Annotated in this window: 109 protein-coding genes, 1 tRNA gene and 1 riboswitch; of the genes, 64 read left to right on the top strand and 46 right to left on the bottom strand. The window is 41.8% G+C overall.

Going from position 1 to position 92,762, the window contains the following annotated elements; translation table 11 throughout:
* The 31 genes from L4C37_RS19055 to rplQ all read left to right on the top strand — a co-directional run.
* On the top strand, positions 1 to 229 hold a 229-nt coding region (locus tag L4C37_RS19055), incomplete at its 5' end, for an EF-Tu C-terminal domain-related protein (protein ID WP_489686375.1).
* A 312-nt stretch (positions 230 to 541) separates the two neighbouring features.
* A complete protein-coding gene (locus L4C37_RS19050; RefSeq protein WP_137375127.1) occupies positions 542 to 730 on the top strand; it encodes a (2Fe-2S)-binding protein in 189 nt (62 codons plus the stop codon).
* An 80-nt stretch (positions 731 to 810) separates the two neighbouring features.
* Positions 811 to 1,293 (top strand): bacterioferritin, encoded by a 483-nt coding sequence (gene bfr / locus L4C37_RS19045; protein WP_137375128.1) that lies wholly within the window; start codon positions 811 to 813, stop codon positions 1,291 to 1,293.
* Between the two features lie 381 nt (positions 1,294 to 1,674).
* Entirely contained in the window at positions 1,675 to 1,986 is a 312-nt protein-coding gene (gene rpsJ, locus L4C37_RS19040) for a 30S ribosomal protein S10 (protein WP_004736761.1), read from the top strand.
* 14 nt (positions 1,987 to 2,000) lie between these two features.
* On the top strand, positions 2,001 to 2,630 hold the full coding sequence (rplC, locus tag L4C37_RS19035) for a 50S ribosomal protein L3 (protein WP_004736763.1): 630 nt from the start codon (positions 2,001 to 2,003) through the stop codon (positions 2,628 to 2,630).
* A 16-nt stretch (positions 2,631 to 2,646) separates the two neighbouring features.
* On the top strand, positions 2,647 to 3,249 hold the full coding sequence (rplD, locus tag L4C37_RS19030) for a 50S ribosomal protein L4 (RefSeq protein WP_137375129.1): 603 nt from the start codon (positions 2,647 to 2,649) through the stop codon (positions 3,247 to 3,249).
* Positions 3,246 to 3,548 carry a 50S ribosomal protein L23 gene (gene rplW, locus L4C37_RS19025; RefSeq protein ID WP_137375130.1) on the top strand — a complete coding sequence of 101 codons (303 nt, stop codon included), beginning with the start codon at positions 3,246 to 3,248 and terminating at the stop codon, positions 3,546 to 3,548. Before rplD ends, rplW begins: the two co-directional genes overlap by 4 nt.
* Before the next feature lie 15 nt (positions 3,549 to 3,563).
* A complete protein-coding gene (gene rplB / locus L4C37_RS19020; RefSeq protein WP_137375131.1) occupies positions 3,564 to 4,388 on the top strand; it encodes a 50S ribosomal protein L2 in 825 nt (274 codons plus the stop codon).
* A gap of 19 nt (positions 4,389 to 4,407) precedes the next feature.
* Positions 4,408 to 4,686, top strand: coding sequence for a 30S ribosomal protein S19 (gene rpsS / locus L4C37_RS19015; RefSeq protein ID WP_004736729.1), 279 nt, complete (start codon positions 4,408 to 4,410; stop codon positions 4,684 to 4,686).
* Positions 4,687 to 4,696: 10 nt separating this feature from the next.
* Complete coding sequence (rplV, locus tag L4C37_RS19010) at positions 4,697 to 5,029, top strand: 50S ribosomal protein L22 (protein WP_004736732.1); 333 nt, start codon at positions 4,697 to 4,699, stop codon at positions 5,027 to 5,029.
* Between the two features lie 18 nt (positions 5,030 to 5,047).
* On the top strand, positions 5,048 to 5,746 hold the full coding sequence (gene rpsC, locus L4C37_RS19005) for a 30S ribosomal protein S3 (protein ID WP_004736734.1): 699 nt from the start codon (positions 5,048 to 5,050) through the stop codon (positions 5,744 to 5,746).
* Positions 5,747 to 5,757: 11 nt separating this feature from the next.
* Positions 5,758 to 6,168 carry a 50S ribosomal protein L16 gene (rplP, locus tag L4C37_RS19000; RefSeq protein ID WP_004736736.1) on the top strand — a complete coding sequence of 137 codons (411 nt, stop codon included), beginning with the start codon at positions 5,758 to 5,760 and terminating at the stop codon, positions 6,166 to 6,168.
* Positions 6,168 to 6,359 (top strand): 50S ribosomal protein L29, encoded by a 192-nt coding sequence (rpmC, locus tag L4C37_RS18995; RefSeq protein WP_004736737.1) that lies wholly within the window; start codon positions 6,168 to 6,170, stop codon positions 6,357 to 6,359. The genes rplP and rpmC overlap by 1 nt, the downstream gene beginning before the upstream one ends.
* Positions 6,359 to 6,613, top strand: a complete 255-nt coding sequence (gene rpsQ, locus L4C37_RS18990) for a 30S ribosomal protein S17 (RefSeq protein ID WP_137375132.1) — start codon at positions 6,359 to 6,361, stop codon at positions 6,611 to 6,613. Before rpmC ends, rpsQ begins: the two co-directional genes overlap by 1 nt.
* 162 nt (positions 6,614 to 6,775) lie before the next feature.
* Positions 6,776 to 7,147: a 50S ribosomal protein L14 gene (rplN, locus tag L4C37_RS18985; protein WP_004738793.1), complete on the top strand. Its 372-nt coding sequence runs from the start codon at positions 6,776 to 6,778 to the stop codon at positions 7,145 to 7,147.
* 11 nt (positions 7,148 to 7,158) lie between these two features.
* Positions 7,159 to 7,476, top strand: a complete 318-nt coding sequence (rplX, locus tag L4C37_RS18980; protein ID WP_137375133.1) for a 50S ribosomal protein L24 — start codon at positions 7,159 to 7,161, stop codon at positions 7,474 to 7,476.
* Between the two features lie 24 nt (positions 7,477 to 7,500).
* The gene (rplE, locus tag L4C37_RS18975; RefSeq protein ID WP_137375134.1) at positions 7,501 to 8,040 is read left to right on the top strand and encodes a 50S ribosomal protein L5; all 540 of its coding nucleotides are present in this window, start codon (positions 7,501 to 7,503) and stop codon (positions 8,038 to 8,040) included.
* Between the two features lie 17 nt (positions 8,041 to 8,057).
* Positions 8,058 to 8,363: a 30S ribosomal protein S14 gene (gene rpsN, locus L4C37_RS18970; RefSeq protein ID WP_004738789.1), complete on the top strand. Its 306-nt coding sequence runs from the start codon at positions 8,058 to 8,060 to the stop codon at positions 8,361 to 8,363.
* Positions 8,364 to 8,392: 29 nt separating this feature from the next.
* Positions 8,393 to 8,785 carry a 30S ribosomal protein S8 gene (gene rpsH, locus L4C37_RS18965; protein WP_017061309.1) on the top strand — a complete coding sequence of 131 codons (393 nt, stop codon included), beginning with the start codon at positions 8,393 to 8,395 and terminating at the stop codon, positions 8,783 to 8,785.
* Positions 8,786 to 8,798: 13 nt separating this feature from the next.
* Positions 8,799 to 9,332, top strand: coding sequence for a 50S ribosomal protein L6 (rplF, locus tag L4C37_RS18960; protein WP_137375135.1), 534 nt, complete (start codon positions 8,799 to 8,801; stop codon positions 9,330 to 9,332).
* A gap of 9 nt (positions 9,333 to 9,341) precedes the next feature.
* Positions 9,342 to 9,695 carry a 50S ribosomal protein L18 gene (gene rplR / locus L4C37_RS18955; protein WP_137375136.1) on the top strand — a complete coding sequence of 118 codons (354 nt, stop codon included), beginning with the start codon at positions 9,342 to 9,344 and terminating at the stop codon, positions 9,693 to 9,695.
* Between the two features lie 14 nt (positions 9,696 to 9,709).
* On the top strand, positions 9,710 to 10,210 hold the full coding sequence (rpsE, locus tag L4C37_RS18950) for a 30S ribosomal protein S5 (RefSeq protein ID WP_137375137.1): 501 nt from the start codon (positions 9,710 to 9,712) through the stop codon (positions 10,208 to 10,210).
* Positions 10,211 to 10,217: 7 nt separating this feature from the next.
* Complete coding sequence (gene rpmD, locus L4C37_RS18945) at positions 10,218 to 10,394, top strand: 50S ribosomal protein L30 (protein WP_004736756.1); 177 nt, start codon at positions 10,218 to 10,220, stop codon at positions 10,392 to 10,394.
* 6 nt (positions 10,395 to 10,400) lie between these two features.
* Entirely contained in the window at positions 10,401 to 10,835 is a 435-nt protein-coding gene (rplO, locus tag L4C37_RS18940) for a 50S ribosomal protein L15 (RefSeq protein ID WP_137375139.1), read from the top strand.
* Between the two features lie 20 nt (positions 10,836 to 10,855).
* A complete protein-coding gene (gene secY / locus L4C37_RS18935; protein WP_137375140.1) occupies positions 10,856 to 12,190 on the top strand; it encodes a preprotein translocase subunit SecY in 1,335 nt (444 codons plus the stop codon).
* Positions 12,191 to 12,229: 39 nt separating this feature from the next.
* Positions 12,230 to 12,343: a 50S ribosomal protein L36 gene (gene rpmJ / locus L4C37_RS18930; protein WP_000868186.1), complete on the top strand. Its 114-nt coding sequence runs from the start codon at positions 12,230 to 12,232 to the stop codon at positions 12,341 to 12,343.
* 148 nt (positions 12,344 to 12,491) lie between these two features.
* Positions 12,492 to 12,848: a 30S ribosomal protein S13 gene (rpsM, locus tag L4C37_RS18925; protein WP_004738779.1), complete on the top strand. Its 357-nt coding sequence runs from the start codon at positions 12,492 to 12,494 to the stop codon at positions 12,846 to 12,848.
* 19 nt (positions 12,849 to 12,867) lie between these two features.
* Positions 12,868 to 13,257 carry a 30S ribosomal protein S11 gene (gene rpsK, locus L4C37_RS18920; protein WP_004738778.1) on the top strand — a complete coding sequence of 130 codons (390 nt, stop codon included), beginning with the start codon at positions 12,868 to 12,870 and terminating at the stop codon, positions 13,255 to 13,257.
* 31 nt (positions 13,258 to 13,288) lie between these two features.
* Complete coding sequence (gene rpsD, locus L4C37_RS18915) at positions 13,289 to 13,909, top strand: 30S ribosomal protein S4 (protein WP_137375141.1); 621 nt, start codon at positions 13,289 to 13,291, stop codon at positions 13,907 to 13,909.
* A 22-nt stretch (positions 13,910 to 13,931) separates the two neighbouring features.
* A complete protein-coding gene (locus L4C37_RS18910; RefSeq protein WP_004729813.1) occupies positions 13,932 to 14,924 on the top strand; it encodes a DNA-directed RNA polymerase subunit alpha in 993 nt (330 codons plus the stop codon).
* 24 nt (positions 14,925 to 14,948) lie between these two features.
* Complete coding sequence (gene rplQ, locus L4C37_RS18905; RefSeq protein WP_004729812.1) at positions 14,949 to 15,329, top strand: 50S ribosomal protein L17; 381 nt, start codon at positions 14,949 to 14,951, stop codon at positions 15,327 to 15,329.
* 188 nt (positions 15,330 to 15,517) lie between these two features.
* On the opposite strand, the gene L4C37_RS18900 is transcribed toward rplQ, so the two are convergent.
* Both L4C37_RS18900 and bamJ read right to left on the bottom strand, forming a co-directional pair.
* Positions 15,518 to 16,012 (bottom strand): DUF2780 domain-containing protein, encoded by a 495-nt coding sequence (locus tag L4C37_RS18900; RefSeq protein WP_273297273.1) that lies wholly within the window; start codon positions 16,010 to 16,012, stop codon positions 15,518 to 15,520.
* A gap of 116 nt (positions 16,013 to 16,128) precedes the next feature.
* Positions 16,129 to 16,749 carry a BamJ family beta-barrel-assembly machinery protein gene (bamJ, locus tag L4C37_RS18895; RefSeq protein ID WP_137375143.1) on the bottom strand — a complete coding sequence of 207 codons (621 nt, stop codon included), beginning with the start codon at positions 16,747 to 16,749 and terminating at the stop codon, positions 16,129 to 16,131.
* Between the two features lie 211 nt (positions 16,750 to 16,960).
* Between bamJ and L4C37_RS18890 the strand changes: the two genes are divergently transcribed.
* Complete coding sequence (locus tag L4C37_RS18890) at positions 16,961 to 17,518, top strand: LysM-like peptidoglycan-binding domain-containing protein (RefSeq protein WP_273296992.1); 558 nt, start codon at positions 16,961 to 16,963, stop codon at positions 17,516 to 17,518.
* Positions 17,519 to 17,562: 44 nt separating this feature from the next.
* On the opposite strand, the gene L4C37_RS18885 is transcribed toward L4C37_RS18890, so the two are convergent.
* The 11 genes from L4C37_RS18885 to L4C37_RS18835 all read right to left on the bottom strand — a co-directional run bounded on the left by L4C37_RS18885 (position 17,563) and on the right by L4C37_RS18835 (position 27,853).
* Positions 17,563 to 18,402, bottom strand: coding sequence for a DMT family transporter (locus tag L4C37_RS18885; RefSeq protein WP_429769431.1), 840 nt, complete (start codon positions 18,400 to 18,402; stop codon positions 17,563 to 17,565).
* A 13-nt stretch (positions 18,403 to 18,415) separates the two neighbouring features.
* Positions 18,416 to 18,871 carry a GNAT family N-acetyltransferase gene (locus tag L4C37_RS18880; protein WP_429769430.1) on the bottom strand — a complete coding sequence of 152 codons (456 nt, stop codon included), beginning with the start codon at positions 18,869 to 18,871 and terminating at the stop codon, positions 18,416 to 18,418.
* Between the two features lie 130 nt (positions 18,872 to 19,001).
* Positions 19,002 to 19,571: a Crp/Fnr family transcriptional regulator gene (locus tag L4C37_RS18875; RefSeq protein WP_273296989.1), complete on the bottom strand. Its 570-nt coding sequence runs from the start codon at positions 19,569 to 19,571 to the stop codon at positions 19,002 to 19,004.
* 112 nt (positions 19,572 to 19,683) lie between these two features.
* Positions 19,684 to 21,438, bottom strand: a complete 1,755-nt coding sequence (locus L4C37_RS18870; protein WP_429769429.1) for a bifunctional lysophospholipid acyltransferase family protein/GNAT family N-acetyltransferase — start codon at positions 21,436 to 21,438, stop codon at positions 19,684 to 19,686.
* Between the two features lie 2 nt (positions 21,439 to 21,440).
* A complete protein-coding gene (locus tag L4C37_RS18865; RefSeq protein ID WP_273296105.1) occupies positions 21,441 to 21,893 on the bottom strand; it encodes a hypothetical protein in 453 nt (150 codons plus the stop codon).
* 10 nt (positions 21,894 to 21,903) lie between these two features.
* Positions 21,904 to 22,341, bottom strand: a complete 438-nt coding sequence (locus tag L4C37_RS18860; RefSeq protein WP_171735456.1) for a YHS domain-containing (seleno)protein — start codon at positions 22,339 to 22,341, stop codon at positions 21,904 to 21,906.
* 14 nt (positions 22,342 to 22,355) lie between these two features.
* Entirely contained in the window at positions 22,356 to 23,189 is an 834-nt protein-coding gene (locus L4C37_RS18855; protein ID WP_429769428.1) for an NRDE family protein, read from the bottom strand.
* 1 nt (position 23,190) lies between these two features.
* Entirely contained in the window at positions 23,191 to 23,733 is a 543-nt protein-coding gene (locus tag L4C37_RS18850) for a hypothetical protein (RefSeq protein ID WP_373367633.1), read from the bottom strand.
* Between the two features lie 99 nt (positions 23,734 to 23,832).
* Positions 23,833 to 24,966 (bottom strand): D-alanine--D-alanine ligase, encoded by a 1,134-nt coding sequence (locus L4C37_RS18845; protein ID WP_429769427.1) that lies wholly within the window; start codon positions 24,964 to 24,966, stop codon positions 23,833 to 23,835.
* Positions 24,963 to 25,550 (bottom strand): DedA family protein, encoded by a 588-nt coding sequence (locus L4C37_RS18840; protein ID WP_429769426.1) that lies wholly within the window; start codon positions 25,548 to 25,550, stop codon positions 24,963 to 24,965. Before L4C37_RS18840 ends, L4C37_RS18845 begins: the two co-directional genes overlap by 4 nt.
* 326 nt (positions 25,551 to 25,876) lie before the next feature.
* Positions 25,877 to 27,853: a bifunctional 2',3'-cyclic-nucleotide 2'-phosphodiesterase/3'-nucleotidase gene (locus L4C37_RS18835; RefSeq protein ID WP_429769425.1), complete on the bottom strand. Its 1,977-nt coding sequence runs from the start codon at positions 27,851 to 27,853 to the stop codon at positions 25,877 to 25,879.
* 417 nt (positions 27,854 to 28,270) lie between these two features.
* Between L4C37_RS18835 and cysD the strand changes: the two genes are divergently transcribed.
* The 4 genes from cysD to cysC all read left to right on the top strand — a co-directional run bounded on the left by cysD (position 28,271) and on the right by cysC (position 33,093).
* A complete protein-coding gene (gene cysD, locus L4C37_RS18830) occupies positions 28,271 to 29,215 on the top strand; it encodes a sulfate adenylyltransferase subunit CysD (RefSeq protein WP_261856030.1) in 945 nt (314 codons plus the stop codon).
* An 18-nt stretch (positions 29,216 to 29,233) separates the two neighbouring features.
* Positions 29,234 to 30,661: a sulfate adenylyltransferase subunit CysN gene (cysN, locus tag L4C37_RS18825; protein ID WP_137375156.1), complete on the top strand. Its 1,428-nt coding sequence runs from the start codon at positions 29,234 to 29,236 to the stop codon at positions 30,659 to 30,661.
* A 62-nt stretch (positions 30,662 to 30,723) separates the two neighbouring features.
* On the top strand, positions 30,724 to 32,448 hold the full coding sequence (locus L4C37_RS18820) for an SLC13 family permease (RefSeq protein WP_137375157.1): 1,725 nt from the start codon (positions 30,724 to 30,726) through the stop codon (positions 32,446 to 32,448).
* Between the two features lie 24 nt (positions 32,449 to 32,472).
* Positions 32,473 to 33,093 carry an adenylyl-sulfate kinase gene (gene cysC, locus L4C37_RS18815; protein WP_137375158.1) on the top strand — a complete coding sequence of 207 codons (621 nt, stop codon included), beginning with the start codon at positions 32,473 to 32,475 and terminating at the stop codon, positions 33,091 to 33,093.
* Positions 33,094 to 33,266: 173 nt separating this feature from the next.
* Here the strand turns inward: cysC and L4C37_RS18810 are convergent, their stop codons facing one another.
* The 7 genes from L4C37_RS18810 to L4C37_RS18780 all read right to left on the bottom strand — a co-directional run bounded on the left by L4C37_RS18810 (position 33,267) and on the right by L4C37_RS18780 (position 38,920).
* Complete coding sequence (locus tag L4C37_RS18810) at positions 33,267 to 34,187, bottom strand: TIGR03899 family protein (protein WP_429769424.1); 921 nt, start codon at positions 34,185 to 34,187, stop codon at positions 33,267 to 33,269.
* 359 nt (positions 34,188 to 34,546) lie between these two features.
* Positions 34,547 to 35,095, bottom strand: coding sequence for a DUF3299 domain-containing protein (locus L4C37_RS18805; RefSeq protein WP_137375160.1), 549 nt, complete (start codon positions 35,093 to 35,095; stop codon positions 34,547 to 34,549).
* 14 nt (positions 35,096 to 35,109) lie between these two features.
* On the bottom strand, positions 35,110 to 36,369 hold the full coding sequence (locus L4C37_RS18800) for an ABC transporter permease (RefSeq protein WP_429769423.1): 1,260 nt from the start codon (positions 36,367 to 36,369) through the stop codon (positions 35,110 to 35,112).
* Positions 36,366 to 37,073: an ABC transporter ATP-binding protein gene (locus L4C37_RS18795; protein ID WP_137375162.1), complete on the bottom strand. Its 708-nt coding sequence runs from the start codon at positions 37,071 to 37,073 to the stop codon at positions 36,366 to 36,368. Before L4C37_RS18795 ends, L4C37_RS18800 begins: the two co-directional genes overlap by 4 nt.
* A gap of 105 nt (positions 37,074 to 37,178) precedes the next feature.
* Positions 37,179 to 37,949, bottom strand: coding sequence for a zinc uptake protein ZrgA (zrgA, locus tag L4C37_RS18790; protein WP_429769422.1), 771 nt, complete (start codon positions 37,947 to 37,949; stop codon positions 37,179 to 37,181).
* A gap of 38 nt (positions 37,950 to 37,987) precedes the next feature.
* Positions 37,988 to 38,278 carry a DUF2607 family protein gene (locus L4C37_RS18785; RefSeq protein ID WP_429769421.1) on the bottom strand — a complete coding sequence of 97 codons (291 nt, stop codon included), beginning with the start codon at positions 38,276 to 38,278 and terminating at the stop codon, positions 37,988 to 37,990.
* Positions 38,279 to 38,368: 90 nt separating this feature from the next.
* Positions 38,369 to 38,920, bottom strand: a complete 552-nt coding sequence (locus tag L4C37_RS18780; protein WP_137375165.1) for a YtfJ family protein — start codon at positions 38,918 to 38,920, stop codon at positions 38,369 to 38,371.
* A gap of 245 nt (positions 38,921 to 39,165) precedes the next feature.
* On the opposite strand from L4C37_RS18780, the gene L4C37_RS18775 reads away from it, so the two are divergent.
* Positions 39,166 to 39,366 carry a DUF1107 family protein gene (locus tag L4C37_RS18775; protein WP_137375166.1) on the top strand — a complete coding sequence of 67 codons (201 nt, stop codon included), beginning with the start codon at positions 39,166 to 39,168 and terminating at the stop codon, positions 39,364 to 39,366.
* A 131-nt stretch (positions 39,367 to 39,497) separates the two neighbouring features.
* Here the strand turns inward: L4C37_RS18775 and msrA are convergent, their stop codons facing one another.
* Positions 39,498 to 40,133 carry a peptide-methionine (S)-S-oxide reductase MsrA gene (msrA, locus tag L4C37_RS18770; RefSeq protein ID WP_429769420.1) on the bottom strand — a complete coding sequence of 212 codons (636 nt, stop codon included), beginning with the start codon at positions 40,131 to 40,133 and terminating at the stop codon, positions 39,498 to 39,500.
* A 326-nt stretch (positions 40,134 to 40,459) separates the two neighbouring features.
* On the opposite strand from msrA, the gene tamA reads away from it, so the two are divergent.
* The 4 genes from tamA (at position 40,460) to L4C37_RS18750 (ending at position 46,787) form a co-directional block, all read left to right on the top strand.
* Positions 40,460 to 42,187: an autotransporter assembly complex protein TamA gene (gene tamA / locus L4C37_RS18765; protein ID WP_429769419.1), complete on the top strand. Its 1,728-nt coding sequence runs from the start codon at positions 40,460 to 40,462 to the stop codon at positions 42,185 to 42,187.
* Positions 42,184 to 45,957 (top strand): autotransporter assembly complex protein TamB, encoded by a 3,774-nt coding sequence (gene tamB, locus L4C37_RS18760; protein ID WP_429769418.1) that lies wholly within the window; start codon positions 42,184 to 42,186, stop codon positions 45,955 to 45,957. Before tamA ends, tamB begins: the two co-directional genes overlap by 4 nt.
* Positions 45,958 to 46,011: 54 nt before the next feature.
* A complete protein-coding gene (locus L4C37_RS18755; RefSeq protein WP_429769417.1) occupies positions 46,012 to 46,362 on the top strand; it encodes a gamma-glutamylcyclotransferase family protein in 351 nt (116 codons plus the stop codon).
* A gap of 65 nt (positions 46,363 to 46,427) precedes the next feature.
* Complete coding sequence (locus tag L4C37_RS18750) at positions 46,428 to 46,787, top strand: DUF2799 domain-containing protein (protein WP_429769416.1); 360 nt, start codon at positions 46,428 to 46,430, stop codon at positions 46,785 to 46,787.
* A 54-nt stretch (positions 46,788 to 46,841) separates the two neighbouring features.
* On the opposite strand, the gene ppa is transcribed toward L4C37_RS18750, so the two are convergent.
* Together ppa and fbp are read right to left on the bottom strand one after the other, a co-directional pair.
* Positions 46,842 to 47,369: an inorganic diphosphatase gene (gene ppa / locus L4C37_RS18745; RefSeq protein ID WP_137375171.1), complete on the bottom strand. Its 528-nt coding sequence runs from the start codon at positions 47,367 to 47,369 to the stop codon at positions 46,842 to 46,844.
* Positions 47,370 to 47,544: 175 nt separating this feature from the next.
* Complete coding sequence (gene fbp, locus L4C37_RS18740; RefSeq protein WP_273297332.1) at positions 47,545 to 48,555, bottom strand: class 1 fructose-bisphosphatase; 1,011 nt, start codon at positions 48,553 to 48,555, stop codon at positions 47,545 to 47,547.
* Between the two features lie 283 nt (positions 48,556 to 48,838).
* On the opposite strand from fbp, the gene mpl reads away from it, so the two are divergent.
* From mpl to thiQ, 5 genes are all read left to right on the top strand, one after another.
* Positions 48,839 to 50,251 (top strand): UDP-N-acetylmuramate:L-alanyl-gamma-D-glutamyl-meso-diaminopimelate ligase, encoded by a 1,413-nt coding sequence (gene mpl / locus L4C37_RS18735; RefSeq protein WP_429769415.1) that lies wholly within the window; start codon positions 48,839 to 48,841, stop codon positions 50,249 to 50,251.
* 39 nt (positions 50,252 to 50,290) lie between these two features.
* Positions 50,291 to 50,914 carry a flavin prenyltransferase UbiX gene (locus L4C37_RS18730; protein ID WP_429769414.1) on the top strand — a complete coding sequence of 208 codons (624 nt, stop codon included), beginning with the start codon at positions 50,291 to 50,293 and terminating at the stop codon, positions 50,912 to 50,914.
* Positions 50,915 to 50,957: 43 nt separating this feature from the next.
* Positions 50,958 to 51,077, top strand: a riboswitch (TPP riboswitch).
* A 51-nt stretch (positions 51,078 to 51,128) separates the two neighbouring features.
* On the top strand, positions 51,129 to 52,139 hold the full coding sequence (gene thiB / locus L4C37_RS18725; protein ID WP_137375175.1) for a thiamine ABC transporter substrate binding subunit: 1,011 nt from the start codon (positions 51,129 to 51,131) through the stop codon (positions 52,137 to 52,139).
* 44 nt (positions 52,140 to 52,183) lie between these two features.
* Entirely contained in the window at positions 52,184 to 53,797 is a 1,614-nt protein-coding gene (thiP, locus tag L4C37_RS18720) for a thiamine/thiamine pyrophosphate ABC transporter permease ThiP (RefSeq protein ID WP_429769413.1), read from the top strand.
* A complete protein-coding gene (gene thiQ, locus L4C37_RS18715) occupies positions 53,797 to 54,501 on the top strand; it encodes a thiamine ABC transporter ATP-binding protein (protein ID WP_137375177.1) in 705 nt (234 codons plus the stop codon). The genes thiP and thiQ overlap by 1 nt, the downstream gene beginning before the upstream one ends.
* Positions 54,502 to 54,645: 144 nt before the next feature.
* On the opposite strand, the gene yjgA is transcribed toward thiQ, so the two are convergent.
* The gene (gene yjgA / locus L4C37_RS18710) at positions 54,646 to 55,170 is read right to left on the bottom strand and encodes a ribosome biogenesis factor YjgA (protein ID WP_137375178.1); all 525 of its coding nucleotides are present in this window, start codon (positions 55,168 to 55,170) and stop codon (positions 54,646 to 54,648) included.
* A gap of 117 nt (positions 55,171 to 55,287) precedes the next feature.
* Here yjgA and pmbA point away from each other — a divergent pair, with 117 nt between their 5' ends.
* Positions 55,288 to 56,631 (top strand): metalloprotease PmbA, encoded by a 1,344-nt coding sequence (gene pmbA / locus L4C37_RS18705; RefSeq protein WP_137375179.1) that lies wholly within the window; start codon positions 55,288 to 55,290, stop codon positions 56,629 to 56,631.
* A 179-nt stretch (positions 56,632 to 56,810) separates the two neighbouring features.
* Here pmbA and mgtE read toward each other — a convergent pair whose 3' ends face one another.
* From mgtE to L4C37_RS18645, 12 genes are all read right to left on the bottom strand, one after another.
* Positions 56,811 to 58,166, bottom strand: coding sequence for a magnesium transporter (mgtE, locus tag L4C37_RS18700; RefSeq protein ID WP_429769412.1), 1,356 nt, complete (start codon positions 58,164 to 58,166; stop codon positions 56,811 to 56,813).
* Between the two features lie 158 nt (positions 58,167 to 58,324).
* Complete coding sequence (locus L4C37_RS18695; RefSeq protein ID WP_137375181.1) at positions 58,325 to 58,600, bottom strand: HPr family phosphocarrier protein; 276 nt, start codon at positions 58,598 to 58,600, stop codon at positions 58,325 to 58,327.
* Positions 58,601 to 58,609: 9 nt separating this feature from the next.
* On the bottom strand, positions 58,610 to 59,473 hold the full coding sequence (gene rapZ / locus L4C37_RS18690; RefSeq protein WP_137375182.1) for an RNase adapter RapZ: 864 nt from the start codon (positions 59,471 to 59,473) through the stop codon (positions 58,610 to 58,612).
* Positions 59,474 to 59,477: 4 nt separating this feature from the next.
* Entirely contained in the window at positions 59,478 to 59,936 is a 459-nt protein-coding gene (gene ptsN, locus L4C37_RS18685; protein ID WP_137375183.1) for a PTS IIA-like nitrogen regulatory protein PtsN, read from the bottom strand.
* 1 nt (position 59,937) lies between these two features.
* The gene (gene hpf / locus L4C37_RS18680; RefSeq protein WP_137375184.1) at positions 59,938 to 60,225 is read right to left on the bottom strand and encodes a ribosome hibernation promoting factor; all 288 of its coding nucleotides are present in this window, start codon (positions 60,223 to 60,225) and stop codon (positions 59,938 to 59,940) included.
* Positions 60,226 to 60,273: 48 nt separating this feature from the next.
* On the bottom strand, positions 60,274 to 61,746 hold the full coding sequence (locus L4C37_RS18675) for an RNA polymerase factor sigma-54 (RefSeq protein ID WP_137375185.1): 1,473 nt from the start codon (positions 61,744 to 61,746) through the stop codon (positions 60,274 to 60,276).
* Positions 61,747 to 61,801: 55 nt separating this feature from the next.
* Entirely contained in the window at positions 61,802 to 62,527 is a 726-nt protein-coding gene (gene lptB / locus L4C37_RS18670; protein WP_137375186.1) for an LPS export ABC transporter ATP-binding protein, read from the bottom strand.
* Between the two features lie 21 nt (positions 62,528 to 62,548).
* Complete coding sequence (gene lptA, locus L4C37_RS18665) at positions 62,549 to 63,043, bottom strand: lipopolysaccharide transport periplasmic protein LptA (protein WP_137375187.1); 495 nt, start codon at positions 63,041 to 63,043, stop codon at positions 62,549 to 62,551.
* Entirely contained in the window at positions 63,024 to 63,587 is a 564-nt protein-coding gene (lptC, locus tag L4C37_RS18660; protein ID WP_429769411.1) for an LPS export ABC transporter periplasmic protein LptC, read from the bottom strand. The genes lptA and lptC overlap by 20 nt, the downstream gene beginning before the upstream one ends.
* Complete coding sequence (kdsC, locus tag L4C37_RS18655; RefSeq protein ID WP_429769410.1) at positions 63,584 to 64,141, bottom strand: 3-deoxy-manno-octulosonate-8-phosphatase KdsC; 558 nt, start codon at positions 64,139 to 64,141, stop codon at positions 63,584 to 63,586. Before kdsC ends, lptC begins: the two co-directional genes overlap by 4 nt.
* Positions 64,141 to 65,112: an arabinose-5-phosphate isomerase KdsD gene (kdsD, locus tag L4C37_RS18650; RefSeq protein WP_429769409.1), complete on the bottom strand. Its 972-nt coding sequence runs from the start codon at positions 65,110 to 65,112 to the stop codon at positions 64,141 to 64,143. Before kdsD ends, kdsC begins: the two co-directional genes overlap by 1 nt.
* Before the next feature lie 45 nt (positions 65,113 to 65,157).
* A complete protein-coding gene (locus L4C37_RS18645) occupies positions 65,158 to 66,123 on the bottom strand; it encodes a calcium/sodium antiporter (RefSeq protein ID WP_273296849.1) in 966 nt (321 codons plus the stop codon).
* A gap of 264 nt (positions 66,124 to 66,387) precedes the next feature.
* On the opposite strand from L4C37_RS18645, the gene mlaF reads away from it, so the two are divergent.
* From mlaF to L4C37_RS18605, 8 genes are all read left to right on the top strand, one after another.
* Positions 66,388 to 67,182 carry a phospholipid ABC transporter ATP-binding protein MlaF gene (gene mlaF, locus L4C37_RS18640; protein WP_273296848.1) on the top strand — a complete coding sequence of 265 codons (795 nt, stop codon included), beginning with the start codon at positions 66,388 to 66,390 and terminating at the stop codon, positions 67,180 to 67,182.
* Between the two features lies 1 nt (position 67,183).
* Entirely contained in the window at positions 67,184 to 67,963 is a 780-nt protein-coding gene (gene mlaE, locus L4C37_RS18635) for a lipid asymmetry maintenance ABC transporter permease subunit MlaE (protein ID WP_273296847.1), read from the top strand.
* Between the two features lie 2 nt (positions 67,964 to 67,965).
* Positions 67,966 to 68,454: an outer membrane lipid asymmetry maintenance protein MlaD gene (gene mlaD / locus L4C37_RS18630; RefSeq protein ID WP_429769408.1), complete on the top strand. Its 489-nt coding sequence runs from the start codon at positions 67,966 to 67,968 to the stop codon at positions 68,452 to 68,454.
* A 4-nt stretch (positions 68,455 to 68,458) separates the two neighbouring features.
* Positions 68,459 to 69,115, top strand: coding sequence for an ABC transporter substrate-binding protein (locus L4C37_RS18625; RefSeq protein WP_429769407.1), 657 nt, complete (start codon positions 68,459 to 68,461; stop codon positions 69,113 to 69,115).
* Positions 69,115 to 69,423: an STAS domain-containing protein gene (locus L4C37_RS18620; RefSeq protein ID WP_137375196.1), complete on the top strand. Its 309-nt coding sequence runs from the start codon at positions 69,115 to 69,117 to the stop codon at positions 69,421 to 69,423. The genes L4C37_RS18625 and L4C37_RS18620 overlap by 1 nt, the downstream gene beginning before the upstream one ends.
* 13 nt (positions 69,424 to 69,436) lie before the next feature.
* The gene (gene ibaG / locus L4C37_RS18615) at positions 69,437 to 69,691 is read left to right on the top strand and encodes a BolA family iron metabolism protein IbaG (protein WP_137375197.1); all 255 of its coding nucleotides are present in this window, start codon (positions 69,437 to 69,439) and stop codon (positions 69,689 to 69,691) included.
* 8 nt (positions 69,692 to 69,699) lie between these two features.
* On the top strand, positions 69,700 to 70,965 hold the full coding sequence (gene murA / locus L4C37_RS18610; RefSeq protein ID WP_137375198.1) for a UDP-N-acetylglucosamine 1-carboxyvinyltransferase: 1,266 nt from the start codon (positions 69,700 to 69,702) through the stop codon (positions 70,963 to 70,965).
* Between the two features lie 162 nt (positions 70,966 to 71,127).
* Positions 71,128 to 71,853 (top strand): 1-acylglycerol-3-phosphate O-acyltransferase, encoded by a 726-nt coding sequence (locus L4C37_RS18605; protein WP_137375199.1) that lies wholly within the window; start codon positions 71,128 to 71,130, stop codon positions 71,851 to 71,853.
* 114 nt (positions 71,854 to 71,967) lie between these two features.
* On the opposite strand, the gene L4C37_RS18600 is transcribed toward L4C37_RS18605, so the two are convergent.
* The 5 genes from L4C37_RS18600 to arcA form a co-directional block, all read right to left on the bottom strand.
* Positions 71,968 to 72,357 (bottom strand): RidA family protein, encoded by a 390-nt coding sequence (locus L4C37_RS18600; RefSeq protein WP_429769406.1) that lies wholly within the window; start codon positions 72,355 to 72,357, stop codon positions 71,968 to 71,970.
* 135 nt (positions 72,358 to 72,492) lie between these two features.
* Entirely contained in the window at positions 72,493 to 72,954 is a 462-nt protein-coding gene (gene pyrI / locus L4C37_RS18595) for an aspartate carbamoyltransferase regulatory subunit (RefSeq protein ID WP_171735500.1), read from the bottom strand.
* Between the two features lie 14 nt (positions 72,955 to 72,968).
* Positions 72,969 to 73,898, bottom strand: coding sequence for an aspartate carbamoyltransferase (pyrB, locus tag L4C37_RS18590; RefSeq protein WP_137375202.1), 930 nt, complete (start codon positions 73,896 to 73,898; stop codon positions 72,969 to 72,971).
* Positions 73,899 to 74,177: 279 nt separating this feature from the next.
* Positions 74,178 to 75,179 (bottom strand): ornithine carbamoyltransferase, encoded by a 1,002-nt coding sequence (locus L4C37_RS18585; protein WP_273296919.1) that lies wholly within the window; start codon positions 75,177 to 75,179, stop codon positions 74,178 to 74,180.
* Between the two features lie 174 nt (positions 75,180 to 75,353).
* Positions 75,354 to 76,574, bottom strand: a complete 1,221-nt coding sequence (arcA, locus tag L4C37_RS18580) for an arginine deiminase (protein ID WP_137375204.1) — start codon at positions 76,572 to 76,574, stop codon at positions 75,354 to 75,356.
* A 575-nt stretch (positions 76,575 to 77,149) separates the two neighbouring features.
* Here arcA and rraB point away from each other — a divergent pair.
* Entirely contained in the window at positions 77,150 to 77,566 is a 417-nt protein-coding gene (gene rraB / locus L4C37_RS18575; protein ID WP_137375205.1) for a ribonuclease E inhibitor RraB, read from the top strand.
* A 135-nt stretch (positions 77,567 to 77,701) separates the two neighbouring features.
* Entirely contained in the window at positions 77,702 to 78,493 is a 792-nt protein-coding gene (locus L4C37_RS18570; protein ID WP_137375206.1) for a glycosyl hydrolase 2 galactose-binding domain-containing protein, read from the top strand.
* On the opposite strand, the gene L4C37_RS18565 is transcribed toward L4C37_RS18570, so the two are convergent.
* Entirely contained in the window at positions 78,485 to 79,393 is a 909-nt protein-coding gene (locus L4C37_RS18565; RefSeq protein WP_429769405.1) for a bifunctional helix-turn-helix transcriptional regulator/GNAT family N-acetyltransferase, read from the bottom strand. The genes L4C37_RS18570 and L4C37_RS18565 overlap by 9 nt on opposite strands.
* A 238-nt stretch (positions 79,394 to 79,631) precedes the next feature.
* On the opposite strand from L4C37_RS18565, the gene L4C37_RS18560 reads away from it, so the two are divergent.
* Together L4C37_RS18560 and L4C37_RS18555 are read left to right on the top strand one after the other, a co-directional pair.
* On the top strand, positions 79,632 to 80,804 hold the full coding sequence (locus L4C37_RS18560; RefSeq protein WP_273297483.1) for a YjgN family protein: 1,173 nt from the start codon (positions 79,632 to 79,634) through the stop codon (positions 80,802 to 80,804).
* The gene (locus L4C37_RS18555; RefSeq protein WP_429769404.1) at positions 80,805 to 81,806 is read left to right on the top strand and encodes a M48 family metallopeptidase; all 1,002 of its coding nucleotides are present in this window, start codon (positions 80,805 to 80,807) and stop codon (positions 81,804 to 81,806) included. It abuts the gene before it with no gap.
* A 145-nt stretch (positions 81,807 to 81,951) separates the two neighbouring features.
* Here the strand turns inward: L4C37_RS18555 and L4C37_RS18550 are convergent, their stop codons facing one another.
* The 3 genes from L4C37_RS18550 to pepA all read right to left on the bottom strand — a co-directional run bounded on the left by L4C37_RS18550 (position 81,952) and on the right by pepA (position 87,081).
* Positions 81,952 to 84,825: a valine--tRNA ligase gene (locus L4C37_RS18550; protein WP_429769403.1), complete on the bottom strand. Its 2,874-nt coding sequence runs from the start codon at positions 84,823 to 84,825 to the stop codon at positions 81,952 to 81,954.
* A 103-nt stretch (positions 84,826 to 84,928) separates the two neighbouring features.
* On the bottom strand, positions 84,929 to 85,378 hold the full coding sequence (locus tag L4C37_RS18545) for a DNA polymerase III subunit chi (protein WP_273296706.1): 450 nt from the start codon (positions 85,376 to 85,378) through the stop codon (positions 84,929 to 84,931).
* A gap of 182 nt (positions 85,379 to 85,560) precedes the next feature.
* Complete coding sequence (gene pepA, locus L4C37_RS18540; RefSeq protein ID WP_137375212.1) at positions 85,561 to 87,081, bottom strand: leucyl aminopeptidase; 1,521 nt, start codon at positions 87,079 to 87,081, stop codon at positions 85,561 to 85,563.
* Between the two features lie 191 nt (positions 87,082 to 87,272).
* Between pepA and lptF the strand changes: the two genes are divergently transcribed.
* Entirely contained in the window at positions 87,273 to 88,373 is a 1,101-nt protein-coding gene (gene lptF / locus L4C37_RS18535; protein WP_137375213.1) for an LPS export ABC transporter permease LptF, read from the top strand.
* 3 nt (positions 88,374 to 88,376) lie between these two features.
* Positions 88,377 to 89,447: an LPS export ABC transporter permease LptG gene (gene lptG / locus L4C37_RS18530; RefSeq protein ID WP_137375214.1), complete on the top strand. Its 1,071-nt coding sequence runs from the start codon at positions 88,377 to 88,379 to the stop codon at positions 89,445 to 89,447.
* 97 nt (positions 89,448 to 89,544) lie between these two features.
* Here lptG and L4C37_RS18525 read toward each other — a convergent pair whose 3' ends face one another.
* Complete coding sequence (locus L4C37_RS18525) at positions 89,545 to 90,021, bottom strand: RDD family protein (protein WP_137375215.1); 477 nt, start codon at positions 90,019 to 90,021, stop codon at positions 89,545 to 89,547.
* A gap of 193 nt (positions 90,022 to 90,214) precedes the next feature.
* Between L4C37_RS18525 and L4C37_RS18520 the strand changes: the two genes are divergently transcribed.
* From L4C37_RS18520 to L4C37_RS18510, 3 genes are all read left to right on the top strand, one after another.
* Positions 90,215 to 90,299 (top strand) — tRNA-Leu (locus L4C37_RS18520).
* Between the two features lie 192 nt (positions 90,300 to 90,491).
* The gene (locus tag L4C37_RS18515) at positions 90,492 to 90,899 is read left to right on the top strand and encodes a VOC family protein (RefSeq protein ID WP_429769402.1); all 408 of its coding nucleotides are present in this window, start codon (positions 90,492 to 90,494) and stop codon (positions 90,897 to 90,899) included.
* Positions 90,900 to 90,982: 83 nt separating this feature from the next.
* Positions 90,983 to 92,236, top strand: a complete 1,254-nt coding sequence (locus L4C37_RS18510; RefSeq protein ID WP_429769401.1) for a cyclic di-GMP phosphodiesterase — start codon at positions 90,983 to 90,985, stop codon at positions 92,234 to 92,236.
* Positions 92,237 to 92,762: the final 526 nt, after the last annotated feature.

Here is a 92,762-nt window from a genome sequence, read left to right as displayed (position 1 = left end):
TCACACTCCTTTCTTCAAGGGTTACCGTCCACAGTTCTACTTCCGTACAACTGACGTAACAGGCGATATCACTCTACCTGAAGGCGTAGAAATGGTAATGCCAGGTGACAACGTTCAAATGACTGTTGAGCTAATCGCTCCAATCGCAATGGACGAAGGTCTACGTTTCGCAATCCGCGAAGGTGGTCGTACAGTTGGTGCTGGTGTTGTAGCTAAAATCTTCGCTTAATAGCATTTAGATTTTTGTACACTCTTCATTAGAATAGAAGAGCACGCATCTGAAAAAGGGGAGCTTCGGCTTCCCTTTTTGTATTTTAGTTATAAGTAAAACAGAACACTTTTTTTTGCTGTCTAGTAAATACTGCCAATAGATACAGTTGCTTAAAAATTTCCCTTTATGCTCATCCCTTAGCGCATTACTTCCAATCTAGTGCTTTGTCATTCTCCTATAACAAAATGTTCTAGAATTACCTCAAATAGAACTGGTAATAAGAATGATTACTTTTTATATTTGTAATTAAGCAAGTTTCTGGAAAATTATATGTTCGTTTGTTTGTGTCATGGCGTGTCGGATAAAACAATTCGTAAGCTCGTTGTCGAAGAAGGCATTACTGATATTAGAGGGCTAAAAAAATGTACGGCACTAGGTAGCCAATGTGGTAAGTGTGTACGACCAGCAAAAGAGATTATCAATGAATTCGCAAAAGACCTGTTCAAACAGGCAAGTTAGTCGCTAAAGCTTAATACTAACTTTTTGACAGTTCTCGAATTGGTTCTACAGTTAGAAGAGCCAAAGAGGAGGGCTGTGCTATGAAAGGTGATCCAATCATTATTCAACATCTCAACAAAATCCTAGGTAATGAGCTTGTTGCCATCAATCAATATTTCCTACATGCAAGAATGTACAAAGACTGGGGATTAAAACATCTCGCAGATAAAGAGTATCATGAGTCTATCGATGAAATGAAACATGCTGACCACTTAATAGAACGTATACTCTTTCTTGAAGGTCTTCCAAACTTACAAGACTTAGGGAAATTAAATATTGGTGAAGATACCAAGGAAATGTTAGAAAGTGATCTAGATGTTGAGATGAAAGCAATTCCAGATTTAAAGAATGCAATTGCATACGCTGAAGACACGCATGACTATGTTTCTCGTGATCTATTCCAAGATATCCTAGAAGATGAAGAAGAACATGTCGATTGGCTGGAAACACAGCTCGGTCTAATAAAATTAACAGGTATAGAAAACTATCTACAAGCGCAATATGTTGATGAAGACGATGCATAAAAGCAAAACAGCGGTTCTTAGTCAAAACTAAGAACCGATTCATTTCTTCCTAAAAAATACTCTGCTGAAAACCTCTCGATTAATTTTCAAACACTACTTGCAACCTATTATGTGATCTGTATAATGCATCGCACTGGCTAACGCTGGTTGTGAACCAATAAGCGATGAGGAGCAGGCGAAGCCTGGTAATGTATACTCAGCTTATGTTCGCGGTTAATATAAATAGTTGTTCTCTCTTGAGAAAAACTTAAAAAGTTAACTGACAATGCGTCCTAATTTTGGATGCTACGGTTTCACATAAATCAATCGGCATTCTCTCGTCTTTTCGAGCTTGAGTGGCGATATTGTTTGTGTAATTAATTATTATTGGAGCTCTGTCTCATGCAGAACCAACGTATTCGTATCCGCCTTAAAGCTTTCGATTACAAGTTAATCGATGCTTCAACTGCGGAAATCGTTGAAACAGCAAAACGTACCGGCGCACAGGTTCGTGGTCCTATTCCACTACCTACTCGTAAAGAGCGTTTCACTGTTCTTACCTCTCCACACGTCAACAAAGATGCACGTGACCAGTACGAAATTCGTACTCACAAGCGTTTGATCGACATCGTTGAGCCAACAGACAAAACTGTTGATGCTCTAATGCGTCTTGATCTTGCTGCTGGCGTTGATGTTCAAATCAGCCTAGGTTAAGGGAGATAAGAATAATGATTGGTCTAGTCGGACGTAAAGTGGGTATGACCCGCGTATTTACTGAAGAAGGCGTTTCTATCCCAGTAACTGTTGTTGAGGTTGAAGCGAACCGTATTTCTCAAGTTAAAACTCTTGAGACAGACGGCTACGCAGCAATCCAAGTAACTACTGGTGCTAAGAAAGCTAACCGTGTAACTAAGCCTGAAGCTGGTCACTTTGCGAAAGCTGGTGTTGAAGCAGGCCGCGGTCTTTGGGAATTCCGTTTAGAAAACGGTGAAGAGTTTGAAGTTGGCGCTGAGCTAAACGTAGAACTTTTCAATGAAATTAAAAAAGTAGACGTTACTGGTACATCTAAAGGTAAAGGCTTCCAAGGCGCTATCAAGCGTTGGAACTTCTCTACTCAAGATATGACTCACGGTAACTCTTTGTCTCACCGTGCACCGGGTTCAATTGGCCAATGTCAAACTCCAGGTCGCGTGTTTAAAGGCAAGAAAATGGCAGGTCACATGGGTGCTGAGCGTGTTACGACTCAAAACCTAGAGATCGTACGTGTTGACGCTGAGCGCAATCTGCTTCTTATTAAAGGTGCAGTACCAGGCTCAACAGGCGGTAACGTGATCGTAAAACCTGCTGTTAAAGCATAACGTCTAGGAGTAAGTAATGGAATTGATAGTTAAAGGTGCTGATGCACTAACTGTTTCCGAGACTACTTTCGGACGTGACTTTAACGAAGCTCTAGTACACCAAGTAGTTGTTGCATACGCAGCAGGTGCTCGTCAAGGTACTCGTGCTCAAAAGACTCGTTCTGAAGTATCAGGCGGCGGTGCTAAGCCATGGCGCCAAAAAGGTACTGGCCGTGCACGTGCTGGTACAATTCGTAGCCCAATCTGGCGTACAGGTGGTGTTACTTTTGCTGCGAAACCACAAGATCACAGCCAAAAAGTAAACAAAAAAATGTACCGCGGTGCTATGAAGAGCATTCTGTCTGAGCTAGTTCGTCAAGAGCGTTTAATCGTTGTTGATAACTTCTCTGTAGAAGCACCAAAAACAAAAGAATTAGTAGCTAAACTTAATGAACTTGAGTTAAGCGACGTTCTGATTGTAACTGGCGAAGTAGATGAGAATCTATTCTTAGCTGCTCGTAACCTATATAAAGTTGATGCACGTGATGTTGCTGGTATTGATCCAGTATCTCTAATTGCATTCAACAAGGTTCTAATGACTGCTGACGCAGTTAAGCAAGTTGAGGAGATGCTGGCATGATCACTGAAGAGCGTCTACTAAAAGTTCTACGTGCTCCACACATCTCTGAAAAAGCAACTATGGCGGCTGAGAAAGCGAACACTATCGTTTTCAAAGTAGCTAAAGATGCAACTAAGAAAGAGATCAAAGCAGCTGTAGAAAAGCTATTCGAAGTTGAAGTTAAATCTGTAAATACTCTTGTTCTTAAGGGTAAGACTAAGCGTCAAGGTATGCGTGAAGGCCGTCGTTCAGACGTTAAGAAAGCCTACGTTACTTTGAAAGAAGGTCAAGATCTTGACTTCGCTGGCGGTGCGGAATAACAGGAGTAGTTAAAAATGGCTATTGTTAAATGTAAGCCGACTTCCCCTGGTCGTCGTCACGTCGTTAAAGTTGTTAACGCTGACCTACACAAGGGTAAGCCATACGCTCCACTTTTAGAGAAAAACTCTAAGAATGGCGGTCGTAACAACAACGGTCGTATTACAGTACGTCACATTGGTGGTGGTCACAAGCACCATTACCGTGTTGTTGACTTTAAGCGTACTAAAGATGGTATCCCAGCGAAAGTTGAGCGTCTAGAATACGATCCAAACCGTAGTGCTAACATCGCTCTAGTTCTGTACGCAGACGGTGAGCGTCGTTACATCATTGCACCAAAAGGTGTTCAAGCAGGTGATCAGATCCAATCTGGTGTAGATGCGGCAATCAAAGCAGGTAACACTCTGCCGATGCGCAACATCCCAGTAGGTTCTACTGTACACTGTGTTGAACTTAAGCCTGGTAAAGGTGCTCAACTAGCTCGTTCGGCTGGTGCTTATGCTCAAATCATCGCTCGCGATGGTGCATACGTAACTATCCGTCTACGTTCTGGTGAAATGCGCAAAGTACTTTCTGAAGGTCGTGCAACGATCGGTGAAGTTGGTAACTCTGAGCATATGCTACGTGAACTTGGTAAAGCTGGTGCTTCACGCTGGCGCGGCGTACGTCCAACCGTACGTGGTGTAGTAATGAACCCGGTGGATCACCCACATGGTGGTGGTGAAGGCCGCACATCTGGTGGTCGTCACCCAGTTTCTCCTTGGGGCGTTCCTACTAAGGGCTTCAAGACTCGTAAGAACAAGCGCACTGACAAGTACATCGTACGTCGTCGCACTAAATAATTTATAAAGAGGAATCGCCATGCCACGTTCTCTCAAGAAAGGTCCTTTTATTGACCTACACTTGCTGAAGAAGGTAGAGAAAGCGGTGGAAAGCGGAGACAAAAAGCCTATTAAGACTTGGTCCCGTCGCTCAATGATCATCCCAACAATGATTGGTTTGACCATCGCTGTCCATAATGGTCGTCAGCACGTTCCAGTTTTCGTTACCGAAGAAATGATCGGTCACAAACTGGGCGAATTTGCACCAACTCGTACTTATCGCGGTCATGCTGCAGATAAGAAAGCTAAGAAGAAATAAGGAGTAGATGATGGAAGCTTTAGCTAAACATAACTTTGCTCGTATTTCTCCACAGAAAGCTCGCTTAGTTGCAGACCAAATTCGCGGTAAGTCGGTAGACCAAGCTCTAGAAATTCTAACTTTCAGCAACAAAAAAGCTGCTGTTTTAGTTAAGAAAGTTCTTGAGTCAGCTATCGCTAACGCGGAACATAACGAAGGTGCAGATATCGACGATCTAAATGTCGCTAAAATCTTCGTAGATGAGGGCCCTATCATGAAGCGCATTATGCCTCGTGCTAAAGGTCGTGCGGATCGTATCTTGAAGCGTTCAAGCCACATCACTATTGTTGTAGCAGATCGCTAAAGACTAGGAGAGTAAGCAATGGGTCAGAAAGTACATCCTAATGGTATTCGTCTTGGCATCGTCAAGCCTTGGAATGCTACATGGTTTGCTAATACCAACGAATTCGCTGACAACCTAGACGGCGACTTCAAGGTACGTCAGTTCCTTACAAAGGAACTACAAAAAGCATCATTATCTCGTATCGTTATCGAGCGTCCAGCTAAGAGCATCCGTGTGACTATTCACACTGCTCGTCCTGGCGTTGTTATCGGTAAGAAAGGTGAAGACGTAGAGAAGCTACGCGCAGCTGTAGCTAAAATCGCAGGTGTACCAGCGCAAATTAACATCGCTGAAGTACGTAAACCTGAGCTAGATGGTCAGCTTGTAGCTGATAGCATCGCGTCTCAACTAGAGCGTCGTGTTATGTTCCGTCGTGCAATGAAGCGTGCGGTACAAAATGCTATGCGTCTAGGCGCTAAAGGCATCAAAGTACAAGTAGGTGGCCGTCTAGGCGGCGCTGAAATCGCACGTTCAGAGTGGTACCGTGAAGGCCGTGTGCCTCTACACACTCTACGTGCAGACATTGATTACGCAACTTCTTCGGCTCACACTCAATACGGTGTGATCGGCATTAAAGTTTGGATCTTCAAAGGTGAGATTCTAGGCGGTATGCCAGCTGCTAACGCAGTAGAGCCTAAAGGCGATAAGCCTAAGAAGCAGCGTAAAGGCCGTAAGTAAGGAGTCGAACGATGCTACAACCAAAACGTACTAAGTTCCGCAAGGTTATGACTGGTCGTAACCGTGGTCTAGCTAAAGGTACTGAAGTAAGCTTCGGCGAATTCGGTCTTAAAGCTGTTGGCCGTGGTCGCCTGACTGCACGTCAAATCGAAGCGGCACGTCGTGCTATGACACGTCACATTAAACGTCAAGGTCAAATCTGGATCCGTGTGTTCCCAGACAAGCCTATTACTGAAAAGCCTCTTGAAGTTCGTCAAGGTAAAGGTAAAGGTTCAGTTGCGTACTGGGTTGCTCAAATCCAACCTGGCAAGGTTATGTACGAGATGAATGGCGTACCTGAAGAGTTGGCACGTGAAGCGTTCCGCCTAGCGGCGCGTAAACTGCCTGTTAAAACTACTTTTGTAACTAAGCAGGTGATGTGATGAAAGCACAAGATCTACGCGAGAAAAACGTTGAAGAGCTTAATGCTGAGCTATTGAATTTGCTACGTGAACAGTTCAACTTGCGCATGCAAGCTGCTACTGGTCAACTTCAGCAAACTCATACTCTAAAAGCTGTACGCCGTGATATCGCACGTGTGAAAACTGTTTTGACTGAAAAGGCAGGCGCATAATGAGCGAGACTAACCGCATCCAGCAAGGCCGTGTAGTAAGTGACAAGATGGACAAGTCTATCGTAGTTGCTATTGAGCGCACTGTAAAACACCCAATTTACGGTAAGTTCATCAAACGCACGACCAAAGTACACGCACACGACGAAGACAACATTTGTGGCCTAGGCGACAAAGTTGAAATCGCTGAGTGTCGTCCTCTGTCTAAGACTAAGTCTTGGACATTGGTTAAAGTTATAGCAAAAGCGAAGATTTAATCATCGTAAAGCTATGACTTATAAGCGGCTCCAAAGTTTTTTTGGAGCCGCTTGTTTTTTGTCTACCCAATTGAAAAAAAGGGTGGTACAATTCGCGTCCCTTTTAAAGAGGCAGCCCGACCCGAGAGGGTCTAGTTTTAAACATATAGCGGAGCACTAACAATGATCCAAATGCAAAGTACACTTGACGCTGCAGATAACTCTGGTGCGCGCAAGGTAATGTGTATTAAGGTCCTGGGTGGCTCTCACCGCCGTTATGCACATATCGGTGACATCATCAAGGTTACAGTGAAAGAAGCAATTCCTCGCGGTAAAGTAAAAAAAGGTGATGTTCTGAAGGCGGTAGTAGTGCGCACCCGTAAAGGCGTTCGTCGCCCAGACGGTTCTGTCATTCGCTTCGACAGTAATGCTTGTGTATTGTTAAATGACACTACTGAGCAACCAGTCGGCACACGTATCTTTGGTCCTGTGACTCGTGAACTTCGTAATGCGAAATTCATGAAGATTGTGTCACTAGCACCTGAAGTTCTGTAAGGAGCGGCAACATGGCAGCTAAAATCCGTCGTAACGACGAAGTAATCATTCTTGCTGGTAAAGATAAAGGCAAGAAAGGTAAAGTAACTAAGGTTCTGACAACTGGTAAAGTTATCGTTGAAGGCATCAACCTTGTTAAAAAACACCAAAAGCCTGTACCGGCTCTAGGTCAACAAGGCGGCATCGTTGAACAAGAAGCAGCAATTGATGCTTCTAACGTTGCAGTTTTCAACGCGGCTACTGGTAAAGCAGACCGCATCGGTTTCCGTATTGAAGATGGTAAGAAAGTTCGTTTCTTTAAATCTAACGGCGAAATCGTTTCTAACTAATTAGAAGTAATTTGGAGTTCTACTATGGCGAAACTGCATGATTACTACAAGTCGTCTGTAGTCGCTGAGCTTACCAAAGAGTTCAGCTACACAAGCGTCATGCAAGTCCCTAGGATTGATAAAATCACCCTAAACATGGGCGTTGGTGAAGCAATCAACGATAAGAAACTGCTAGAAAACGCAGCATCTGATATGGCAACGATCTCTGGTCAAAAGCCACTTATCACGAAAGCTCGTAAATCTGTAGCTGGTTTCAAAATTCGTGAAGGCTACCCAATTGGTTGTAAAGTAACCTTGCGTGGTGAGCGCATGTGGGAATTTTTAGAGCGTTTAATCTCTATTGCTCTTCCACGTGTACGAGATTTCCGTGGTGTTAGCGCTAAGTCTTTTGACGGACGCGGTAACTACAGCATGGGCGTTCGCGAGCAAATCATCTTTCCGGAAATCGACTACGATAAAGTCGATCGTATCCGCGGTCTTGATATCACTATCACGACAACCGCTGGTTCCGATGAGGAAGGCCGAGCTCTGCTGGCTGCCTTTAACTTCCCATTCCGTAAATAGGGTGTAGGGTTACTGTTATGGCTAAACAATCAATGAAAGCACGTGAAGCTAAACGTGCGAAACTAGTAGCAAAATTCGCTGAAAAGCGTTCTGCGCTAAAAGTTATCATTAGCGATGTTAACGCATCTGAAGAAGATCGTTGGAATGCGGTTCTTAAACTGCAATCCCTTCCGCGTGATTCAAGTGCATCACGTCAGCGCAACCGTTGCAACCAAACTGGTCGTCCACACGGTTACCTACGTAAATTCGGTCTAAGCCGTATTAAGGTTCGCGAAGCTTGCATGAAAGGCGAGATTCCGGGTCTTCGTAAGGCTAGCTGGTAATTGCCACTTAATCATTTGGAGTATATCTTATGAGCATGCAAGATCCGATTTCGGATATGCTGACCCGCGTTCGTAACGGTCAGGCAGCAAACAAAGTTGCTGTAAAAATGCCTTCTTCAAAGCTTAAAGTTGCAATTGCTGCATTACTTAAAGCTGAAGGTTACATCGTAGACTTCGCTGTTAACAGCGAAGCAAAACCTGAGCTAGAAGTTACTCTTAAGTACTTCCAAGCTAAACCTGTAATCGAGCAAATCAAACGTGTATCACGTCCAGGTCTTCGAGTTTATAAAAATAAAGACTCGCTACCGACTGTGATGGGTGGTCTTGGTATTGCTGTTGTTTCAACTTCCAAGGGTCTGATGTCTGACCGTGCTGCTCGCAAGGCAGGTCTTGGCGGTGAAATCATCTGTTACGTAGCTTAATAAGGAGTAGATTATGTCTCGTGTTGCTAAAGCACCTGTCGCTATTCCAGCTGGCGTAGAGGTGAAACTAAACGGCCAAGAAATCACTGTAAAAGGTGACAAAGGTGAGCTAACTCGCGTTCTAAACAACGCAGTAGTGATTGCACAGGAAGAAAACAACCTAACTTTCGGTCCACGCGAAGGTGTTGCTAACGCTTGGGCACAAGCAGGTACTGCTCGTGCACTTGTTAACAACATGGTTGTTGGTGTTACTCAGGGCTTTACTAAGAAGCTAACTCTTAAAGGTGTAGGTTACCGTGCTGCTATGAAAGGCAACGCTGTAGGCCTTACTCTTGGCTTCTCACATCCAGTAGAGCACGCTCTACCTGAAGGTATTAAAGCAGAGTGCCCTAGCCAAACTGAGATCGTTATTACTGGTTGCGATAAGCAATTAGTTGGTCAAGTTGCGGCTGACATTCGTTCTTACCGTGAACCTGAGCCTTATAAAGGTAAAGGTGTTCGTTACGCAGATGAAAATGTGCGTACTAAAGAAGCTAAGAAGAAGTAAGGTAACACTATGGATAAGAAAGCATCTCGCATCCGTCGTGCTACACGCGCACGTCGTAAGATTGCAGAACTTGGTGCAACTCGCTTGGTAGTACATCGTACTCCACGCCATGTGTACGCTCAAGTTATCGCATCTAATGGCTCTGAGGTTATCGCCGCAGCTTCTACTGTAGAAAAAGCGATCCGTGAGCAAGTGAAGAGTACTGGTAACATCGATGCAGCTGCAGCAGTTGGTAAAGCTGTTGCTGAGCGCGCTCTTGAAAAAGGCGTAGCTTCAGTTGCATTTGATCGTTCTGGTTTCCAATACCACGGTCGAGTAGCGGCGCTAGCAGATTCTGCTCGCGAAGCTGGTCTGAAATTCTAAGGTAGGGTTGGAAGATGGCTAAAGAACAACAACAAGCTAATGATTTGCAAGAAAAGCTAATCGCAGTTAACCGTGTATCTAAGACGGTTAAAGGTGGTCGAATCATGAGCTTTACTGCACTAACTGTAGTTGGTGACGGTAATGGTCGCGTAGGTTTCGGTTACGGCAAAGCTCGTGAAGTACCTGCTGCGATTCAAAAAGCAATGGAAAAAGCGCGCCGTAACATGGTTACAGTTGCACTTAACGAAGGCACACTTCACCACCCGGTGAAAGGTCGTCATTCGGGCTCTAAAGTTTACATGCAGCCAGCTGCAGAAGGTACAGGTGTAATCGCCGGTGGCGCAATGCGTGCTGTACTTGAAGTTGCAGGCGTACATAACGTACTTTCTAAAGCATACGGTTCAACGAACCCTATCAACGTTGTTCGCGCAACGATTGGTGCTCTAGCAGACGTTAAGTCACCAGAAATGGTTGCTGCTAAACGTGGTCTAACTGTTGAATCTATTTCGGAGTAAGAACACGATGGCAACTATTAAAGTAACTCAAACTAAAAGCTCAATTGGTCGCCTACCTAAGCACAAAGCGTGTCTTAAAGGTTTAGGTCTTCGTCGCATCAACCATACAGTAGAACTTGAAGATACTCCGTGCGTACGCGGTATGATCAACAAGGTTTACTACATGGTTAAGATTGAGGAGTAATCAGAAATGCGTTTGAATACTCTATCACCGGCTGCTGGCTCTAAACCTTCTAAGAAGCGTGTAGGTCGTGGTATCGGTTCTGGCCTTGGCAAAACTGCTGGCCGTGGTCATAAAGGCCAAAAGTCACGTTCTGGCGGCTCTGTTCGTCCAGGTTTTGAAGGCGGTCAAATGCCTCTAAAACAACGTCTACCTAAATTCGGTTTCACTTCTCGTAAGAGCCTAGTGTCTGCTGAAGTTCGTCTAGCTGAGCTAGCGAAAGTAACAGGTGACGTAGTTGATCTTAACAGCCTTAAAGCTGCTAACGTTATCACTAAGAACATTGAATTTGTAAAAATCGTTCTTTCTGGTGACCTTAGTAAAGCTGTGACTGTTAAAGGTCTACGCGTGTCTAAAGGCGCTAAAGCTGCAATCGAAGCTGCAGGCGGCAAAATCGAGGAATAATCTCGAGGAACGAGGTACAGATGGCTAAGAAACCAGGACAAGATTTTCGTAGTGCTCAGAGCGGCTTAAGTGAACTAAAGTCGCGCTTATTATTCGTAATTGGTGCACTTTTAGTATTCCGAGCCGGCTCTTTTGTGCCGATCCCTGGTATTGACGCGGCTGTACTTGCCGATTTGTTCGAACAGCAAAAAGGTACCATCGTAGAAATGTTTAACATGTTCTCCGGTGGTGCTCTTGAGCGTGCATCTATATTAGCATTGGGCATTATGCCGTATATTTCGGCATCTATTGTTGTCCAATTGCTAACTGTAGTTCATCCAGCGTTAGCGGAACTCAAGAAAGAGGGTGAAGCAGGCCGTCGTAAGATAAGCCAATATACACGCTACGGCACGCTTGTACTTGCAACATTCCAAGCTATTGGTATTGCAACTGGCTTACCAAACATGGTCGATAATCTGGTTGTTATCAACCAAACCATGTTTACGCTAATTGCTACCGTGAGTTTAGTAACTGGTACCATGTTTTTAATGTGGTTAGGTGAACAAATCACTGAGCGAGGAATCGGTAATGGTATTTCCATTCTGATTTTTGCAGGTATTGTTGCTGGATTGCCTTCAGCAATCGGTCAAACAATCGAGCAAGCGCGTCAAGGTGAATTGCACGTACTTCTTCTACTGTTTATTGCGGTATTATCTTTTGCTGTAATCTACTTCGTAGTTTTCATGGAGCGTGGTCAACGTCGTATCGTCGTTAACTATGCAAAGCGTCAACAAGGTCGTAAGGTTTTTGCAGCACAAAGTTCACACTTGCCTCTTAAAATTAATATGGCAGGCGTAATACCAGCAATTTTTGCATCTAGTATTATTTTGTTCCCAGGAACATTAGCGCAGTGGTTTGGTCAAAATGGTGAGAGCAGCGCATTCGGTTGGTTAACTGATGTGTCTTTGGCTCTTAGCCCTGGTCAGCCTTTGTATGTAATGCTTTATGCAGCAGCGATTATTTTCTTCTGTTTCTTTTATACAGCGTTGGTATTTAACCCTCGCGAAACAGCAGATAACTTGAAGAAGTCTGGTGCATTCGTACCCGGTATCCGCCCAGGTGAGCAGACAGCGAAATATATCGATAAAGTGATGACTAGATTAACCCTTGCAGGTGCTCTATACATTACTTTTATATGTCTGATTCCTGAGTTCATGATGGTCGCGTGGAACGTTCGTTTCTACTTTGGCGGCACTTCACTACTAATCGTAGTGGTAGTTATCATGGATTTCATGGCACAGGTACAGACTCATCTGATGTCACAACAGTATGATTCTGTGTTAAAGAAAGCGAATTTGAAAGGCTACGGTCGTTAATCGACAGTAACATTTCAATTCCATTTACGGAGTTTAGCAATGAAAGTTCGTGCTTCCGTTAAAAAAATCTGCCGTAACTGTAAAGTTATCAAGCGTAACGGTGTCGTTCGCGTGATTTGCAGTGAGCCAAAGCATAAGCAACGCCAAGGCTAATTAGCAGAAATTTTTACTTGAAATACAAGGTAGAGTCGAGTATATTTCTCGGCCTACCTTTTGCGTGCAAAAGAAGTAGTATGCCGCAGCGTATCCATAACGGGCTTTGCTGCGGATAATTCTTTTATGAACCCCTTAGGAGTGAATAATGGCCCGTATAGCCGGCATTAACATTCCTGATCATAAGCATTCTGTAATTGCATTAACTGCAATCTACGGTATTGGTAAAACTCGCTCTCAAGCTATTCTAGCTGAAGTGGGTATTGCTGAAGATGCTAAGATCAGTGAACTAACTGAAGAGCAGATCGATCAACTGCGTGATGGTGTAGCTAAATACACTGTAGAAGGTGATCTACGTCGTGAAGTATCGATGAACATCAAGCGTCTTATGGACCTTGGCTGTTACCGCGGTCTTCGTCATCGTCGCAGTCTACCACTACGTGGACAGCGTACTAAAACCAACGCTCGCACCCGTAAGGGTCCGCGCAAGCCGATCAAGAAATAGTCGGATAAGGTAGAGTACAATGGCAAAACAACCAACTCGCGCGCGTAAGCGCGTACGCAAGCAAGTAGCTGATGGCGTAGCGCACATCCATGCTTCTTTCAACAACACAATCGTAACTATCACTGACCGTCAAGGCAATGCTCTTGCATGGGCTACAGCAGGTGGTTCAGGTTTCCGTGGTTCTCGTAAATCTACTCCGTTCGCAGCACAAGTTGCAGCTGAGCGTTGTGGTGAAATGGCTAAAGAATATGGCCTAAAGAACTTGGAAGTTATGGTTAAGGGTCCAGGTCCAGGTCGCGAATCTACTGTTCGTGCACTGAACGCTGCTGGTTTCCGTATCACTAACATTGTTGATGCGACACCAATCCCTCATAACGGTTGTCGTCCACCTAAGAAACGTCGCGTTTAAGTTTCGTTTCTAGGAATATTGGAGAAAGATCATGGCAAGATATTTGGGCCCTAAGCTTAAGCTTAGCCGTCGCGAAGGTACTGACTTATTTCTTAAGTCTGGTGTCCGTGCGATCGAGACCAAGTGTAAAATTGATAACGCACCAGGTGTACACGGCGCTCGTCGCGGTCGTCTATCTGAGTATGGCGTTCAGCTTCGTGAGAAGCAAAAAGTTCGTCGTATCTACGGCGTTCTAGAAAAGCAATTCCGTAACTACTACAAAGAAGCTGCACGTCTTAAAGGCAACACAGGTGCAAACCTACTTCAGCTTCTTGAAGGTCGTCTTGATAACGTAGTTTACCGTATGGGTTTTGGTGCTACTCGCGCTGAATCTCGTCAACTAGTTAGCCACAAGTCTATCCTAGTTAACGGTAAAGTTGTAAACGTTCCTTCTTTCAAAGTAGCGGCAAATGACGTTGTATCTATTCGCGAGAAAGCTAAACAGCAATCTCGTATTAAAGCTGCTCTAGAAGTTGCTGAACAACGTGAAAAGCCAACTTGGATTGAAGTAGATGCTGGCAAAATGGAAGGTACATTCAAGCGTATGCCTGAACGTTCTGATCTATCAGCTGACATCAATGAACACTTGATCGTCGAACTTTACTCTAAGTAAGGTTAAAAAAAGAGAGGACACAATGCAGGGTTCTGTAACAGAATTTCTTAAGCCGCGTCTTGTTGACATTGAACAGATCAATACGACACACGCGAAAGTAACTCTTGAGCCATTAGAGCGCGGTTTCGGCCACACTCTAGGTAATGCTCTTCGCCGCATTCTTCTATCTTCTATGCCGGGTTGTGCCGTAACAGAAGTTGAAATTGAAGGTGTGCTACACGAATACAGTACTAAAGAAGGCGTTCAGGAAGATATCCTAGAAATCCTTTTAAACCTTAAAGGTTTGGCTGTACGCGTTGCTGAAGGCAAAGATGAAGTGTTTATTACACTGAATAAATCAGGCTCAGGCCCTGTTGTTGCAGGTGACATCACCCACGATGGTGATGTAGAGATCGCTAACCCTGAGCACGTTATTTGTCACCTAACGGATGACAACGCTGAGATCGCTATGCGTATCAAAGTTGAACGTGGTCGTGGTTACGTTCCAGCTTCAGCTCGTATCCATACTGAAGAAGATGAGCGTCCAATCGGTCGTCTACTCGTTGACGCTACTTACAGCCCGGTTGATAAAATCGCCTATGCTGTAGAAGCTGCACGTGTAGAACAACGTACAGATTTGGATAAGCTTGTTATCGATATGGAAACGAACGGTACTCTTGAACCTGAGGAAGCAATCCGTCGTGCAGCTACAATTTTAGCTGAACAATTGGATGCGTTCGTAGATCTTCGTGATGTACGTGTACCTGAGGAGAAGGAAGAGAAGCCAGAATTCGATCCTATCCTACTGCGTCCTGTAGACGATCTTGAACTAACAGTTCGCTCTGCTAACTGTTTGAAAGCAGAAGCGATTCACTACATCGGTGATCTTGTACAGCGCACTGAGGTTGAGCTACTTAAAACGCCAAACCTTGGTAAGAAATCTCTTACAGAGATTAAAGATGTGCTTGCTTCACGTGGTCTTTCTCTAGGCATGCGTCTAGAAAACTGGCCACCAGCGTCAATCGCTGAAGATTAATCGAAAAGTTAGAAGGATTAGGTCATGCGCCATCGTAAAAGTGGTCGTCAACTCAACCGCAACAGCAGTCATCGCAAAGCGATGTTCAGCAACATGGCTAGCTCTCTTGTTCGTCACGAAGTTATTAAAACTACCGTGCCTAAAGCAAAAGAACTACGTCGCGTAATTGAGCCATTGATTACCCTAGCTAAGACAGACAGTGTTGCTAACCGTCGTCTTGCATTTGCACGCACTCGTGATAACGAAGTTGTTGCAAAACTATTTAATGAACTAGGCCCGCGTTTCGCGGCTCGCCAAGGTGGTTACACTCGCATTCTTAAATGTGGTTTCCGTACTGGTGATAAAGCTCCAATGGCTTACATTGAGCTTGTAGACCGCCCAGCTGCTGAAGAAGCTGCTGAGTAATCTATACTAGATTCTTAATACAAAAAGCCGAGCATTAGCTCGGCTTTTTTGCGTCTGTAATCACTTAGTTTATTATCCGAAAAGATATCTAGTTTACCAGTTAACTCTGTGAATTCAGGCTAGTTACATAACGCTATAAAAAAGAGCACTTATAGTGCCCTTTGATTTCTTGTTCTTTCTTTAACGACTTATTGCCAGATCGAACCTAAAGAGCTTAATAGTGAACTACTTGCACCTTGTGTTTGTAAAACTTGAAGGATGATTGGTGCGAAAGTAGTGACAAGAGATGGATCCATACCTAAGCTGCTAAACGCACTTTCAACTGCTCCTTTTGATTGAAGCAAAGATGTTAAACCTGAGCTTTCTAGTGTTGAAGCGCCTGGAATCAATGAAGATAACTCTTGAGAGTCAGATGTGCTTAGTGAATTTTGAGCTAATGCAAGAAGAGAACCTACACCACCTAGTGCTTGCTCTCCAGTAACTGAAGTTTCTTTTGCTAATGTGTCTGCGAGTGATGAACTTTCATTCTGCTGAGCCCACATGTCCACGGCAGCCATTAATGCTGTTTGGCTTAGTTGAGAATAATCAATACCAGATGTAATTGATGGGGTCGATGAATCAGAAGTGCTTGCACATGAGGTAACTGCTAAGCTGCATAGTGCAGTAATAAGTACTTTCTTCATTATTCGTCCTTAAGTAATAAAGTAATTAAACATCACCACTATAAACGAAAAACGGCGATGTTGTCACATCACCGTTGCATTATTTTAACTTTATTACTTGTAGCAGTCTGTTTTAACTACAGAATTGCTAGAAGCTCAACTTCAAATACTAGAGCCGCAAATGGTGGGATTGCAGCACCTGCGCCGCGCTCACCGTATGCTAGGTCTTGTGGAATGTATAGTTTCCACTTAGAACCTACAGGCATTAGTTGTAGAGCTTCAACCCAACCTTGAATTACGCCAGTTACTGGGAATTCTGCTGGTTGACCGCGAGATACTGAACTATCAAAAACAGTACCGTCTGTTAGCTCGCCGTGGTAGTGAACACGTACTTGTTTGTCAGACGTTGGAACTTCACCAGTACCTTCAGTTAGTACTTCGTATTGAAGACCAGACTCAAGAACTGTTACTTCTGAACGTAGAGCGTTATCAGTAAGGAAAGCTTCACCGTCGGCAGCTGCAACTTTAGCTAGTTCTTGACGAGCTGCTTCACCACGAGTGTGAAGTTCTTGTAGTGCATTGTTGATCTCGTCAATCTCAATAGCTGGCATATCGCCAGTAAGAGCCGTTGCGATACCAGCTGCGATAGCGTCAACGTTTAGGCCTTCAAGACCAGAACCTGCTAGTTGTTGACCCATTTGTAGGCCGATGCCGTAGCTTGCTTTTTGCTCTACAGTTTCAAATTTTACTTCAGACATGAATGTCACTCTTTTATCATTACTAAAAAGGTAAGAATACCAGTATTGAGAGCATGAAGAAACGGTTGGCTTGGTCAATTCCGGTTACGTTTGGCTACCGAATCACATTGACTGTAAATTTATGTACCTAGTTCTTGTTATGGTGGAAAGAACTATACTCAGTGCGAATTGCTTTTTATACTGTAGTTATTCATTTAAAAGGCGGAATAGTATGAATCGTCGTCAGAAAAAAAAGCAGAAAGTTGATCATTTAGCTTCCATTAAAGATAAGCTAAGTGCAGTTGACGTCTCTCAAGTGCGAAATCGCATTGCCGCTTTTTGGGCATTATTGCCGTCATTGCATCGAAAGCTACTCTTAGTTCTTGCTCCCATTGTTATTATTTTGTTCTTCATTCCGGTTCCAGAAGCTTCAAAAGATCCGCAAGAAGCTACCAGTCGAGTTGAATTAGAGATTAGTACTGTAGGTTTGAGTGAACAAGCAGGAGCTAAGCAGCAACCACTTCAATCAAATGATTGGCGTGAATATTTAGTACAGCAGGGTGATACGCTTGCCCAAGTATTTAGAAATAATAAGTTGTCTCAAGCTGATCTCAACGCTCTCGTCAAAATTGAAGGTCAAGATAAGCCGCTTAGTCAAATCAGAAAAGGTCAGTTGGTACGATTCAAACTACAGGAATCTGGTCAATTAGATATACTTCAGTTAGAGAAGGGGACATCGTCAGTGATGTTTTTCCGTTTATCTGATGGGGGGTTTGGTCGTAGTAAATAAAATTATTATTGACTGCCGCATTGAATTTAAAGAAGAGCTAATTGTTAGCTCTTTTTTCGTTTTTTAAATGGAGTGAGTGGAAGCACAATCAAAAGAATGCCAATCAATGTTATCCAGTCTGGTATTTCATCAAACCAAAGCACCCCGAATAATGCAACAAAGATAAGTCCTGAATATTCCGCTAGGGCAATTTCGCTTGAATGCGCCTTTTTATAAGCTAATACCGCCAGCCCGTTGTAGCCTAAAATCAGTGCTGCACTCAAAGCTATAAAGGCAATATTGGTATGACTGATTGGCTGCCAATACCCAACGGTTAATATAAACGAGGTAGGTAAGGATAATATGGTTGTCCACCATAAGGTGGTTATTACAGTTTGCTCTTTGGGTAACTTTCTAACCAGTATATTAAAAAGAGCAAGAGTGCATGCTGTTCCCAATGCAAATAGCGCCGCCCAATGAAATTGAGATGGTCGAAGAACAATTAAAACCCCAATAAAACCGATTATTGTGGCTAAAACTTTCCCTGCAGCTGGCTTCTCATTAAGCAAAACAGCAGAAAGGGGCAGCATTAAGAGAGGAGCTGTATAGAAAACAGCATTGGCGGTCGCTAGTGGTAAATAAGTGATAGCCATTACCATACAGCCGCTCCCAATAAGAATGAGGTGGGCTCTAATTAAAGTAATGCTTTTTTGTTGAAGTTTCTTTTGTGTTCTAGATTGTTTTAACCACAGAGGTGTGATTAAGACTAAGGAAAACAACTGGCGAATGAACATGTACTGGAAAGGTTGAACATCACCTTGTAGTGCTTTCACTGCCACATCTGATAATGAAGCAAAAAAATTCCCTGCAACCAAAAGTAGGATTCCAATTGTAATATTACTCATGGTTGCCTCTGTTTTACTTCTTTTCTAAGCGCATATCGATGTGCGGAATATCATCTTCTAGATACATCTCTGAAATTCTTTTAAATCCATGTTGCTCGTAGTATTTTTCTAAGTGTTCTTGTGCGCCGATATCAATGGTTTGACTAGGGAATAATCTTTCAGTTTGGAGAAGAGCTTGAGTTAGTAATTGATGACCTAAACCATCGCCACGTGCAGATAAGCGTGTGGTGACTCTACCAATACTGACATTATCGAAGGTGACGCCTTGTGGAAGTAATCGCGCACATGCTACAAGTTTTGCGTCTTTATAACCAAGTAAGTGATGAACGCCGTTTACGGTATCTTTACCGTCAAGCTCTGGATATGGACATGTTTGCTCAACGACGAAAACATCAGTTCTTAATCGTAAGAGTTCGTACAACTGCTGAGTGGTGAGTTGTGAGAAAGGAATACACTGCCACGTAATCATATTTTCATCCTGAATTAAATTATGGCAGTGAATGTATCAATAGCGCTGTGGTTAATCATTAACAATTGTTAATTAATGCAGTTTTCATTTACTAGAGCGATCTGTATTTAGATCGCCTCTTTAAAGACGGTTATGAGTTATCCGCTATTCTCGTTTTAATTCTGCTTAGGCTGATTGCTGTGATCCCTAAATATGCCGCAACTTGGTTGTCATTAAGTCGCATCAAAAGGTCAGGATAATGTTCACAAAATAATTGGTAGCGTTGTTCTGGTGTATAAAGCAGCATGAAGCGCTCTTTGTTCTCTTTATACATTAATTGTGTCTCAAGCAACTTAAGGTAAAGAGGATTATTTTGCTCTCGCCATTCGACAAGCCATTTCATTGGGATTTCTAGCAAAGCAATAGGTGTGAGGGTTTCAAGTAAGTACGGGGAAGGCTGAGATTTGATTAAGCTTTCGAAGCCTATCACCCAATCATGCTCCCAGTAGAACTCTTTACTATACTGTTTTCCCTCCTCGGTTAGGTAACAAGCATGGCACAACCCTTCAAGTATAAAGTAAATGGAGTCTGCCATTTCTCCTTGGTTCACTAAAATATGTCGTGTAGGAAGCTCTATCGATTTAGCGACAGAGATAAGAGACTCTATCTCTTGATCACTAAAGTTATAGTTTTTTAGTTGTTCAATAAACGCTGAATGCATGTGTATCACCTAAGCCAAATAACTGCAGAAATCATCGCACTTATTTAGGCTTAGGTATAGACACCGTCTAATGATCTTTATGTCTGACTTGTTGGGCTTTAAAGCTCTGAAGTTAGGTTAAGTGATTGTTGATGTAGGCTTCTGCTTTGTCTCTTCCCATATACTTGCCTAAGGTTTTAAGTGGTACTTTGGGGAGGTTCACGACAATTAAACCGTCTAAAGCATCGTTAAATGCGGGGTCGACGTTAAAACAAACCAGCTTTCCATTCATGCCTAAATACTGTCTCAGTAAGACAGGTAAGCCTTTTCCTTGTTCCATACGAGACAGGACTTTCGATAGTAAAGGCACGCTGGCAAGTGATGACAATAAGTGGTTTTGCCAAAAAACTTTCTTGTTAGTACTCAATGGAGAGAGTGGGCTGACTAAATTTGCCTTTTCTTCATCGTAATGATGTATAGATAAAGTAGTCGCAATAAGTAAGCGGGCTGTGTGGCTGTAATCATTACTGATGCTAACAGGACCAAATAAGTGCGTGTATTTCGGGTTACGAGCAACAAATGTCGCAATGCCTTTCCATAGCAATAGTAGTGAGTTGAGGTTCTTCTGATAGGCTTTACTGACAACGGATCGACCTAACTCAATGCTGTGATCTAAAGTATCGATAAACTCTTGATTGTAGTTGAATAAGCTACGCGAGTAGAGGTGGCTTAAACCTTGTTCTGAGATGAGCTCGTCTACTAAACCTAATCGATACGCGCCTACTAGTTCTGATTTTTCGGTATTCCAAACAAAGAGTTGATTGTAATACAGATCATATTCATCCAAATCACAGGCGAGACCGCTGCCTTCTCCCACTTCTCTAAAACTCTCTTCTCTTACTCTGCCAATCTCTTGCATTAGGTTAGGTATGACTTGGCTCGGTGTACAATACACTTCAAAGACGCCTTGTTCTAAAAGCTTCATTTCGCTTGGAATCGATGCGATCTCTTTACTGAGTAGTACAGGGTCGATGGCAGAAATTATTGAAGTATCAAATAATGGGTTTGAGGTGCTTTCTGAAAATTGGTCATCTTCTTGGCTCATTAAATAGGTATTTAAACGAAGGTAATTAACGATATCCATATCTTGTTCGAAAGATTTAATTTCAGAATAAGGAATCGAAGAACCAATAGAGATGGAAATTGTAGAAGCCCGCTTATTCAGTAACTCTCGACCGAGGAGCGCTGTTCTAAGTAAAGGGTGTACACGACCTGCTTGGTAAAATAGTTCGCTGTTTTTGCCGTTGATGAAGATTGGCACTGTTGCTGCTTGATGGCGTTTAACAAACTTAGCAACAGACTTACTCCACTTGATATCGGTGAGAGTTCTGTCTTCCTTTGAGTAACTTGATACCTCACCAGCAGGAAAGACAATGAGCACACCACCATCAGCTAAGTGATGATTGGCATCTCGGATAGCTTTTGCATTGGTTTGCTTAGCTTGCTTGTTATTAAAGACATCAACACCGATAAATAGCTCATCGAGTTCAGGTAAGCGCTTCAATAATTCATTAGCAAGCACCTTAACATCTTGGCGTATTGATCCAACTAGATCGGCGAGGATTACTCCTTCAATTGCCCCTAAAGGATGGTTAGCCACAATAACGACAGGACCTTCTGTTGGGATATTAGTAGTTGATCCCGCTGCAATACTGTAGTCAATATTTAACGCAGACAAAGTATGATGCATGAATTCAAAGCTCGATAGCTCGGCTGGGCGCTGTTGATATATTTGATCAAGCTTAGATAGCCCTGTTGCCCACTCGACAACAGATTCACCTAAACCGAAAGGTGTATAACGAGGTAAACGAAAAGGACTATCAATCATAATTATTCTGCCTTATTAATGAAGTTATAAAGAAAACCATTTTGATTTTTTAGATCTTTTACTGTAAGAAATGCACCGCATAGCCAAACCAGACATGCCATTCCAAATAACAAGCCACCGTCGTATCCGATAATGTCACCTGTCGCATTAAACTCAGGCATTTGAATTCCGAGAGGCGTAAATAGGTGGAAGAAAATAGCGCCACTCATGATGCCGACACTCATGAGTGCTCCCATCCCATGAAACCTGCTGAAAAGTAGAAAGGCGGCAATAAGCTCTGCTATTCCAATTACATACCCACCGATTGATCCAAACCAATCAAGCCCGGACCATTCACCTAGAGTTCCAAATATATGGTCCGTCTCATATGAGCCTGTGAACTTAAAAAATAGCGACTGAATAAATACAAAAGCAATAAATGCTGAAGGAATATGTTTAAGTGGAGCGAATGTCATAGTGAATTCCTTAATTGATTAGCTGTGGCCAATTTTTATCGGCTTGCTGAATGTGTGCGTCTCTTTTTGTTTCCCAAAGATCTTTAATGTCTTGGTCATAATTGAGATACAACTTGTTGTTCACTATGCTCCACTGCAATGGATCTCCTGGTGCAAAGTCATTTTTAGCTGAAACTGCCCATGCACAATAGCCACCATATTGAGGAGCATATTTTTCAGGATTATTAACAAATAAAGTCAAATTGGTTTCAGTAGAAAAATACCAATCTGCGCCTTTGTACTCTGTTGTGAATTGCTTGCTTCCTTTCACTGGCTTGTTTTGTGAAAAATAGGCAACGGTGTCATAGCCATCAAGGGCTTTACTGCTGAAAATACCGGTATAAATTTCATCATCGGCGAAAGATAAAGGGCTGAGCAGTAATAAGAATGCTGTCAGTAGTTTTCTCATAATATTCTCCAGTTCTATGTGTTTAATGCTTCTGAAAGGTCAAAAGTGGATCGGTTTTGGCTAATTTCGTTAGCTGTTATTTGATGGCTAATTACTTGATGATTCGCTATTTGATACGTCTTGATTGTTTTGGATGCTCCCTGTTCCTGCGATGTTTCTTTTAATGAAGAACATGGTGAGCCAGGGCGGTAGAACATTGAGAAATCACCATTATTTGAATGCAAATGCGTAAAGCTAACTGTGTGTGCGTCTTCTCTATGCATGCATGTCGACATGTGGCTGAAATCAGGGTGATGATGAGAATGAAAGGCAAGCAGCGTTTCTTGTGATTTACCAGTTTGAGTCAGCTTTCGGTAAATGGTCTGGCGATAATGCACGACGTTAGATAAATCAAAGCCAGATGAAAATAAAGGCGAGTCAGTTTCATATATTGAGATTTGCTCACCATTCCATGTGTAAGCCATAACCTTTGGGTTCAATAGGCTTAGATTCGGAGAGAAAACTAATAGCGTAAATGGAGCAAATCGCTCAATTTCAAGTTGCTGAAATTGTTGCGAGACTTGTTCTGTAGTCGAACTGCTAGAAAGTTGCTTTAGCAAAAGACCACGGCTTAGGAGTGAACCAGCAGCAAGCTTCCCTTGATAGTTATTGAGTAAACATAAGGACAAGCCGAATTGATTCATGCTAATCCAACTTCCGCCACCCACAGGATCTAAAGGCATCAAAACATCCACACCATCTAAGGTGTATTTTTTAGGTGGTAACGCTAATGCTCGTGATTTTTGTTCGTCACGGTTAAAAAAGACTTGGTAGCCTTTCTTTTCTAGTAGCCAAGATACTGAGCACATTTTATTGCTCCCTCAGGTAGCTAGCGGTTGTTGGGGCGTAACCAAAAGCGTGGCAAGTTTGTATTTCTAAAAAAGTCGCGATCACTTTGATCATTGCGTAGTGGTGATTCGCGTGCAGAGCAGCAAAAGTGATCTCTCGTTCTATGTTTGATGGAATAGAATGAAAAACTTGGTTATTCATAGAGACTTCAGTTTCAATAGTAATCGCAGTACTGAGTAATATTGGATCAACCTGTTTTAGCCAGTTAATGACATATTGGATCTCGGATAGAGCTATCGTGCGCTCATTTTCTACTGCATGCCCTCTTCGGCGAGTGTTGTAATCCACCGTCAGATCTTCTTGAATGATGAGCGCATGAAAAAGATCGAGAGTGTGGCGTGTATGCTCACCAATAGAGCTTGTGATATGTGGCTTAGCACTGCATAGATAATCGCTATCTGAAATTGAGCAAAGAAATTCGTACCCTTGATTTAGAATTTCGATCGCTCCTGTCACACTTGAAGGCATGGTTATCTGCGGCGTTGCCTGTCTTATTTGGTTCATTAAAAATCCTCGAAACTGGTTTGATTTTCTTTATGAGATAAAGGGTTCAATCAATCGTCTTTTACTTTATCTATGCATTATTAGTCTTTGGGAAATGGCTTAATCGGTGCTCGGGTATTGCTGTACAAGCCGTTTTTCATCTTGCCAAGCATTGAATAACTCTTTGAGAGGTGGAGTGCGGTGACCACGTTTTTTTTGCTGCGCGCCAATCTCAAATAAAATTCGATATTGCTGGAGTAATGTGGAAAAAATTTCTTTCAGAGGTGTGTTTCGATCCCAGATATGCGCTGCTTCACTACTGGCTCCATTCACTTCGAGAATCGTAAAATCTTCGCCTTGCATTAATGTTTGGATGTCCTTGAATTTGATATCTAAACGACCGTAATAGAAGCCACCAAAATCATTGAAAATCGCATCCAACTTTTGGGTGAGTGCTTCAGATATGAACTGGTTACCGTTTCTGAAAATAGATCCACGGCTGTGGCTTCCTGCAAAAGCGAGTTGAAATTCTTCTCCGTTTTGAGGAATCCAATCCAATTTATCAATGTGTCTTGGGAGGTAAAGGTGGCTTAGTTGACCGGCTCTTGGGTGACTTTTGATCAGTTCTTTAAGGGTGTGTTCACCATCCCCAGTTACGGTTGGTGCATACTTCAAAGTGATCGAAATGATCTGCCCTTGCTTTTGCTCTGGATAGCGAACATAAAAGACACCCGCTTCAGCTTGGTAAGGGGCTTTTTGTTGAAGTAGAAAACGTGCTTGATTCGGAAATGAATCAATATATTGCTCAAGTTGATCATGGTTATTGATCAGTTTCACGCCAGCACCGCGACAGCCTAGATCCGGTTTTGCGACAATCGGAAAATCTAGGCTTGCTTGTAGAAGAGCTGAATAGGCATCCTTTGCTTGCTTTTGGGAGTTAAGATCCGTTTTAGTCAGTGTAATAAAAGGGGAGATCCATGGTTGGCTTTGCTTACCAGCTAAGCTCAAAATGTCGTGCTTGGATTCACCAACCATACCGCTGAGCTTGATACTAGGGTTAGCAATAAGTGGTAACCCTAAGTCTTGATGCTGTAGCCCTTGGAGTAAGCTTTGCACGAAGACAGGGGTATAGAAAAACCAACTCGGCAGGAACTCATAAGGCGACACACTGCGTTTGGTATCTTCTTCTAATGGTGGCATACCCGCATTGATCTTATGAGGTGGAATACACTGGATTGCATTTAGTAAGCTCATGACAGCCCTCTTGAGTAAGTTCTATTAAGCAGACGGTTGGCAGTAATCAATAGTAAGACTGCACAAGGGATTACAGCCCATTGGTACTGGGTGGCTTGAAGCCAAGCTGAAGAACCTAAGTAATAAATGATTGAGAAAACAAGACAGGTCCAAATTGCCGTAGCACTGAGTACTGCGGCAAGAAAGACAGGAATGGATACAGAGAAGAAACCACTAAGAGTAAAACCTACGGTTCTTAGCCCAGGAATGAAGCGAATGATGAATAAATTCATGAAGGCGTTTTTATGTAGCCTTTGATGCAAAGCTCGGAAGTGACGATTAGTGAGCGCTTTATAGCGAACGCCACGGAAATAACGGCTTGAATGCCCTAAGTAATACAGAGCAAGATCACCAGTCGCAATACCAATGAAAATCGCAAGTAAAGCAAGTTCAGGTTGCATCACCTTTTGCACCGCCAGACCAGCAGCCGTGACTATGGCTAAGTCCTCAAGTAAGTAAGACAAAGCAATAATTGCGAGCATGAGCCATCCAACTGACTGTTCGCCAGAATTTAGGAATACTTGAATATTCTCTGTGATGCCCATAAATATCGCCTTTGCTTTTTAATCTCTAACTGGTAAACGGATATTTGGTTATCAATTTGTTACCAATTAATTGTAGTTAAATAGTAGACAGGGACTCATACAAAAAACTTACAGGTTGAAATTGTTTTTTTACTAAGATGTTTATTTCCTAAGGGTTTAAATTTGCGAACGTAGAGGCTAAAAGGCAAATGAGGAACTCATTAAGGCTGAAGGAGATGTATAGGTTAGGGGGTTAAATAGAGTGATGAAAAGACAGTTAGAAACAAAAAAAGGCTGAGTAAAAATACTCAGCCTTTTATCGTTTAAGTGTATCGATTTAGTTTAGCTTATTTCGATAAATCGATTTGGTAAACGGCAAATCCTACATCGTCAGTCGCTACACGTTTCATCGGGTATTGACCTTTATCTTTGATGAACTGCGCGGCTCTCTCACTTGGAGATGTTTCGAAACGGATATCAAGTTTCTTATCGGCAGTAATAGGAGCAAAAGACCAGTTGTTGTCAGCCGTTGGGCTTACTTGACCTTGTTCTTTGCTTACGCGAGAAATGTAGTTCGCAAGAACGGTGCGGTTTTCATCTGGAGCATCAAATGCGATGAAGTCTTCACCCGTTCCCGGGAATTTGTTGCTGTAAGCGCGGTAGTTGTTAGTCGCGATAAGGAAGTCTTGCTTCATATCAATAGGCTTACCTTGGTAAGTAAGACCCACAATACGCTGTGATTCAGGATTAATCACTTTACAGTTTGCATCGTATTTCGCAGGTTGAGTTACGTCGATTTGGTAATCCACACCATCAATAACGTCGAAGTTGTAAGTGCGGAAGTTATCCCACTCAATCAATTGTTGCGGTGCTGTTGAGTTCACATCGACTTGATTGAATTGACCTGAAGAACATTCAAGCCATTCTTTTACTTCATGACCTGTAACCTTCATCGCTACTAACGTATTCGGGTAAAGGTACAAATCCGCCGCGTTTCTGAAGGTGAGCTGACCGGACTCGACTTCAGTGAAATTAGCTGGGTCATTCTTACGACCGCCCGCTTTAAATGGTGCAGCGGCTGAAAGTACTGGAATGCCGTCTAAGTCTGGGTCACCTTGAATAAAGCGCTCAACGTAATCTTTCTGTGCAAGGTTAACAATCTGTACTGTCGGATCGTCTTGAACTAGAGATAGGAAGCTGTACATCACATCGTCTGCTTTACCAATTGGTTGGTTAACAAACTCACGAGTACCCGCGTGGTCTTTTTCTAGTGCAGTGACGATACCTTCATCAGCAGCAGCTAAAGATTTCTTCTCAATTTTATCGTAGATAGGGCGAGCTTCAGATTGACCTTTTACCACGCTCCACTTACCGTCTTTTTGTGCAAGTGTTAGATCCATAACACCGACGTGGCTACCCCAACGCCCTGGCATTACAGCAGCAACACCATTCATTGTTCCGGCTTCGTTATCAATACCTTGAATGTCATCAAATCCTTTACCTGGGAAAACCGCATGTGCGTGACCAAAGGCAATGGCATCAATGCCTTCTACTTCAGATAGATAAAACGTCGAGTTTTCTTCGCCTTGTTTGTACGGATCGGTTGAAACACCAGAGTGAGGAATCGCAACAATGACTTCAGCCCCTTCAGCTTTCATTTGAGGTACTAACTCGTTAGCGGTTTCAATGATATCGCGAGCAATGACTTTGCCTTCAAGATTCTTCTTATCCCACGTCATGATTTGCGGTGGAACAAAGCCGATATAACCGACTTTCACTTCGTGTTCCACACCTGCAGTATCAGCAAAGGTGTGTGTTTTGATGATGTAAGGCGTGAAGTAGTGTTCTTTGGTTTCAGCGTCGTAAACGTTCGCGCTGATGTATGGGAAATCAGCGTCGTTGATTGATTCTTCTAAGAACTCTAGACCATAGTTGAACTCGTGATTCCCTAGGTTCGCAGCATCGTAACTGAGTTGGTTCATTGCTTTGTAAGCTGGATGAACTTCACCGGCTTCGATGCCTTTATCTGCCATGTAGTCACCCATTGGGCTACCTTGCAGTAAGTCACCGTTATCCACTAATACGCTGTTAGTTACTTCTTTTTGAGCTTCTTTTACGAGAGTTGCAGTACGTGCTAAACCGATTTTTTTAGATGGTTTATCTTTGTAGTAATCGTAGTCCATAAGGTTGGTATGGATATCTGTGGTTTCTACAACACGTAAATTAATCACTTCATCAGTATCAGGTGTCGTTGTGCAACCTGAAAGTGTCAGGCCTAAACCAGCAAGTACTGCCAGAGATAAAGGTTTCATAGCAACTTTCATAATGTAGCTCCAAAGTGGATATAAAGAAAATACGTTGCGTAATGTAACAAATTTCAGTGAAACACAGATTACGGTGAAGGTTAAAACGTGACTTGCCTCTATTACTTGATGCCGTTCTGCAATTTGTTACCTCAATAAGTATACAAGTTCATCACATTTCATCGTCAAATATTGGCTTGGTTAAGTCTCTACAATTCATTAATTTACTTTCCCTTATCAGCTTTTCGAATAAAAAATGAAATTTTAGAATTTCCAGTAATATAAGGAGCTGGTCATAATGCCTATATCAAGGATGCACTCGGCAGATGACTAGCAACGGATCGCTCAACAATAATATCCTCCCTAGCTAGTGCCGAAGTCCGACTCACCGTCATTGGTGAATAAGTCAAATCCCATGCTTGGTTAGCCAAGTAATGAATTGCTCGTGAAGCGAGCCTTAAAGGAAGCACTGAAATGGACCAAGAACGTTTAACCCACTTAAAACAGCTAGAAGCGGAAAGTATTCATATTATCCGTGAAGTTGCCGCTGAGTTTGATAATCCGGTAATGATGTACTCAATCGGTAAAGATTCATCTGTGATGCTTCATTTAGCTCGTAAAGCTTTTTACCCAGGAAAAATCCCTTTCCCTCTGCTGCATGTAGATACCGATTGGAAATTCCGTGAAATGATTGAATTCCGTGATCGCACTGCAAAGAAATACGGTTTTGATCTATTGGTACACAAAAACCCAGAAGGCATCGAAATGGGATGTAACCCGTTTGTGCATGGCTCTTCTAAGCATACCGATATCATGAAAACACAAGGGTTGAAGCAGGCGTTAAACAAATACGGTTTTGATGCCGCTTTCGGTGGTGCTCGACGTGATGAAGAAAAGTCACGAGCAAAAGAGCGTGTGTATTCGTTCCGAGATAAAAACCACACGTGGGATCCAAAAAATCAACGTCCAGAGCTATGGCGCACTTATAACGGCCAAGTAAACAAAGGCGAAAGTATTCGTGTATTCCCTTTATCAAACTGGACTGAGCTGGATATCTGGCAGTACATCTACCTAGAAAATATCGAAATTGTTCCACTTTACCTTTCTGAGAAGCGCCCAGTAGTTGAGCGTGATGGCATGCTGATTATGGTTGATGACGACCGTATGAAGCTTGAAGAAGGCGAAGTGATTGAAGAGAAAAGCGTTCGTTTCCGTACTTTAGGCTGCTACCCACTGACGGGTGCTGTGGAGTCTGAAGCGAATACGTTAACAGGCATTATTGAAGAAATGCTGGTGGCGACGTCAAGTGAGCGTCAAGGACGAGCGATCGACCATGACCAATCTGGTTCTATGGAGCTGAAAAAGCGCCAAGGTTATTTCTAAGAGTCTAAGGAAAGAAGAATGAATAGTGCAGTAGAAGCCGAACTAGCCGAGCTAGGAATTGAAGGCTACCTAAGCCAACACCAACATAAATCAATGCTTAGATTTTTGACTTGTGGCTCTGTAGATGATGGAAAAAGTACTCTAATCGGACGCTTGCTCCACGATACAAAACAAATTTATGAAGATCAGCTAGCAGCGGTTCACTCTGACAGCCAACGTGTTGGTACTACTGGTGAGAAACCAGATTTAGCTTTGTTAGTAGATGGTCTACAAGCAGAGCGAGAGCAGGGTATAACCATTGATGTAGCGTACCGTTATTTTTCTACGCAAAAACGTAAGTTCATCATCTCTGATACTCCAGGGCATGAGCAGTACACGCGTAACATGGCAACAGGTGCTTCAACGTGTGATCTCGCCGTGATCTTAATTGATGCTCGTAAGGGCGTATTGGATCAAACGCGTCGTCACTCTTTCATCTCCAACCTATTGGGTCTGAAACACTTTGTTGTTGCGGTAAACAAAATGGATCTTGTGGATTACTCACAAGAACGTTTTGAAGAAATTCGCGATCAATACTTAGAGTTTGCTGAAAACTTGGAAGGTGAAACTAATATCCAAATCATTCCAGTTTCAGCTCTTGAGGGGATTAATGTCGCTTCTGAAAGCGAAGAGCTTGCTTGGTTTGAAGGCCCTTCATTACTTGAAGTACTTGAGAATGTCGACATTGATCAAAAACGATCGTCAGGTGAGTTCCGCTTCCCTGTGCAATATGTCAACCGACCTAACCTCGATTTCCGTGGTTTTGCTGGCACGATTGCTTCTGGTCGAGTAAGTGTTGGCGATGAAATCAAAGCTCTTCCTTCTGGTAAGAAATCAAAAGTAGCGCGCATTGTTACCTTTGATGGTGATTTAGAATCGGCGCAAGCTGGGCTAGCCGTAACACTGACTCTAGAAGATGAAATTGATATTAGCCGTGGTGATTTGATTGTGCTGGAAAATGCTCAAGTTGAATCTACAAACCATATTCTTGCAGATGTTGTATGGATGACTGAACAGCCGTTACAAGCTGGTCGTGATTACGATATTAAAATTGCAGGCAAGAAAACGGTTGGACAGGTTAAGTCAGTTAAGCATCAATACGACATCAATAACTTATCAAGCCATGAAGCGAGTGAGTTGCCACTGAATGGTATTGGGCTTTGTGAATGGTCTCTTAATGAAACTGTCGCGCTTGATAAGTACCGAGAAAGTGCTGATACAGGTGGTTTTATCATCATCGATCGTCTCACAAATGTAACGGTTGGTGCGGGTTTGATTCGTGACCGTTTAGATTCAGTTGAGCTGCAGGTTGGTAACTTCTCTGCGTTCGAGATTGAGTTTAATGCACTTGTTCGTAAGCATTTCCCACATTGGGATGCGAAAGATTTAAGTCAGTTATTGAAATAATTCAGAACTGAATTAAAGACTAATAGGCGGAGGCATTCGCTTCCGCCATTAAGGATAAGTTTATGTGGGAACAAGGATTTGTATTAGCGATTTTGCTTGGCATCATAACTTGCCTACTGGTCACTCGAATTAAGCCTAGTTACATTTTTGCCAGTGCCGCATTTATTGCGTTTATGGCTGGTTTAATTGATCTTACGAGTTTAGCGACCAACTTTACCAATTCATCTTTACTGACTCTTATTCTTCTTATTCTTGCGTCTAGTGCGTTGGAGAAAACTCGCTTAATTAGCTGGGTTAGCCGTAATATTTCAGAAGGTCGGCTAGGTACAGTTGTAGCAAAGTTGGGTATTTCCACAGCGTTACTTTCTTCTTTTACCAATAATACTGCGGTTGTGGTTTCATTGATCGGAGCGATCAAACGCAATCAGCAGCACGCACCATCAAAATTATTAATCCCTCTATCTTACGCCGCTATTCTAGGTGGTACGCTGACTTTGATCGGAACGTCGACAAACTTGATCATCAACAGCTTTGTGGAAGATGTGGGTTTACCTAGCTTAAACTTTTTCACTCCGACATTGATCGGCTTAGCTGTGCTGGTGGGTGGGGTGCTGATCCTTATTCCATTAAGCTATCTACTGCCTGCCTATGACGATGGATCGCAAGATGATCTTCCTTATTTTCTAGAGGCACGTGTTGAACCTGGTTCTCCTTTGGTCGGGCGTAGCGTGAGTGAAAATAATTTAAGAGCATTAAGAAAACTGTTTCTCGCAGAAGTGATTCGTGATGGGCAAACGACCGCATCTATTGACCCCGATTTTGTTTTACAAGCCAGAGATCGACTGCTGTTCTGTGGTGATGTCGAAAGTGTAGCGACACTGCAAGAAATTCAAGGTCTCACTCTGTTTGGTCAGCACCATTTGAATGGTCAAAACTTTGTGGAAGTCGTAGTCAGTTCATCTGCAAGCTTTTGTAATAAGACCTTAAAAACCAGTCAGTTCAGAGATAAGTTCGATGCAGTGGTTGTAGCTATACGTCGTGGACATGAAAGGCTTGAAGGCGGGTTAGGCAATATTACCTTAGCCGCTGGCGATACCTTAATTTTAGTACCTGGCAAGCGTTTTGAAGAGCAACGTCAGCAACACAACAAAGAATTTGTGCTGATGAATGACTTAGATTCTAGTGCCAAGCTTGATGGCGATAAATCTGCTTTTGTACTGTTAGGGTTTGCTGCTGTTATTGGTTTTTCACTTGCTGGTATTGCACCAATTATTAAAGGTTTAGCGGTATTCTTATTACTGCTGGTAGTTTTCGGAGTGGTTCAGCTTAGTGAGTTACGTAGACGTTTTCCTGTTGATATTGTCGTTATTGTTGGCTCTGCGCTGTCTATAGCACAATTAATGATTTCATCAGGCTTATCTGAAAGGATGGGGTTGATGTTTATGGAAGCATTTAACGGCTGGGGCGTCTTTGGTGCTCTGGTTGCGACTTACTTAATGACACTTGTACTGACTGAGTTAGTAACAAACAATGCTGCTGCTGCCCTTTCATTTCCAATTGGCTACAGTATGGCTGTTGGTTATGGCGTCGATCCTATGCCGTTTATTATGGCGGTATTATTTGGTGCGAGTGCGAGTTTTATTTCTCCTTATGGTTATCAAACAAACCTGCTTGTATACAGCGTTGGTAATTATCATATAACGGATTACTTGCGTATTGGCATTCCCATTTCGATTGTATATTCGGTATTAGTATTGAGTTTGATCCCTTACTTTTTTCCATTTTAATGTTGTTCACTTAAAGGACTAACCATGACGACTTCTCTTAAGCCAAAAGATGAGAATATTGTTTGGCACCAACACTCGGTTGATAAAGAATTTAGAGCAAATATAAAGTCACAGAAACCAGCTGTACTTTGGTTTACTGGATTATCTGGTTCAGGGAAATCTACTGTTGCTGGGGCTCTTGAAACCCGTTTAGCTCAACTTGGTTACCATACTTACTTGCTTGATGGTGATAATGTTCGCCATGGTTTATGCAGTGATTTAGGTTTTTCAGAACAAGATCGACGTGAAAATATCCGCCGTATTGGTGAGCTTGCTAAATTGATGGCAGATGCTGGGCTAATTGTTCTATCTGCGTTTATTTCCCCTCATCAAGCTGAGCGAAAACTAGTCCGTGATTTATTGCCTGAGGGTGAGTTTCTAGAAGTATTCGTGAATACTCCTTTAGAGATCTGCGAGCAGCGAGACCCTAAAGGGCTGTATAAAAAGGCAAGAGCAGGAGAAATACCAAATTTTACAGGTATTAGCTCTGTTTATGAAGCCCCTGAGAACCCTGAGATCGACTTACTTGCAGGAGATAAGTCCTTAGATGAGTTGGTCGATCAGTGTGTGGCAAGCCTTAAAGAGCGCGGCGTCTTAGCTTCGTAAAAAAACGAGAAATGAGTCTTTATCAAGTGAGTAAATAAGAGGCTAAGTAAAATAAAAGACCAAGTTAGTTAATAAAAGGTAAGTTAACTCACTTGGTCAATTTATTGATTTATTTCGTGCTTGCCTAGTTCGACGGTTGGCTTCTTAATATCTCAGCAATTCGTTTCGTCAGTTTAAACGGTGTGATGAACACTGCTTTTCGCTTCAGTTTGTACAGTGAACTTCTGACTTAATAAAGCAATGAGCTGATCATAATATTGAATGTTTGGTTTATTACCGAGTAATTTACATAGCTCATTTCCTGTAGGGCTGAAGCGGTAATAAATCAGTTTTACGCCCTTTGATATAGGCTGTAAACTCATATTTTTACCTTGATAAACAAGGTTTAAAGCCGGATCAAAATCAATCTCACCCGATTCCAGCTCCGTCCCCAGAATTAACCCTAATTCAATCAAGTGCAGTAAGCTTGAGTATGGCAATTGATGCCCACCAAGATTGATCGTATTGGTTGTATCGCGTTTACCGAAACTAAAAATCCCACCATGAGCTTTAAAGCCAAGTAATAATTTTCGGCTACTATCACTACCAAAACTGCACGCTAAAGATGCGGCTCTTTGAAGGTTCTGAGCTTCTCGTGGAGTCATGTCTTGCAGAGCTTGTAATGCTTTCATGGACGTTGAGCCGGGGTTGGTGACTTCTCGCTTGAGAACTTGAGCCCAGAGTCTTTGCATTGATGTGTTATGGATGTCTTGTGCCATATCGAAGAAGCGGTAAAGCCAATCTTGGTCAGGATCGCCTGCGGTTTCATCTTTGCATGATGAATGCGCGAGCTTAAGAATTTGTTCTAAATTCTTTTGTCGTTGTTCTTTACGTTTCTTTTCCCTTAAGAGTGCTCTTTCAATTAAAGACTTATTGGTACTCTCTGACTTTGCAGAATTGCCTGAATCCTTGAACAGAGCATCTAGCCCAAAACTTTGAGCAATGCTAAGCACTCGGCTTGCACTGTCTTTTATATAGGCCTTTTTTTCATGATGAGAAGCGTTTTGAGCTGTATTGTCGTGCTCAATGACAACGGGTTGTTTGTTTTCAGACATAAGAATACCGTAAAGGGAAACTATAACTGATTAAAATGTAACTCTTTATTCTCGTAGTTGCTAGATGTTGATGTCACAAGGAAGAGACATTACAAAATTTAGCTTCAGGTGATGATAATAAAATGTTAAATTTGTTGTGTTAATTATGGAGGGAACATGAGTCAAGTGAATGACAATAAGCTGAAGAAGCAGCTCACATTAGGTTTAATCCTGGTCAGTTATGTGGCTTTACTAGCTTATCTATCTAACTATATTGTTTAAAATAGATAAGCTAGCTAGTTACCATTTTGTTATGTGTATGGTTTCGTATATTTAACTTACTATATAACGATAAAATGAATAAAGCATTTTATGAACAATTACATGTCATCGTAAGCTTCAATTTCGATCCCGTCGATCAAATATCCTGTCTCAGCTAAATCATGGCTGATACTTTCTGTTTTCAGTGTTCCCACAACATAAATCACATCCCATAACTCCTGTATTGGAGCGCCTTTAGGGAATTTCACGTAAATAATTTGATTCGGTGGTGGTGGCGGTACATGGATGCATGCTCCGAAATATGGAACCAGTAAGAATTCAGTGATCATGTCAGCATCACCTTCTAATGGAATCACAAACCCAGGAATTTTAACTTTACTGCCGTTTAGCTCTGGTCTAATTGCCCCTAGCTTTGATTGTTGTGGTTTTTCTTGTGAGTGATCAACCGTAGGCATTCCAAATGGGTCTAAAAATGATTGTTCAGAATCTGGGATCAGGTCGATCCAATCAAGATTAAGTAAAGCATCATTACTTATGGTGCTATCACTTTCTTGTGTCGTCTGGCTGTCAGATGTGCTTCCTGAGTTTGCTACGCTATAAAAAGGGATGAAGACTAACCCTATAAGTAGCAATAATTTATGCTTCATTGTTAAATCCTGTACTAAATTCTAATTGTCATACCATCTGCCAGCGACTGGCGATAGGCACGAAATGCTGGAATGAAACCAATAATAATGCCAGCAAGTTGCACAAGCATAAGTAATTGCCATTCATGTGATGTAATCGCAGATATAGATATGTTGATACCATAATGCTGCTGAATTATTGGTGCTGTCATTGTTATTAAGGCAAATAAAGTCGCGACACCAAGCATGATACCTAGGAATGTGAGCGCGCTTGCTTCACTTATCAATAGGCTGAACACGTGCCTTGGCCTTGCTCCCATAGCTCTTAAGATAGCCATTTCCCTACGACGCTCTTGTAAGCTAGTTAATAAGCTGCTCAACATTCCAAGTAACCCAGCTACGACAACAAAGCCGGAAACAACTAATAGGGCTTGCTCTGCAACTGCCATCATTCCCCATAACTCATAAAGGGCAATACCAGGCATAATGGCACTCAGTGGTTCTTGGCGATATGTGTTGATTTCTCTTTGCAAAGCAAAGGTTTGAATTTTGGAATTTAAGCCCAGCATCATTGCTGTAATTTGCTGTGGCTCAAATTTATGTGCTTTGAGTTTTTCTACATCAGGCTTGTAACCTAAGTTTGCCCCTGATTCCCAACCAACATGGATTGCTTCTATTGCTTCTAATGAAACATGAACGGTTTTATCTACAGGAGTGCCTGTAGGAGCAATAATGCCAACAACAGTAAAGGGAAGGTCATCATGACGGCTGAAAGCAACATCACTAAGCCCATGAGCAAGTGTGATTTTATCGCCAATTTTGTAGCCTAATTGTTTAGCGACATCAGCCCCTAGTACTGTTTCAAAAAGGCTATTGAACTCAGAACCTTGTTGCAAGGTTAGTAATTGCTTACTTCCATACCGGTAGTGTTCAAAATAGCTCTGATTGGTGCCCATAACTCGGAAGCCTTTATGAGAGTCACCAAGTGAGATAGGTACTGCCCATTTCACTGATTTATGCTGGCTAAACTCTTCATAGCTTTTCCAGTCAATATTATTAGTCGCATTACCTATGCGGAATACTGAATACAGCAAAAGGTTAACTTGCCCAGAACGGCCACCTACGATGAGGTCAGTACCTGAAATCGTATTAGCAAAACTGCTTTTTGCTTGAGTTCTAACACGCTCAACACCTAAGAGTAAAATAACTGAAACGGCGACCGTTAAGATTGTAAGAATAGCCGTCGCTTTACGGTTAAGTACGCTTTTAAACGCTAAGTGATTAATTACTGTCATAGTGTTACCTTCGCTTCATTAACCGTCGTTAAATCAATACTACGCTTGAAAAGCTTTTCTAACGTCGGGTCGTGACTAACAAAAATAAGCGTTGATCCTGCTTGGTTTGCTTGTTCCATGAGTAACTCTATAAAGAGCTCTCGATTGTCGTGATCCAATGCGGAGGTTGGTTCATCAGCAATAATAATTTTGGGCTGACCAATCAAAGCTCGAGCTGCGGCAACTCTTTGTTGTTGACCGATACTTAACTCGATAACAGGCTTATCCATGAGCCCTTTTGGCAGGTGCAATCTATCGAGTAGTTCTCGTGCTGTTTTTTTTAGGTCACCTGTCACTTGTTGCTTGCGCACTTTCGAAAACTGGCAAGGCAAAGTGACGTTATCTATTACTGATAGATATGGCAATAGGTTGAACTGTTGGAAAATGTAACCGATGTTATCTGCGCGAAACATATCACACTGACGTGGGGATAATTGAGTGAGGTCTTCCCCGAGAATCGTCACTTGCCCTTGTTGAGCTTGGTTTATACCGGTTAATAACCCGAGCAGGGTTGATTTGCCACAGCCACTTGGTCCTTTGATGAACAAGTGTTCTTGGTGCTTGATCTGTAATGATGAGATTTCAAGAGTGGCAGGTAAGTCCGCTTTCCAACGAAATTGTACATCATGGAGTTCAACGACAAGTGGTGAGCTTGTATCTGACATAGTCGCTCCTAAATAACGGTGTAATAAATACAATATAACTAGCCAAGTAAGTGGTTACTTACTTGGCTAGTATTGTACGGTTTCAATGTAGACTATATAGCCAGATTAAAAGCGAAAGCTAACTTGTTTTGGTGTCAGTTTCTGTTGAACTTGTTTTGTATCTGTCAGCAAGTTAACAGTCATTGATTCAGTGTTAGTGAACGTTGAGAACCATTGAGTACTGATCGAATCCAGTTTGTTGATAGCAGAGCAGTCATAGTGGTATTCCACAGTGAATTCACCGTGACCGCCTTCTGAATGGTCGTGACCTTCACGATCGTCGTGGTCATGTTTGTCATCGTGGTGGTCGTGACCTTCATGATCGTCATGGTCATGCTTGTCATCGTGGTGTTCGTGACCTTCATGAGCGTCATGGTCATGTTTATCATCGTGGTGGTCGTGACCTTCATGAGTATCGTGGTCATGTTTATCATCATGGTGTTCGTGACCTTCATGAGCGTCATGGTCATGTTTGTCATCGTGGTGATCATGACCTTCGTGATCATGATGCTCTTCTTGCTCTAATGAGTTTGAAACGGATTTAAATTTAAGCTCACATTGCGCATTGTTAAAAGCGAATAGGCTTTCTGGTTGGTTAAGCATTGCAGTTGCATGTTCAAGTGCTTTTATTTGCTCTGGTGTTTTTGGTGCGTGTTCAAAACCAACAACATCAGAACCAGGAGCCGTGACTTCGATTAATAACTCATTGTTATCTTGTGCAATATTAACTTCCACATGTCCGTGAACATGTGCATCGTGTGAGCGAAAGTGTTCTTCTGCTAAAACCGAGTGAGAAGCAGCAAGACCGATACATAATGAGATTAAAGTACGTTTCATTTGAGTTTTCCTAAAGAATTAAAAGTTAAAGTAATAAGTTAACGGATAATGCTTGGTGGAGAACGAGCCAAATACGCGAAGTAAAGTCTCTTTACCTTTTGTATCGCAAGTGGCTGATAATTTTCAAATTCTTGGTTTAATTGAGGCAGTGTAACGGGTGTATGTGCTAGCCCACATTGGATAGCAGAAAAGAGTTCGCATTGATGGTGTAAATGGTGATGAGGCGTATCATCGATAGCATGAGCAATAGCAGAAAAATTCAGCATGAGTACGAGTACTAATGCTAAATAACTCCCACGCTGTAATGTCACTAGAGGTTTATGCTGCATGTAGAGATGAGTACCATAGATGCAAAAAGGATATTGTTACAATATAACAATATCCTTTAGATAGATCTTCAAAAAGAAGGTAATAAGTTGTTATAGACTGGTTTTAATTAGCGAAATCACGCTGGCAATTTCTGTTTCAGTCAATGATCCCTCTTTCACAAATAATATTTTGCCTTGTTTATCCTGGACAATAATCGCAGAGCTTTCTTCTTGTAGAGCCCAAGAACTTGCTACTTGCCCATCTTCATCCAAAATCATAGATGACCAAGGAAATTCTTCTTTGCTGTCTTCTGCAGAAGATTTCACAAACGATCCTGTCCCCCAAATGGAATCATCTTGGTTGATGACTGTCGTCGTTTGGTAATCATTTTCAGAGAATTTAGCTGCGGTAATTGCAGCCATTAAAGGCGCATTCATTTCTTTTGAGCTGCTTCGACCAGCAATCGCTTGAATGACTCGAACTTTTCCTAAGAGAGCATTGGTTGACCAAGTTTGGTAATCCGTATTGCCTTCTTTAAGGATTATTTCGCCGTAGCTGTTTACCTCAACTGTTGGGACTGAGCCGCCAACAGAAAGGTTATGAGCATTGGCGAATAGAGGAGAGGCTGATAGTAGTAGAGTAAGTAGAGTTTTGTTTTTCATTATATTTTTATTCCGCTAGTTGGTTTGCCTTGGAAGTATAATATGAAATTAGAAAATTGCTTTGTTAACTTTCTTATCGTGCGCTATAGAAAGGTGTTGCAGATATGTTACCTATGAGTATAATGTACGCTATACTGACTTGGTGCACGATCATGTTGGTGTCGCTAAAGGAATTAGCTGAAAATAAGGTAAATTTGAACACCTAAGTGAATACTGTTTTACCCCAAATGGAATTGAGGTTGTATATGCTCCGTGAATTTTCTACATACCGTCCACGTCAAGTGGCACGTTTCGTTAAAGTTTTGTTTAAAGGTCAGTTTGCTATTGAAGGTATCGGTGAGTTTCGATTCGATCAAGGCAAGGTTCTGCTTCCTGAAATTTCAGACAAACAAAAGCTGACTATTTTTAAAGAAGTGAATGGTACGATTGCAGGCTTACCTGTTTAAGCTCTTACCTATAGGCATTAAATTGTCTGGATACTCAGCAATCTGGTTTTAAAGTTCGGTATGAAGAAATGGCTTCCAGTGAGGAAGCCATTTTTATATCTGATATGAAGTCACCGTTTCTAATTACTTGGTTACGCTAAGCTCGGTGGAAAGCAAACCCCTGTACCACCTAGACCGCAGTAGCCGCCTGGATTTTTAGCTAGATATTGCTGGTGGTAAGTTTCAGCATAAAAATACTGACCGGCGGGTAAGATTTCTGTTGTCACGGCATTACCAAGAGACTGAGAAAGCGCTGCTTGATATTGATCTTTAGATTGTAATGCAATGCTCTGCTGGTCTTCGCTAAATGTATAGATCGCTGAACGATATTGAGTACCGCGGTCATTGCCTTGTTGCATGCCTTGAGTAGGGTCGTGACGTTCCCAAAATGTTTGTAGTAGTTGGCTTAGTGGTAATCTTTGACTATCAAAAATCACTCTTACAACTTCAGTATGACCGGTTTGAGCTGTACATACTTGCTCGTAAGTTGGGTGTTTAGTAAAACCTCCGGCATAACCAACAGATGTAGAAACAACGCCATCTAAGTTCCAAAAAAGTCGTTCAGCTCCCCAAAAACATCCCATGCCTAGTAGCACTTGCTGCTGAATGCCTTCTGGTGCTTTAGTTAAGTCAGTTTGATTGACAAAATGTGGCTCGGTTACTTCAATTTTTTGCTCATTTCCTGCAAGCGCATCATTGGCAGTTACCATGTCTTGTTTGTTAATCATCATTTATCCTTTTCTACTCTTTGATTCGTTGTTTTGGCATGTATCAGCCAATACAAATTTATTCATCTATAACCTTTGGTCGCACCATTTCAATATGATTTCATGCAAAAGGTGAGATTATAAGTTCATGATTGGTCAATATTTCGCAATCTGATAGGTTATAAGTGAAGAATGGTTTTCCGATATAATTCACTAATTCGTTAAAAGTTTATTCACTCCTCAAATTAGACCGAGATATGACCTTATTTATTACAGACTAAGTGGTCTTTTAACGGTATTATTTCGCTTACTTCTTAACGTATTTATAACTTACTCACCAATTAAGCATGATAAGAAAAACTTTACCAGTTCTGATTAGCGCCATACTGGCAACTTCAGTATTCGCTTCTGCTAATGCGCTTGCCGATGTTTCTTTGGAAATAGAGGGGCTAGATGGTGCTCTCCAAGATAATGTTGATGCTTATTTGAGTGCAATTCCTGAAGAGGAATACTCTTTATCACTCCGTTTTCAGTCGCGTATTGAGTCGATAATTAATGAAGCATTGAATGCTTTGGGCTACTACCACCCAGTTGTAGATTTCACCTCAGCGGATGACGGTTCAGAACTCTTAGTTGTGGTTGATATTGGTGAGCCGATGCTCATTCATACTGCCGATATTGTGATCAGCGGTGAAGCCGAAAATGATCCTGATTTTTTAGCGCTTGTAGCTAGAACAAAGTTAACTCAGGGTAGTGTGCTGAATCATAGCGATTATGATTCATTAAAATCGGCTATTCGAAACTTGGCTTTAGCGAAAGGCTATTTCGATGGGAGCTACCTAGTTAGTCGCCTTGAGGTGGTACCGGATCTGAATCGTGCTTATGTGCGTCTGCATTATGACAGCGGTATTCGCTATCACTTTGGTAAAACGAACGTCATAGGCAGCCAAATTGAAGAAGATAGGGTGGAATCGTTAAGACCATTTGAAGACAACGAGCCTTATCTTGTGTCAAAAGTTGGCGAATATAACAGTAACCTATCGAATACTGATTGGTTCTCTTCTGTATTTGTTGAGCCGGATCTTGAGTACCTAGGTAAAGGTCGTGAGATACCTATGAAAGTGTCACTTTCACCACAATCAAAAAACCAATTGGAAACCGGTATTGGTTTTTCAACTGATGTTGGTGTGAAAGGAACGTTGAAATGGAAAAAGCCCTGGCTAAACCAATACGGGCATAGTTTTAATAGTAGCCTTTCTATTTCAAAGCCAGAGCAGACCGTGGTTGCTAGTTATAAAATCCCCCTTGAAGATGTTCTCAATGAGTATTATCAAATTCAATATGGGATGAAGAATTTAGATAATCGCGATACCAAAAGTTTGGAGTCTAATTTAGCCCTCGAGAGACACTGGAGATTAGAAAGCGGTTGGCACAGAACTGTTTTTATCCGTTATCTTATTGAAAACTATGAGCAAGGTTTACAAAGTGACGTTGGCCAGTTCTTATTACCTGGTGTCTCTTTTTCACGAACTCGAAGCCGCGGTGGTTCAATGCCTATGTGGGGAGATAAACAGAGTATTACCATGGAAATCGGTGACGATACTCTTTTGTCTGAAACACGAGTCTTTAGAGTTCAAGGGCGCACGACTTGGATCCGAGGCATTGGAGAGAACCATCGAGGTTTAGCTCGTTTAGAAGGTGGGGCGAACGTAGCGGAAGATTTTGATGCTCTTTCTCCTTCCTTAAGATTCTTTGCCGGTGGTGATAACAGCATTCGTGGTTATGGGTACGAATCTATTTCTCCTAAAGATTCTAGTGGGGCTTTAACCGGTGCTAAATTTACCGCAAGCAGCACTTTGGAGTATCAATACCGAGTGTATGGTAACTGGTGGGGAGCCATGTTTGTTGATGTAGGTGATGCATTCAACAACACTCCTGAATGGAAAAAAGGTACGGGGGTTGGGGTTCGTTGGGCTTCACCTGTTGGACCGATTAGTTTAGATTTTGCTTGGGGTCTCGATGCAACGCCTGGTAACGAATTTCAAGTGCATTTCACTTTAGGACCTGAGTTATGATTAAAGTGATGGCAAAGTGGGCTAAATGGAGCTCAATTTCACTCATTTCACTGTTGTTAGCGGTTGTTGTCTTCTTGGCGACAATCTTATTTACGAACCCTGGGTTGAATTTAGTTTTATGGGGAGCCGAAAAAGCACTTCCTCAATTAAGAGTTACTGAAACCTCAGGCGCACTTTTTCCTCGATTTACTCTACATAATCTTTCTTTCGAAGATGAAAGCCTTCATGTCGATACCAAACTTGAAACGGTCACTTTGGCAATCAACCCAAGATGTCTGTTAGATCCGGCACTGTGTGTTGATGAAATTGCTATTCAAGGTTTGGATTTCACTTTATCTGACTTACCAGAACCGACTGAAGATCAAGCTCCTGAAACCCCACCTGCTAAATCTATTGCGACACCTTTACCAATAATGGTCAATCGCATTGCGCTGTCTGATATCAATTTGAATATCTTAGGGAATCAAGTGGATTGGGCATTGTTTTCAACTGCTTTTAAAATGAATGGGGATCGCTTGACGATCGCGCCTACAGTTTTGAATGACTTGTCAGTTGAGCTTGCTTCTTCGGAAAGTGCGGATACAAAAGAAAATGCAGGTGAAACACAGAGTCAAACGGCGAAATCTGAACCGCAACCGATTGTTTTGCCTGAAGTATGGATCCCAATCAATATAGCTTTGCAGCGGTTTGACCTAAATCGTTTTACTTTAAATCAAGAAACGCCTGTTATCGTGAATCATTTAGGTGTTGAAGCGAAAATTGGTGGCAATGTTGTTGATGTGACCACACTCGAACTCGATGTGCCTCAAGCTAGCGCAAACCTATCGACTCGTGTTGAGCTAGTGGGCGGTTACCCTATTGAGTTATCGCTAGATGCTTTAGTCAAAGAAACGGATATCTCTGGGCAAACCGTGAACATTCAAGCTAACGGAAGCGTTGCCAAACTACACTTTGATTCTAGATTCTCTAACGTTATTCAGGCGGAACTGTCAGGCAATATCCAGCCTTTAGAACCCACATTACCTTTCGACTTAACCTTGAATAATGGTGTCGCTCAGTGGCCTTTGAAAGGTAAAAGCGATATCAGTGTTGATATCGCACAGTTGAAAACAAGTGGTTCTCTTGATGGGTACACGTTACTTCTTGATACCGATATTGCCGGAAAAGATATCCCCGATCTTGCTGTCGATTTAAAAGGTAAAGGAACTTTAGAGCAAATAGATTTAGAAAGTTTAACGCTAGGCACATTAGGTGGAGAAGTTCGCGGTAAAGTGATGGCGAATTGGGCAGCTCCAATTAACTGGACGGCGGACATTGCTCTCAAAGACATTCAGCCAGGTTTACAATGGCCGAATGCAGAAGGGAACATCAGCGGAAAGCTGCAAACATCTGGTGAATTAACTGAAGCTGGTGGATGGGCGGTAGAGCTGCCTATGTTAGATATAGACGGTATTTTGCGTGACTATCCATTGAATATTGAAGGTCAACTTAATGCTTCTGATAAAAAAGCTACGGGTGAGCCAAAAATTACCACCCAAGGCTTGGTTCTATCTCATGGACCTAACGCATTACACGCAAAAGGAACATTAGATAAAACATGGAATATGGACGTTGAAGTTAACTTTCCTGAATTGGCCAAAAGTGTTCCTGAGTTAGCTGGGAAGCTGTTAGGTGAAATTCACTTAACAGGTCAATTCATGGAACCTGAAGCGGATCTTTCACTTAATTTAGAACAAGTGAACTGGAACGATGAAGCGACATTAGAGAAGCTTGTCTTATCTGGTTCAGTAACGCCGCTTCCTCACCCTTCTGCCGATCTAACCCTCTCGGCGACAGGCATGGCTTATCAAGAGAATACCATCGATAACGTGCAATTAAATGTTAAAGGTGGTGAAAAGTCTCATGAGTTAACGTTAGATGTGGTATCCAATATTGTCTCAACCAGCTTGGCAATCTCTGGTGAGTTAACACAAAAGCCAAGTATGATTTGGAATGGTGCACTTGAGAGAATGAAAGTCACCTCTGAGCAAGGTTCATGGTTGCTTGATAAATCTGTATCAATTAAAGCTGATGTGGATAAAGAGTCAGTGATGGTTCAAAACCATTGTTGGACTCAAGCGGGCTCAAGCGTGTGTTTGACTGAGGATGCGACGGTAGGTAAGGCTGGTGAAGCGAAGCTGGCTATTAATCAGTTTAACTTTGACCAAATTAAGCAGTACATCCCTGAAGGCACGAATGTGGAAGGCATGGTGAATGCTACTGCAGATGCCAAATGGGCAGAAGGTGCAGCACCTGAAGTTCTGCTTAAGGTGATATTACCTAAAGGTAAAGCGATACAAAACTTAGGCGAGCCAGTGACTATTGGATGGGAAACCATCGCATTGAATGCCGAAGTGAAAGATAACCAGTTAAGCGCAGACTGGATGTTGGATGTGACAGATAATGGTGATATTTCAGGAAAACTGTTTTTACCCGACGTACTTATTGAGGATAAGACGGTTGATGCTGAATTTAAGCTCACCACATTCAATCTAGATTTCTTAGAGCCAATTTTAGGGCAGTACAGCCTGTTACAAGCTGAACTTCAGTCAGAGATTGCGGTAAAAGGGGCGCTTATGCACCCTCAAGTCTTTGGTCAATTTTCTGTTGATGGTATTCAAGTAAAAGGTGATATCACGCCTATTGATGTCAATAGCGGTAAAGTTCAACTGGATTTTGATGGTTACAACGCCAGTGTAAATGCTGACATTATTACTCCTGACGGGAAGTTGGAAGTAGAAGGTTCTGGTGAATGGCAAGATTTAAAGGATTGGAACTCGAATCTACGAATTTTTGCTGAAGAGCTTAAAGTAAACTTACCGCCTATGGTTAAAATTAAAGTCGTGCCAGACATGACCATAGATATCACTCCTAAGTTAGCCAAAATTACAGGTGATATAAGCCTACCTTGGGGAAGGATTGTGGTAGAAGAATTGCCACCAAGTGCTGTCGGTGTATCTAAAGACCAAGTGGTCTTAAATGAAAATTTAGAAGCTGATGATTCCGCAAACAGCATTCCTTTTGATGTTGAAACGAATATTAATATCTCAATAGGTGATGACTTCCAATTGGCTGCTTTTGGTTTAGAAGGCGGGCTAATCGGTAAGTTGAACGTTGCACAGAAAGATAAAGGTCCGTTTATTACTGGCGAAGTGAATATCGCAGATGGAACATATCAGTCCTTTGGTCAAGACTTGGTCATTAAAGAAGGTAAGATCTTGATGAATGGGCCCGTCGATCAACCTTATGTCACGATTAACGCGATTCGAAATCCAGACAATACACAGGATGATGTTACTGCTGGTGTTCGAGTGACCGGTCCTGCAACTGAACCGCAGATCGAAATTTATTCGGATCCTGTAATGGCTCAAGCAAATGCGTTGTCTTATTTACTGCGTGGACAAGACATAGATGGTGAATCTGGTGGCGGCTCCATGACAACGACGTTGATTGGCTTGAGCTTGGCTAAGAGCGGAAAAGTAGTCGGCGAGATTGGAGAAGCTTTTGGTGTACAAGACTTACAGCTAGACACTGCTGGATCCGGTGATGATTCTCAAGTAACAGTGAGTGGTTATATTTTACCTGGGCTTCAAGTGAAATATGGCGTAGGTATATTTAACTCCTTAGGTGAGTTCACCGTGCGCTATCGCTTGATGCAAGACCTCTATGTAGAAGCGGTATCTGGTTTAGACAGCGCGGTTGATCTGCTCTACCAATTTGAATTTGATTAATTGAGCTGAATCTAAAGCTGTACGGAAATAGGTTTTCAGAGGAAGGAGAAGTCAATGCAACATCTCGTTTTTGTATATGGCACTTTGAGGAAAGGGCAATCGAACGCGCATTATCTTTCTTCTAGTGAATTACTAGGGAGCTTTGAAACTCTACCTGAATTCGCTTTATATGACCTTGGCACATACCCTGGCATTATTTCTGGAAAGAAGAGGGTATCTGGAGAAGTCTATATGGTGGATGACGAGGTTTTAAAACAACTTGATGTACTAGAAGATATCCCAGTTGAGTATCGCCGAGAAACCATTCAGACTGATTTTGGTCCTGCTTGGGTATATATCTATCAGTTAAGTACTTCACAGAACGGAAGTGAAATCATATCTGGGGATTGGTGCCAAAGGGTCTAGATAGCAACTATACTCAGTATGATTTAAGTATTCGAATTCAGTCATAATTACTTAATGGAGGGATTATGAAATTTTTATTATTAGCGGTCTCCTTGATGCTTGTAGGTTGCTCTCAAGTGTCACTTCCAGCTTTATCTAGTTTGAGTGATTGGAAGGATTTTGGAGAAGAAACCGCACTGAGTGGAAAAGTGAAGCAAAGTGAAAAACAGCTAATAAGAGCGAGTTCTTTGTCAGCTTTGGATAGCGATGCATACACGGCGTATGAACAAGGTTATGAGCTGGGTCTCGAACAGTATTGCTCTCAAAATGCCCATATATTAGGTGTTAAGGGTGAACCATATTTAGGTATCTGTGACAAAATCAATTTCTGGTTTCAAAGTGATTATAATGAAGGGCGACACTCAATGTTTGGTTCTTCAATATAATTAAAAGAGAGTAGTAAACTTCATTGGTTAGTGTTTTTACTACTCCCAAAGCTCTTATTGCTGCGCTCTTTTGTGCGACGTTAGGATTTCTTCGCGAGCGGCTTCAATGTCAGCCCAACCATCAACCTTTACCCATTTACCCACTTCCAATTCTTTATAACGTTCAAAAAACTGAGTGATTTGAGCTTTTAATAATTCCGGGATATCCCCAACATCCTGGATGTGGTCATACTCTTTTGATAGCTTTGAGTGTGGAACTGCAAATACTTTCGCATCTTCTCCTGACTCATCTGTCATTTTTAATACCCCAACAGGTCGACAGCGAATGACAGAACCCGGAATAAGAGGGTAGGGAGTAGGGACTAATACATCTACAGGGTCCCCATCTAAAGACAAAGTGTCATTCACGTAACCGTAATTACAGGGATAAAACATAGGAGCAGACATGAAGCGATCAACAAATACTGCACCTGAGTCTTTATCAACTTCATATTTGATAGGGTCAGCATTAGCTGGAATTTCGATGACAACATAGAGATCATCAGGAAGGGATAGACCCGCAGGAACTAAGTTTAGACTCATTACGATTTCCTTTCGTTAAAATAAAAACAACCATATTAAGTTGGTCAACTATCATTCAACTTTAGCTGTAAATCGGCGAAGCGGTAAACTTTGCGGGGTTAAAATACCTTCTCATTATTAACTTCCTCGCAAAAAAAACGCCTACCGAAGTAAGCGTTTCAATTTGGAAGTTAGGTTAGTCTTGGTTTAATTCCAAGAACTCTTCAACCTTTTTTACCATACTTGGTGAGCCAACAAAGAATGGGACACGCTGGTGCAATTCAGTTGGTTTTAAATCCATAATACGGGTTACTCCGTCAGACGCAGTACCACCCGCTTGCTCCATAATAAATGCCATTGGGTTACATTCGTAAAGTAGACGTAACTTACCTTGAGGGTGGCTTTCAGTACTCGGGTATAAGTAGATACCGCCTTTAAGAAGGTTGCGGTGAAAGTCAGATACTAATGAACCAATATAACGTGAAGTATATGGACGTCCTTCATTTGGCGCACTTTCTTGGCAGTATTTGATGTATTTCTTAACACCCGTAGGGAAACGAATGTAGTTACCTTCATTGATTGAGTAGATTCGACCTTCATCTGGAATCAGCATGTTTTCATGAGATAGACAGAAAGTACCTAGTGAAGGGTCGTAAGTGAAACCATTTACCCCTTTACCTGTAGTATAAACTAGCATGGTTGATGAACCATAAACCACATAACCAGCAGCGACTTGCTTGTTACCAGGCTGCAAGAAATCTTCTTGAGTTGGAGGTGTACCGATTGGGGATACTCGGCGGTAGATAGAGAAAATAGTACCAACTGAAACATTCACATCAATGTTTGATGAACCATCCAAAGGATCCATAAGTACAACGTACTTAGCGTTTTTGTTCAGTTCCTTGTTAAAAGCAACAGCTTCGTCTTCTTCTTCACTCGCAACACCACAAACTTGATCGCGAGCTTCTAGAGCGGCTTTAAATTTGTCGTTAGCGTATAGATCAAGCTTTTGCTGCTCTTCACCTTGAACATTATCTGTACCAACTGCACCAGTAATATCAACTAGACCTGCTTTATTGATTTCACGGTTTACGATTTTTGCAGCAAGACGAATTGATGATAGAAGGGATGAAAGATCACCGCTTGCGTGAGGGAAGTCATTTTGTTTTGCAACAATAAACTCGCCAAGGGTGCGCATCTCAGACATGTTAATTCCTTAAGCTTCTCTAAATATAGTGGGGGATTTTAGTGCTACTGAACCAGACCTCTAGTGGGCTTTATTCACCTAGACACTTAAGTTAAATTCTACGGGGTAGATCTTTTTAATGGTAATGAACTAAGCGACAGAGATCTCAGTTACAATGTCGACTAAATTTGTTTTGCATTGCTGCTCGCTTTTACAAGCCGATTCGTGATAAGTAATGCAAATAGTTTTATTGAGAAATTGTTCATTTCACTAGCACTTTTCGACAAGTATTTGGAAGTAACTTATGCATATTCACATCTTAGGGATTTGTGGCACTTTTATGGGTGGTGCCGCTGTTTTAGCTCGTCAATTGGGTCATAAAGTGACAGGAAGCGATGCTAATGTTTATCCACCTATGAGCACGCTTTTAGAATCCCAAGGCATTGAGATTATTGAAGGGTTTGATCCTCAGCAGTTAGAACCAAGACCAGATTTAGTGGTGATTGGAAATGCGATGAGCCGCGGTAACCCATGTGTCGAATATGTACTGAACAACAATCTAAAATACACGTCTGGACCCCAGTGGCTACAAGAGTTCTTACTGCATGATCGTTGGGTTCTAGCAGTGTCTGGGACACACGGTAAAACGACCACATCGAGCATGTTAGCTTGGATTTTAGAAGACTGTGGTTATGCCCCAGGCTTTTTGGTGGGAGGGGTACTTGGCAACTTTGGCATCTCAGCCCGCTTAGGTGAGAGTATGTTTTTCGTGGTCGAAGCTGATGAGTATGACAGTGCTTTTTTCGATAAGCGTTCTAAGTTTGTTCATTACCATCCAAGAACCTTAGTCATGAACAACTTAGAGTTTGATCATGCGGATATTTTTGATGATTTAGAGGCAATTAAGCGTCAATTTCATCATTTGGTACGCACTGTTCCAAGCAATGGTCGAATTTTCTCTCCAAGGCAAGACGCTGCCATTGAAGATGTACTGGAACGTGGTTGTTGGAGTGAAACTGAATACAGCAGTGAAGCTTCATTGAATCAAGAAACTGATACTTTAGTGAATCAGCCTAGTGAAGAAAGTCTGAATGATTGGCGTGCTGAAAAGTTAGTTAAAGATGGTTCTCAATTTAATGTCTACTTCCAAAATGAAAAAGTCGGAACGGTAGATTGGGACCTTGTTGGTGACCACAATGTAAATAATGCATTGATGGCAATTGCAGCGGCTCGTCATGTGGGCGTTACTCCCGACCTAGGCTGTGAATCTCTTGCCAAGTTTATTAATACGAAGCGTCGTTTAGAATTAAAAGGCGAAGTTGCGAAGGTGAAGGTGTATGACGATTTTGCTCATCACCCTACAGCAATTGAACTTACTTTAGGTGGGTTACGTAATAAGGTGGGTGATAAGAAAATTATCGCGGTTCTGGAACCTCGCTCTGCCACGATGAAGCGAGGTGTTCATAAAGAGACATTAGCTGACTCTTTAAAGCAAGCTGATTCCACGTACTTGTTCCAGCCTGATAATATTGATTGGTCAGTTCAAGATATTGCTGACGCATGTCATCAACCCGCTTATGTGAGTAATGATATGGATGCTTTCGTATCAAGAATCGTTGCTGAAGCACAACCACAAGACCAAATACTTGTGATGAGTAATGGTGGCTTTGGCGGTATCCATCAAAAGTTACTGGATGCACTTGCAAGCAAGAATTAACACTCACCATAGAATTATTAATAAGAAGTAATTGAGATCATGACGACAAAGAATAAAGCCATCACATTAGCTTTTACTGGCGCTTCTGGCGCCCCTTATGGCTTACGTTTATTAGAGTGTTTACTTGCTGCTGATTATCAAGTGTATCTACTCATTTCTTCTGCGGCTCGCGTAGTCATGGCAACGGAACATGATATTAAATTGCCAGCGGGTCCAGACGCAGCAAAAGCAGTGCTGGTTAAGCACTTAAATTGCGAGCCTGAAAAGCTGATTGTATACGGCAAGGATGATTGGTTTTCGCCTGTTGCATCCGGCTCTGCTGCACCGAAACAAATGGTAGTGTGCCCATGTTCAGCAGGAAGTGTTGCGTCTATCTCTCATGGAATGTCAGATAATTTGATTGAACGGGCAGCCGATGTAGTGATGAAAGAGCGTGGGCAATTATTGCTGGTGGTAAGAGAAACTCCATTTTCTACGCTGCATTTAGAGAACATGCATAAGTTATCCACTATGGGTGTGACTATTATGCCCGCTGCTCCGGGTTTTTATCATCAACCTAAGACCATTGAAGATCTGGTGGATTTTATGGTGGCGAGAATTTTGGATCACCTTGGTGTTGAGCAAGGTTTAGTGCCACGTTGGGGATATGATCAACGCAAGTAACGGGATCGTTATAGCTTATTGAGTCAATTCCAATTACAATCCAAATCACTCATCGGGGAGCGAAGCATTCGATTTATGAATGTTAGCTGAGATCAAGTTTAACCTTGGGACCCGTAAACCTGAACCAGATAATGCTGGCGTAGGAATTGAGTTAGGATCCTACCTATTTATCCTCCCTCAAACCTGTGCCGCTCAAGACCATGGAGAGCGTCCAGTGAAATTTGCATTAACTACTCTTGCTTTAGCAACAGTGACTTCATTTTCAGCTTTAGCTGCTGATAGTACACTAGCGGCTAACAGTACATTAACGGTGTATACCTACGATTCTTTTGCTGCTGATTGGGGACCTAGACCAGCAGTAGAAAAAGCATTTGAAGCGCAGTGTGGCTGTGATGTTAACTTTGTTGCTTTAGAAGATGGCGTGTCTATTTTAAATCGACTGCGTCTTGAAGGTGGCAATAGTAAGGCTGACATCATTTTAGGTTTAGATAACAACCTGATGGCTGAAGCGAAAAAAACAGGTTTATTGGCTGAGCATAAAGTAGATACTTCTGCTGTTACTCTGCCTAATGGTTGGAGCGATAATACGTTTGTACCGTTCGACTTTGGTTACTTTGCTTTTGTTTACAATAAAGAAAAGCTAGAAAACCCGCCAAAAAGCTTAAAAGAATTAGTTGAGCAACGTGATGACCTTAAAGTGATTTATCAAGATCCTCGCACCTCAACACCTGGTCAAGGTTTAATGCTTTGGATGAAGTCTGTGTATGGTGACGACACGACTCAAGCATGGAAACAGCTAGCGAAAAAGACAGTAACCGTGACGAAAGGTTGGTCTGAAGCTTACTCTATGTTTTTAGAGGGTGAATCTGATTTAGTGCTTTCTTACACGACGTCACCTGCTTATCACATTATTGCAGAAAGCGACTCAAAATACGCAGCTGCTAATTTTGCTGAAGGTCATTACACCCAAGTTGAAGTTGCCGCAAAAGTGAAAGGCAGCAAAAATGAAAAGCTTGCTGACGAATTCATGCAGTTCATTTTAAGCGATGGCTTCCAATCAGCCATGCCAACCGGAAATTGGATGTACCCAGTGACTGGCGTTAAATTACCTGAAGGCTTTGAAGCGTTGACAGTGCCAAGTAATGCACTGAGCTTTTCTTCAGATGAAGTAGCAGAAAATCGTAAGACTTGGATCCGTGAATGGCAAAGTGCTTTAACATTTTAATCGTTCTTTTTGGTTCTCAAGTGAAACATTTTTAACGGAGCGACATGTTAAATTCGATTCCAAAGATTGGCTTATGGGTTGCGTTACTCATTGCCACTTTTGTTATCTCATCAGTAGGGGCATTGCTTAGCAATGCCCCTTCTCTTGATATAAGCCAAGTATGGTCAGACCCTTACTATTGGCATGTAACAAAGTTCAGTTTCTATCAAGCTACACTTTCGATGGTATTAAGTGTGCTTTTKGCTATTCCTGTTGCTCATGCTTTATCTCGCCGTCAGTTCCCTGGGCGAAGTATTTTATTGCGGCTTTTTGCCTCTACCTTAGTTCTTCCTGTTCTCGTTGGTGTGTTTGGGATTCTAGCTATTTATGGCAACAGTGGTTGGTTGGCTAAAGGGCTCGCTCAATTTGATATTAAACTCCCATTTTCAATCTACGGTCTAAATGGCATTTTGCTTGCGCATGTCTTTTTCAATTTGCCTTACGCTAGCCGGCTTTTATTACAAGCGATTGAGACGGTGCCTGCAGAACAGCACAAGCTGTGTGCTCATTTAGGAATGACGCATTGGGATAAGTTTAAATGGGTAGAATGGCCTAGGTTACGCCAGCAGCTTCCTCATGTATGCGGCTTAGTGTTTATGCTGTGCTTTACTAGTTTTGCAACTGTTATGGCATTAGGTGGCGGTCCGAAATCGACCACTATTGAACTCGCCATTTATCAAGCGATTAAGTTTGATTTTGATTTACAGGCGGGAGCGATATTGGCAATTTGGCAAATGCTATTGTGCGGTGTCCTCGCGATCAGTATTCAACGCCTCTCTAAACCGATCTCTGTTACTCCTAGCCAACAGTCTGATGATAAGTATTTAGTGAAAGATACTTATTGGTCAAAAGGGTGGGATAGCTTTTGGATCATAGCTGTTTCACTGCTTGTGCTACCACCTTTGGTCATGGTCATCATTAGTGGTATTAATGCGCAAGGTTTTAATGTCTTAACCAGTGCGCCTTTTTGGAACGCTCTTGGAACATCATTAAAAGTGGCCGTGCTTGCCAGTACTATTGCGATGATCATTGGTATCGCGATCCTTATAACTAGCCGAGCTTGGCGTCTGCATGGCAAAAACTTCAAAGCCGATAAAATTGAATTAGTGGGCACCATTATTTTGGTGACACCAGGGCTAGTGATCAGTACTGGTTTATTCTTGTTACTTCGATCATTTACCGATGTTTTTAGCTTAGCCTTTTTCGTTGTGGTTGCGGTAAACAGTTTAATGGCATTGCCTTATGTGATTAAAACCCTTGCGCAACCCATGTTGCACCTCGCTCAGCAATATCAATACTTATGTCCAAGTTTGGGTATGACGGGACTGACTCGATTCAGGTTAGTGGAATGGCGAGCGTTACGAAAGCCGATGGCACAAGCGTTTGCGATTAGTTTTATGTTAGCTATAGGCGACTTAAGCGCAATTGCTTTATTTGGCAGTCATGATTTTAGAACGTTACCTTTGTATTTATTCCAATTGCTAGGCAGTTATCAAATGGAGGCGGCTGCGGTGGTTTCTGTGAGTTTATTGCTACTGAGTGTGGGCAGTTTTAGTCTGATTGAATTTTTATTTACTCGAAACTCAAATTCTAACGCGAAAGAATTAAGGAACCGATAATGTTAGTGATGAAAGAGGTGGACTACCACTATCACCGAGAGTTGTTTCGCTTTGACTTTCAAGCTGAGCAGGGCGACATTGTCGCGTTGATGGGACCGAGCGGTGCCGGAAAGTCCACACTATTGGCGCTGGTTGCTGGGTTTATCGAGCCTACATCGGGTGAGATCTCTGTGGCAGGGCAATCGCTTATTGGTAAGGAAGCGCATCAACGTCCATTGGCTATGCTGTTTCAAGAACACAACCTGTTTGCCCACCTCACGGTACGTGAAAATATTGGCTTAGGGTTGCATCCGGGTTTAAAGCTTACAGTAACCCAAAAGCTCGAAGTTGAGCAGGCTGCAGCACAAGTTGGAGTGGCGGAATATTTAGATAGATTGCCGGAGCATTTATCTGGCGGTCAGCGTCAGCGTGTCGCGCTTGCCCGCTGTTTTGTTCAGCCTCATGATATCTGGTTACTTGATGAACCTTTCTCAGCACTTGACCCTTTGCTTCGTGAGGAAATGCTTAACCTAGTGAAGCGATTAGCGGCAGAGCGAAATATTACGGTCTTGATGGTGACTCACCATTTAGGTGATGCACGCAGTATCGCGAATAAGTTTGTTTTTGTGGCACTCGGTAAGGTGCTGGTTGAAGACTCGATAGAGGTACTGACGGCTGATCATTCCCAGCAAGAATTGAGCTCATTTGTTAAAGCGGGTGAGTGACGACTGAACTTTGATAGTCAATACATATTGAGGCTAAGTACATCTTAATACTTCAGTACATATCGATATTAAGCACTTCTAAAACCAAAAGACCTAGCATGTGCTAGGTCTTTTATTATCTTTCTGAGTAAAGAGGGGCGAAGGTTAGTCGCCTAGTTTTAACTCTTTTAAGATTTGGAAAATCTCACGAGAAGACTTGGCTGGCTTATTCGCTGATTTCTCTTTGTTAGCTTGGCGAGCGAGCTGGCGAAGACGCTGACGGTCTGCTTCAGGGTACATGTCCATCACTTCTGAAATAGCTTTATCGCCTTCAGCAACAACGCGGTCACGCAGTTGTTCTAGTTTGTGCAGTTCAACTGTTGCTTGAGAGTGTTTGTTGCGAATCTTATCTAAAGCAGCTTGAATTGGCTCAGGATCTACATTGCGCATTACTTTACCAATGTATTGAAGTTGACGTCGCTTTGCTTCGTTCTTAAAGCGCTGTGCATCTTTAATCGCTAAAGCCAGATCTTCAGACAAAGGAAACTTATCAAGAATCGAAGGCTTTAATTCAACAAGCTCTTCTCCCAGCTTTTGCAGGGCGTCCATGTCCGTTTTCATTTCTGTCTTACTTACCCAGATGATTTCTTCTTCTGGTTCCCATGGGGCTTTTTGGTTTTTGCGAGCCATCTTTTCTGCCTATATCACTATCTCAAACGAATATACGCCTATTTTAGCAAGAATCTTGGGGAGAATGCGAAATTCTTGTTATCCTAACGAATATTGATACTTAAAATTAGATTAGATATGGATGTGAAACAGCAAGTCGCTCAGCAACGTGTTGAGTTAGAAGCCGCAGTAGCGAAAGCATTAGACATGGCATCAGTCAGCTCAGACGCAGCTGAAGTCGCAATAACTAAATCAACGGGATTAAGTGTTTCTACTCGCATGTGTGAAGTGGAAAACGTTGAATTTAATAGTGATGGTGCGCTTGGTATTACTGTTTATCGCGGTCAGAAGAAAGGCAGCGCATCAACATCTGATCTTAGTGAAAAAGCTATCGCTCAGACTGTTGCTGCTGCATTAGATATTGCTCAGTACACTTCTGAAGACCCATATGCAGGTCCTGCACCGAAAGAATTAATGGTTCAAGAGATTCCAGATCTTGATTTATTCCACCCTGATGAACCTAATCCTGATGTTGCCGCTGAAATTGCGATTGCAGCTGAAAGACAAGCTTTAGCTTATAGTGACAAAATTAAGCAAAGTGATGGTGCAAGCTACGATAGCCATTATGGCGTGAAGGTTTATGGTAATAGCCATGGATTATTAGCAAGCTATGCTTCAAGTCGTCACAGCACGAGCTGTTGTGTGATTGGTGAAGGTGCAAATGGCGAAATGGAACGAGACTACAGCTATACGCTTGCTCGTCACCGTGATGATTTGTGGACGCCTGAGCGTGTTGGTCAAGAAGCGGCAGAAAAAACCGTTAGCCGTTTAGATGCAAGAAAGCTCGCTACAGGTAAATACCCGATCATGTTTGCTCCTGATGTTGCAACAGGTCTAGTTGGTCATTTAGTGATGGCTATCAGTGGTGGCAATCTATATCGCAAGTCTTCATTTTTATTGGATCACCTAGGCAAGCAAATTTTACCAGAGTGGTTTAACATTTCTGAAAAGCCACATGTATTACGCGGTTTAGCTTCTAGCCCTTTTGATAGTGAAGGCGTCTTCACTCAAGACCGTGAGATCATTACTGATGGTGTGTTAGCGACTTATCTACTGACAAGCTACGCTGCGCGTAAAATGGATATGACTTCAACAGGTCACGCTGGTGGTATTCATAACTGGTTCGTTAAATCGACAGGTCAGAACTTTGAGCAAATGCTTAAAGAACTGGGTACGGGCTTCCTTGTTACAGAAGTAATGGGGCAGGGCGTGAATACAGTGACAGGCGATTATTCTCGTGGCGCTGCTGGTTTCTGGGTAGAAAACGGTGAGATTCAATATCCAGTATCAGAAGTAACGATTGCGGGTAATTTAAAAGACATGTTCACCCAAATAGTCGCTGTGGGTAATGACGTGGAAACGCGTTCACAAATACAAACAGGTTCTATTTTATTGGAATCAATGAAGGTTGCTGGCGAGTAAGTTAGAAACTTTAAATAAAGAAAAGGGAGCGATTATGCTCCCTTTTTTGTGTTTGGTATTCAGTGCTTGGTCGTGAGGGCTTGTTTATTAATATTTAAAACTTGGTATTGCCTTAAGTGCATTCTCTAAATGAACGAGTTAAATGGCTCAGCTAGATAGATGAGCCAAGTACGATAAATTTAGATAAGAATCGTTGCTAACCCTAGGAATACCGATAAGCCAATCACATCAGTCACTGTTGTAAGCGCCATACCGCCAGCGAGTGCAGGGTCGATATTCATTTTCTTTAGCATGACAGGAATTGTTACCCCTGCTATACCTGCAACAATTAAATTGGTCATCATTGCCGCGGAGATGATCCCGCCCAGTATCCAGTTACCTTTCCAAGCAACCACAATACCACCAATGATCACCGCCCAAAGTACACCGTTTAGAAAACCAATTGCCGCTTCTTTTAGCAGTAGTTCACGTTTGTTACTGTCACCGATGTGACCCAGAGCTAAACCACGGATCACTAGCGCGACCGTTTGGTTACCCGCAACACCACCCATAGAAGGAACAATCGTCATCAATACGGCAATGGCGGCCATTTGATTTAAAGTGGCTTCAAACATATTGGAAACCGAGGCTGCCGCTAGTGCTGCTAGTACGTTCGCGCCCAGCCAGACACTTCGACGACGTGCTGATTTTACTACTGGTGCAAAGGTATCTTCGTCATCATCCATACCCGCCATACTCATCATGGAGTGCTCGGCATCTTCACGAATTACGTCGACAACATCATCGATCGTAATACGACCGACTAGGTGCTGATTTTCATCTACAACCGGAGCTGAAACCCAGTTTCGACGTTCAAAAAGGCTGGCGATATCAGACGCGCTAGTTTCAACAGCAATGGCTTCGTCGGCATTCTCCATGACTTCAGAAACTTGAACATCAGGCTGAGTGGTAATCAGTGCCGTAATAGATAAATTACCGATTAGTCGATTGTCTTCATCGATGACATAAAGAGCATCTGTTGCATCAGGCAATTCACCGCGCATTCGCATATAACGAAGTACAACATCGATATCGACATCACCACGGATGGTGACAACATCGGTGTTCATCAATGCCCCTGCAGAATCTTCCGGGTAAGACAGTGCGGTTTCGACAAGAGCTCGATCAACTGAGTCCATTTGAGACAGGACTTCACGAGATACATCATCAGGTAAGCTTCGAAGTACGTAGGCAACATCGTCGGTTTCCATACCTTCAGTTGCTTCTGCGAGCGTTTCGGGTGCCATTTTTGACACCAACGCATCTTTTACGTCTTCGTTAAGTTCATCAAGAATCTCACCGTAGTCTTCAGGGTCTGTGAGTTGCCAAAGTACTTCACGACTTTTTCGCGGAGATGCTTCTAAAAGGTGTGCGATATCTTCAGGTTCCATATCCTGAAGTTGTCGGCGTACATGGACAAAACGACCGTTTTCTAAGGCTTCACTGACTTCTTGTAGGGTTTGGTGAGCTTGGTCAAATTCTAGTTGTTCGGCCATTCTGCCCCCTAAGTCGTTATTATTACAATGTTTCGAATAGTAACTTAATTCTAGCCCTTATTTAATAAGAACTTATTACGTTAGGGAATTAAATTGAGAATAATTGAAGTGCGAATATGAAGGAGCTGACGGGATGTAAATACATAGAAAAGATGGGGCTACTCACCCTCATCAAATTTATCTTCAATTAAATGACAAACTGCATCCAACGCTTCTTGAGCATCGACTCCTGACGCCTGAATTGTGATGTTCTGCCCTTGAGCTGATTCGAGCATTAAGAGTCCCATCACGCTGTCTGCTGTAGCCGTCTTGTCTTCTTCGCTATGGACGGTAATGGTCGCAGTATAGCTCTGTGCCAATTCGACAAGCTTTACTGCGGCTCTCGCATGTAAACCAAGTCGATTTTGTATTAATACGGTTCGCGTGAGTTCCATGCTTAGTCTCTATTTGTTTTTTTCTAAAGAGGCGTGTCTGATCTGTACTTGATGACCGAGTTCAGAGAAGTACTCACCAATTTTTTGAGTTAGGTAGACCGAACGGTGTTTACCACCAGTGCAACCTATCGCGACGGTTAAGTAGCTGCGGTTGTTTTTCTCTAACATAGGTAGCCACTGCTCAACAAAACCTTGGATCTGCTGCTTGAGTTCAATCACTTCTTTGTGTTTTTCGAGAAATGAATGGATGGGAGCATCGAGACCTGTCATTGGGCGTAAAGCCGGTTCCCAATGTGGATTTGGTAAGAATCGAACATCGAAGACATAATCAGCGTCGCTTGGAAGACCATATTTAAATCCAAACGATTGAAATACTATGATGAGATCTTGTTTCTCTTTGCCTTCAATTTTGAAACGAACGGTTTCGCTTAACTCATAGAGGGTTTGATTACTGCTATCTAAAACGAGGTTAGCTTGCTCAATGAGTGGAGATAGAAGTGTTTTTTCAAGCTCAATAGCTTGATCAAGAGAAAGCTTTTCAGAGCTGAGTGATAACGGGTGAATACGGCGTGTTTCGCTGTAGCGTTTGAGTAAGGTTGTTTTGTCTGCATCTAAAAATAGAACATCGACATCTATGTCGTTCGATGCCTTTATCTGGTCGAGAGCGTCTGAAACTAATGTCGGCTCTTTAGGCAAGTTACGGATATCAATACTGACCGCTACGTTTTGGTTACTGTCTTTGATGGAAGAAACAAAGGCACTAAGCAGAGCAACAGGCAAGTTATCAACGCAGTAATAGCCTAAGTCTTCTAAAACACGAAGCGCCACACTTTTTCCTGCACCAGACTGACCGCTAACAACGATTAATCTCATCTTATCACTCGCAGGTTTGCACATTAGTCATGATCTCATAAAGCTCTTGATCGCTCTGGGCGTTACGGAGCTGTTTCAAGGTTTGTTTATCATTGAGCCTTTCTGCCATGCAAGAAAGCGTTTTGAGGTGCTCCTTACATTGTTCACTGGGAACCAGCAGTGCAAATAAAAGATCTACAGGTCGGTTATCGATAGCATCAAACTCGATAGGATCTTGGCATTGTAATAAAACTGCGATGGCTTTATCGCTAGCATTCATACGCGCATGTGGAATGGCGATACCATTACCAATGCCTGTACTACCCATTTTTTCACGGCTTAGCATGCATTCAAAAAGTTCAGTAGAATCTTGCCCACTGTTTTCTGCTGCTATTTGGCTGATTAGCTCTAGGGCTCTTTTTTTACTGGTGCATTGAACTGCACTTTTGGTGCAGTTCAATGAAAGTACTTCGCTTAATTGCATGTTAGTGACTACTTAACTTTTCTTTGTGCTTATTGAGTTGGCGAACGAGTTTGTCGACTAAAGCATCTATAGCTGCATACATGCTTTCATCGGTCGCAGTAGCATGGATGTCATGTTGATTGACATGCAATGTTGCTTCTGCAATTTGGTTTACTTTCTCAACTCGTAATACAACTTGAATGCTATTGATATGATCAAAGAAACGTTCAAGTTTTTCGAATTTAGAGTGAACATAGTCTTGCATTGAATCGGTAAGATCAACGTGGTGGCCTTGGATATTGATTTGCATAGACTTTCCTTTTCAGTTGGGTGCCTGGTTTTAACTAATTAAGCTAGCTTATAACAGGCGTTTACGCTGACTCGAGGGGGAAATGCCCAGGGATTCACGGTATTTTGCTATCGTCCGTCTAGCTACCTGAATTCCTTGGTCAGCCAGTAAGGCAGCAATTTTGCTATCGCTAAGAGGCTTGGCTGTATTTTCAGCCGCCACCAACTTTTTGATTAAAGCGCGAATTGCTGTAGATGAACACTCTCCGCCATTATCTGTACTGACATGGCTAGAGAAGAAATATTTTAGTTCGAAGATGCCGCGTGGGGTATGCATGAACTTTTGAGTGGTGACTCGAGAGATCGTAGATTCATGCATGTCGACATCTAAAGCCACATCATTTAGTACCATTGGTTTCATGGCTTCTTCACCATATTCAAAGAAACCATGTTGATGTTCAACAATACACCTTGATACTTTGAGTAAAGTTTCATTTCGGCTTTCTAGGCTTTTAATTAGCCACTTTGCTTCTTGTAAATTTGAGCGTATGTATTGACTGTCGGCACTGTTGCCTTTACCCAATTGAGCATATTGCTGATTTACTTTTAATTTAGGAATGCTATCTGGATTGATGGTTACTAGCCATTTTCCATGATCTTTAAATACAGATACATCTGGCACAACGTATTCAGTTTCATCGGGTGTGATTTTGCTACCAGGTCTTGGATCGAGTTGTTGAATCAGCTGCAGAACTTCACGTAGTTCTGTTTCTTTTAGCTTGGTTTCTTTAATAACCAGCTTATAGTCTCGGTTACCAAGTTGGTCGATATGATTGGATAAAACCAGTTTAGCTTCATTCAACCAAGGCGTTTCTTCAGGGAAGGTCGCCAGTTGAAGTAATAAACAGTCTTGTAGATTTATGGATGCAACACCGAGAGGATCAAATTGTTGAACGCGTTTACGAACGGCTTCGATCTCATCAAGTTCAACTTCTTCACTATTGAAACTTTCTAAAATATCTTCAAGTGAAACCGTTAAGTAACCGTGGTCATCAACGGCATCAATTAGCGCTAGAGCAATCGTTCGGTCGGTTTCACTAAAAGGGGTCAGGTCGAGTTGCCATAATAAATAGTCGTGAAGGCTTTCGGTTGTTTCACCTTGATAAACTGGCATGTCGTCATCAATAGCAATACCGGTATTACCTGTATTGGAGGTGTAAACATCTTCCCAGGTAGTATCTATTTCTAGTTCATTACCAATTTCAGATTTTTCGATAAGGTCTGAGCTATCAGGTAAGTCGGGCTCAGATGTTGCTTCTGGAGTGTCTGCTGAGTTTTCCTTTGCTTCACTTGTGGCTTTGTCATCAGTTGAAGGCGTATCTTCACCACCTTCTTCCACATCAAGTAATGGGTTTGACTCTAACGCTTCTTGAATTTCTTGCTGTAAATCCAGAGTCGACAATTGTAACAAGCGAATGGCTTGCTGCAATTGAGGCGTCATAGCTAACTGTTGGCCAAGCTTAAGTTGTAATGAGGGTTTCATTCAGTAGTACTTACCTAATTATTATTTTTAGACTTTCTTGATGCTCTCTATCTAATCATAGACGGAATTGTTCACCTAGATAAACTTGTTTTACTTGTTCGTTATTGAGAACGTCTTCAGGTGTTCCTTCAGCAATAAGATGACCTTGGCTCACGATGTATGCTTTTTCACATACGTCTAATGTTTCGCGTACGTTATGGTCAGTAATGAGAACGCCTAAGCCTCTATCTCGCAAATGCTCAATGATTTTTTTGATATCAATGACGGAGATTGGGTCAACACCAGCGAAAGGTTCATCAAGTAAAATGAACTGCGGGTTTGCTGCAAGTGCTCTTGCGATTTCAACTCGGCGTCGTTCTCCACCTGATAGCGCCATGCCTGCACTGGTTCTGATGTGCTGGATATGGAATTCTTCAAGAAGATCTTCAAGCTTATCTTGTCGCTGTTCATGAGTCAGTTCATCACGAGTCTGTAGAACCGACATAATATTATGTTCAACGGAAAGCTTACGAAATATGGATGCTTCTTGCGGCAAATAACCAATACCTAAACGCGAACGGCTATGCATAGGCAAAATACTGATGTCATTATCATCAATGCTGATAGTACCTTCATCACGAGCAACCAGACCTACAATCATATAGAAAGAGGTAGTTTTACCCGCACCATTAGGTCCGAGTAAGCCGACAATTTGCCCTGACTCGACTTGCAAGCTTACATCAGTAACAACTTTCCGTTTGCTGTATGTTTTCGCGAGATTTTGTGCTTTTAGTATTGCCATAATTATTGGTCACTTGCGCCGTTATTTGTTCACTTGAGTTGGCTGTAATACCGTTGTTACTCGCTCATCTTTATCACTATCAGCAACGAGCTTTTGTGACGAAATTTGGTAAGTAATGCTTGAACCGCTAATGGTATTTCCATCTTGGGACAGTTGCGCATTCTTAGTCATGATTAACTTATCGGTTTGTAGCTGGTAGTTTAGATTATTGGCTTGCCCATCCAGTGTTTTCCCATCGTCTGTGAGCTGAGAAAATGTCGCTGGTATGCCAAACGCATTAATAGCAGCGATCTCACCAGTAGTGGCGTCTCGAGTTACAACTATTTTATCGGCATTTATATTAATGCTGCCTTGCTTCAGCTTTACATCGCCTTGAAAAGTGACTTTATTACTTTTCATATCAAGCTGCTGACTGTCTGAATCAATGTAAACAGGCTGCTCAGTATCTGAAGTTAACGCTAAAGCGTTAGGTGACGCAAAAGCAAAGGCAAGTAGGCTAAGGTGTAAGAGTTTCATATCTACCTTGGACAGTATTTAAGAGGGTTGCAGTGTTGCTATCGAAATTACCTTCCATAGCTTGTCCCTCTGTTTCAAATAATGGACCGATCATGTGAACTGCCGTTTCTGATCTAAAATCTCGATTTTTCAACTCAATTGCAAGCTTGTTAGTTGTCATTGTATCAAAGCTTGCTTCTGGTAATAGGTTCTTAATGGCAACATTATCATAGAGTGTTAGCTCTTGCTCTTCACTCATCACAGCACGCCTTGCGGTTACTTGCCATTCAATCGTATGACCATCTCGAAAGACCGATAAAATCGGGTTTTCAAAAATAGTATCGCCACTTTTTGAAAAGTATTCTAAATGGCTCGATTCAATTTCGTAACTGCGTATGCCTTGTTGGTTATAGGTAATATTGTCTAGATTTTTTCCGCTAAAAATAGGCAATTCTAAATTTGGAGCGACCTGTATTGTATGACCCTGAGATTTATCATACAAATAATATGTAGACCAAGAACACACAAAGACTAGTATTAAATAGATAATACGAGGCAAAGTCATATGCTTAAGCCTTTATGCATATCAAGTTCATTTCTTGCTTGTAAGATCAGGTCGCAGACTTCGCGAACCGCGCCATGACCGCCGTTAATACTGGTAACGTAGTTAGCGCGTTGTGCTAATAAAGGGTGACCATCGGCAACGCAGACCTTTAAACCAACCTGTTCCATGACTGGCCAATCGATCAAGTCATCCCCAATGTAACCAGTGTGTTCCGGTGCAACCGATAACTTGGTGCAAATGTCTTGGTAAGCTTTTACTTTGTCATCTTGACCTTGGTAAATGAGCTTAATACCAAGCGCGTTCATTCTGTTTTCGACAATCTGTGATTTTCGACCTGTGATGATGGCGATTTCAATTCCTGCATTCATTAAAGATTTAACACCATAGCCATCACGGGTATGGAAGGTTTTTAATTCCTCACCATTATTTCCCATATAGATACGACCGTCAGAAAAAACACCATCTACGTCGCAGATCAGTAGCTTAATGTCTTTTGCGATATTGAATACGGTAGCGTCAACTTCGCCATATAATGTTTGAACAAATTGAGTCATTACATTACTCCTGCTTTTAATAGGTCATGCATATTTAGCGCACCGACAAGCTTTCCTTCATGACATAACATGAGACCATTGATGCTTTTATCTTGCATAAGGTTTAAACCTTCAACCGCTAGCATGTTTGGCTCAGCTACGGTTGGCTTCGATGTCATTACTTCACCGATGGCGGTGGTGTGAATATCTATACGCTTATCGAGGATGCGTCTTAAATCTCCATCCGTAAATATTCCGACCATATTACCTGTGTTATCAACAATCGCAGTCATCCCCAGACCTTTTTGGGAAATTTCTAATAAGGCATCACGAACTAATGCTTCAGGAGCTACAACTGGCAGGGCTTCACCCGTATGCATGATGTCTTCTAATTTTAACAGTAACTTTCTGCCTAGCGCACCACCTGGGTGTGATAGGGCGAAGTCTTCAGCAGTGAAGCCTCTTGCTTGAAGCAAAGCAACTGCAAGAGCATCTCCCATAACCAGTGTGGCTGTTGTGCTTGTTGTTGGAGCTAAACCAAGTGGGCAAGCTTCTGCTGGAACCGTTATTTGTAAATGAATATCTGCGAGTTTTGCCATGTTTGAGTTTGGCTTGCCCGTCATGCTCAATATTTGGATATCTAACCGCTTAAGAACAGGGAAAAGGCTCAAGATCTCTCCTGACTCTCCGGAGTTAGAGATGGCAAGTACAATATCACCGGGTTCAATCATTCCAAGATCACCATGAGCGGCTTCCCCTGGGTGAACAAAAAATGCTGAAGTACCGGTGCTGGCAAGTGTTGCCGCTATCTTTTTGCCTATGTGTCCAGATTTCCCCATCCCCATAACAACTACTTTGCCTTTGTTATTAAGGATAAGCTCACAAGCTTGGCAAAACTGGTCATTAAAATACTGTTCCAGTTGAGTTAGACCTGCAACCTCGGTCTCTAATACTTGTTTAGCGACACTGCGATAATCGAAAGACTTAGGCATCAAATACTCCAGAAAATTAGGTTTTGTTCGTTGTATAAGGCGTGATTAAGCCGTCATATTCATTAGCAAGTAACCTTGGTATGCAAGGAACAGTGTGACTAGAATGCCACCTTCTATACGATTAACGCTACGAGATTTACCAAGCGCCATAAGTACAAGTAATAAAGAAACGCCTAGCATGACCCAAAAATCACGACCCATTGCAAATTCACTGAGAATGGATGGGTTTAAAATACCTGGGATGCCCATTACCGCTAGGATGTTGAATACATTAGAACCAATGATATTACCTACGGCCATGTCGTCTTCACCCTTCATAACACCCGCTAGAGAAGCGGCTAATTCAGGTAAACTTGTGCCAATAGCAATGATCGTTAGACCGATAACTAGATCACTCATACCAAAGTATTTTGCGATAACCACGGCGTTATCGACAAGCATGTCGGCAGCTAGCGGAAGAATAATCAAACCAATCACTACCCACATAATGGCTTTTGGATTACTTACTCCTTCAGGGACTTCTGATTCTTGCTCATCAACAAAAGCATCGCCATTGACTTTTTCTTTACGGCTAATCTGTAACATAGCAATTAAGAATGCGGCAAAAAGCACAAACAAAAGAACGCCTTCATAGAAACCAAGGTGATTATCCCATAATAGAGCACCGGCTAATAAGGTGACACCAATCATAAGGGGAAGTTCTCTGCGAATAACACCAGAGCTGATTGAAAGCGGTTTAATGAGAGCGGTAATACCTAATATAAGGGCGATATTTGCAATGTTAGAACCAAGAACGTTACCAACCGCAGTATCCGTTTTTCCATCTAAAGCCGCGGTAGCTGAAACCATCATTTCAGGAGCCGAAGAACCCATAGCTAAAATTGTCATACCAATAACAAGAGGTGAAATACCTACGTTACGAGCAAGAGCAGCAGCACCATATACAAGCTTATCTGCACTCCAAACTAAAAAAACAAGACCGACAATTAGAAACGCGATGGCTTCAAGCATGATGATTCCTACAAATGAGTTAAATGGGGGTAATTAACCGCTAATTTTGACTTGTTGCTAAGTAAAAGGGAAGTCACTGTTTCAATTAATTGTTGGTTTGCTGTAAACAAACTTAATCGCTTTTAAAAATAATCATGAATTTTATTATTTAGAAGAGGTTGGATGAGCACTAGAATAAATCGAACAGTGCTTTTAATTATTATACATAGTGCTTATCATGAACCGAATTATCGATGCTTTTTAGATCAAGGATAGAGCCATACTATGAGAAATAATGAACTCGTTAGAGTAGAGAACTTAACTTTCTCTCGCGGCGAACGAACTATTTTTGATGACATTAGCCTACTCGTACCCAAAGGCAAGATCACTGCGATCATGGGCCCATCCGGTATAGGTAAAACAACTTTGCTGCGTATTATTGGCGGTCAATTACCTCCTGATACGGGGAAAGTGTGGTTTGATGGAGATAATATCCCATCACTGTCACGCCGAAATCTATATCAAGCCCGTAAAAAAATGAGCATGCTGTTTCAATCAGGTGCGCTTTTTACGGATCTAACGGTATTTGATAATGTCGCATTTCCACTCCGCGAACATACGGATTTAAGTGAGAAGTTCATTGACTCGATTGTTAAGCTTAAACTTGAGGCGGTAGGGCTTCGTGGCGCTGCGCAACTAATGCCAAGTGAGCTTTCTGGTGGTATGGCAAGGCGTGCGGCTCTAGCTCGTGCTATTGCGCTAGATCCTACTCTTATTATGTACGATGAACCTTTTGTTGGGCAGGACCCTATTACGATGGGAGTTTTAGTTAAACTTATCCGCAGCTTGAACCAAGCACTTGATTTGACATCTATCGTGGTTTCACATGACGTTCCTGAAGTGATGAGTATTGCCGACCTTGTCTATTTACTCGCTGATGGAAAAGTCATCGCGAGTGGCTCCCCAGAGGAACTACGTCAAAGTAACGATCCAAGGGTGCAGCAATTCTTACAAGGTGACGCGGATGGCCCAGTGCCTTTCCGTTTCCCCGCTCAGAGTATTGAAAAGGACTTGTTCTAAAATGATCTCCAATTATATCGCGAGCGTTGGACAAAGAGCATTAGCCATTTGTGAAGCTTTTGGGCGAGCAAGTCTAATGTTATTCGGAGCCCTGGTTGGCGTTCCTCGTTTAAAAAACTTCCCTCTATTAGTTAAGCAGCTTTACAGCGTAGGCGTGCAGTCCCTCGCGATTATTATCGTATCTGGACTTTTTATCGGAATGGTTTTGAGTTTACAAGGCTACGTGATTCTTATCGATTATGGTGCTGAAGGTAGCCTTGGACAAATGGTGGCATTATCGTTATTACGTGAGCTAGGACCGGTTGTGACGGCTTTGCTTTTTGCCGGTCGTGCTGGTTCAGCTTTAACTGCCGAAATTGGTTTGATGAAAGCAACTGAGCAATTGTCTAGCTTAGAAATGATGGCAGTGGATCCCTTAAAGCGTGTAATTGCACCTCGTTTATGGGCTGGATTAATTTCAATGCCACTACTTGCTATGATCTTTATGGCCGTAGGGATTTGGGGCGGTCAACTTGTCGGTGTTGACTGGAAAGGAATTGATCATGGTAGTTTTTGGTCTGCGATGCAGTCTTCTGTTGAGTTAGGTAGAGACATAGGCAACAGCTTAATTAAGTGTATGTTCTTTGCTATTACAGTGACTTGGATCGCTCTATTTAATGGTTACGATGCAATACCTACTTCTGAAGGTATTAGCCGCGCAACCACACGCACTGTTGTGCACTCTTCTCTAGCTGTATTGGGGCTAGATTTTGTTCTTACAGCATTGATGTTCGGGAATTAATCATGCAACAAACACGAAAATTAGAATTATGGGTCGGTACTTTTGTTATCGCCGGAATTTGCGCAATCTTAATCATGATTTTTCAAGTCGCTGACGTAAAAGGTCTTGGTTCAAACCATACTTACTCTTTAAAGGCGACATTCGACAATATTGGTAGCTTAAAAGTGCGTTCACCTGTCAAAGTTGGCGGTGTGGTTGTAGGCCGTGTTACGAGTATCGAATTAGATAGCGAGAGTTACTTACCAGTTGTAAATCTTTCTATTGATTCGAAATATTCGCAATTCCCAGAAACTTCAAGTGCGAAGATTCTGACTTCAGGGTTGATCGGCGAGCAGTACATTAGCTTAGTGCCAGGTTTTGTCTTTGAAGGTGAAGAAATGCTAGTCGATGGTGACTTTATTGAAGACACTAAATCCGCTTTAGTACTTGAAGACCTGATAGGTCAGGTTTTGTACAGCGTTGGCGGCTCAGAAGAAACGACAAAGGAATAATGACATGCTGAAGAAATTATTTATTACCCTGACGGCTCTGCTCTTTTCTGTGAATGTTTTTGCAGAGTCGACTGATAAAAAAGAAACGATAGATAAAACTCAGCCTTATCACATGATGAAGCAAGTCGCTGACCAAGCTTTTTCTCGATTGAAAGATGAGCAAGTTAATATTCAGAACGATCCTGAATTATTGAAAGTCATTGTTGAAGAAGAGTTGATGCCATACGTCAATTCTCAGTATGCGGCGTTAAAACTATTAGGACCCAATTTAAAAGGTGCGGATAAAAAAGACGTACGTATTTTTATTGATGCTTTTTATGGCTATCTAGTGACATCGTATGCGCAAGTTTTGACTCAGTACACTGACCAAAAAATTGAATTTGGACCAGAAACTAAGTTAAAAGAAAGCAGCCGTATTACTAGCATAAAAGTCGATATCATTGCGGCTCCACGTCCTAATATCAAACTTGAATTTAAATTACGTAAAGATAAAAAATCTGGTGAGTGGAAAGCTTTTGATATGATTGCGGAAGGCATTAGCTTACTTTCTAGCAAGCAATCTGAATGGAACAGTAAAATACGCCAGCAGGGTATTGTTTCAGTTGCACAAGATCTAGATCGTTTGGCGCAACAGCCAATTCGTTTTGAAGGGGCTAAGTAATGTCACATCCTCAATGGAAATCAATCAGCATTGATACGTTTCAGCTCTCGGGGGATTTAGACAGAGAGTCAGTTCCATTGCTATGGTTAACATTGGAGAGTTGGAAAACGGCTGAATCTGAAGTTCAAGTCGACTTAAATCAAGTAAATCGCATTGATTCGGCTGGAATGGTGATGCTAATTCACTTAATAGAGCATGCAAAAAATCAAAACTGTCATATAATGCTCAGTTTCGTGCCAGAACAATTACGAACGTTGTTCCAATTGAGCAATATCCAGCCATTGATGGCAAAACACTTAAAAGATTAGGCAGGAGCTATTTGTGGACAGCACAAAAGTACAAGAATTATTAACAGAGGCGTTAGGCCTACAAGAACTTATCGTAAAGGGTGAAGGTAGCCACTATGAAGTGGTTGCAATAGATGCTTGTTTTGACGGTATGAACCGAGTAAAAAAACAGCAACTTATTTATGGTCCTTTAATGGAATACATTCAACGCAATGATATCCACGCTCTTTCTATTAAGGCTTACACGCCAGAAGAGTGGGAACGCGATAAGAAACTGATGTCTCTGTAAGGTTTATGATGGAAAAGTTTCGAGTTATTGGATCGGATAAGCCACTTAATGGCGAAGTAACGATCTCAGGCGCAAAAAATGCTGCGCTCCCTATTTTATTTGCTTCTATTCTTGCAGAAGAGCCTGTAGAAGTAAGTAATGTACCTCACCTTCGTGATATTGATACCACGATGGAATTGCTTAAGCGATTAGGTGCAAAAGTATCACGTAACGGTAGTGTTCATGTTGATGGTCGTGAGATCAATGAACTATGTGCTCCTTATGACTTAGTTAAAACGATGCGCGCTTCTATTTGGGCTTTAGGTCCATTGGTAGCTCGTTTTGGTCAAGGTCAAGTGTCACTTCCTGGTGGCTGTGCAATTGGTGCTCGCCCTGTGGATCTTCATATCCACGGTCTTGAGCAACTAGGTGCAACAATTACATTAGAAGACGGTTACGTTAAAGCAAGTGTTGATGGTCGCCTTAAAGGCGCACATATCGTGATGGATAAAGTGAGCGTAGGTGCCACTATTACTATCATGTGTGCAGCAACACTAGCTGAAGGTAAAACAGTACTTGATAATTCTGCTCGTGAGCCAGAGATTGTTGATACTGCTGATTTCCTTAATAAGTTAGGCGCTAAGATTTCAGGAGCAGGTACAGACACTATTACTATTGAAGGCGTAGAACGTCTTGGTGGTGGTAAACATGCTGTGGTTGCAGACCGTATTGAAACGGGGACATTCTTAGTTGCTGCTGCTGTTTCTGGCGGTAAAGTGATTTGTCGTAACACGAGTGCTCATCTTCTTGAAGCGGCATTAGCGAAGCTTGAAGAAGCTGGTGCGAAAGTTGAAACTGGTGAAGATTGGATCAGCTTGGATATGACGGGCCGTGAACTGAAAGCGGTGAAAATCGTAACAGCGCCTCACCCTGGTTTTCCTACAGATATGCAAGCGCAATTTACTTTGCTGAATATGATGGCGAAAGGTAGTGGTGTTATCACTGAAACTATTTTTGAAAACCGCTTTATGCATATTCCTGAGCTTCAGCGAATGGGTGCCAAAGCTGAAATTGAAGGCAACACTGCAATTTGTGGTGATACGCCCCAGTTAAGTGGTGCACAAGTGATGGCGACCGATCTACGTGCTTCTGCAAGCCTAGTTATCGCGGGTTGCATTGCTCAAGGCGAAACTATCGTAGACCGTATTTATCACATCGATCGTGGCTACGATAAGATTGAAGATAAACTGTCTGCTCTAGGCGCAAATATCGAACGTTTTCGTGATTCAAACTAGCCCATACGCTAGTGAATAATGAGTTAAACGATAAAAATAGAAAGTCGAAACCTTGGTTTCGGCTTTTTTATAGATGTATTTATTTATAGTTATACCTCGCTGTTTTTAGCGTCGTGAGCCTCATTCTAATGGGGGACCAGCAAGGTGTTTCTGGAGAACAAAATGATAGCAATATTACGTATTTTTGCCCTCGCTATTTTTGCGATTCTTATGTTTGTATTTGGCTGCGGTTACTGCTTATTAAGCCCACGCAATCCAAAGCATGTTTTTACTTTTGGTCGTTACTTCGGTTACATGTCCAAAATATTTGGCATGAAATTAGAATTACGTATTCCTGAAGACGCGTATTCTCGTGGTCAGCATGTCTATGTTGCCAACCACCAAAATAGTTGGGATTTATTCACCGTTTCATCAGCTGTAACACCTAAAGTCGTGACTGTAGGTAAGAAAAGCCTAGTGTGGATGCCTTTATTTGGTCAGCTTTACTGGCTAACGGGTAATATCTTGATTGACCGTGCAAATAGAAGCAAAGCGGTTGGCACTATCGATCAAGTTGTGAATAATTTAAAGGAAAGTGATGTGTCTGTTTGGATGTTCCCTGAAGGTACGCGTTCACGCGGGCGTGGGTTACTACCATTTAAGACGGGGGCATTTCATGCTGCTATTGGTGCCGGCTTACCGATTATTCCAATCGTTTGTAGCTCGACGGGTGATGTTAAATTAAACCGTTGGAATAACGGTCATGTTATCGTTGAAATGTTGCCACCAGTGAGTGTTGAAGGTTATGACAAATCAAACGTACGCGAATTGGCAAATCAATGCCGAGAGCAAATGAAAGATAAGCTGGAAGCGTTAGATAAAGAAGTTATTGAGCTGAATAGTAAATAATTTAGTCATACGATAGATAATAAAAAAGGTTGCCAACAGGGCAACCTTTTTTGTTTTTAATGAATGTACAAGTCAGCCAGAACTGGTTTGCACGTACATTCGATAATTTGAAACTTATTTACGCACCGCGATAGCTTCGATTTCAATACCAACATCTTTTGGTAGACGAGCTACTTCAACACAAGAGCGAGCAGGGTAGTTTGCTACGCCATGTTCGTCGAAGAACTTACCGTAAACTTCATTTACTGTTCCAAAATCATTTAGGTCTTTTACGAATACCGTTAGTTTCACGATATCTTTTACCGTTAGACCAGACGCTTCAACAACAGCTTTAACATTGTCTAGAGACTGACGAGCTTGTACTGCGATGTCTTCCGACACTTCACCCGTTGCTGGGTTTACTGGAATCTGACCTGAAGTCAGTACCATGTTGCCAAGATCAACACCTTGAACATATGGGCCGATTGCTGCTGGAGCAGATTCTGTATGAAGTACTTTAGTCATGGGTTATTCCATCAGTTATGAGATAAAAATCGAAATTCAGTGTGCCTCCAAATTTTCGATTGGTAAAGAGCAAAATACCCCGCACAGGCGAGGTATTTCATAGTTTTGACATTCGCAGCAATGAATAAAGTGGCTTTATCTTTCTGTTACGATTTCGCGTGCGAAAACTTTCTCACAGTATTTGCACTTCAAGCGAATATCTTCTTTCTTCTCAAAGACCTTGAAGCTACTTTCAACGGGTTCATTATGCGTAATACAGTTGGTATTTGGGCATTCAAAAATATCATTGATTTGCTCAGGAAGTTCTAAAGCAAGTTTCTTAACGACTTTGTAATCTTCTATTTGGTTAACAGTGGCATGCGGTGCATACAGAGCTAACTTATTTGCTTGCTCTTCTGTAACGAATACGTTTTCAATTTTTAATAAATCTTTTCCACCTAGAGCTGAAGACGGAAGGTTTAGACCTATCGTGATACGTTGATTTGAATTATGCATATCAAAAAGTTTTAGAACTTTGATGCCGATATTCGCAGGAATATGGTCAATCACGGTGCCATTTTTGATTGCTTCAACTTGCAATTGAGTTTCTTTAGTCATGTTATATCTCCCGATTACAAGGTTTCGTTTAGAACTAGAGCCAGTAAAGCTTCACGTGCGTAAACGCCATTTTCAGCTTGCTCGAAGTAATAGGCGTAAGGTGTTTTATCAACATCCGTAGTAATTTCATCTACACGTGGTAGTGGATGAAGTACTTTAAGGTTGTCACGAGCACCTTCAAGAAGCCCAGCATTTAAAATATAAGCCGACTTAATATGAGCATATTCTGATTCGTCAAAACGCTCTTTTTGAACTCGTGTCATGTACAAAATATCGAGCTCAGGAATTACGCTATCCATATCTAATAGCTGTTTATATTGAATGCCTGCTTCGTCCAGTTCTTCACAGATGTAGTCTGGCATAGCCAAAGCTTCAGGTGCGATAAAGTAGAAACAAACGTTGTTGAACTTAGCCAATGCTTGAGTCAGCGAGTGTACGGTTCTGCCATATTTCAGGTCACCAACGAACGCGACATTCAAGTTATCTAAACGTCCTTGTGTTTCTGCAATAGAGAAGAGATCAAGCAGAGTTTGAGTGGGGTGTTGGTTCGCGCCATCTCCAGCATTGATTACTGGCACGCCATTAGAGAATTCAGAAGCGAGACGCGCAGCGCCTTCTTGTGGGTGGCGCATAACATAAGCATCTACATAAGAAGAAATCACCTGCACCGAATCTGCCAGTGTCTCGCCTTTTTTAGCTAAAGAAGTATTACCACCACTATCAAACCCAATCACATCTCCGCCAATACGTTGAATTGCGGTTTCAAAAGACAGACGTGTACGAGTTGAAGGCTCAAAGAAGCAGCTCGCAATGACTTTATTTTTAATAAGATTAGGGTTGGGTTCTGCTTTGAGTTGACCTGCCGTTTGAACAATCAATTCTAGCTCTTCACGAGAAAGCTCTGGAATTGAGATAATGTGCTTTTGAAAAAGCGAATTCGTCATGATCTTCTTCCCTACTATTTTGTATTAGCCATAAAAAAGCCCCCCAATAAGGGAGGCTTTAAAAACGTGCTGAAAAGCAGAATAGACAACCAGACAAGCAAGATAGCTTGCGTGCAATATTGGGCATTTTCACAACATTGATAGGTGTCATTTTCACTACTCTCAGACAAATTGCCGAGAATTATACGCTTTCAATTTGTGATCGCAAGCGATCACATCAAGCTTTTTTACTGTTATGAAACTCTATGATTCACGCTCGAATCATAAATTTTCAGTTGACTACCCTAGTGTGGCAACCATGACTGCTTTGATGGTGTGCATACGGTTTTCAGCTTCATCAAATACAATTGAATATTCAGATTCAAAGACTTCATCTGTAACTTCTAAGCCGTTCATGCCGTATTTATCTGCGACTTGCTGCCCAATTACGGTTTCATTGTTATGAAAAGCCGGAAGACAATGCATGAACTTAACTTGTGGGTTACCTGTTTGTTTGATGACATCCATATTCACTTGATAAGGCGTCATTACAGCAACTCGTTCATCCCAAGCTTCTGGCGCTTCACCCATTGATACCCAAACATCGGTATAAAGGAAATCACAGCCTTGAACGCCTTCATTTACATCTTCTGTAAGAGTAATTTTAGCCCCAGTTGATTGAGCGATTGATTGACACTGTTCGACAAGTGATTCTTCAGGCCAAAATGCTTTAGGGGCAACGAGGCGAATATCCATTCCCATTTTTGCTGCGCCAACTAAAAGTGAATTACCCATATTGTTACGAGCATCACCAAGGTAAGCAAAACTAATTTGATGCAGTTGTTTACCTTTGCCGTGTTCAAGCATCGTTAGAAAATCAGCAAGAATTTGTGTTGGGTGGAATTCATCTGTCAGTCCATTCCAGACTGGAACGCCAGCATAAGCCCCTAAATCTTCTACTATGCTTTGCCCAAACCCTCGATACTCGATGCCGTCATACATTCGCCCTAATACACGAGCTGTGTCTTTCATTGATTCCTTTTGACCGATCTGAGAACCAGAAGGACCGAGATAAGAAACTTGAGCACCTTGATCAAAAGCGGCAACTTCAAATGCACAGCGAGTTCGGGTTGAGGCTTTTTCAAAGATCAGCGCGATATTTTTACCGGTTAATTTTTTCTGCTCCGTACCTGCATATTTAGCTTTTTTTAAGTCAGCAGAGAGATCCAGTAAAAACTGAATTTCCTTTGGAGAGAAATCGAGAAGTTTTAGAAAGTTACGGTTGCGAAGATTAAAAGCCATATCTCGCTCCTTGAGCATAAAGAATCAATGAAGTAGATAGTTATACATATAAATGCTTTTATTGTGAATAATTATTTTATATTTTAACAAAAAAGCTGATGAGTAATCATCAGCTTTTATGGTGTTATAAATGGTAGAGTTTTAGGTGACTTCTACCAACGATATTTATCGTTTTTAAATATCATCACGTTCAATTGGGCAGCTCATGCAGCGAGCACCACCTCGTCCGCGTCCAAGCTCGTTACCAGGAATAGTCAGGACTTCTATTCCAGCTTTATCGTATTTTTCATTCGTGTAAACATTGCGCTCGTAGCCAATGACGGTGCCAGGCTTAACAGTCAACACGTTGTTAGCATCATTCCACTGTTCACGTTCAGCTTCATAATTATCACCACCAGTCGTAATGATCTTTAGTTGATCTAACCCTAATGCACCTTCGATAGCAGACAAGTAGTTATCGGCCTTCTCTACACGCATTTCACCATTTCCTTTTGGTGTTAAGCGCCAAGTATCAAGATCTTTGCGTACGATCTCTGGATATACTGAGAAAGTATCAATATCCATATGAGTCATGACAGTATCTAAATGCATGCATGAGCGATGTTTTGGAAGATCAATGGCGATCACTTCTTTAGCCTGACCTGATTTAAATAGGCTTGCTGCTAAATTTTCAACACCTTGAGGTTTGGTACGCTCAGAGATACCGATTAGCACAGCACCTTTACCAATAACGAGAACATCACCACCTTCAATATTTGCATTGTCGTAATGCAAATCTTCATCGCCAAAGTATTTAATGAAGTCCTGCCCTGCAAAAACAGGATGCCAGCGGTAGATCGCTCGCAAGTGGTTCGTTTCTCGTTGACGAGCTGGCATCATCATTGGGTTAAGAGATACACCGCCATATACCCAACATGAAGTATCACGCGTAAATAAGTGATTAGGTAATGGTTCAATGACAAAGTCGAGCGGTCTATGCATTTTAGGCAGCATAGAAGAAGACTTGATTGGCAGTTCTGAATAAGCCAAGCCACCTAATAAAATGGTTGCTAGGTGTTCATTGTCCATCTGAGCAAGATAGTTACGTAAGTCTCGAGCAAAAGTAGGACCGTAACGGAAATCAGAGATTTGAGTATTCAGTAGCCATTCCCTAGCTTCTGTAACATTGAGAGTTTCAACGAGTAGATCGTGTAACAGTAATACTTCCACGCCTTGGTTACGTAGGGTTGAGGCGAAAGCATCGTGTTCTTCACCTGCCGCTTCAACAGCCAAAACATCATCAAATAATAGTTCATGACAGTTCGAAGGGGTGAGGTGGGTGAGTGCTCGTTCAGGTCGGTTTAATAGAACTCGTCTTAACTGACCAACTTCGGAGCCAACGTACAGCTTACTCATTTTGCATCCTTACTTTTAATCCAGCCTCTAGTTATGACAAGCTTAAAAGAAAGATGCAAGCTCTAACAATAGTGTCTTTGTTTGGTTTGTTTGATTAACTTGGTTGTAAAAACTGCAAAATATGTAGATTTCATTTTTTTATGTCAATTTAATGAAAGGTAAATAGAGGCTTCCTCCTGAGTTTATATGCTGTTTTTTGACGATACGATTCGATTACTCAAGTGGAATTAAGTGAATAAACATTCAGCATTATTCAACTTGTGAGGCTTTTACGAGGTTTTATTCATTTTGATATGATCTCTTCTATGCATTTATCATGCTTAATCACGCAATTTAAGCACATTTCATGCAAAATAGTGAATGCAGACGATATGCTAAAATAGAAAATGGTTAATAATATGTTGAAAATTTGTTTCTGTGATTGCCGTTTTATTTTTCAATTAATATTACGCTACTAATCTGTTTAGAAAGATCATCTTCAACCTTTAATCTAGGTGGCTTTTCTGGTCGATCCATGACATATTTCGTGGCAATCAAATTTGATCTTTTCATAGTCAACACTCTGGAGCAGACACATGTCTCACGAAGATGAATATCTATCAGTAGCGGAATTAATTGAATTTCAAAAGGAAGAGACTCGCGACATCATTGAAGCCTTAATTGAAGATGGTAGCGATCCTGATGCTTTATACGATATTGAGCATCACCTATTTGCTGAAGATTTCGAAGTACTTGAGAAAGCCGTTGTTGAAGCATTCAAAATGGGCTTTGAAGTTCTTGAAGCTGAAGAGACAGAAGACGAAGATGGCAATAAGTTACTTTGTTGTGATGCAACGATGCAGTCTGTTCTAAACCCAGAAACGATTGATGAGCAAGTTGAGAAGCTTGTTAATCTAGCTGAGAAATTTGACATCATTTACGATGGCTGGGGCACTTACTATGAAGGTGAAGATGCTATTCATCCAGAAGAAGATGATGAAGACGAAGAATAATTTATCGTGATTTAATGAATGCCAGCATCTTTGCTGGCATTTTTGTATCTGTCCGAAAACCCTACAAAAATACATGTCATTAAGTGTGTACATTCACTATAATGCGCTCAAACTTGATCTAGCTCAATTTATCCTATGCAGTTATCACTGGCTGGCCTTTGGCAAATATCCCCGTTAACCGATCTTTCTATTCCTCAAGATGATATTACTTTTCCAGCACCTTTAAGCTCTGTACTTCCTGAATCTTTAAGTGAAGATGCGATTACTGAGCAAGAGTGGCATTTAATGCATGATATTGAAGTAGATGAAGCCATGATGGCGGTTCCTTTCGTGGAATTGGTGATGGCTGGCATTGATTATTATGCTGAAGTGAGATTAAACGGTGTAGGGGTCTTTGATTGTGATGGAAGTGAGGTTGAATATCGGAAAGATATTTCTCCGTACCTTCAATTAGGTCGTAACCGTTTTGAAATTCTTTTTTTAGAAGAAGAGGAAGGGTTGCTGCTTGAAGAAGATATGCCTGAGGTTTTGGTTCATGATAGGCAAATATCTGATTCGAGAATAGGAGTGTGGAAAGCTCCATATTTACAGTTCGTCCGGAATGTGAAGTTAGAACAAGTTGTGACTGAGCAAATTTGGCATCACGGTGGTGGCTGCGAGTTTAAAGTAGATGTTATCTATCAGACACTCAAACCAGGTCTTATTTCTGCCTCGGTTAAGTTTAATGGAATGAAACTGGTACTGCCAATTGATGTAAGAGCTGAGCATACAGGCGTTATTTTCCAGGTTGAGGCGCCAATCATCTCTGATATTAATCACCCCAACCCTAAAGATTTATACAATTTAGAAGTAGAAATTGATGGACAGGTTGAGGTGTCAAAGATATCTCTGAACCCCGCTTCATGCGTCAGCAACTTTTTACGTTAACTGCTTAGCCATGACTACTTCACAGGCATCATGGCCAGTTTCGCCCCAAGCCGATTCTAAATGCTCAAACCCAAGCTTTTCATAGAGCTTCACTGCCGCATTTAGACATTCTGTTGTTTCTAAATACATCTGTTTATAGCCTAACGTTTTGGCATGACTAATCGACATATTAACCAATTTCTTTGCCAAACCCTTTCCGCGTGTTTCCGGTAGAAAATACATTTTCTGCAATTCACACACTTCCGGCATTCCTGCTAGGGGGGCAAAACCACCGCCACCTACCACTTTTCCCGCGAGTTCTATTACCCAGTATTGAGCGCGTTCATTGTTATAAACGCTGAACATATCTTCTAGAGTAGGGTCGGCTACTCCATAACCCTTATCTTCAGTTAATCCATTTTCGTACGAGACTTGTCGAATGACATTGGCAACATCAGGGTTGTCTTGTTTTGTTAATGTGCGTATCACAAACGATTCAGAAGAGTGAGTTTGTTCGAGGGCTTTGAGGTAAAGTTCAATGGCTTCAGATACGGTGTCTTTTTCGTTTGAAGTAAGCCGTGTTAGTACTGAATCATAAAATTTATTTTGCTGTTGGTGTAATTGGGAGACTGTTTCATGACCGAGTGGCGTTAAAGCGGCGACGACACTTCTTTTATCTTCTGGATGTTTAAAGGTTTCGATTAACCCTTTTTTTTGAAGATTACTGATAGCACGGCTGGCGTTAGATTTATCAATATTGAGCTTGTTTGCAAGTTGATTGACATTGGATGCCTGTATTTCTAACTCGATCAATGTGTGAGCCTGAATGGGTTGCAAATCAAATGCTCCGCACTCTTTGTTTAACATTCCAAGCTGTCTCACCAATTGACGAGATACCTCTCTTAGCTGCTGTGCTTTCATATTCACCCTATTTAGTTGCGTTGTACAACTATAAATTAATTGCGAATCACAACAATGTCAACAAGCTTACTTGATGAATTAGTTAATAACTTATAGATCAGAGGGTTAATACTGATAAGTTGATCTCTTTTTTATATCAATTATAAATTGATCAGAATGATGTGTTTCTATAATTTCACACTGTTGATGTGCACGCAGATGTACATGATTGTTTTTAATACGTCAGATGGAATAGAAAATGGAAACGAAACAGTTAGAAACTAGGGTTAGTTTTAAGGGAAAGGGTAAGGAGTACTTTGGAATTTGGATTGTGAATATCCTTTTATCCGTCATAACGCTGGGTATTTACTCAGCGTGGGCCAAAGTACGTAATAAACGTTATTTCTATGGGAATACATTTATTGGTGGTGATAGTTTTGAATATCATGGGCAGCCAATACAAATCCTAAAGGGGCGAATCATTGCATTGATTTGTGTGGTGGTTTGGGGTGTTACGAATCAATTAGCTCCTCAGATCGCACTTATTTTAATGATGGCTTTCGTGGCTTTATTACCGCTGTTGTCTCGTAGTAATGCGCGCTTTGATTCAGCAATGACAAGCTTTAGAAATGTTCATTTCTCTTTCCATGGCACTATTTCTGGTGCTTATTGGTCGATCCTTGGACGCGGTCTTATTGTCGGCCTAGGGTTAGTCTTAGCGATTTTTGCCATCACCTTTATTATGAAAGCGAACATGATTGCTGGTGGTATTGCTATTTTAGTATCCATCCCTGCTTATGTTTATCTGCAATCTTGGTCATTAACTGGTATTGCTAATTATTTCTCGAATGGTTATCGCTATGGTGATCGCCAGTTTAAAGCGGATTATCAAAGCCGTTATTATTTTAAAGTATATCTAGTCTGCATGATTGCTTGGGTTTTAGTGAGTGCTGCAGCTGCTTTAGGCTTCTTTAGCATTGCAGGGTTCAGTGTAATCAGTAACCCGGAATCAATCTCTGAAATGGCTAATAGCGGAAGTTTCACTTCGCTGATGGTAGCTTTTTATTTTGGCTTTATCGCGATGAGTTTAGCTATTGCTGCTTACGTTAAAGTTAAAGTGAGAAATTATACATTCTCTGAGTTAACACTTGAGGGCAAAGAAAGTGAATCCAATTCAGAATTCAGCTTTGCTTCGACATTAACAGTAAAAGGTTACATGACCTTAGTTATCACTAACTTCTTACTTCAAGTGGTTACCCTTGGTTTAGCAAGACCGTGGGTAATGGTTAGAACGATGAATTACTTATCGAATAATACGTATGTTAAAGGTAATTTAGATTTACTCATTGCAAATGACCAAGCTTCAGATGTGAAGTCAGCTGTTTCAGATGAGATCTCTCAAGCATTTAATGTCGACCTTGGTATTGGCTAGATGATATCAGGTGTTGCGCACCCGCCTCGTAGCTCTGAACGTTGCGAGGCAATTTTAGATACCTCTCAGTCTGATAAGCTGATCCTTAATGTGGATGGCTCTATTGTCTCGGCATATTTTGAGCGTGTTGAAATTATGCGGGGCGTTGGTTCCGCTCCAACAAAGCTAAAGTTTCCAGATGGATGGCAATTTATCACGGATGCTAGTGATGAGATGGATGCTTATTTACAGAGTAGGGGTAAACATAATTTCATAGGGAAATTAGAGAAAAACATCACGACTATTTTAGTCAGCAGTGTTGCTCTTATCTTACTGACTATCTCTATGTTCACTCATGGGATCCCGTGGTTAACTCATCAAATAGTCACTTATTTACCTGATTCGGTACCTAAACTGGTTGAAAATCAGGTCTTAGAGTCTTTAGATGACCAATTCTTTGAGAGTTCTACTCTTTCTGAGGAACAACAGCATCATATTCGACAGCGCTTTGAAAATCAGTTGCGAAAACTGAATATCGAGGGCGATGTGCAGTTGGTCTTTCGTTCTTCAGAACTTGGCGCCAATGCTTTTGCGCTGAGTGCTGGAACAATCATTGTATTAGATGACTTAGTTCGGTTGACTGAAACTAATGAACAATTAGACAGTATTTTGTTGCATGAATTAGGGCATGTTCAACACCAGCATGTAATGAAGATATTGGTTCGATCTAGTCTTCTTTCAGTATCAGTTGCTGTGCTGACAGGTGAGAGCTCTGGGATCATTGATAACCTCACAGGTCTTGGTGTATTTATTGCGAACAATGGTCAATCTCAAGATGCAGAGCGAGAAGCGGATGCCTTTGCTTCTGATTCAATGATTGAGCTGCATGGTTCTAATCAGGCTATGATTGAGATGTTTGAATTACTAGGTAAGGGTTCTGAGGGGTATGCTGAACTGCCTACATGGCTCAGTACTCACCCTGAATTAGATGAGCGAGTTGAGTCATTAAGAGCTGCGCATTAATACTGAATTGAGATGATTAATATCCGAGTTTGGGTATTCGTTCTCTACTTATAAATTATGGCTTGGCCAAGAATACAAACTACCAGAAAATAAAAAAGGGCAGAATATCATCTGCCCTTTTTCTTATTTAAAACTATCGCTTCAATTATAAAGCAGCGATTGTCGCTTTTTGCTCTTCTAGCTTAACAAGAGTTTCTTGGTAGCCTTCAAGCTTTTCACGCTCTTTCGCGATAACGGCTTCTGGTGCTTTAGCAACAAAACCTTCGTTACCTAGTTTACCTTCGATACGCTTAATCTCACCGTGAGTTTTCGCTACTTCTTTATCTAGACGAGCAAGCTCAGCATCTTTGTCGATAAGACCCGCCATTGGGATCATCAGCTCAGATTTGCCAACAAGCTTAGTTGCACAAGCTGGAGTTGCTTCGCCGTCTGCTAGAACTTTAATATCGTCTAGCTTAGCTAGAGAAGTAAGAACGATCTTATTTGCTTCGATACGAGCTGCATCTTTCTCATCAGCGACTTTGATCATTACTTCTAAGCCTTGGCTTGGTGCAATGTCGTATTCCGCACGTAGGTTACGGATAGCTGTGATGAAAGTTTTAACCCATTCGATGTCGTCAACGATCTCAGCATTGAAGTTAGCTTCATTAAACTGAGGAAGCGCTTGAGTCATGATTGTCTCGCCTTCAACGCCGTCTACTAGCGGCTTAACGCTTTGCCAGATAGATTCAGTGATGTAAGGAAGAACAGGGTGAGCAAGACGCAGAGTCTTCTCTAGAACCGTGATAAGCGTGTAACGAGTCGCCTGTTGTTGAGCTTCAGTGCCTTTCCAAAGAACAGGTTTAGTTAGCTCTAAGTACCAGTCACAGAATTGGTTCCAGATGAATTCGTAAAGCGTGTTTGCAGCCATGTCTAGACGGTAGTTGTCTAGGTGAGCATTAAACTCTTTCGCTGCAACTTCAAATTGAGATTCAATCCACTTGTCTGCTAGAGAGAATTCCATGTTTGCACGGTCTGGAGCAGACAGTGACATGCCACAATCGTGCTCTTCTGTATTCATCAGTACGTAACGGCTCGCGTTCCATAGCTTGTTACAGAAGTTACGGTAACCTTCAAGACGCTTCATGTCCCAGTTGATGTCACGACCAGTTGAAGCCATAGCAGCAAGAGTGAAACGTAACGCATCAGTACCGTATGGTTCGATACCATCTTCGAAAGTTTTACGCGTAGCTTTTTCGATCTTAGCAGCCAGTTTAGGTTGCATCATGTTGCCACAACGTTTTTCTACTAGCTCTTCAAGACCAATGCCGTCAATCATATCGATAGGGTCAAGTACGTTACCCTTAGATTTAGACATCTTGTCGCCGTTTTCATCACGGATAAGACCCGTCATGTAAACCGTTTTGAAAGGTACTTGAGCCTTGCCATCTTCGTCTTTCACGAAGTGCATGGTCATCATGATCATACGAGCAACCCAGAAGAAAATAATATCAAAACCAGATACTAGTACTTCTGATGGGTGGAATGTTTTCAATGCATCTGTATCTTCAGGCCAGCCTTGTGTGCCGAACGTCCAAAGTGCAGAAGAGAACCATGTATCTAATACATCGTCATCTTGCTTAAGAACAATAACCGGAGAAAGGTTGTTCTTTTCACGAACTTCTTCTTCAGTACGACCAACGTAAACTTTACCATCGTTGTCGTACCATGCAGGGATGCGGTGACCCCACCAAAGTTGACGAGAGATACACCAATCTTGTACGTCACGCATCCACGCGAAGTACATGTTTTCGTATTGCTTAGGTACGAACTGGATTTGACCATCTTCAACCGCTTTAACTGCAGGTTCTGCAAGCGGAGCTGTACGTACGTACCATTGGTCAGTCAGCATTGGTTCGATAACCACGCCACCACGGTCACCGTAAGGAACGGTTAGGTCGTGATCTTTGATTTCTTCAAGTAGGCCTAGCTCTTCAAATTCAGCAACCGTTGCACGACGAGCAGCAAAACGTTCCATGCCTTGGTATTTAGCAGGAAGCTCAGTTGAATACACATCGCTTTCTTCACCGTTAGTTGTGAAGATTTCAGCCGCCTCACGGATATCACCGTTGAACGTTAGGATGTTGATCATTGGTAGGCTATGGCGCTTGCCTACTTCGTAATCGTTAAAGTCATGAGCTGGAGTGATTTTCACACAACCCGTACCTTTATCCATATCTGCGTGCTCATCGCCTACGATAGGGATAAGACGATTAACGATAGGAAGTAGGATTTCTTTACCGATAAGATCTTTGTAACGTGGATCTTCTGGGTTAACAGCAACGCCTGTATCACCAAGCATGGTTTCTGGACGAGTAGTTGCAACTACGATGTAGTCTTTACCATCAGCCGTTTTAACACCATTAGCTAGCGGGTAGCGGAAGTGCCACATGAAACCTTTTTTGTCTTTGTTTTCAACTTCAAGATCAGAAATTGCAGTGTGCAGTTTAGGATCCCAGTTTACTAGGCGTTTACCACGGTAGATTAGGTCTTCTTCGTATAGACGAACAAACACTTCTTGAGTTGCGGCTGATAAGCCGTCATCCATAGTGAATCGCTCACGATCCCAATCTACAGATGCACCAAGACGACGAAGTTGCTGAGTGATCGTGCCACCAGATTCGCCTTTCCATTCCCAGATCTTGTCAATGAAAGCTTCACGACCGTAGTCGTGTTTTGTTTTGCCTTCTTCAGCTGCGATCTTACGCTCTACAACCATCTGAGTTGCGATACCTGCGTGGTCAGTACCCACTTGCCAAAGTGTGTTTTTGCCTTTCATACGTTGAGCACGGATAAGCGTGTCCATGATCGTATCTTGGAACGCGTGACCCATGTGTAGGCTACCAGTGACGTTCGGTGGCGGGATCATGATGCTGTAAGCTTCTTTTGATGTGTCACCGTGTGGCTTAAAGTAGCCTTTCTCTTCCCAAGTCTGATATAGAGCTTGTTCGATTGATGTTGGGTTATATGTCTTTTCCATAGTGCTCTTAAACGGATACTGTGAATGGTTAATCGTGGTCAAACTTCATAAGTGAAGCTTCTTGAATCTAAATATCAAAGATAGCTTTAACTATGACGTTTGACTATGGATGTTGAATCTCGATAGTTTGTAGCTGATATCCAGCCTGACGGTAAATTTTATACCTTTCTCGAGCTTGTTGCTTAGCTTTTTCTTCGCAAGGAACGAAGTCTACCACCTGAGCAAAGGCGTTCGCAAAGGTTGTGTGATTATCCGCCAAATTTATCACCAATTGACGGTTCCAATTTGGTTTTACTCCATCGTGCCCAATTTCAACGCTAGTTGAGTACTTAGGGCCCTCACCAACAAGGTTGTGAGCAATGAAGTGTTCAGGCTCAACTTGCCAAAAGTATTCAGCAATTGCTTCTGCATGTGCTTTGTCATTGCAGTTAAGATAAACCTTAGCGCCTTGCTTAGCGAAATACCCCGTTAAAAAAATGATGTATTCGGCAAAGCCTTTATTATGAGCTTGCGGTGATTCAGGACTTACAATGTAAAACGTTGCATTGGACATATGATTACCTTTGAAAATCTCAAAAAAATAGTGGCACTAAGTAATCATGCGACTAATAAAAATGGCTAAAAATAAGCTAGGCATTAAATGTTCAGAGAACATAGTAAACCTCATTAGAGTTACTGAGGCTTTTATTGAGATATTAAAAAAGGGCCCGGAGGCCCTCTTTAGCTATTTGATAGCTACTTTGAAGATTGCTCTTCTGTTTCTTGGCCGCTTCTATTTAGTAAGAATTGGACAAGAAGTGATACTGGACGTCCGGTAGAGCCTTTCGCTTTACCTGATTTCCATGCTGTACCCGCACTATCAATATGTGCCCAGTGGTATTTCTTAGCAAATTTAGATAAGAAACAACCAGCGGTGATAGTACCGCCTGGACGACCACCGATGTTAGCCATGTCTGCAAATGGACTAGCAAGCTGCTCATGGTACTCGTCAGTCATTGGTAGGCGCCATGCACGGTCGCTTGCTTGCTCAGATGCGTTCACTAGCTCATGAGAAAGTGGGTTATGGTTCGATAGAACAGCACTGATGTGGTGACCAAGTGCCATTACACATGCACCTGTTAGTGTTGCTACATCAACAACACATTCTGGTTCAAAGCGCTCTACATAAGTCAGTGCATCACACAGTACTAAACGACCTTCAGCATCAGTGTTTAATACTTCAACAGTCTGACCTGACATTGTCGTTAGAATATCACCTGGACGGTAAGCATTGCTGCCTGGCATGTTTTCACAACCAGCAAGAATACCCACAACGTTAATCGGTAGGTTCAGTTTTGCTAATGCTTTCATTGTGCCGAATACAGACGCTGCACCACACATGTCATATTTCATTTCATCCATGGCTTCGCCAGGTTTTAGTGAAATACCGCCTGAATCAAAAGTAAGACCTTTACCTATCAGTACAATTGGTTTTGCACTTGGGTCTGCAGCACCTTTGTATTCCATGATAGACATTAGTGATTCGTTCTTAGAACCACGACCTACAGCTAGGTATGAAGTCATACCCAGTTTTTCCATCTCTTCTTCACCAACAATTTTAGTTGTAACGGTTTCGAAGTCATCCGCTAAGCGACGAGCTTGAGAAGCTAGATATGCAGGGTTTGCAATGTTTGGTGGCATGTTACCAAGATCTTTCGATGCTTTAACACCAGAAGAAATAGCTAAGCCGTGTGCAATCGCTTTTTCACCAAGGCTCAATTCACGACGAGTTGGTACGTTGAATACCAACTTACGAAGTGGACGACGAGTTTCAGGCTTGTTGCTCTTGAATTGGTCGAATGTGTATAGACCATCTTTAGTCGCTTCTACTGCTTGGCGTACTTTCCAGTAAGTGTCACGACCTTTAACATGCAATTCTGTTAGGAAACAAACTGCTTCCATAGATCCGGTTTCATTCAGAGTGCTGATGGTTTTTTGAATGATTTCTTTGTATTGGCGCTCGCCAAGTTCACGTTCTTTACCACAACCAACAAGTAAAACTCGTTCTGATAGAACACCAGGTACTTGATGCAGTAGTAGCATCTGGCCAGGTTTTCCTTCTAGATCACCACGGCGAAGTAGTGAACTAATGTAGCCATCGCTAATTTTATCTAGCTGCTCAGCTACTGGAGAAAGGCGGCGTGGTTCAAATACTCCAACTACGATACATGCGCTACGTTGTTTCTCTGGGCTGCCACTTTTTACACTGAACTCCATGCGTACTCCTACATCCTGAAGACAAATAGAACTAAATGTTAGATAATGCGCTCTTACTTGTTGGATCCTACAATGGAACTAACCTTTAAATAAGAACGTTAACACTTAGTAAAAATTTAAAAAATAAAAGGTTCAACGGGAAATTATAGTGATTCAATTAAAAAAACAAGTTTTGTATAGGTAATTTGAGCGTGATTATTGTTAGATATTTGATCCGCGAGACACTCAAGAGCCAATTTGCGATATTTTTCGTTCTTTTTCTCGTATTTTTAAGCCAAAAGTTTATCAGCGTTTTAGCTGACGCTTCTGATGGTGATATACCCGCAAGTCTAATTTTATCCATTGTTGGTTTGAACATGCCTGCAATGGGGTTACTCATGCTTCCATTGAGTATTTACATCGGAATATTGCTTACTTTTGGTCGTCTTTACGCTGAAAGTGAAATTGTCGTGATGAATGCAACGGGAATTGGAAACAAGTTTCTGATTCAAGCGGCGTTGTATCTTGCGATTATTACCGCGAGCGTAGCTGCATTTAACTCACTCTGGTTATCTCCTTGGGCTCAAGATCGCGAAGCGCAACTAATTGAGCAACTGGCAGCTGAAAATAATGTAGACCTACTGAAGACTGGCAGTTTCGAGCAAACACCAGACGGCTCTTCAGTTGTATTTATTGATTCGATAAAAGACAGCAAGCTTTCAAATGTGTTCATTGCACAAATTCTTCCTCGAGATTCAATATTGCCGAGCGTAATGCTTTCCAAATCTGGTGATGTAAAAGAGCTGAATGATGGGCGCCAAGTGATCACCATGTATGAAGGTACTCGATATGAGGGTGTGCCGACTCGTGTAGATTATATGGTGACGCACTTTGAAGAGTACGAAGGATTAATTGGTCAAAGAGATGTAGAAAGGAAAGGGCGAGATTGGGAAGCAATTCCAACCTTAGATCTGCTTACTCACCCAGACAACAAAGCAAAAGCTGAGCTTCAATGGCGAATCTCCTTAGTGCTGTGTATCCCATTATTAACGATGCTTGTTGTACCTCTTTCGGCTGTTAACCCTCGTCAAGGGCGTTTTGCGAAAATGGGACCTGCAATTCTTATTTATCTCACTTACTTCTTAGCGATCAGTGCAACAAAGTCTTCAATTGAAGACGGGAGTATTCCTGCAGTTATAGGTATGTGGCCGATTAATGCATTACTTCTTGTTGTTGCAGTAGCGGCAAACTTTATGGATAGCGTGCCAGTAAGGCGAGTTAAAGAAAAACTTAGAAAGAAGAGGCTTGCTTAAATCGTGTTTAAGATTCTTGATTTATATATAGGTCGAACCATCATTGCGACAACGTCTTTGGTATTAGTGACGTTTGTTGGTTTGTCTGGAATCATCAAATATGTAGAGCAGCTACGTAAGGTAGGGCGGGGTACATACGATTTACTCCAAGCGCTTTATTTTGTGCTTTTGAGTATTCCACGTGATATTGAAATGTTCTTCCCTATGGCGGCTTTGTTAGGGGCTCTTATTGGGTTAGGGATGTTAGCGGCAAGCTCTGAACTTGTTGTTATGCAGGCGGCTGGTTTTTCTAAGCTTGATATTGGTATGTCAGTATTGAAAACAGCCGTACCACTGATGGTTATTGTTATGCTGTTAGGGCAGTGGGGGGCGCCACAAGCTCAAAAAATGGCTCGTGATTTAAGAGCTATGTCCATTTCTGGGGGGAGCATTGTTTCTACACGAAGTGGTGTGTGGGCAAGAGATGCGAATGACTTTATTTTTATCGCTGAAATAGATGGAGAACAGCTGCATGGGGTAAATATGTGGCGGTTTGATAAAGATAAGAATTTAAAAACAAGCCTTTTTGCCGAGTCTGCTGAATACAACGGTGATAACACTTGGCTGATGTCTGGTGTGCAGTCAACTTCTTTTGAAAGTGAAGTTGAAATATCGAAAATAGTCTCACCAGATTACTTATGGAAAACATCGCTGGCACCGGACAAATTGGCGGTTGTTACTGTGAAACCAGAAGAGCTATCGCTTAGTGGGCTTTATGATTACGTCAAGTATTTGAAAGCTTCAGAACAAGATTCGTCTCGTTATGAATTGGCTTTCTGGCGTAAAGTCACGCAACCTATCTCTATTGCTGTAATGATGCTGATGGCATTATCTTTTATCTTTGGTCCTTTAAGAAGTGTCACTATGGGGGCAAGGATATTATCTGGTGTAATTGCGGGCTTCACTTTTTACATCTCAAGTGAGTTCTTCGGCCCTGTCAGTTTGGTTTATCAGATACCTCCAGCATTTGGTGCATTAGCACCTAGCTTTGTATTCTTCTTCGTAGCTGTGATGTTGCTGAGGCGAAAACTTTAAGTTAGACGTCAATCTAAGTTGGAAATAAAAAAGGGAAAGCTCAGTGCTTTCCCTTTTTGTTATGGTTTTTTAGATTAAAGATGACAAGCAACTCTATCTAGTTAGCCTTTGGAAGAACAACGACTTCTGTCTTTGCCCATATATCGTGAAAGGCACGTTTCTTTGGATCAAATGGCACGGCTAGGTTCGATAATCCAAACCCTGATGTTGCTAGCCTAATTAATGCCTGTGTTACGGAAATGGCTGTCCCATCTGTATTTTGCAGGCGTAACTTCCAAGCTCTCATTCCTAATGTTTGACCAGCTCGAGTCCAGAAGAATACGAAGAAATAAACCCAAACAGCGGCTAGATAAAAGGTATAGACATAGCTCCAGGTTGGGTGGTTAGAAAGCATATCACTTGCATCTGCATATGGAGCGTAAGAGATTAACCCGCCTGCTAATAAAGCTTCTAATACCGCAATCACAATACCTGCAGCCATCATCTCTACAGCAAGAATGATTAATGCATCGTAAAAGAGTGCACTAAACCTTCTCATCATGCCGGCTGGTGGTAATTTGTTTGGTGATGTCATAATGATTTACTTACCCTAAAAATTTTCGTCAGAATATAGTTTTACTTGCTTCCTGAAAAGAGAGCTAACGCACAGCTTACTTGTTAATGGCGAAATTATCGTCAAACACACTGCTTTTCAATCTTTTATACTTGCAGGATCACTTCGCATACGTATAATGCCAAGCATCGAAAGGGCAACGCCCCAAGATAATGCCGGTATGGTGAAATTGGTATACACGACGGATTCAAAATCCGTTGCCTTCGGGCGTGGCGGTTCAAGTCCGCCTACCGGTACCATATTTAAATGATAAAGCCTCGACTCATGTCGGGGCTTTGTTGTTTCTAGGCTTAAATGCTTTTAGCTACTCACACTTTTCCCCACGTTATTCTTTAGTCGTAAATTGTTGGTAAAACTTAACAAAGTCACACTCTTATCTTTCAATCTTAATGTCATCGTCTATGGTTAAAGTATCAACCAAGGAGATGCCTATGCTAAAACTAACCCCTTATTTATTTTTCAGTGGTCGCTGTGAAGAAGCTTTAGAGTATTACCGAAAGTGCTTTAATGGTGTTGTGCTAACCAAGCAATACTTTAGAGATGCGCCACAACTTATTGAAGGGGGCAATCCAGATTGGATCATGCACGCCGAACTAGAGGCGTTTGGTCTCAAAATCATGATGTCTGATGGCGTGAATGCTAAAGAGCTACAAGGGAATAATATAGCGCTTTCACTAGTGGTTGAAGATTCACATACTCAAAATCAACTGTTTGAATATTTTTGTGATGGTGGACGCGTCATGATGCCTTTAAATGACACGTTTTGGGGAGCAAAATTTGGGAAAGTTGAAGATAAATTTGGCATTCGCTGGATGCTACATTGTGAAGAACTTAGCTAACCGCACTGAAATACATAATGAATTCAACTGATAAATTAATTAATATTATAAATTATCTCCATAGATTGTGTTGTATATAGAAAGTGGCCAGTATCAAAATTACAGTGGATCGTATTCAGCCGGGTTTACATATCCGACTTCCAGTAAAGTGGAATGAGCATCCATTTCTGTTTAACAGTTTTAAGATAAAAGATAATGAACAGATCCAAATGATCAAACATTTGGGGATTAAATATGTTTATATCAATCTAAATCAAAGTGACACTCAACCTCTTCCTGCTAATCAAGAATCAACAAGTACTGACGATGTGTCGAGTGAATTGGATCTTGAAGCTGAAAGAATGTGGCAAGAGAAGCAAAAGCGCATTGAAAACTTAAGTTCATATAGAAGGCGAGTTATCAATTGTGAAAAAGAGTTCGAACGTTCGTTAGCTAGAATGCGATCTGTAATGACGAAGATTCGGAATCGCCCGGCAGATGCTGTTGGAGAAGCGAAAGTTTTAATCGATGATATCGTCGAAAAGCTACTAAGTGATGATAATGTCACTTTGCATTTGATGAATGGGAAAAGTGAGTTTGAAGATATTTATTTCCATTCTTTAAATGTTGCTGTTATTGCCATGATGGTGGGAAAGGCAAAAAACTATAATGCTCAACAATTAAAAGAGCTTTCATTTGCTGCTCTATTTCACGATATTGGTAAAATAAAAATACCTTCAGCTATTTTAAGAAAGCAAACTCCTTTAACTGGACCAGAAAGTAACTACCTTAAGCTACATACTAAGTATGGTTTAGATATTGCGGAGGCGATTGAAGACTTTCCAATTAGTGCCAAGAATGTGATTGCCCAGCACCATGAACTTAATGATGGTTCAGGGTACCCAGAAGGACTAAAAGAAGATCAAATTGATGAACTAGCAAAAGTGATCTCAGTAGCGAATGCTTTCGATAATCTATGCCATCACAATGTGCCATCCCAACAAAAAATCCCTTATATTGCACTCTCTCATCTATACAAAAACTGCAAGCATCTATATAGCAACGACAACCTAAATATTTTGATCAAGTTTATGGGTGTTTTTCCCCCGGGTACGGTTGTACAGCTTTCAAATGACATGATTGGTCTTGTCATTTCTGTGAATAGTAAAAACATCCTATTTCCTAATGTTCTAATTTACGACCCTAACGTTCCTCGAACGCAGGCTCCTATCATTGATTTAGGAGATAAAGAAATAAAGATAGTTAATGCCGTTCATCCTAATAAGCTTCCAGAGAAGGTAAGAGAATATCTAAATCCAAGATCTAGACTATCTTACTTTTTCGATAGTGATGACTAAGTTATCCACAGGATTTTGTGAGAAAACTGTAAGTAACTTGAGGCTAAATTGGTATAAATAATCATTTGGTTGTTCTCTAAACAGTTGAGTGTTTTTTTTAAAGAAAATCGCTTTTTAGGCTTGCCAATATAGAGAACCTCTCTATAATGCCGCCTCACTGACACGGCAGACGCCATAAGGCTTCAGCGAAAATCAGTAAGACGAAAATTCTAAAAAATTAAATTTAAAAAAGTGTTTGACACTTTAAGTTAAATCGCTAGAATTCACGTCCGCTTTGAGAGGTTTCCTATTAAAAGGAAAGCTTCAAAAAAAGCAAAGCTCTTTAACAATTTAAACCTATCAATCTGTGTGGGCACTCGTTGATGAATATCAAAATTTGTTTTGCAATAGCAAAACAAGATTTCCTCGGAAATCAATTTGGTTTCAATGAACTGAGTGACCAATACAAAATTAAGTTTACTTAATTTTGGCACAGTCAATTCATTACCATTCTGTTGGAATGGTAATAGCTTTAGAATTACATGTT

It is taken from the genome of Vibrio kagoshimensis (genome assembly GCF_050337535.1).
Classification (GTDB): domain Bacteria; phylum Pseudomonadota; class Gammaproteobacteria; order Enterobacterales; family Vibrionaceae; genus Vibrio; species Vibrio gallaecicus.
This window is presented reverse-complemented; position numbering and strand designations above follow the sequence as displayed.

Excerpts from the sequence above, each read along its gene's own strand:
- L4C37_RS18900 (WP_273297273.1), bottom strand. The coding sequence starts at position 16,012 with ATGAAGAAAGTACTTATTACTGCACTATGCAGCTTAGCAGTTACCTCA.
- L4C37_RS18695 (WP_137375181.1), bottom strand. The coding sequence starts at position 58,600 with ATGGAACTCACGCGAACCGTATTAATACAAAATCGACTTGGTTTACAT.
- L4C37_RS18555 (WP_429769404.1), top strand. The coding sequence starts at position 80,805 with ATGATATCAGGTGTTGCGCACCCGCCTCGTAGCTCTGAACGTTGCGAG.
- arcA (WP_137375204.1), bottom strand. The coding sequence starts at position 76,574 with ATGAGTAAGCTGTACGTTGGCTCCGAAGTTGGTCAGTTAAGACGAGTT.
- L4C37_RS18525 (WP_137375215.1), bottom strand. The coding sequence starts at position 90,021 with ATGACATCACCAAACAAATTACCACCAGCCGGCATGATGAGAAGGTTT.
- rplC (WP_004736763.1), top strand. The coding sequence starts at position 2,001 with ATGATTGGTCTAGTCGGACGTAAAGTGGGTATGACCCGCGTATTTACT.
- L4C37_RS18545 (WP_273296706.1), bottom strand. The coding sequence starts at position 85,378 with ATGTCCAATGCAACGTTTTACATTGTAAGTCCTGAATCACCGCAAGCT.
- L4C37_RS18845 (WP_429769427.1), bottom strand. The coding sequence starts at position 24,966 with ATGAGCTTACTAAATGCAATCCAGTGTATTCCACCTCATAAGATCAAT.
- tamB (WP_429769418.1), top strand. The coding sequence starts at position 42,184 with ATGATTAAAGTGATGGCAAAGTGGGCTAAATGGAGCTCAATTTCACTC.
- L4C37_RS18865 (WP_273296105.1), bottom strand. The coding sequence starts at position 21,893 with ATGACATTCGCTCCACTTAAACATATTCCTTCAGCATTTATTGCTTTT.
- rpmJ (WP_000868186.1), top strand. The coding sequence starts at position 12,230 with ATGAAAGTTCGTGCTTCCGTTAAAAAAATCTGCCGTAACTGTAAAGTT.
- bfr (WP_137375128.1), top strand. The coding sequence starts at position 811 with ATGAAAGGTGATCCAATCATTATTCAACATCTCAACAAAATCCTAGGT.
- L4C37_RS18605 (WP_137375199.1), top strand. The coding sequence starts at position 71,128 with ATGATAGCAATATTACGTATTTTTGCCCTCGCTATTTTTGCGATTCTT.
- rplW (WP_137375130.1), top strand. The coding sequence starts at position 3,246 with ATGATCACTGAAGAGCGTCTACTAAAAGTTCTACGTGCTCCACACATC.
- kdsC (WP_429769410.1), bottom strand. The coding sequence starts at position 64,141 with ATGACTCAATTTGTTCAAACATTATATGGCGAAGTTGACGCTACCGTA.
- rpmC (WP_004736737.1), top strand. The coding sequence starts at position 6,168 with ATGAAAGCACAAGATCTACGCGAGAAAAACGTTGAAGAGCTTAATGCT.
- rpsJ (WP_004736761.1), top strand. The coding sequence starts at position 1,675 with ATGCAGAACCAACGTATTCGTATCCGCCTTAAAGCTTTCGATTACAAG.
- L4C37_RS18810 (WP_429769424.1), bottom strand. The coding sequence starts at position 34,187 with ATGTCTGAAAACAAACAACCCGTTGTCATTGAGCACGACAATACAGCT.
- rapZ (WP_137375182.1), bottom strand. The coding sequence starts at position 59,473 with ATGAGATTAATCGTTGTTAGCGGTCAGTCTGGTGCAGGAAAAAGTGTG.
- lptB (WP_137375186.1), bottom strand. The coding sequence starts at position 62,527 with ATGGCAATACTAAAAGCACAAAATCTCGCGAAAACATACAGCAAACGG.
- tamA (WP_429769419.1), top strand. The coding sequence starts at position 40,460 with ATGATAAGAAAAACTTTACCAGTTCTGATTAGCGCCATACTGGCAACT.
- L4C37_RS18645 (WP_273296849.1), bottom strand. The coding sequence starts at position 66,123 with ATGCTTGAAGCCATCGCGTTTCTAATTGTCGGTCTTGTTTTTTTAGTT.
- L4C37_RS18835 (WP_429769425.1), bottom strand. The coding sequence starts at position 27,853 with ATGAAAGTTGCTATGAAACCTTTATCTCTGGCAGTACTTGCTGGTTTA.
- mlaF (WP_273296848.1), top strand. The coding sequence starts at position 66,388 with ATGAGAAATAATGAACTCGTTAGAGTAGAGAACTTAACTTTCTCTCGC.
- rplX (WP_137375133.1), top strand. The coding sequence starts at position 7,159 with ATGGCAGCTAAAATCCGTCGTAACGACGAAGTAATCATTCTTGCTGGT.
- L4C37_RS18560 (WP_273297483.1), top strand. The coding sequence starts at position 79,632 with ATGGAAACGAAACAGTTAGAAACTAGGGTTAGTTTTAAGGGAAAGGGT.
- mlaE (WP_273296847.1), top strand. The coding sequence starts at position 67,184 with ATGATCTCCAATTATATCGCGAGCGTTGGACAAAGAGCATTAGCCATT.
- pyrI (WP_171735500.1), bottom strand. The coding sequence starts at position 72,954 with ATGACTAAAGAAACTCAATTGCAAGTTGAAGCAATCAAAAATGGCACC.
- L4C37_RS18855 (WP_429769428.1), bottom strand. The coding sequence starts at position 23,189 with ATGTGCTCAGTATCTTGGCTACTAGAAAAGAAAGGCTACCAAGTCTTT.
- bamJ (WP_137375143.1), bottom strand. The coding sequence starts at position 16,749 with ATGTCTGAAGTAAAATTTGAAACTGTAGAGCAAAAAGCAAGCTACGGC.
- kdsD (WP_429769409.1), bottom strand. The coding sequence starts at position 65,112 with ATGCCTAAGTCTTTCGATTATCGCAGTGTCGCTAAACAAGTATTAGAG.
- L4C37_RS18620 (WP_137375196.1), top strand. The coding sequence starts at position 69,115 with ATGTCACATCCTCAATGGAAATCAATCAGCATTGATACGTTTCAGCTC.
- pepA (WP_137375212.1), bottom strand. The coding sequence starts at position 87,081 with ATGGAGTTCAGTGTAAAAAGTGGCAGCCCAGAGAAACAACGTAGCGCA.
- L4C37_RS18675 (WP_137375185.1), bottom strand. The coding sequence starts at position 61,746 with ATGAAACCCTCATTACAACTTAAGCTTGGCCAACAGTTAGCTATGACG.
- ptsN (WP_137375183.1), bottom strand. The coding sequence starts at position 59,936 with ATGCAATTAAGCGAAGTACTTTCATTGAACTGCACCAAAAGTGCAGTT.
- rplP (WP_004736736.1), top strand. The coding sequence starts at position 5,758 with ATGCTACAACCAAAACGTACTAAGTTCCGCAAGGTTATGACTGGTCGT.
- rplN (WP_004738793.1), top strand. The coding sequence starts at position 6,776 with ATGATCCAAATGCAAAGTACACTTGACGCTGCAGATAACTCTGGTGCG.
- L4C37_RS18805 (WP_137375160.1), bottom strand. The coding sequence starts at position 35,095 with ATGAAGCATAAATTATTGCTACTTATAGGGTTAGTCTTCATCCCTTTT.
- L4C37_RS18600 (WP_429769406.1), bottom strand. The coding sequence starts at position 72,357 with ATGACTAAAGTACTTCATACAGAATCTGCTCCAGCAGCAATCGGCCCA.
- L4C37_RS18780 (WP_137375165.1), bottom strand. The coding sequence starts at position 38,920 with ATGAAAAACAAAACTCTACTTACTCTACTACTATCAGCCTCTCCTCTA.
- msrA (WP_429769420.1), bottom strand. The coding sequence starts at position 40,133 with ATGATTAACAAACAAGACATGGTAACTGCCAATGATGCGCTTGCAGGA.
- L4C37_RS18885 (WP_429769431.1), bottom strand. The coding sequence starts at position 18,402 with ATGAGTAATATTACAATTGGAATCCTACTTTTGGTTGCAGGGAATTTT.
- L4C37_RS18875 (WP_273296989.1), bottom strand. The coding sequence starts at position 19,571 with ATGCATTCAGCGTTTATTGAACAACTAAAAAACTATAACTTTAGTGAT.
- fbp (WP_273297332.1), bottom strand. The coding sequence starts at position 48,555 with ATGTCTGAGATGCGCACCCTTGGCGAGTTTATTGTTGCAAAACAAAAT.
- L4C37_RS18625 (WP_429769407.1), top strand. The coding sequence starts at position 68,459 with ATGCTGAAGAAATTATTTATTACCCTGACGGCTCTGCTCTTTTCTGTG.
- rplV (WP_004736732.1), top strand. The coding sequence starts at position 4,697 with ATGGAAGCTTTAGCTAAACATAACTTTGCTCGTATTTCTCCACAGAAA.
- L4C37_RS18730 (WP_429769414.1), top strand. The coding sequence starts at position 50,291 with ATGACGACAAAGAATAAAGCCATCACATTAGCTTTTACTGGCGCTTCT.
- hpf (WP_137375184.1), bottom strand. The coding sequence starts at position 60,225 with ATGCAAATCAATATCCAAGGCCACCACGTTGATCTTACCGATTCAATG.
- mgtE (WP_429769412.1), bottom strand. The coding sequence starts at position 58,166 with ATGGCCGAACAACTAGAATTTGACCAAGCTCACCAAACCCTACAAGAA.
- L4C37_RS18755 (WP_429769417.1), top strand. The coding sequence starts at position 46,012 with ATGCAACATCTCGTTTTTGTATATGGCACTTTGAGGAAAGGGCAATCG.
- cysN (WP_137375156.1), top strand. The coding sequence starts at position 29,234 with ATGAATAGTGCAGTAGAAGCCGAACTAGCCGAGCTAGGAATTGAAGGC.
- rplB (WP_137375131.1), top strand. The coding sequence starts at position 3,564 with ATGGCTATTGTTAAATGTAAGCCGACTTCCCCTGGTCGTCGTCACGTC.
- L4C37_RS18585 (WP_273296919.1), bottom strand. The coding sequence starts at position 75,179 with ATGGCTTTTAATCTTCGCAACCGTAACTTTCTAAAACTTCTCGATTTC.
- cysC (WP_137375158.1), top strand. The coding sequence starts at position 32,473 with ATGACGACTTCTCTTAAGCCAAAAGATGAGAATATTGTTTGGCACCAA.
- rpsD (WP_137375141.1), top strand. The coding sequence starts at position 13,289 with ATGGCAAGATATTTGGGCCCTAAGCTTAAGCTTAGCCGTCGCGAAGGT.
- L4C37_RS18910 (WP_004729813.1), top strand. The coding sequence starts at position 13,932 with ATGCAGGGTTCTGTAACAGAATTTCTTAAGCCGCGTCTTGTTGACATT.
- L4C37_RS18840 (WP_429769426.1), bottom strand. The coding sequence starts at position 25,550 with ATGGGCATCACAGAGAATATTCAAGTATTCCTAAATTCTGGCGAACAG.
- L4C37_RS18515 (WP_429769402.1), top strand. The coding sequence starts at position 90,492 with ATGCTAAAACTAACCCCTTATTTATTTTTCAGTGGTCGCTGTGAAGAA.
- L4C37_RS18785 (WP_429769421.1), bottom strand. The coding sequence starts at position 38,278 with ATGCAGCATAAACCTCTAGTGACATTACAGCGTGGGAGTTATTTAGCA.
- murA (WP_137375198.1), top strand. The coding sequence starts at position 69,700 with ATGGAAAAGTTTCGAGTTATTGGATCGGATAAGCCACTTAATGGCGAA.
- mpl (WP_429769415.1), top strand. The coding sequence starts at position 48,839 with ATGCATATTCACATCTTAGGGATTTGTGGCACTTTTATGGGTGGTGCC.
- rpsM (WP_004738779.1), top strand. The coding sequence starts at position 12,492 with ATGGCCCGTATAGCCGGCATTAACATTCCTGATCATAAGCATTCTGTA.
- L4C37_RS18880 (WP_429769430.1), bottom strand. The coding sequence starts at position 18,871 with ATGATTACGTGGCAGTGTATTCCTTTCTCACAACTCACCACTCAGCAG.
- rpsE (WP_137375137.1), top strand. The coding sequence starts at position 9,710 with ATGGCTAAAGAACAACAACAAGCTAATGATTTGCAAGAAAAGCTAATC.
- L4C37_RS18800 (WP_429769423.1), bottom strand. The coding sequence starts at position 36,369 with ATGACAGTAATTAATCACTTAGCGTTTAAAAGCGTACTTAACCGTAAA.
- L4C37_RS18795 (WP_137375162.1), bottom strand. The coding sequence starts at position 37,073 with ATGTCAGATACAAGCTCACCACTTGTCGTTGAACTCCATGATGTACAA.
- rplO (WP_137375139.1), top strand. The coding sequence starts at position 10,401 with ATGCGTTTGAATACTCTATCACCGGCTGCTGGCTCTAAACCTTCTAAG.
- mlaD (WP_429769408.1), top strand. The coding sequence starts at position 67,966 with ATGCAACAAACACGAAAATTAGAATTATGGGTCGGTACTTTTGTTATC.
- rpsN (WP_004738789.1), top strand. The coding sequence starts at position 8,058 with ATGGCTAAACAATCAATGAAAGCACGTGAAGCTAAACGTGCGAAACTA.
- L4C37_RS18820 (WP_137375157.1), top strand. The coding sequence starts at position 30,724 with ATGTGGGAACAAGGATTTGTATTAGCGATTTTGCTTGGCATCATAACT.
- yjgA (WP_137375178.1), bottom strand. The coding sequence starts at position 55,170 with ATGGCTCGCAAAAACCAAAAAGCCCCATGGGAACCAGAAGAAGAAATC.
- L4C37_RS18550 (WP_429769403.1), bottom strand. The coding sequence starts at position 84,825 with ATGGAAAAGACATATAACCCAACATCAATCGAACAAGCTCTATATCAG.
- pyrB (WP_137375202.1), bottom strand. The coding sequence starts at position 73,898 with ATGACGAATTCGCTTTTTCAAAAGCACATTATCTCAATTCCAGAGCTT.
- rplD (WP_137375129.1), top strand. The coding sequence starts at position 2,647 with ATGGAATTGATAGTTAAAGGTGCTGATGCACTAACTGTTTCCGAGACT.
- L4C37_RS18860 (WP_171735456.1), bottom strand. The coding sequence starts at position 22,341 with ATGAGAAAACTACTGACAGCATTCTTATTACTGCTCAGCCCTTTATCT.
- L4C37_RS18850 (WP_373367633.1), bottom strand. The coding sequence starts at position 23,733 with ATGAACCAAATAAGACAGGCAACGCCGCAGATAACCATGCCTTCAAGT.
- thiQ (WP_137375177.1), top strand. The coding sequence starts at position 53,797 with ATGTTAGTGATGAAAGAGGTGGACTACCACTATCACCGAGAGTTGTTT.
- rplE (WP_137375134.1), top strand. The coding sequence starts at position 7,501 with ATGGCGAAACTGCATGATTACTACAAGTCGTCTGTAGTCGCTGAGCTT.
- rpsS (WP_004736729.1), top strand. The coding sequence starts at position 4,408 with ATGCCACGTTCTCTCAAGAAAGGTCCTTTTATTGACCTACACTTGCTG.
- rplR (WP_137375136.1), top strand. The coding sequence starts at position 9,342 with ATGGATAAGAAAGCATCTCGCATCCGTCGTGCTACACGCGCACGTCGT.
- rpsK (WP_004738778.1), top strand. The coding sequence starts at position 12,868 with ATGGCAAAACAACCAACTCGCGCGCGTAAGCGCGTACGCAAGCAAGTA.
- rraB (WP_137375205.1), top strand. The coding sequence starts at position 77,150 with ATGTCTCACGAAGATGAATATCTATCAGTAGCGGAATTAATTGAATTT.
- L4C37_RS18750 (WP_429769416.1), top strand. The coding sequence starts at position 46,428 with ATGAAATTTTTATTATTAGCGGTCTCCTTGATGCTTGTAGGTTGCTCT.
- zrgA (WP_429769422.1), bottom strand. The coding sequence starts at position 37,949 with ATGAAACGTACTTTAATCTCATTATGTATCGGTCTTGCTGCTTCTCAC.
- rpsH (WP_017061309.1), top strand. The coding sequence starts at position 8,393 with ATGAGCATGCAAGATCCGATTTCGGATATGCTGACCCGCGTTCGTAAC.
- L4C37_RS18565 (WP_429769405.1), bottom strand. The coding sequence starts at position 79,393 with ATGAAAGCACAGCAGCTAAGAGAGGTATCTCGTCAATTGGTGAGACAG.
- L4C37_RS18870 (WP_429769429.1), bottom strand. The coding sequence starts at position 21,438 with ATGATTGATAGTCCTTTTCGTTTACCTCGTTATACACCTTTCGGTTTA.
- lptC (WP_429769411.1), bottom strand. The coding sequence starts at position 63,587 with ATGACTTTGCCTCGTATTATCTATTTAATACTAGTCTTTGTGTGTTCT.
- pmbA (WP_137375179.1), top strand. The coding sequence starts at position 55,288 with ATGGATGTGAAACAGCAAGTCGCTCAGCAACGTGTTGAGTTAGAAGCC.
- lptA (WP_137375187.1), bottom strand. The coding sequence starts at position 63,043 with ATGAAACTCTTACACCTTAGCCTACTTGCCTTTGCTTTTGCGTCACCT.
- rplQ (WP_004729812.1), top strand. The coding sequence starts at position 14,949 with ATGCGCCATCGTAAAAGTGGTCGTCAACTCAACCGCAACAGCAGTCAT.
- rpsC (WP_004736734.1), top strand. The coding sequence starts at position 5,048 with ATGGGTCAGAAAGTACATCCTAATGGTATTCGTCTTGGCATCGTCAAG.
- secY (WP_137375140.1), top strand. The coding sequence starts at position 10,856 with ATGGCTAAGAAACCAGGACAAGATTTTCGTAGTGCTCAGAGCGGCTTA.
- L4C37_RS18775 (WP_137375166.1), top strand. The coding sequence starts at position 39,166 with ATGCTCCGTGAATTTTCTACATACCGTCCACGTCAAGTGGCACGTTTC.
- ppa (WP_137375171.1), bottom strand. The coding sequence starts at position 47,369 with ATGAGTCTAAACTTAGTTCCTGCGGGTCTATCCCTTCCTGATGATCTC.
- rpsQ (WP_137375132.1), top strand. The coding sequence starts at position 6,359 with ATGAGCGAGACTAACCGCATCCAGCAAGGCCGTGTAGTAAGTGACAAG.
- L4C37_RS18890 (WP_273296992.1), top strand. The coding sequence starts at position 16,961 with ATGAATCGTCGTCAGAAAAAAAAGCAGAAAGTTGATCATTTAGCTTCC.
- rpmD (WP_004736756.1), top strand. The coding sequence starts at position 10,218 with ATGGCAACTATTAAAGTAACTCAAACTAAAAGCTCAATTGGTCGCCTA.
- rplF (WP_137375135.1), top strand. The coding sequence starts at position 8,799 with ATGTCTCGTGTTGCTAAAGCACCTGTCGCTATTCCAGCTGGCGTAGAG.
- L4C37_RS18570 (WP_137375206.1), top strand. The coding sequence starts at position 77,702 with ATGCAGTTATCACTGGCTGGCCTTTGGCAAATATCCCCGTTAACCGAT.
- L4C37_RS19050 (WP_137375127.1), top strand. The coding sequence starts at position 542 with ATGTTCGTTTGTTTGTGTCATGGCGTGTCGGATAAAACAATTCGTAAG.